This is a genomic window from Rufibacter roseolus (assembly GCF_017916365.1).
Lineage (GTDB): Bacteria > Bacteroidota > Bacteroidia > Cytophagales > Hymenobacteraceae > Nibribacter > Nibribacter roseolus.
Map to the genome: position 1 here is coordinate 1 of NZ_JAFMSU010000002.1, position 115,343 is coordinate 115,343.

The window sequence follows — 115,343 nt, forward strand, 5'->3', positions numbered from 1 at the left end:
ACCTCTTCCCATTCCGAACAGAGAAGTTAAGCCCCGCCGAGCCGATGGTACTGCGGTCACACGCGGGAGAGTAGGTAGCCGCCAACCCCCTTTTTTAGAACCCCGTTCTGCTACTGCAGGATGGGGCTTCTGCGTTTACAGGAACCAAGGGGAGGAGGACTGGGATTCTATGCTAGCATAATCAGTTGCTTCTACCGCTCATGACAGTATTCTACTCTATAAGGTCGGGTTTCTTCTGTGTCTCTTTTTTGCCTTTTTTCTAGAGAACAGACCCCAAACGTAGAGCTTTATCCAAAAAGATTTACAAACTCAACTTCTAATTCCTGCAAATTATACCCACTACATATATTACTTAAAACAACAAAGGAGGCAATCACCTCCTTTGTTGTTTTAAGTAAATTCCATCAAAATTCTCTTGGAATACTTTCCTAGGTCTTCCTGATAATCTCGTCTCATTCAAAAACAATCCTGCTTTCTTTTCACCCAAAACAATGCTCAAGTGAACATATGAAAATATTTCTCTAAATTTTTATAATCGTAGGCAACGCTTCATCTGAAAAGACCGTGATGGGTACGCAAAATCGGAACCAGTGATTGATACTGATAGCAAAGTTGTAGAAGAGTTGCTCAAGGGTTGTTTGCAAAATAGCCGGGAAGCACAAAGAAAGCTGTATCAGCATTTCTATGGCTATGCTATGAGCATATGTGTACGGTATTCCAAAGATGACGAAGAAGCGAAAGAAGTTCTGAACGATGGGTTCATGAAAGTATTTACCAAGTTAAAGCAGTACGATCAGAAAAAGCCCTTCAAAGGATGGGTTCGTCGGATTATGATTAATACGGCCCTAGATAACTATCGGCACAACCTGAAGCATTACCATGGGGTTGATCTGGAGGATGCTTCACCCGTGGCTGATGGAGCCGATATTGTGGGCAATCTGAACTACGAGTACCTGATTAGTTTGATCCAGCAGCTTTCTCCTGCCTATAAAGCTGTTTTCAACCTGTATGTGATAGATGGCTACAATCATGAGGAGATAGCGGAAATACTGGGAATCTCTTCCGGTACCTCTAAGTCTAACCTCTCTAAAGCCCGTGCTAACCTGAGGGAAATATTAAAAAAAAGCAGAGTAGATGAACTTGAACAATATGTCTGACGAAGAGCTGGATCGCTTATTTAGGGCATCCGCGGAAAACTTCGATCCTCCTTTTGATCCGGAGGCCTGGGCGGCTATGGACCAGAAGTTGGAGCAGGTGCAGGTGCGCCACAGATGGTTCAGAAGATTTTACCCTTTTGTAAGTCTTGTATTATTTATCAGCTTAGTAACCATTTACCAGTTGGTAGATAAGTCGGAAATAGATTTTGAACCTACTTTTTCAAAAACACAGCAAAAACAAGAATTAGCCGAAATCAAGAAAACAGAGGCCTTAGAAGCAAAATCCCAGAAAAAACAGGAACAGCAGGAAGCTGAAAGTATGCCCAGCTTAAAAATTACAGGAGCCACTGCAGCGGAATCAAACTCTCAAGTAGCAAGCGATCCAAAAACCACTGCCTCAACAGAGGTAATTGAAGAAGAGCCTATCAATAAAGTTATTGGAAAACACCAGGAAGAGAAAAGAAGAAAAGAAGGCAACTCAGGTTTGAAGGTTCCTGTGGCTATTGGTCTAGGACAAGACCATAAACAAAAAGAAAGTTGGAGGCCAAAGGAACCAAGGTCTACAAGAGAAAGCCAAATTTCTTCTGTTTCTGTGAGAAGGGAAAGTGACTTAGCCCTGGGTATAAGACGATCTACCATGACCATTGCAGATGAAAATAGTCTGGACGAGGAAAAAGCAACCTTAGAATTACTCGAGCAGAGGACAATTTCATTGGTTTCTATGGTGAGGCCATTAGATCTTACCCTTCAGTTGATTTCTTTAGACTCAGCCTCTTCTTCCCAGAATTCAGAAGTTTTAATAGAGGGGGCAGGGCAGCATGAGAGTACTTCCGCCTTTCTCAGCTATATCCAGGTAGCATTGGCCGTGGCTCCAGATGTCACTACGGTTAAGTTTAAGAACCCAGACGCAGTAAGTGCGAACGCGGGAATATTGTTGGGGGTGCCGCTGACCCATAAGTTAAGCTTGGTAAGTGGGGTGGTTTGGGCTAATAAGGTGTACAGCGCAAACGCAGATGATTATTATTTCTCTAACGGGTACACCTATACTGAGCCAGTAGACGCAACTTGTAAAGTGATTGATATTCCCATAAACCTGCAGTACAGGTTATTCGGCAACGAGAAAAATACACTAGCAATTCAGGCCGGACTCTCTAGTTACCTCATGCTTAGTGAAAAATACACCTCGGGAGGGTATTATCCTTACCACAATGAAGTGAGCAACGAAAATCAGCACTGGTTTAAAGTGCAGAATGTTTCCCTGATGTATAGCCGCACAATATCACCGGTTTTTTCCTTCGGTGTGGAGCCGTTTGTGAAGATCCCTTACGGAGGGATAGGGGATGGTAAAGTGAAACTGACAAGTGCCGGAGTTTTCTTTTCGGCAGGATATAGGATCAAACTCAAACCATAGAATAATCCAGAATGACCTTCTAGGCAGCACAGGCTAAAATGTGCTGGGTGGTACGCCTTTGCCCTTACTTTTCCAAACTAATGTTTTCCCTAACCATTAACCTTATGAAAACCATGAACACCTTTTCAAAGCTGGCCTTTGGCCTCTTAGTGTCTCTGTCTTTTGCCTTGGGTAGCTGCAGCAGCGATGACGATGATGACCAGCCAAGCAACATTGTCCAGTTCGAGGATGCTGACCTCACCGGGGATGAAGAAACGCCTCCCAATAACTCTAGTGCCATGGGTACATTCTCCGGGTCCTATAACAGGAACACTAAAATCCTGACCTACACCATTACGCATATGGGGATTACCCCAACCAATATGCACTTTCACAAAGGAGAGCCTGGGGTGCCCGGCGGAGTGGTCTTTCCTATTGGCTCCTCCCCTTGGACCAGCCCTATCAACGACCAGACCCCAGCCTTGACCGCTGACCAGGAAGCCGATTTACTCGCCGGTAAATGGTACGTGAACATCCACAGCGCTGCTTACCCCGCCGGCGAGCTCAGGGGGCAGGTTGTCCAGGAGTAAAGACATGCCCTTACGCCTTGAGATACTAACCCTTTTACTTTTTTCCCTCAACCCTAAGCTGTCCAGTATATGAAAAAGAATCTTCGCCTCAGTTTAATGGTCTTCACTTTGTCTGTGGCCCTGTTTGCGGCCTGTAAAGACGATAAAGAAGAAGAAATTACCCCCAATAACCCCAATAATCCGCAACCGCAGCAATGTGACACCAATAATGTCACTTATTCCTCTACGGTGTCTGGGATTATCAGTACCAACTGTCTTTCCTGCCATAGCGCTTCTCAGGCCGAAGGAGGAATGATTCTGGATACGTATGCGCGGGTGAAGGCCGTGGCCGACAATGGTAAGTTAATAGGGGTGATCACGCACGCTAACGGGTTTCCGGCAATGCCTAAGAATGGCCCCAAACTCTCTGACTGCAACATTGCCAAAATCCAGAAGTGGGTAAGCGCTGGAGCGCCCAATAACTAGTCATACCAATAGCCATGTTAAAGTCCATACTTATACTGGGCATTGTGCTTTGGATAGGGCTGGTTCCGGTCTCCGGCCAATCAAAGTACTATACCCGCACCGGCTTTATCTCTTTCTTCTCTAAAGCACCGCTGGAAGATATTGAGGCCAGCACCAAACAGGTGGTTTCTTTTCTGGAAGTGAAAACCGGGGAAATGGTGTTCTCCGTGCCCATGAAATCCTTCCAGTTCAGGAAATCGCTCATGCAGGAGCACTTCAATGAGAACTACGTGGAGTCAGACAAGTACCCTAAAGCCTCCTTCAAAGGAAAAGTGGTGAACATGCAGAGCGTGGACCTGGCGCACGATAACCTTTACAAGGTTTTGATTGAGGGAGTGCTAACTATCCACGGAGTGGAAAGGCCCGTGCGTACCGATGGCACTCTGGAGGTAAAAGGCCGGCAACTGGTGGGCAAGTCAACGTTCTCCGTCACCCCGCAGGAATTCAACATTGAGATCCCGTTTCTGGTGAGAGAGCATATCGCCAAGCGCATTGATATTACCGTGAATGTGGTTTATGTACCTTACGTGGAGAAGAGCCTATGAAAGACATGAAGACAACCTTTTTGGTGGCTTTTCTCTCCGTTTGGGTAAGTTCTGCGGCTTTCGCCCAGGATGATCTCCTTAAACTGGCCGAAGCATCTGACAGTGCCAAAAACGAGAAAGTCAGCGCCACCTTCAAAGCCACCCGGCTCATCAATGGGCACACCGTGGAAACCAACGGGGCGGGTACCTTGCTGTTCCTCATCTCGCATAGGTTTGGTACGCTCAACAGCGGCGCCTACAACTTCTGGGGTTTGGATCAGTCTACCATACGGCTGGCCCTGGAGTATGGCGTCACCAATAGGTTCACAATAGGGGTAGGAAGAAGCTCCCTGGAGAAAACCTTTGACGGATACCTAAAATACAAAGCCCTGCAACAGGCCGTGGGCGGTTCACCGGTAACCATCACTGCTTTTGCCAGCACTGCCTTAAAAACCATGGACTGGCCCGAAAATGAGGCGAACTATGAGTTTGCCCATCGGTTAACCTACAGTTACCAGCTACTAGTGGCCCGTAAGTTCACAGAAAGGCTTTCTCTGCAACTTGCCCCTACCATGGTGCACAGAAATCTGGTGGAAACCGGAGGCGGGGAAACCAACGTCTACGCCTTGGGCGCAGGCGGCAGGTTCAAATTGACCAAAAGGACCTCTTTCAATGCCGAGTACTTCTATCTATTGCCCGGCGACGTGGCTGATACCTACAAGAACAGTCTATCCATGGGTTTTGACATTGAAACCGGAGGGCACGTCTTCCAGCTGATGTTCACCAACTCGCAGGGCATGATTGAGAAATTCTTCATCCCAAAAAACGTGGGGGGCTGGAACACCGGCGATATCTATTTCGGATTCAATATTTCCCGGGTATTCAACTTGGGAAAGGAAAAGCGTGAATGGTGATGTAAAGGTTATTCACTGGAAAGGGCCTCCGATTTTCGGGGGCTTTTTTTCGCCTGTCAAATTCTGCTTCTATCTTCTGTTTCAAGGCCGATTTTATAAAAATTGAGGCAAAACAAGACAACCTTAGGTAAGAACCTAATGCACATATTGGGGCATAAATTGTGTTTTTTATCCTGTTAGGTGCAGCCTTCATCTGGAATACTTAATGAAAGCTAGAGCTCAGCAAGTACCGCCAGAGTTTGTCCAACGGAAAGGCTGCAGTACCGTTAATTACTCTGGTATCTATTGTTATGAAACCGGAGATGCGGATGAGAAATGGTGTGAGTCTTGCTTTGTCTCTGCTGTTTATGACGGGCAGTTTCCAAGCGTTGGCACAAGGGCTAAGCGCCGAGGTGTTCGCAGGGACTTCCTGGAGCCTGCCCACCAGGCTCACCATCAGGCAGCCCGATGAGCCAGACATCCGGTTCACCGCCCGTTACCACACCCGCCCCTGGACCGGTTCACCTTACTATGCCTACCGGGTGGGCTATAACAACTGGAGCGCCGAGTTGGTACACCATAAAGTTTACTTAGAAAACCCGCCCTCAGAGATTGAGCGTTTTGAGGTATCGCATGGGTATAACCTGGCCATGGTGAGCCGGGTTATACCCTCCGTGGGGTCTGCTACCTTGTTCAGGGTTGGCTTAGGGCTGGTGATTGGTCACCCAGAGGGGCGCATCCGGGGCAAGGACATCAATCCGGTGAAAAGCTTGTTGGGCGGCGGGTACCATATCTCGGGGCTTTGTTTGCAGGCGGCGGTCGGTCCGAGGTTAGGGGTGGCCGAACACTGGTTTTTTCGGCCGGAGGCTAAACTTACCGCGGCCTGGGCCAGGATGCCACTGGCCGGCGGAGGGTCTGCCACGGTGCCCAACATTGCCCTGCATACCCTGTTTGGGTTTGGCTACCGCCGCCAACGCTGAGGTAATTGCCTAAATAGGTTAGATTACAGGGCAAACACTTTACCTTAGGGGCGGCAGAGGCCCTAATCTATTTACCCATTAGCAGAACCCGTGAACAAAGTAGTGGACATATTGGAGAGGTTAGGCCTGACTTTACAGATAGCGAAGACAGCCTTTGCGGCGGCTTTGTCCTGGTTTGTGGCCTCCAGCCTGCTGCATTCCCCGTACCCGTATTTTGCCGCGGTAGCCGCTATCATCACCGTGCAGGTAACCGTAGCCGATTCCGTGGACAAGGCCACACAGCGCATCATCGGGATTATTGGCGGGGTGTTGGTAAGCATGCTGCTGGGGCATTGGTTTCAGATTGGGGCCATTTCTATCTTCTTTATCATTCTCATTGGCATGGCCATTGCCAAAGCCTTACGCATGAACCCGCAGATCATCTCGCAGGTGGCCATCAGTTCGCTTTTGGTGCTTGCCTTCGGGCAGATGCGGGAGGGCTACGCCGTGGAGCGGATCATTGAAACAATCCTGGGGTCCGTGATCGCGGTTCTGATCAACGCCCTCATTGTGCCTAGAAATGCCGTGCCTGAGGTAGAGCGCAGCATCCTTACCTACGGAAACCTTTCGGCGGTGACACTTACCAGTTTAGCGGCGTTGCTGGACAACATAGGCTCGGGCCGAAAGACCGGCCGTTCTGAGGTGGACGCCCTTATCAAGGAGGCCGAGGCATGTCGGAAGGCCCACGCGCTGGCCGAGCAAAGCCTCAAATACAACCCGCTCTTGACCCACAAACGAGAGCGGTTGAACCAACTCACTGAAAGCATCATCCAACTGGAAAGCATCACCATCCAGATCAGGGGCATCAGGAGAAGCCTCGCGGACATTCAGTTAGACCAGCATTTAGCCCAGGAGCAGGTATACATTGACCAACTGAAACTGGCCATGGAAGCCACAGCTCAATGTATCTCGGCTTATGCCGCGGTAACCATCCATGCCTCAGACGAGAACATGCGCACGTTAGAAGATGCCATCAAAAAGGCCCAGGCCGAGCAAGCCCGTTGCCTGGACAGCCTCCACAGCATCAGCTCACTGGCCACCCTGCGCGACATCGGTAGCATCCTCACGGATCTAGGCCGCATTGTTTCCGAGACCCAACCAAAACTCATCCTGGCTCCTAAAGCTGAACCAGCCCCAATCTCAGAAGCCCTCTGAGGCAATAAGCCCTGGATCCATTTTTAGCCGGTTTTTTGCAAAACAGCTTCAAAACTAGAAGACAAAGCAAAGGGCAACCACAAGGGATTGCCCCTACATTTCTGATGGGTTGGCCTTTCTGGAACTGCTCCCAAATTGGGGTGATTTGATCTGTACCGACATATCTATTTTAGGCTTGGTTTCAGGAAAACAGGTAATAAACGGCTACTGCTTTTTCGTCTAAACCATTATGCCATAAATAAGAACAGCGCCAGAAAAGAACCTAATGCGGTGCTTTTCTGGCGCCGTTCTTATAAAGCCTGTGAGAAATGATTTTCCCGTTGGCTTACTAAGCAGTAGTGCCGGTTTAGTTTTTTACGAGCCTGTAGGCTTTAACCGTATCACGCTGACTTACTCTCAGGATATACAGACCTTGTGGTAGATTTTCCCCAAGGGTAACTTTTTCTGTGGCGGTGCCGGAATCCAGCAAGGCGCCGGTGCTGCTGTAAATCTGGTAGCTGAACCGGCCGGCCATCTGGTACGTGAAGACCTTCCGGAATGGGTTAGGGTAAGGAGCCGATTGTAGGGTATTTACCTCATCGTCAATACCGGTCACCAGCGGAGCCTGGGTGCAGAAAGGATAACCTACATCGGCGCGTCCGGCCATATACTGTCTTAGCCAGGTCATGGCCGGACGGTCCTGCCCTGAGCTGTTCAGCAGGTTGGTATCTGCTTTCCAGGTTTTCCCTGCCTCATAGCCCCACAAGGTGATGCCCCCTACCGCCGGGTGCTCCCAGTACACCGGGAACAGGGTTTGGTATCTTGTGCTCTGGGTATTGTCATTGCCCGAGATATCCAACTCAGTGACGTAAATGGGCACCCCGGCCCTGGCCATCAGGTCCAGAGAAGATTTCAGTTGCGCAGCCGAAAGGGTGTTGATGTTGAACTCGTGGGCCTGCGTCCCGAATCCGTCAATGAGGTTGCGGTCGCGCAGCAACTTGATAATCTGCAACTGCTCATTAATGGCCGGTTGGTCGTTTTCCAGACCGTAGTCGTTCAAAATGAGTTTGGCGTTGGGGAAGTACTGGCGCGCTTTGGTGAACATCCAGATAATCCAGTCATGGCCGGTGGCGCCTCCTCCGCCCAGGCCGGTTTTGAACGCCTGGGTAGCGGGAGCATGGGTTCTCAGATTCTCATTGAGCACGTCTATCTGGTCAATTCCTTCGCCATAGCGGGCAGCCGCGGCGGCAATGTATTCCTCCATCTCTTCCTGGAACTCGGCGGGCGAAAGCAGGAGGTTGTTGCTGGAGTTGATGGCCCAAAGGGGGAACTGGCTACCCCAGGCAAACACATGGTAGCGGAACATCAGGTGGTTGTTTTTGGCCTGATTGTACGCTATATCGGCGCCGTTCCAGTTCATGACATCACGGGTAGCTTCCACTGAGCCCCATTTGGTGTTGTTCTCAGCGGTGATGCCGTTCCAGAGTTGCTTGTAATTGGAGGGGATGTTCCCCGCAATGATGTTACCCAGGTATTTCCCTTTGCAGGCACTCAGGCCATAGCTTGGGGCGGCATCGGTCCCCACTGTTACCTTTACCCCGGCTGAAGTACTCACCAGGTTCTGGTTATCGGTGGCTTTGGCGGTGAGGGTATAGGTGCCGGCCACCAAGGGGCTCCACACGAAGGTGAAGGTGTTGTTGGTGCCGGTGGTCGCCTCGCCCAGTTTGGTGCCACCGTTGAAGAACTCCACTTTGCTCACGGTACCGTTGGCAGCGGTTCCGCCAATGTCACTCGCGTACACCAGAATGGTCATGGATTTCCCCTCCTGAAAGTAGGCATTGTTGTGGGGCGCGGTGATCACGCTGGAAGGAGGGGTGTTGGTCTGGCCCTGCGCCTGCAAAGACACCAGGGTGAGCACAAAAAGGAAAAGGGAGAGTAAAGGTTTTGTCATGTGAAAAGGCTGGAGATTAAAAGCTAGTTTAGCCTGAAGATACGCAAAAGGAAGGTTCAATGGGTAGTATGATGCCAACGTTTGCATAAAAATATTTTCAGGAACTGGGCCTCTTTGTAGGTAAAGGAAAAAACCAGAAAGTTATGGGGTTAGCCAACAACTTTCTGGTTTTTGGTATGGCCTATTGGATCACGAGTTGTTTTTTAACCAGGACCTGCGAATTGTCTCTCACCTGCAGCAGGTAAGTTCCGGGTTTCAGGTTGCTGTTCACCTGCAGGGTTTCTCCGGCGGTCTCCATTTTTCTGTAGACCACGCGGCCCAGCAAATCACTGATCTGCACCGACAGTTTGCTGTCTGTTTTATGGCCACCCAGACTGATGTTGAACTGACCTCTTGAGGATGGGTTAGGGTACACCGCTACGCCCGCGTTTCTCAACTCAGAGGCGGTTACTGCCGAGGTGGCGGTGGCTGCCAATTTAGGACCAACCGTAATCTGGAATTCAGACACTTTCAAACGGTCCACGGTAGAGGCGCCGCCTTCGGTTGGAATGCTCACCCGGCTGTACAGGTTACCTACGCTGCTGTAAGAGTACTGTACCCTGGTGGCGTTGGCCACGGGGCTGGTGATTTCAACGGTATTGCCCACAATCACTGCAGTAGCGGTTTTAAACTGGCCCGTGGCCGTAGCTACCGAGAAGGTACCTGGCGCCGCGCCGTCGCTTGTGAACAGGCCGTTGCCCAGGTATTTCCAGTTCAGGATGATCTTGTTACCCGATACGTAAGAGTTGGGGATGTCACGCACGGGAGCAGAGAAAGGAATGTTGTCGCCGTACAGCAGGCCCCTGGCCCCGATGGCGGTACGGATGCCTACCGGTTTCTTCACCGGTGGGTGCAGGGAACCACCCGGAAGGTCTCTGATGGTTACCAGGAAGCAGCTTGGTTCAGTGTCTGCCACTTCTAATTGGGCATTGCGGGCCGTGTTCCAGCCAGAGCGGTAAGCCAGCTGGATAATCCCGAAGGGAAGGCTGGTTTGGCCCCAGTCTGCGCGCCACTCCCGCAGCATATTGGTCAGTTTGGTTTTGTAGTCGGTGTCGCCGCCGTTGCTTTCTCCCTGGTACCAGGCCACGCCTTTCACTGCGTAGGGTTGAATGGACTTCACCATGGCATCGTAGTCTACCCCGGTACCACCGCTGGTGTGTTGCCAGTTTTCAATGGCAGTTCCGTCGTGGGTGGCCTGAATCAGCCCGATAGGCACGTTTTTCAGGAACAAGGACAATTCCAGACCCATCCAGTAGCCCACAGCCGAGAAGTTGCCCACGGTGCTGGAGTTGGATACTTTCCAGGTGGTAGTGGCAGGACCGCTCCCGGCAGTCATCCGGAACAGGCGGATGTTATGGTTTCCGGCACTGGCAATGGCAGGCGCGCTATCATCGGCGTTGCTCAACGGAAACCCCATGTTTGATTGGCCGCTGCACAACCAAACCTCACCTACCTGCACTCCGGTAAGGGTAACTCTCTCTGTGCCGGAGGTCACTACCATGGAGCTGGGAGCGGTGCTGGCCGTCATGCTGGCCAGGTTCACGCGCCACTTGCCGCTGGCATCGGCCACGCCAGATACGTTCTGGGACTGGAACTGGACCGTCACCGAAGCCCCAGGATTGGTCGTCCCGAAAACCGGTACCGAGGTGCCGCGTTGCAACACCATGTCAGACCCGAAGATGGGAGACAGCGCCAACGCCGCAAAGGCCGAGGGCGCGATCAAAATGGAGAGAATAAAAACTGATAAAAACTTTAATAGAATTCTATTCATATACTTTGTCTTTAAGGATGAATGATGGTTTGTTAGGAATTTCCGGAAGGAGCTTTCTGGTTAAGGCGGCTTGCTGGTAAACATGTGGGAAAAAGGTTTAAGAGTGAGTGATGTAATGGCGGTACTAGCAGCATAGAGACTTTAAAAAGCCTCCGTAAGTGTATCCAGCCTTTTGCCTTTTGGGCCTCTTTTGGGGAAAACAGGCCCAAAAGGCAAAAGGCGTGGCGCTAGTAATGGTGGTTAATTCCTGATGACGAGTTTCTGCTGGGATACTATTTTCTGGCCCTGGGTAAGCCGCACCAGGTAGAGGCCTGCCCGCAGATTCGTATGTAGTTCAGCTTCCTCCTGCTGGTTTAGCCGCTGGTTGTACACCACTTGGCCCTGCACATTCACCACCTGCACGCTCAGGTTTTCCGTAGATGCGAGCGATCTCAGGTCTACCTTGAAAGTACCGCCCTGGGCTGGGTTAGGATAAATGCCTAATCCTTTTGGTGACTGATTCTGAACTCCGGCTATCCTCAGGGTGCTGCCCGCTGGCTTGGCGCCGCTTACCTTCACGTAGTCAATGTCGCCGCCGCCGGTGGCGCCCCGCTCCACATAGATCCGGATGGTGTTTTTACCGGCCAGGAAACTGGTGTTGAATTGCACATTGGTGAAGGTGGCGGAAGCAGGGAAACTCAGGTTCTTCTTCACCACCGTACCGTTGACTTTGATGGACCGGGCTACGGAAACATCAGCCGCGTACCTGATCACCAGAGGGAAAGATCCGGCCGCGGCCAGGTTTACGTTCATCTCCACATAATCCCCGGAGGCGTCAAAACCGGTGACATACCCGGTGGCGCTGAAGCCTGTTCTGGTGCTGGCCACGTTGGTGCCGCCCAACAAGCCAGCTTCCGCCTCGGCGAGGACCTCTGACACAGTGCCATCGTTGGCATTAAAATAAGTATTTTTGAGCCAGGCCAGGGCAGCGCGCTCCGTCACGTCATCTATGGTGCGTACTTCCATGGTCTCAAAGCCGGTAGTGCCTCTGGCTCGCACAGTGATGGTGCCGGAACCAGCGGGGAACTCAATGTAGCCGTCGCAATGGAGCAGTTGGCTGTAAGAACCGCCGCATTTGCCGGTCCAAACTCCGGTGTTCACCGCCATGTCCTCGGCCTGGTAAGTGACTCCGTTCACGATGATGTAGTCAATCTCCATGTCGCGGGCATTGTCCAGGTGGTCATTGGTGAGGTGTACCTGCAGCTTGCCCGAGCCGCTGAACGTGTAATCCTGGAAAGTAGTGGAAAGGGTAGCCGTGCCTATGGTGGAGGTCTTGCCTAACAGATAGGCATTAGGTTTCCAAATCTCCCCGGCCAGGTAGCCCCACAATGTGACCGCCGTTACGCCCGGATGCTCATACAGTAGCGGGAAAACGCGCTGGTACATGCCCAGCTGGGTCGCGTCATCGGCGTGCTCCAGGTCTAGTTCCGTCACGTAGATGGGCACGCCGGTCTGTTGCAGGCTGTTCAAACTGCTGGTGATTTTGGTGGACTGCGCATATTCCAACCCATGGCCCTGCACCCCGATACCGTCAATCAGGTTTCTTGCCTTGAGCAGGTTGATGATCTTGATGTAATTGGTGGTGTTGGTGGTGTTGCCCAGGATGCTGTAATCGTTGAGGATGAGCTTCGCATTGGGGAAGTACTGGCGCGCTTTCTGGAACGACCAAATGACCCAATCCCAGCCCGTGGCGCCAGTGCCACCGATGGCATTGATAAACGAAGGCGTCACGTGCAGCGGTTCGTTCACCACATCAATCATCTGGGTGTTAGGATAGCGCTGGCTAAAGAGTTGAAACCATTCCTCCAGTTCGGTCGCCTGCTCGGCGGGGGTAAGGGTGCTGACCCAGGCAGGTTCCTGCATGCCCCACACCAGGGTATGCGCTTTGAAAGGGATGTTCTTGGAGGCGGCGTAATTGTAGACCATGTCCAGATCGGCCCAGTTCATGACGTTTCTGGTGCCTTCCACCACCCCCCATTTACTGGCGTTGGCCGGGGTTACCTGGTTCCAGTATGAACTGAAGTTGCCGGGTACAAAACGGTCAATGACATTGCCCAGGAACTTGGGCTTTCCTTTGGCCAACTGGGCCCTGGAAAGCAGGGGAGTGCCTAAAATGAGAAGAAGAAGCAGCAGGGAACATGCCCTGCGAGGGGTAAAGATTTTCAGCATACACTATTTTTTAGGGGTGAAAAAATATAGCAAACCTCCTGTCTCCAGGAGGGGAAATGAAAATCTAAAAGGGAAGCGAAGCATAATTTCCCAACCCAGAAAACTGCCTGAAGAACCTTTAAAATAGCGTTCTTAAAGAACAATCAGGTAAGAATTTCTATGTGAAAGGGTAAGCAATTGGGGTACTGTTGTATGCTGGAAATGCAAATCGGCTGCTTAAAGAAAAAGAGCAGAAGCACGAGCTGCAGAAGGTTGTTTTAGCTAAATCCCCGGAAGAGACTCAGCTAAGTATGTTACTAGAATGAATAATTCTGCCCATATACGTAAGCTTTAAATAAATGGTAATAGACAATTCGATATTTTTAAAAATAAATATTTAAGTTATCCATTTTAAGTCTGTTTTTAACAAATGCGCATTTAAACACCAATATAAAGGTAAATTCTTAACTGTAGCAATGATTGGCTAAAGTTTTATTTTTCAGCATGTTCCAACTTAGGTGCCCTAATTAGAATCTTTATTGTTGTTAAATTGACATTTATTGTCTCTTATTTAAGAAGCCAATCTTATGAAATATGTGGAATGTAAATTAGAAGGTAGAATGATCTTTTTAGAGGTAGAACCTTGTAAACCTTTCTCCAAAAAGAAAAACAGTTTTGCTTTACAGAATATCTTCTGGTATAGAAATCAGGTGGAATTATGAAGTAGATAATCTTCGGCTTGTTTGGGGCCCTTTTTAGTAAAAAGAGCTCAAAACAAGAAAGTGTCACATCTTGATAAAACCCTTCCTTAAATCTTTCCTAATCAGGCATATGAAGCGTTTTTCAGCTTTGTTTTTTTCCGGCCTGGCAAAACTTCATGGAAGGAATAGAAGTCCGTTGCGGTGACTTTTAGAGAAATAAGAGTAAGTTTAGCCGTGTAAATCAGAATCTCGTTTCTTAAACAAGGCAAAAACAGACATGACCAACATGGAATTTGACTTCGGAATGGTAGGCTTAGGTGTGATGGGCCGGAACTTACTTTTGAATATAGCAGACCATGGCTTCTCGGTAGTAGGGCTGGACCTGGACCCGGCCAAAGCATCGGCGCTGGAGAAAGAGGCCGAGGCCGGTAAAAACGTGAAAGGCACCACCTCCATTGAGGAGTTCGTGGGTTCTTTGCAGAAACCGCGGGCGGTGATGTTGCTGGTGCCCGCCGGTAAAGCGGTAGATGCGGCCATTGCCAGCCTGCTGCCCCACCTGGAGGAAGGCGACATTGTCATTGACGGCGGCAACTCCTATTTCCCCGATACCGACCGCCGCGTGGTGGAGCTGGAGAAGCACAAGATCCATTTCTTCGGGATGGGTGTATCAGGTGGGGAGAAAGGCGCGCGTTTCGGCCCAAGCATGATGCCGGGCGGCGACCGCCAGGCCTATGAGCGGCTGCGGCCGGTGTTTGAGGCGATTGCGGCCAAAGTGGACGGCGAGCCTTGCGTGGCTTACCTGGGCAACGGCTCGGCGGGCAACTACGTGAAGATGGTGCACAACGGCATTGAGTACGGCATTATGCAACTCATCGCCGAGACATACGATCTGCTCAAGCGCGGTCTGGGTAATTCTGACGAGGAAGCCCAGCGGATGTTTGAGGAGTGGAACGGCAGCGAGGTTCAGTCCTTCCTGGTGGAGATCACGGGCCAGATCCTGAAGAAAAAAGACGAGACCACCGGGCAACCTTTGGTGAACCTGATCTCTGACCGGGCCCGCCAGAAAGGAACCGGCAAGTGGACCTCCCAGAACGCCATGGACCTGCAGGTGCCGCTGCCTACCGTGGACATTGCCGTGACCATGCGCGACATGTCGGCGTATAAAGACGAGCGGGTGCAGGCAGCCCAGACGCTGGACATTCCTTCCAAGCAGGGAAGCAACTCTGAGGATTGGTACGCGGTAGAGAACCGCCTTAGAAACGCCTTCTACTTTGCCATGCTGGTCACATATGCCCAAGGCCTGGTGCAGTTGCGCGTAGCCTCGGCCACCTACAACTATGAACTGGAACTGGAGGAAGTAGCCAAAATCTGGCGCGGGGGCTGTATCATCAGAGCCGCCTGCTTAGAGGATATCCGGAGGGCTTTTGCGACTAACCCTAACTTACCTAACCTGCTCCTGGACCCTGCCATCGGGGGCGAGCTGCTCAAGCGCCACGAGGACATGCGCACCATCGTGAAAACCGCCATTGACAAAGGCATTCCGGTGCCCGGGTTCATGGCCTCCCTGTCTTATTTTGATGCCTACCGCAGCGCTACCTTGCCCACGAACCTGATTCAGGCGCAGCGCGATTATTTCGGGGCCCATACCTATGAGCGCATAGACCAGCCCGGCATTTTCCATACCCAGTGGGATTAAGTTAAGCCTGCCCATTCGTTTACCACAGTTTTGAAGCAAATGCCCCGGAAACTTATGCCTCATGTAAGGGTTCGGGAGAAGTGAATAAAAGTAAACCATTATGAAACAAGTTAATAAAGCAGTTCCTACCATTGTGGTCATTTTTGGCGGGACTGGCGATTTAACGAAGCGCAAACTGTTACCGGCCTTCTATAACCTATCCCTGGCTGGCTGGCTTCCAGACGAGTTTGCGATCATCGGGTTAGGGCGATCTGAGTTCAGCGATCCTGACTACCGCACCCATTTATACGAAGGCTTAACTGAATTCTCCCGTACCGGCCAACCAGAGAAGAAAAGCTGGGAAGCGTTCAACGGGAACATTTCATACCTGCGTTCCGATATCAACGACCCTGCGGCCTACAAGCGGCTAGCTGAGAAAATGGATGCGCTGGACCAGGCCTGGGGGCTGCGTGCCAACCGGTTGTTTTACCTATCGGTGGCGCCTCAGTTCATTGAAGCGGTGACGGTTAATCTGCACAATGCCCAGTTAGCCAGTGATGTGGAGAAGGACCATATTATCGTGGAGAAGCCCTTCGGGAAAGATCTGGAAACGGCCCGCAGCCTGAACAAACTGCTCACGCAGCACTTTCAGGAAAGCCAGATTTTCAGGATAGACCATTACCTGGGCAAGGAGACTGTGCAGAACATCCTGGCCTTTAGGTTTGCCAATGCCCTGTTTGAACCCCTCTGGAACCGGAACTATATTGATTACGTGCAGATCAGCGTGGCCGAGGAAGTAGGCGTGGAAGACCGGGGCGGCTACTATGAGGGAGCCGGGGCCCTGCGCGACATGATCCAGAACCACCTGCTGCAACTTCTGTGCATGGTGGCCATGGAGCCGCCGGTGTCTTTTGAGGCCGAGGAAATCAGGAATCGCAAGGCCGATGTGCTGCGGGCTATCCGGCCTTTGACCCATGAACAGGTGACCCGTTATGCGGTGCGGGGCCAGTACGGACCGGGGTGGCAGCAAGGCAAGAAAGTGCCCGGCTACCGCGAAGAAGAAGGCGTGAACCCTGGTTCCAATACCGAGACCTACGCAGCCGTAAAGTTCTACCTGGACAACTGGCGGTGGCAGGGCGTGCCGTTTTACCTGCGTACCGGTAAAAGGATGCAGGAAAAGACCTCTTCCATTACCGTGCAGTTCAGACCGGTGCCGCACTCCACTTTCTCCAGCACCATGGCCGAGAGCCTGCTGCCAAACCGCTTAATCATCAACATCCAGCCGCAGATGGACATCAGGTTGCGGTTTACGGCCAAACGCCCGGGTCTGGAAATGCAGCTTACCCCTGCTGAGATGGTGTTTGACTACGACAATTGCTCTACCCAAACGCCTGAGGCCTACGAGACCCTGCTGCTTGATGCCTTGCAAGGAGACGCCACCCTGTTTATGCGCTCTGACCAGGTAGAGGCTGCCTGGGAGGTGGTAATGCCTATCCTGGAGACCTGGGAATCACGCCCGTCCTTGGAGTTTCCCAACTATCCGGCTGGCATGTGGGGCCCCGAAAACGCCGAAGCCCTTATCGCTCGGGACGGCCATACCTGGACCGTAACCAATTACTACAACACCCAATAATAGAGGTACCATGATCAAGGTGTTTGAATCTACCGCTCAACTAAGCAAAGAAGCGGTGGAGATTTTTGTGCAGAGTGCGCAGGAGGCTGTGCAGGAGCATGGGCGCTTCACGGTGGCCCTCACGGGCGGCTCCTCACCGGAGCAACTGTATAAATTGCTGGCCCAATCTCCTTACCGCGAGTTGGTACCCTGGGATAAAACCTACGTTTTCTGGGGCGATGAGCGCTGGGTGAACCTCACCGATGACCGCAGCAACGCCAGGATGGCCTTTGAAACGCTCTTGCACCACGTGCCCATTTCCAAGAGCCATATCTTTCCCATGTGGGGAGAGCAGTCCCCCGAGGATTTTGCCCTGATTTATGAAAAACGGCTCCTAAACCACTTCAATGGACAGGCACCAAGGTTTGACCTTATTCTGCTAGGTATGGGCGACGATGGCCATACCGCCTCGCTGTTCCCGGGCACGCCCGTGCTTCGTGAGACGGAGCGGCTGGTAAAGGCCTATTACCTGGAGCCCCAATCCATGTACCGCATCACCTTGACGGCGCCTTGTATCAACCAGGCCAAAAAGATCGTGTTCATGACCTTCGGGGAGAAGAAAGCCAAAGCCCTGCGTGAAGTCCTAGAAGGCGACCGGAACCCGGAGCAGTACCCTTCCCAACTCATCCAGCCAGCCCAGGGAGAAACCCTCTGGCTCGTGGATAAAGCCGCCGCCAGCCTGCTGGCAAAGTGAGTGAGTGAGTGAGTGAGTGAGTGAGTGAGTGAGTGAGTGAGTGAGTGAGTGAGTGAGTGAGTGAGTGGCGGTTTTTTTGAGTCGATCTTCATGTGGGAAATCGGACTTGAAACTGGATAAATCTCTACCAGGAACCATCCTGCGGAGGAAAACCTGAAGGGGAAAGCAGAATGCTTAACATTGAATAAAATCAAAGCCCTGGCGTATAGCTGGGGCTTTTCGTTTTGCAGCTGTTTTCAGGAAAAGAGGGTAGAAACGAAGCATGGTATCAACACAACCTTTCATTGCCTGAAGCAGAAAACCCGTGGTTGTTGTACTTCCCTCCACAGAGTAGATTCGTTTCATCCTGTACTCTGGGTTTTCTCCCTGGCACAAACCTGGAAAGACTTAATCCTTAAAACCCTTCTTGAGGCTGTCGCCCCACTGAAGTTGAAAACTTCAGCCCATGGTAGGTCCAAGTTGAAAATTTGAACCAGAGACTTCATAGACGAACTAAAGACTTTATAGGTGAGCCAAGGGCTAGATTATAACTGGCGTATCTTAGACTGGAGCCTGTGAACCCAAAGCAGGAGATTCCCCTCCTGGGAGGGGTAGGGGTGGGTTTCCGCACCACGAGCATGCTCCATTAGGTGAATCTATCCAGTTAACCACTTTACAATGGCGGGGCATCTTTCCCTTCAGATATGGCCTATGACGGTTCAGCGCCCATTTCTGACACTTGGGTAAAACAAGGTTTTATGGTCCTTTTCTAACTCTTATTTTTAATTCAGTAGGAGGAAGAAATTTAGAATAATCTGAACAAGAACCATTAAATCAGTTAGAGCCATGTTAGAAACCCAGCTTATCGACAGCATTATACTAGTGGTGACGGTGTTTTTAAGCGCCGTTTTTACGTATGTCATCCACCGGAGCAAACCATTGAATAAGAAGGGGATGGTATTCACTTTTCTCCTGGTTTTTCTGGCCCAGTATACCTTGCTCAATATCTGCGCGCACCTCATTGCCGTGATTGCCGTGGCGTTGATAAAGATGCGGGCCGGCACGTTTGTCTATGACATGCGTTTCTATACCCTTATTCAGTTTGGGGTTCTGCTGGCCATTATCAATGGGTATCTGTTCAGGAGCGTAAAACAGATCTGCCTGGGGAGAGAGCAGCGCTTCCGGAATTTGGTGAAAGCATGCTGCCTGCAGATTTTGATCAGCCTTCCCTTGTTCCCATTCAATCCGCTCAGCTTGCTGCCCGTGATAACCTCTGTGGCGATTATGCTGCTAGTGTATGTTGCCCTGCGGAAGGGAATTTTCACCCGGAAACAGACCTTGGTAGGGTTAGGGCAGGAAATGCAGCTGGCCTGACCGTTCAGGAATGCCGCGGCGTATAGGGGCTGAATCTGGGAAACTTTGCTTAAATTAAGAGACGCGATTTTACTCCCGGAAGCAGCCCTAAATGGAGAAACTACACGATACCAGGCTTAGGAAAGCAGGCATGCTCATCCAGAACCTCATTCTCTTTTTGTTCTTTTACCTGCAGCGGATCACGCAGGGGCAGGAGTCGGTGGCCAAGGTGCTGTTGTGGCAGTTGCTGTTTACGTTTGTGATGTGGGAGGGCACGCGCTTGGCCATCCGGGTTACCCGCTCCAGATTTAAAGGGTTGAAAGGACTTAAACCCCGGCTTTTGTGGTTAGCGGGTACTTTGGTGGTCCTCTCGGTGGTGGTGGGGAGCTGGCACGTCTGGATGGAGACCTTACTGGGCTTCTGGAACCCTGCGGACCTGAACCTCTATAGTTACCTGTACAGCATAGGCATGACCTTGTTCTTCTGCCAGCTGATTGCCATCGCCTACGAGTCTGCCTACTACCTGGACCAGTGGAAAGAATCGCTGAGGCTAACCGAGGAGTTGAAGAAAAGAAACCTGCAGAGCCAGCTTGAGTCCCTGAAGAACCAGGTGAGCCCGCACTTTCTGTTCAACAGCCTCAACTCCCTCTCAGGGCTCATAGAGGAAGACCCAAAACGGGCCCTCCGATTTGTGGACGAACTATCGCACATCTACCGGTACCTGCTGCAGAGCAACGAGAAGGAGCTTATTTTCCTGGAGCAGGAACTGGCCTTTATTGAGGCCTACTTTTACCTGCTGCAAACCCGGTTTGAAAAGGGCGTGTCCCTGGAGATTGACTTGTCCCCTGACCTGAAAGCCTTTCTTTTACCGCCGCTCACGCTGCAAATCCTGGTGGAGAATGCCGTGAAACATAATATCATTTCAGAGGCCTCGCCGCTCCGCATCAGCATTTACGCCGATGGGTCTGACCATCTGGTGGTGGAGAATAACCTGCAGAAGCGCAAAGCCACGGTGCCCTCCAACAAAATGGGTTTAGTGAACGTGGCGGCCAAGTACCATTTATTGAACCAGTCTGAGATTTCCATCCAGGAGACCGATGCCGTTTTCAGAATCCAGATTCCATTGATAAGCCCCAGGCAGTATGCGTATTCTCATCGTTGAAGACGAGGCTATCGCGGCGCGACGGCTGCGCAAGATGGTGGAAGCCCTGGAGCCCCAAAGCCAGATAGAGGCCGTCCTAAACAGCGTGGCTTCCACCGTGCAATGGCTCCAAGCGAATCCCGCCCCGGATTTGTTGCTGCTGGATATTGAACTCAGTGATGGGCAAAGCTTTGAGATCTTCGCGCAGTTAGACGTTACCTGCCCCGTGATTTTCACCACCGCCTATGATGAGCATGCCATTAAAGCTTTCCGGCTTAACAGCGTGGATTACCTTTTAAAACCCATTCAGGAAAAAGAACTGCAAAGAAGCCTGCTCAAGCTCAGGAACATGAGAAAGGTGTTCACCGACAAGGCTCCGAACCAAGTGAACATAGAAGCCCTTTTGCAGGAAATAAACCAGCAGCGCCCCCTTTCGGCAGAACTCTATCGTGACCGTATTCTGGTCAGGCAAGGGCAGCGCATGTTCCCCGTCATCTGCCAGGAGGTAGCTTATTTCTTCACGAAAGAAAAGGTGAGTTTCCTCCGCACCAAAGATAGCCGGTGTTTTCAGGTGGATTTCACCCTGGAAGAGCTGGAGCGGTCGCTCAACCCCAAAGACTTTTTCCGAGCCAACAGGCAGTTCATCGTCAACTTCGCGGCGGTTACGAGAGTAAGCCAGGACCTGAACGCCAAACTGAAAATCGGCCTGACCCCAGATCCCGAGGAAGAGATCATGATCAGCCGCGAGAAGGCAATGGATTTCAGGGCCTGGTTAGGGGAGTAGCCCTCGTTTTAAGGCTAGCCAATCAGGAGGATTTAGGCTGGCTCCGTGCAGAAGAACTTCTTACAATCAATGTGGTAGGCAATACTACCTCAGATCGGTTTTCCGGCTCAGGCAATCCTTCCAGCTTCTTCAGGATAATGTCTATGAGGTTTTTTGACATCTCTTCAATAGGCTGGGCAATGGCGGTGATGGAAGGCTGATAGATTCTGAAGAAGTCCAGATCATCAAAGGCAACTATGGCCACATCTGCGGGAATCTGCAGGCCTAGTTTATTCAGCGCCTCAATGCCGGCGGTGGCCAGGTAGTTCGTGGCGAACAGCACACTGTCAATTTCCTGGTGTTTCTTCAAAAACGCCGCGAAAACGTCAAGGTGTTTTTCCGCGGATTCTTCATAGGCTACCATCTGGATATACGTTTCCAGGTGGTGTTCCTTGATGGCACTGATATAGCCGCCCAGACGGTCTTTCATCTGGGTCTGGTTAGAGTCAAGGGTAACGAAGGCAATATTCTTGTGGCCCTGTTCCACCAGATGGTTTACTGCGGTGTAGGTTGCGTTGAAATTGTCAATCATGACGTGGTTTGTCTGGAGGCCGGGGATAAGACGGTCAAACAACACTACCGGCAGGTTATCATCGAGTAAAGACTGGATGTCCTCCTTTATACCCTCCGGGGGGGAGATGATGTAGCCATCAATATTCCGCTCCCTGAACATCTTGATCAGTTCGCGCGTTTTCTCGGGCTTGTTCTCTGTGCTGCAGTAAATGATCTTGTAGCCCTGTTCAAAGGCATTCTCTTCTATGTGCCGGGCCACGCTGGAAAAGAAATCGTTGGAGATGTTCTCCACCATGAGGCAGATGATCTTTGATTTGCCGGTCCTCAGGCTTCGGGCAATCTGGTTGGGCTTGTAATCAAGTTCTTCCACCAACTTCAATACCCGCTCCGTCACGTGCTCACTTATCCGCTTTTCTTTGGCTTTCCCGTTCAGGATGAAAGAGACCGTAGTAATGGAGATATTCAGTTGTTGCGCGATGTCTCTTATGGAAAGCCGCTTTTTCATCCTTCTTCAATATATAATAACAGGTTCGGTGCTTTTGCCTGTGCAGAGATCATCTCTCAATAGGAAAGCAGTACTTGGCTTGGGACAGACCAAACGGAATGTTCCAGCCACCTTTTGATTCAAACAAGGCAGTAGGGGAGGTGCCAATTCTAATCTGTGGCCAGAAGTGAAACCATGTCTTCTTCTGCCGAGTGAAATTAAGCAAAAAAGGAAAGGATACTACCCGGCACAAGAACTGAAATGAATTCAAGGACATAACCTTTTCATAATAGGAGAGGCAAAGTCTGGTGTTTTGGGCTCGATTGAGAAAAATGAGCTTAAAATAGGCTACGTTAAAGAATGTACCTAAGCGCATTTGCCAATAAAACCAGTATGCTGGACTTTATCGCTCCGGTAGTTTACTTGGCATAGACCTGTTTGAATTATATATCTATAGAATCTATATGGTCTTTGGAGGCTAAGAGTAGAAAAATGAACCGGTGGCATAATGGCATTATGCGGCAAATAACAAAGATGGGCGGAAATAGGAGCATGGTCGCCTTGCTATTCAATATTCAATGAGTTAAATATTTTTTTGTTCGTTTCTTGCTTTTTAAAAATAATGTTTGCTCTTTTATCATATTGTTAAAGAGAGAAGAGCAAAAGCCGTTTTAATTACGAAATTTTACAAGCCTTTCTTTTAACATCTCACCTGAAGGATAAAAGGTATTCATCAACTTGGATGTTTTGCCTACTGTCTTAAGGTCAGAAAGAGGGAAGCCAAGTTTTTGGTGAGTCCCTCTCAGAGTTCCTTCTTACTTTCCTCGCAGATAATCTTCTGCGGTTTTCATATAGAGTACAGCTTTCAAGATTTTAGATTTTTCATAACCACGCCTGCTAAGGTTTTTTAACACTTAATTGCTAAAAGGTTTTAGCATAAGAATATTAAAGTCTAAAAGGGTAATGGCAGGGAATATAGAGCAGTATAAGCTTATAAACCAGCCACAGGGTGCTTAGTTCTTTAATCAGAATAACTCTGAGTTTTCCATTGCCCTGGGGCTCCGGAGTGGTTGGCCGTGCTTTAACAGAAGGTGACTTTTAAGAAGTTGATGGATTTGCTATGCGGAACGAGCTATATAAACACATTTTACATCATGCAATGGATTGAGAGAGGAACCTTGTTTTAAGTACATGCTAAAACGATTTAACAATAAATAAAGTGAAAAGACGCTTTGCAATGTTGCGGGAATAGACAAAACAGGTTGCCCTATCTATATGATTTGCAAAACAGAAATAAACAGCCAGATCACCTTAGATGAGAATTAAGCCATACTCAACATAAAAAGAACCATATGAAACGAGATTTACCCTTAAAATTCCTGCTCAGCAGTTACACCCAGAAAAATCGGGGGCTATGGCTCAAGGTTGTTCTGGCAGGATTCTGCTTTGTGAGTAGTGCGGTACCCTCCCAGGCAATTGGAGAAAAGGCTTCTAAAAAGAATACCGGACTCGCCGTGAAATCCCGACAGCTGGCGAGAGCAGGGGCCAGGGTTGATTTTCAGGTAAAAGGCAAAGTGACCGATAAAACCGGATCTCCTTTGATTGGGGCCTCCGTGAGCGTGAAAGGCACCGCCATCGGCGCCACCACCGATGTCAACGGAAACTATTCCATCAACGCCCCCTCTGAAAGTGGTACCTTGGTAGTTTCTTATATCGGTTATCTGTCTAAAGAAATCGCCATTGGCGGGAAAGCATCCATTGACATAGTGTTGGATGAGGACCAGACCAAAGTGGATGAAGTGGTGGTGGTAGCTTACGGTACCCAGCGAAAAATCAGCAACGTGGGTGCCCAGTCTTCGGTATCGGTGAAAGAGTTAGACCAACCGGTTGCTAACATCAGTACCATGCTGGCGGGCCGGGTGGCAGGGGTAACCGGCGTGCAGCGTTCCGGGCAGCCAGGCTATGACGGCGCCGATATCTGGATCAGGGGAATTGCCTCCTTAAGTGGCTCCAGCGCTCCGCTGGTGCTGGTAGATGGGGTAGAACGGTCCATGAACAACATTGACCCCCAGGATGTGGAGTCATTCACAATCCTAAAAGACGCCTCCGCCACGGCGGTATATGGGGTGAGAGGAGCGAACGGGGTAATCCTGATCATGACCAAAAGAGGCGAGGAAGGAAAGCCCAGAGTAACGTTTGACTATAACCAGGGCATCACCCAATTCACCAAGGTTCCTAAACTCATAGGTGGCGTAGATTACATGAATCTCACCAATGAGGCAATTTACACCCGGCGGGAGCCCGGCGGAAGCATTCCTACCCCCAAGTACAGTCAGGAGTTCATTGATAAAACGGCCAGTGGCGAAGATCCTTTTGTTTACCCAGATGTCAACTGGTTAGATGAAGTGTTTGAGCGAAGCGGTAAAAACCGCAATGCTAACTTAAACGTGAGCGGGGGCTCTCCGCAGGCCAAGTACTATGTGTCTTTAGGGTATTATGATGAAACTGGCCTGTTCAATACAGATGCCATTGCCCAATATAACGCCACAACCCGGTTCACCCGCTACAATGTCACCTCTAATGTGACGCTGGACCTTACCAAGACCACCAAAGTTGACCTGGGCATCCAGGGCTACATCGCTACTGGTAATTATCCGGCAGAAAACGCCGCCACCATCTATAGTTCGGCACTGGAGATCAGCCCGGTAGAATACCCGGTAATGTACCCGGGAGGGTTTGTGCCCGGCAGAACCTCAAACGGAGGGTCCCGGAACCCTTACGCCGATGCGGCCCTGAGAGGATATCAGAACGAAAACAAAAACCAGCTTTTCTCCAACTTAAGACTAACGCAGAAGCTGGATCAGGTAACAGAAGGTTTATCAGCCACCGCTATGTTCTCTTTTGATGCTTTCAACCAGCATTTCATCAGGAGAAGTAAGCGGGAAGACACCTGGATTGTAGATCCGGTAAACCCAAGAAATCCGGATGGAACCCTGAACCTTGGCACAGCGCCAACCTTCTCAGGACAGAACTTTCTATCTTATGACCGGATGAACGGTGGTAACAGAAGATTCTACATGGAAGGCGCCCTGAACTATGACAGAGCCTTTGGCAAACACCGAATCAGTGGCTTGGTATTAGGCAACCGGTCAGACTACTCAGATGCTTTTGCGGGCAATTTCACAGAATCCATTCCTTTTAGAACAGAAGGTATAGCCTCCCGCGCGACCTATTCCTTTGATGACAGGTACTTTGCAGAGGTGAATATTGGATACAACGGATCAGAGAACTTTGACCCGGCAAACCGATACGGCTTCTTTCCCGCCTTTGGATTGGGCTGGGTAATCTCCAATGAGAAGTTCTTCGAACCATTGTCCAACACCATCAATTTCCTGAAACTTAGGTACACCGATGGCAAAGTAGGCTCTGATTCCGGGGCAGGTAGATTTGCCTTCTTAGGAAATGTTACTGACAATAATGTCCGAGGATATACTTTTGGTAGAAACAGAGCAGGGATTGGGGGTATTATTGAGCAAACCTATGGTGTGGCAGTTACCTGGGTAGAGGCCCGTAAGCAAGACATTGGTATTGAGATCAACGCCTTCAACAGCAGCCTGGGCATCATCTTCGATGTGTTCAAAGACCGTAGAGAAGGTGCTTTTGTGGCCAGAGGAGACGTGCCTGCCTACGTGGGGCTTACCTCCATCCCTTCCGGTAACCTGGGTATCGTGGAAAACAAAGGCTTTGATGGCTCTATCAACTACGACAAGAACATCGGGGATTTCTCCATGGGCTTTAGAGGCACCTTTTCTTACAACAGAAATAAAATCATTGAGAACGACCAGCCCGCCCAGCTTTATCCTTGGTTAGAAAGAAGAGGAGCGCCTTTATTGGCTAACTGGGGCTACACCGCCCTGGGACTTTACAGCTTTGAAGACGATGTGAACAAAGATGGGTTCATCACCCCAGAAGACGGAGATCAGTATCCCGTTCAGTTTGGCAGAGTTCAGCCCGGCGACATCAGATATAAAGATTTGAACGGTGATGGCCGCATTGATGCCAATGACATTTCCAAAATAGGTCAGGGAGATGTGCCTGCGCTCACTTATGGTTTCGGGACAAGCTTAGGGTATAAAGGCTTGGATATCAGTTTGTTTTTCCAAGGTCAGGCCGAGGCTGATATTGTGCTGGAAGGACGCAGCATCAGAGCCTTCAGTGGCGACGGCGGCGGAGAAAACCTGTATGAAATTGCTTTAGACCGCTGGACCGAGGAAAACCCCAACCCTAATGCGTTTTACCCAAGATTGTCTTACGGATCAGGAGCGAACGGAAGCAACAACAACAACCAGTACAGCAGCTGGTGGTTGAAAGAAGTAGACTTTCTGCGGTTGAAAACGGCTGAGATTGGGTACACCATTCCCAGTGCCATCTCCGGGAAAATAGGGATAGGAAACGCCCGGGTGTATCTAAGAGGGGTGAACCTGTTGACCTTCAGTAATTTCAAATTATGGGATCCTGAGTTGCTCACCAGAAACGGAGCAAGATACCCTAATATTTCAGTCTATTCTTTAGGCTTTAATCTCCAATTCTAATTTTCTGAAAATGAAAAAGATAAAATCGATCATACTTGTAGGCTTGCTTACAAGCCTGAACTTCTCCTGCAACGACGATTTCCTGGACCAGGTGCCCGACGACCGGTTGACGCTGGAATCTACTTTTAAGAATAGAAACACCGTAGAACAATACCTGGCGAATGTGTACTCCCAGATTCCGGATGATGTAAGCCAAAGAGGGTTAGGCGGGGATGGAAACGTGGGGCCTTGGCTCGCGGCCTCTGACGAGGCAGAGTACGTTTGGGGCTTCGTGGGAAGTAACTCAGTGAACATTGGTGCCTGGGACCCTACCTCAGGATTTGTGAACTCCATTTGGTCAAACTTCTACCGGGGAATCAGAAGGGCTAACGTGTTCATTGAGAACGTGGACCAGTGTACTGACTGTGGCGCTGATGGAGCGCTGGTGAAGCGCTACAAAGCGGAGGCCCGGGCTTTAAGAGGGTTGTACTACTACTATTTGATGCGCTTATATGGTCCGGTAGTTCTGGTGGGCAATGAGTCCATTCCGGTAGACGCTCCCGCTGACCAACTAAAGCTTCCAAGAAACACCTATGATGAATGCGTAGCCTATGTGCTTGCAGAACTCAACGCGGCTGCCGCTGATCTTCCGGCAGTAGCAACAGAACAGAACTACGGCCGCATGACCAGGTCATACGTGCAAGCCATCAAGGCGCAGGTGTTGTTACATGCAGCCAGCCCCTTGTTCAACGGAAATGCAGACTATGCTTCTCTGGTTGGCAAAGACGGAAAACAGCTCATCAACCAACAATATGACGTCAATAAGTGGAAATTAGCCGCTGATGCTGCCAAATCCTTTATTGATGAATTCGTGCCGGGCACTTTTGACTTGTACCGGAAGAACAATGCGCAAGGTCAGTTTGATCCTTATCTCTCCACCCGTGATGTTTTCCTGGATGAGTGGAACAAGGAAGTCATCTTCGCCAGGGTAGACGCGGGTATTAACCCCAGACAGTATGAAATGACTCCTTTCCATGCCGGGGCGCAGGCAGAAGCAAAAGGGAGTGGCGGTCTAGGGGCCACCCAGCACATTGTGGATGCCTATTTCACGGCAAACGGAAGATCCATTAACGATCCAAAGTCGGGGTATATGGCCACAGGGTTTACCAGCTTCAAGGCGCCCAATGACACAGAGGCCAGACAGGTTTTCAACCAATGGGTAAACAGAGAGCCCCGGTTCTATGTGGGCATCACCTATGACAACAGCTTGTGGCTGAATCAGAACACCGGCAACATTGTCACCAGAACCTGGTTCAACGGCAACTCCGGTAAAAACTCAGGGGCCGGAAATGACTACACGCCCACTGGCTACATTGTGAGAAAGAACATGAGTCTTGGCGACTGGCGCAACGGTGGCAGATCCTATGTTATGATGCGGCTGGCCGAAATCTACCTGAACTATGCCGAGGCCCTGAATGAATACAGCCCAGGTCATCCGGACATTCTTACTTATGTCAATCTTATCAGAAATCGGGCAGGAATACCGGAATATGGTTCGGCAGAATTAGAGGCCCCAACTGGTCAGGCTGCGGTAAGAGAAGCCATCTGGAAAGAGCGTAGGGTGGAGCTTGCCTTTGAGAACGTGCGCTACTTTGACGCTAGGAGATGGAAAATTGCGGAGACAGCCTTCAATGGACCAACCTTCGCCCTGGATATCTCTGCCCCGGATATCAACAACTTCTACAACAAGGTGCCTTTTGAGACCAGGGTGTTCACCAAGCGGCATTATCTGTGGCCAATTCCTCAAAATGAAATGAACATTAACCAGTTACTGGTGCAAAATACGGGTTGGTAAGGGTTGGGCTAAGTTCAGGGAAAGACTTCCTGAACCTGGACTTAGCTCTCCATTGAACCACAGGGTTTTATAAGCATCTTCAGATTTTCCATATATCCTTAAAAAATCATATATGAAACAACTACTACAATTTGTGAGGGTGGTCTTTTGTGCGCTGATTTTCTTTAGCGTCATAAACGAAGCCGCCGCACAGGATGATCTTACGTCAAAAGGAGGGGTACTCACGGTATTCAAGGAGAATGACTCTGGGGCAAGTTCCCGGGAAGGTTCTCCCAAAGTGATTGACAATAACCCCGACACCAAATTCCTGTCCCATTTTGAAAACATGCAATGGCTGAGGTTCGAGCTCACTGAGCCGGCGGTGGTGGGAACCTATACCCTTGTCTCGGCAGACGATGACCCCAACCGTGATCCCAAAGACTGGAAATTTGAAGGCTCCAACAATGGGACAACCTGGGTTGAACTTGACGCCCGTACCGGAGAAATGTTCCCTGAGCGGTTTCTCACCCAAACCTATTCTGTGAACAACTCTACGGCCTATAAGTACTACCGCCTGAATATATCCGCCATCAAGGCGAACAACACCTTTCAGTTGGCAGAGTGGCGTCTGTTTGAAGCGGCTTCCACCCCTGATATCACCGAAAGAGGAGGCGTGTTGACGGTGTTCAAAGAAAACGATGGAGGCCAGAATGCGGGAGAAGGTTCGCCCAAAGTGATTGACAATGATCCTAACACCAAGTTTTTGTCAAATTTTCCGGGTTCTCAGTGGATCCAACTCCAACTTACTGCTCCGGCCATTGCCGGCACCTACACGTTGGTATCGGCAAATGACGCGCCAGACCGTGACCCGAAGGACTGGAGAATAGAGGGATCAAACAATGGAACCGACTGGACTGTGCTGGATACCCGTACCGGAGAGATGTTCTCTGAACGCTTCCAGACCAAGACGTACACCCTTACCAATTCCACCGCTTATACCTACTACCGCTTCTTCATTAGTGCCCTCAAGAATGGTGGCACCTTCCAGTTGGCAGAATGGCGGCTCTTTGAAGGGGTTCCTCCTTTGGCTCCGTCTGCGTTAAGTGGCTTTTCTACGGCTGGTGACGAAGTGTATCTTACCTGGACAGACAATGCCGGCACCGAAACCAGCTTTGAACTGCAGCGGTCCACTGACGGAACTACTTTTACCAAGGTGGCTGATTTAGCAGCCAACACCACCACTTACTATGACAAAGGCTTAAACCGGGCAACCCGTTATTTCTACCGGGTAAGAGCTGTAGGGGCTTACGGTCCTTCGGGGTTTTCCCCTGTGAAGAATATCACCACCTTGAACTACAGCGGTGCTTTGGTAGACATCACGGATAACGGCGGAACCCTTACCGTTTCCAAGGATAATGACAATAACCCCAATGAGAACTCCCCTAAGCTGATTGACAACAACCTGGAGAGTAAATTCCTGGAAGCGCCCAACAGAACGTTGTGGGTGCAGTATGAGTCAACCTCCCCAACTGATATAGTGACCAAATACACCATTGTTTCGGCCAACGATGCCCCGGAGCGTGATCCCAAAGACTGGACCCTGCAAGGATCAAACAACGGAACCGACTGGACTATTCTGGATACCAGAAGAAACCAGCGCTTCACTTCCAGATTCCAGCACAGGGTTTTCTCTTTTGAGAACAACACTGCCTTTAAATACTACAAGCTGGACATTACGGTGAACAACGGTTCCAGTGATGCCATCCAGATGACGGAGCTGATGATTTGGGGGATCCCCCAGAATGTACCGGCTGTGCCAGGCAACGTTCGATTGACCAACATCACCGAGAGTGCCATCACCATCAACTGGAATGATGTGGCGAACGAAAACGGGTACGAAGTGTGGCGTTCTACAGATGGAACTGCCTTCTCTAAGCTGAAAGAGGTAGAGGCCGGCGTCACCAATCATACAGATACCAATTTAGGGGTGCTTGCCACGTACTATTACAAAGTGTTGGCAAAAGGAGCAACTTACGCTTCAATCTTTTCCCCGGTGGTGAGTGGGACCACCCTGTATGATGAAAGACTGCCTCTGCCGGCCCAAAACCTGGTGGCAACCACCTTGTCAGAAAATCAGGTGAAATTAGACTGGACAGATAGGGCAGAAAACGAAACCGGTTTCCAGATTGAGCGGTCTACAAATGGTACCTCTTATACTTTGCTCCAAACGCTTGCCGCAAACGTAACCACTTTCACTGACGAAGGACTCAAGTTAGCCACCCGTTATTACTACAGAATCAGGCCTTTCAACGAGTACAGCCAGACCTCAGGAATTAGCGCGCCTTACTCTGCCGTGGCCCAAACCATTACCAACGGCTCTAACCAGGCGCCTTCTATGGCAGCCATCGCGGATCAAAAAAGCTGCAACGTGATAGACGCTTATACCATTCCTTTAGAGGGAATCACCGCAGGGCCTGAAGCTGGACAACAAGTCAACCTGTTGGTTTCCACCAACCGGAGCGCCCTCTTCAGCGATTTATCGGTGAGCACCGTGGAGAACGGCAAGGCTACCCTTACCTACAAACTGGTGGAAGGCCAGACGGGCGATGCTACCGTGACTGTGACCGTGAAAGATGACGGGGGGACCTTGAACGATGGTACCGATACCTTCACCAGAACCTTCAAGATCACTTCCTATGAACTGAACATGAGCGTGGCTGCTGACCGGAATGGGAAAGTACCCAGAGGGGAGACCATCCAGTTGACGGTGACCGGCGAAGAAGGCTACACCTATACCTGGGCCAACGGTCCGGGCATCATCAGTGGTCAGAACAGCAATAAGCTGTTAATCAAACCAACCCAAGGATATGTCTATAAAGTGACTGCCAGCACCGCCGAAGGCTGTACCAAAGAGGCTGAATTCACTGTGCAGGTTGAAGGGGGAGTTGGTTTGCAGGCCAATAACATCCTCACGCCAAATGGAGATGGTAAAAACGATGTCTGGGTGATCTGGAACATCAATACTTACCCAGGCAGCAAACTGAAGGTATTTGATACCGCCGGAAGGGTGGTGTACGAAAAAGAGAACTATGCCAATGACTGGAACGGAACATACCAGGGCTCACCGCTGGCACAAGGCGTGTATTACTATGTGATTGACTTAGGTTCCGGTATTTCTTCCGCCAAAGGAGCCCTCACCATTATCCGTGATTAAAAAACAGAAAGCCATATGAAAAAGCTATATAACCTAAAAAAGGGATTGCCTTTCTTTCTTCTTCTCTTCTGCTGCCTGGCGCTGGTAGAGGAAGGTGCGGCTCAGATCAACCCCTTGAGAGCGATTTACTTTCAGAATCAGTACTTGGCTAATCCGGCCATGGCTGGGGTAACCGGAGGGCTTAGGGTAAACCTCCATTACCGCAACCAGTGGGGGAGCATCTCAGATGCTCCCACCACGGAGGCCATCACCGCTGAGTACGGCCTTGGAAACAGAGTAGGCTTGGGGGTGAACCTGGGGCAGACCAGTGAAGGATTGATCAAAAGATCCAGGGCCATGGCAACGTATTCTTACCACCTGCCCCTGAACCAGGGCACCCGCCAATTGCATTTCGGGTTATCTGCGGGCGTGGTGAATGAGCAGCTTGACATGGACGAGATGGTAGGGGACGTGGATGACCAAACCGTGGCCCGGTTCAACGACCAGGGTCCCTATGTGGAGGGGGAAGTTGGGGTCGCCTACACCGATTCCAAACTCACGATTCAGGGCTCTTTTCCCAATATCAGGGCTTTTCTGGACAAGAGTCTCAATGAGAACAACACCGTGAACCGCTCTACCTACTTTGCCGCCGCCAGCTATAAAGTTACCCTTGGCTCAGGGGTTGGGGTAGAACCCAAAGTGGTGTATCGGGGAGTGAAAGGATTTGATGACCTCCTGGATGCCGGTGCCAACCTGTCGTTCATGGACAACCAGTTCAATGTGTTTGGGATGTACCACAGCTCAAAGAACGTGACCTTTGGCTTTGGGGCTGATGTGAAAAGAAGACTGGCCCTTACCGGAATGTACACCACCGGCTCATCGGCCTTGAACAGCCTTACCGGCATGAAAGGAAGCTTTGAACTTGGGCTCAGAGCCTCTCTCTGGAACGTGCAATAAAATTGCTATATTGGGTTCTTAAAACGTTTTAGCATTGATTTGTAGAAAACCGCCTCAAAACGCCTGTCCGCCAGGGTTACTGGATGGATAGGATTTCTAACTTGCAGGTAGGTTTTCTACAAATTCTCAAATCGCCCTCTGGCACCATAAAAGCTTCTTATAAATGAAAAAACTCTTCATTTGGATTCTGGCAAGCGTACCGTTCTTCTCTTCCGCTCAGGTCTCTAAAAAAACTGAAGTATCTCCTGTGGATCTGGTGAACCCCCTGATGGGCACCGATTCCAAGCCTGAACTCTCCAACGGGAATACCTACCCGGCGGTGGCTGTGCCCTGGGGCATGAACCTATGGACGCCCCAGACGGGTACCATGGGCAACGGTTGGGCCTACACCTACGCCGCCGACAAAATCCGGGGCTTCAAGCAGACGCACCAGCCGTCGCCCTGGATGAATGACTACGGCCAGTTCGTGATCATGCCGGTGACCGGAAAGATGAAGTTCGATCAGGATGGGCGCGCCAGCTGGTACTCCCACAAGTCTGAGACGGCCAAGCCTTACTACTACGGCGTCTACCTGGCTGATCATGACGTGACCGCCGAACTCACCCCCACCGAGCGTGCCGCCCAGTTCCGCTTCACCTATCCCAAATCTGACAGCTCTTTCATCGTGATAGATGCGCTGGACAAAGGCTCGTACGTGAAGGTGCTGCCCAAAGAGCGGAAGATTGTGGGGTACACCACCAAATACGCCCGCGGCCCGCTGAAGGAGTTCAAGAACCACTTCGTCATCTACGTTGACAAACCTATTATTCTGGCCCGTACTTTCCGCGGCAAGACGCTGACTGGCAGAGATTCCCTGGAACTGACCTCCAACCATTCGGGGGCGGTGATCGGGTTCAAGACGGCCAAAGGCGAAAAGGTGAACCTGAAAGTGGCTTCTTCTTTCATCAGCCAGGAGCAGGCCGAGCTGAACCTGAGCCGCGAGCTGGCGCAGGACAACTTCGATGCGACCATGGCCAAAGCCCGGGAGCGCTGGGAGAAGACCCTGGGCCGTATCAAGGTGGAGGGTGGTACCGAGGAACAGCAACGCACCTTCTACTCCTGCTTGTATCGCACGCTGTTCTTCCCTCACAAGATGTATGAGCTGAACGCCGCGAACAAGGCAGTGCACTACAGCCCCTACACCGGCAAGGTGCACGACGGTTACCGCTTCGCCGGAACCGGTTTCTGGGACACGTTCCGGGCCTTGTATCCTTTCCTGAACCTCATGTACCCCGCCATCAACAAGGAGATGCAGGAGGGCCTGATCAACGACTACAAGGAGGGTGGCTGGCTGCCCGAGTGGTCCAGCCCGGGTTACTCAGACATCATGATCGGGAACAACTCGGCCTCGGTAGTGGCGGATGCTTACATGAAAGGTTTGCGTGGCTATGACATTGAGAAACTCTACGAGGCGCTGGTGCACGGGGCCAATAACGAAGGCCCAATTACCGCCATCGGCCGCAAGGGCGTGGAGTATTACAACAAGCTGGGTTACGTGCCCTACGATGTGAACATCAACGAGAACGCCGCCCGCACCCTGGAGTATGCTTATGACGACTTTGCCATCTACCAACTGGCCAAAGCCCTGAAGAGACCAGAGGCCGAGATTGACCTCTATGCCAAGCGCAGCCAGAACTACCGCAACCTCTATGACCCGGCTACTGGCCTGATGCGCGGCAAGAACAAGGACGGCAAGTTCCAGGCTCCGTTCAACCCCTTCAAGTGGGGCGACGCCTTCACCGAGGGTAATAGCTGGCACTATTCCTGGAGCGTGTTCCATGACGTGCAGGGCCTCATTGACCTGATGGGAGGCAAGCAGAACTTTGTGAAGAAGCTGGACTCAGTGTTCACCCTACCGCCGGTGTTCGATGACTCCTACTACGGCGGCGTGATCCACGAGATCCGCGAGATGCAGATCGCTAACATGGGCCAGTACGCACACGGCAACCAGCCCATCCAGCACATGACCTACCTTTACAACTTCGCTGGGGAGCCCTGGAAAACCCAGTACTGGGCACGCGAGACCATGAACCGCATGTACAAGCCCACGCCAGACGGCTACTGCGGCGACGAAGACAACGGCCAGACCTCGGCCTGGTACGTGTTCTCAGCCATGGGCTTCTACCCGGTTTGTCCCGGCACCGACCAGTACGTGCTCGGCGCGCCGCTCTTCCCCAAGATGACCCTGGAGCTGGAGAACGGCAAGAAGGTGGAGATTGAGGCCCCGGCCAACTCTGCGCAGAATCTGTACGTGCAAGACCTGAAATTAAACGGCAAGAAGCACGAGAAAAACTGGGTGGGTCACTTCGAGTTGATGAAAGGCGCCAAACTGCTCTTCGACATGGCTGACAAACCCAACACCAAACGTGGAACCGAGGAAAGCGCCCTGCCTTTCTCATTCTCTAAACCACAGTACGTGACCCAGAACGGGGAATAGACTGGAAGAGAAGCAACCCTAAGAAGTAAATCAATCCTCTGGTGAGCGGGGTTCAGTATCCCTGCTCATGAGAGGGTTGATCAGGAAGTCCAAAATTTAGCAGAAGGAAATAGTTTAAGTAAGGCAAAGCACAGGTCTTGGTTAACCTGCGCGGGGCTTTCACCAGGTTCAAAATCATATTTTATGAATCATACAACAGTAGTGGGAATTGATGTAGGAGGTTCGCATATCTCCGCAGCCCTTGTGGATATGGAAACGAGTGCCCTTGTTTCGGGAAGCTACGTGAGGAAGGAAATAAACACCCAGGGCTCGGTAAACGAGATCATAGACAACTGGTGTGAGGTCATACAGCAGGCCCAGAAGTTTGACGGCACTTTCTCCGGTAAAATAGGGATTGCCATGCCGGGTCCTTTTGATTACCCCAACGGCGTTTCCCTCATCAAAGACCAGAACAAATATGACATCCTCTACAAACTCAATGTAAAGGAGTTGCTGGCCGAGAAGCTCCTGATGCAGGCTGATGACATCCGGTTTCTGAACGATGCCGAGTGCTTTCTGCTGGGCGAGGTGTTCTGCGGAGCAGCCCAAGGGGTGGAGCAGGTGCTGGGATTGACTTTAGGTACTGGCCTGGGCTCTGCCTGGTGCCACCACGGCAAAGTGGAAGACGCGGATCTCTGGAACTCGCCCTTCAAAGAAGGCATCGCTGAGGATTACCTGTCTACCCGCTGGTTCGTGAATCGGTTCTTTGAACTCACCGGTCAGAAAGTGACCGGAGTAAAAGAACTCGCTGACCTGGCGCCTCAAAACCAAACCGTGCAGACCGTTTTTGATGAGTTTGGACAGAATCTGGCCGATTTCATAAAAACAGCCGTGGAACGCAATGACGCAGTAATGGTGGTGATCGGCGGGAACATCTCCAAAGCCTATCCTCTGTTCTCCGGGGAACTGGAGAAGCACCTGCAAGACGCGGCTTTGCACATTCCCATCCGGGTCGCCGAGTTGGGGGAGGAGTCGGCCTTGATTGGGGCGGCCAGTTCCTGGAAAGGCAGCTTCCTGGAGAAAGAGGAAGTTGCGAATGCCATAAGAAAGTAAATCTGTTTTATCTCTATTTCTGAAGTATTATGAAACGCTTACTCCTGGGTTCTTTATTTTTCGTGGGTTCGCTAACCGCGCGCGCGCAGGCTGGGCAACCGGGAAAGAACATTGCCCGCATAGATGACTGGACCTACATAGGGGCCTACATAAGCAAGGATTCTGTCACCAAAGGGCCTTACACCCTTATTTTTTATAACCGGGACCTGGCTTTCGCGCAGCAGGGCGAACAGATCAAAAAACGGATGATGGATGCCTTCTTTAAAGTGTATCCTCAGGAAGCGGCCCGGTTCAACCCCAACACCACCAAAAAAGTCACCTTCATCATTGACCCGGCTTACCAGGGAGTGGCGGCGGCTAGTGATGGCATTATCCGGTATAACCCGGGTTGGATGCTGCAGCACCCCGGCGACATTGATGTGGTTACCCATGAGGTGTTCCATTTGGTACAGGCCTATCCGCATGACGCGGGCCCGGGTTGGCTCACTGAGGGCATCACGGATTACGTGCGCTACAAATTCGGGGTAGACAATGCCGGCGGAGGCTGGTCTTTGACACCTTTCAAACCGGAGCACCACTACACCAACAGCTACCGCATCACCGGCCGTTTCTTGGCGTGGCTGGAAAAGAACAAGAACCCCAAGATAGTAGACACCTTGGATGCCGCCCTACGGAAGAAAACTTATACGCCTGAGCTTTGGGTGAAACTGACCGGCAAAACCGTGGATGAATTGTGGCAGCAGTACGCCACGAATCCTGCTTTGTGATCAAAGTGCAACTATTTTATGGGCATAGGGCAGCAGACAAATCTTACTTCTTGTCTGGATAAATGCACGTTTGCTAAAACGTTTTATGACCTTGCTCTAACCTTTTGATTAGCTTTTCTGATTTCAGCTTGTTTTCTGTAAAACAGCAGAAAACCGGCATGGATCAGTTTTGATTACGCTTACGCTTTCAAATGTTTTACCCCAGACACAGATGAAACTAAGATCCCTCGTCCTTTCCTTTTTTTGCCTTTGGAGCGCCTTACTCTACGCCGGTACGCCCAACCTGGTGCAGTATGTGAACACCTTGCAGGGTACCAACTCGTCGTTTGACCTGACCCGCGGCAATACCTACCCAACTACCGCGCTGCCGTTTGCCATGCACACCTGGACCCCCCAAACCGGGCAGAACGGCGACGGCTGGAAATACCAATATTCCAAAAACACCATCAGAGGTTTTCAGCAGGCGCACCAGTGCAGTTCCTGGTCCAATGACTACGCGGTGTTCTCCCTGATGCCGGTGATCGGGAAACTGGAGGTACACGAGGACAAAAGGGCCACCAAGTTCAGCCACGCCAATGAGGTTGCCAAACCTCACTACTACAAGGTAAAGCTGGACAACAACATCACCACCGAGATGTCGCCTACGGAGCGCGGAGTGCACGCCCGTTTCTCGTTTACTAAGACCGAGGGTTCCTACATCGTGCTGGATGGGTACACCGGCGCCAGCATGGTGAAGATCATTCCCAAGGAGCGCAAGATCATCGGGTACGTGCACAACGGCCGAGGGCTGAAGGACAACTTCAAAAGCTATTTCGTGGTCGTTTTTGACAAACCTTTCATAAATCAGGGAACCTGGGAAAACAAAGGTGGCAAAATCTCCGCGGGCAATCTGTCCGGCGAAGGGCAGGGTATTGGCGCGTACGTGCAGTTCAAAGATGGTGAAAAAGTGCAGGCGAAAGTGGCCTCTTCGTACATCAGCCCGGAGCAGGCCGAACTCACTTTAAGCAGAGAATTGGGCAAGCACAAGAAACTGGAAGACACCAAAGCCGCCGCCGAAGCAGTCTGGAACAAGCACCTGAGCCGCGTGATGGTAGAGGGCGGTACTGAAGAAGAAAAGGCTACCTTTTATTCCTGCTTTTTCCGGGCAAGTTTGTTTTCGCGCCAATTTTTTGAATACGACAAAGACGGCAAGCCTTACTATTTCAGTCCGTATGACGGCAAAGTGCACGAAGGTTACATGTACACCGATACTGGTTTCTGGGACACCTTCCGGGCGCAGTTTCCGCTGAACTCTATCCTGCACCCCACCATGCACGGCCGCTACATGGTGGCGCTGCTGGATGCCAAGGACCAGTGCGGTTGGTTGCCGTCCTGGTCGTTCCCCGGCGAGGCGGGCAGTATGATCGGAAACCACGCCATCTCGCTTCTCACCGATGCCTGGGTGAAAAACATCCGCACCTTTGATCCCAAGCGCGCCTTGGACGCCTATTACCACGAGGCCACGAACAAAGGCCCTTGGGGACCCGCCAACGGCCGCGAAGGTTGGAAAGACTACTACACGCTGGGCTACGTTTCCATGCCGCGGCACGGCGAAGCCACCGCGAAAACCCTGGAATACGCCTACGACGATTTCTGCGGCTACCAACTGGCCAAACTCACGGGCAACTCTTTTTATGAGCAGCTCTTCGCCCGGAATATGTACAACTACAAAAACGTGTATGACCCCAGCACCGGGTTCATGCGCGGCCGCAAAGAAAATGGTGAGTGGCTGCCCAATTTCGATCCGGTGGAGTGGGGCGGCCCTTTCACCGAGGGCAACGCCTGGCACTGGCAGTGGTCGGTGTTCCAGGATATCCAAGGGTTGATCAAACTGATGGGCGGCGAGAAGCGGTTCACGGCCAAGCTGGACTCGGTGTTCAGTGTGCCCAACACGGTGAAGGTGGGTTCCTACGGCCGCATGATCCACGAAATGACCGAGATGGTGATGGCCAACATGGGCCAGTACGCGCACGGCAACCAGCCCATCCAGCACATGCCGTACCTCTACAACTACGGCGGTGAGCCCTGGAAATCGCAGGAGAAAGTGCGCATGGTGATGGACCGCCTGTACAACTCCACCGAGAACGGTTACCCCGGCGACGAGGACCAGGGGCAGACGTCTTCCTGGTACGTGCTGAGCGCTATGGGCATCTACAGCGTGTGCCCCGGCACCGACCAGTATGTCATCGGGAGCCCGGTGTTCCAGAAAGCCACCGTCACGCTGGAGAACGGCAAGAAGTTTACCGTGGAAGCCAAAAACAACAGCAAGCAGAACGTGTACATCCAGTCGGCTACGCTCAACGGCAAACCCTATGACCACAACTATATCCGGCACGCCGACATCGTGGCGGGCGGAACACTGAGCTTCGTGATGGGCGACAAACCAGCCTTGAACCGGGGCATCAAAGCCGAAAACAAGCCTTTCTCGTTATCGGCTCCTGGCCAAGGACAGGAGATAGAATTAGGCAAGAAGTAGACCTTGTTTTCAACCCAGAATCAGGTGCGCTCAATTGCTTTGTCCAACGGGGCATTCATCACTCAAACGAAAGAAAATGAATAAGTTCAAGTGTCTCTCTTTGTCAGCGTTGGTGTTGTTGCTGCTTGGTTGCGGCAGCGAGAAGGAAGAGGAGGAGGTAACCCCAACCAAACCCGTGGAAACGGCTTCCTTCACCGCCGCCGATGTGAACACCGCCTATACTGCGTTTAACACCCATTTTTACAATCCGGAGGCAAAACTGTATTACAGCACCTCGGCCAAGACTGGGTTGGGCGCCATCTGGACGCAGGCCATTTACTGGGACATCGCCATGGATGCCTATAACCGCACCAAAGACGCGAATCAGTTGAAACTGGTGAATGATATGTACCAGGGCGGATTTCAGGAGTACGACGGCTATAACTGGAACAACACCCGCGAGTGGTTTATCTATGATGACATGATGTGGTGGATCATCTCGCTGGCTCGGGCGTACCAGATCACCGGCAACCAGGTGTACCTGGACAAAGCCAAAGAAGGATTCCAGAACGTATGGGGTAGATCCTATGACCCCGTGAACGGCGGCATGTTCTGGAATTTTGCGAAAGACGGCAAGAACGCCTGCATCAATTACCCCACAGTTATCGCGGCCATGGAGCTGTACAAGATTACCAAAGACGAGCAGTACCTGGACAAAGCCAAGACCATTTACTCGTGGGCCAGAGCCAATCTGTTCAACAACGGCCGGGTGGCCGATAACATCCACGTGGTCCAGGGCAACGTGGGCTGGAGCGATTACACCTACAACCAGGGAACCTGCATCGGGGCCGCGGTGATGCTGTACAAAGCCACCGGCACCGAGTCTTATCTGAATGACGCCAAACTGGCCGCCGATTACACGAAGCAGAAGATGAGCGACGCCAACGGCATTCTTCCCGCCGAGGGCGACTGGAACGAGCAAGGGGTCTTGAAAGCCATTTTCGGGCGCTACATCATGATGCTCATCAAAGACGCGAACCAGCCCCAGTACCTTCCCTGGATTCAGGACAACATCACCCTGGCCTGGAAAAACCGGGATAAAGCCCGTGATCTCACTTTCAGAGACTACCGGGTGGCTTGCCCCACCGGCACCATTCAGTCCTACGAGGCCAGCAGCGTGGTGGGCATGATGCAGGTGTGCCCTCCCAAGGAATAGCTTTAGTTTATCCAAAGGCTTTCAACTGTAACCCCCATGGTCCTGAAATCAAGAGTCGCTTTCTTTCTGAGTGGTGCCCTGCTGTTGGGGTTGAGAAGCCATGCCCAGCTGAAAGCCCCTAAACCCGATAGCGAGAAAACCGCCTTCCAGATTGCCGATGCCTGGGCGCCAGATTACGATGTGCGTTCCGATGTGGCCATTGTCTACGGCATCCATGACGCGGGCGGCGACTTTGAAGGCCGCGTGAAAAGCTGGCGCGACAAAGGCTACAAAGTGCATTTCATGACGGGCATCGCCTGGGGCGAGTACCAGGATTTCTTCACTGGCAAATACGATGGCAAAACCCACTGGGAAGACGGTCAGGTCATGCAAAACGGCGAAACCATCTGGCACGGCAAAGACGTGCCCTACGTGGTTCCCTCGGCCACTTACCTCACCTACATGAAAGCCTTGGTGAAAAGAGCCATTGATGCCGGCGTGACCGCCGTGCACCTGGAGGAACCGGAGTTCTGGGCCCGGGCCGGTTATGGGCCTTCTTTTAAAAAAGAGTGGGAAAAACAGTACGGCTTCCCCTGGATGGCCCAGGACGAATCTCCCGAGGCTACCTACCTTTCCTCCAAACTAAAATACCAACTCTACTTCAACGCCCTGAAAGAGGTGTTTGCCTACGTGCGATCCTACAGTCAAAGCAAAGGCGTCACCGTCAAGTGTTACGTACCCACCCACTCGCTCATCAACTATTCTTCCTGGGCCATTGTGAGCCCCGAGGCCAGTCTGGCGAATCTGGAAGGAATGGACGGCTACATCGCGCAGGTCTGGACCGGCACTTCGCGGGAGCCTATCCACTTCAACGGCGTGTTGAAAGAGCGCGTGTTTGAGAATGCTTTTCTGGAGTACGGTTCCATGGTGTCGATGACGGCACCCACCGGCCGCAAGATGTTCTTCCTCACCGATCCCATCGAGGACCGCCGCCAAACCTGGGACGACTACAAACGAAACTACGAGGCCACCTTTACCGCGCAACTGCTGTACCCCACGGTGGCTTCGTACGAGGTGATGCCCTGGCCCAAACGCATCTACCTGGGCAAGTTCAAGATGGAAAATAGCAATGAGACCCAGCCCATCCCCAGAACCTACGCCACCCAGATGCAGGTGATGGTGAACTCCCTCAACGACATGCCTCTGTCTTCGAACCAAGTAAACGGCACCAAGGGCATTGACATTCTGCTGGGTAATTCCATGATGTTTCAGCGGTTTCCCACCCACAAAGGCTACGAAGATCCGCAGCTTTCCAACTTCTACGGCATGGTGATGCCCTTCCTGAAACAGGGTATTCCGGTGGGAACGGTGCACATGGAGAACCTGGGCCTGGACCAAACCCTGAAGAACACCAAAGTGCTCATCATGAGCTACGCCAACATGAAACCCATGTCGCCTGTTTCGCATGAGGTTTTGGCAAAATGGGTCAAAAACGGCGGCGTGTTGGTGTACGTGGGCCGCGACCATGACCCTTTCCAAACGGTAAAAGAATGGTGGAACACGGGCGGAAAAACCTACAAAGCGCCTTCAGAGCACCTCTTGGAGCAACTGGGCATCACAGAGACCTCGGGGAAACAGAACTACTCCGTAGGCAAAGGCAAAGTGTACCTCCTGCGCCGCGATCCCAAAGAACTCGTGTTGCAATCCGGCGAGGATGCAGATTTCATCTCTTTGGTGATAAACGCCTTTGAAACAGATGCCAAAGCGGGAAAGGTCATTACCAAGAATCATTTCCTGTTGCAACGGGGACCTTTTGACATCGCGGCGGTTCTGGACGAAAGCGTGGGCGATACTCCATTAACAATATCCGGTCCGGTAGTAGACTTGTTTGATCCTGAGTTGCCGGTGCTTCCAGAGAAAGTGGTGAAGCCGGGCCAGCAGGCCTACCTCTATAACCTCACCCGCCTGAAAAGCAAAAAAGAGCCATCGGTGCTGTGTGCCGCCTCACGGGTGTACGAGGAAAAGAAAGGGAAAACTTCTTATTCCTTCCTGACCAAAAGCCCTTCCAACACCAGAAACGCCATGCGCATGGTACTTCCCGCTGAACCCAAAACCATCACCCTAACCGATGCCGGTGGCCAGAAACTCGCAGACGTGAAAACCGCCTGGCACAAGGACACCAACACCTACCTGGTGCAGTTTGAGAATGACAGCCGCGGCATCAGGGTGCAGGTGAATTGGTGATCTCCAGCCCTGTGCTTCCCTTGGATAAAATGCAGAAAACCTTAACTTTAGCATAGCCTCTATTACCCCTGAAAAGTCCTTTTTATAATAAGCTAACAAACCTTTCTTCCACCTAAGTATGAAAAGAATCAGTCTGTTTTTGTTTCTGGTATGGTTGCCCCAACTGGTGCTCACGGCACAGGATCTCCGGGCGCCCGCTTACCCCTTGGTCACGCATAACCCTTATTTCAGTATCTGGTCTTTTGGCGATGATTTGTCAAAATCGGCCACAAAACACTGGACTGGCCAGGAGACGCCTCTGATTGGCATGGTGAAGGTAGATGGCGCAGTGTACCGGTTCCTGGGCCAGGAGGCCAAAGTGTACCAATCGGTGCTTCCGGCGGCCGACGAGAAAGCCTATTCTTTCACCTATACTGAAAACGAGCCCGGTGCTGGCTGGCAGTCAGCCCAGTTCAACGCGTCTGGCTGGAAAACCGGGGCAGCGCCTTTCGGGGATGACAAGACCCAGGCCAAAACACCCTGGGAGAGCAGCAATCTCTGGGTGAGAAGAACCTTCTCTTTTTCCGAGGCCGATGCCGGGAAACTGTTCCTCAAACTGAACCATGACGACAACGTGGAAGTCTACCTTAACGGCGAGGAAATCTACCGCCACGTGGGGTGGGTGCATAAGTACGAGTACATTCCCATCAAGCCTGAGGTCGCCAAAAAGCTGAAGAAAGAAGGCAATGTGCTGGCCATCCACGTGGCTAATACCGCCGGCGGCCGCTGGCTGGATGCCGGTTTGGTGCGCGAGGAAACCACCAAGGAGTACGCCAAGGTGATTCCGGCCGTGCAGAAAAGCGTGCAACTGAACGCCACCCAAACCATCTACCAATTCACCTGCGGCAAAGTGGACGTGACCGCCACCTTCACTTCACCGCTGCTCATGAACAACCTGGATGTGCTGGCCCGGCCGGTGTCATACGTGTCCATGAAGGTGAAGTCAAATGACAAGGTGGCCCACAACGTGCAGCTGTACCTGGGGGCTTCCTCAGACATCGCGGTGAACACCCCAGACCAGGAAGTGACCACGCAGGAGTACACCGCCGAGAAACTCTCTATCCTGAAAGCCGGTACCAAGGCCCAGCCCATGCTGCAGAAGAAAGGCGATGATGTGCGCATTGACTGGGGATACCTGTACGTGGCGGTGCCAGCTTCGGCGAAAGCCAACCAGTACGTGAGCTCAGTAGGAAAAGCGGTAGCGCCTTTTCTATCCGCCACAACCCCGGCGGTGCAGAACACGGAGCAGGGCAGAAGCCTGATGTTAAGCACCATCGTGCCGTTGGGCAAAGTAGGTCCTGAGGCCAAAGAGCAGGTTTTTCTTTTAGGATATGATGAGGTGTACGCCGTCCAGTACTTCAAGCAGAACCTGCGCCCTTGGTGGAAAGAAAGTGAAGCCGCCACTATTGAAAAAGAAATGGCCCAGGCTTCCGCCGATTACGCCAAGACCATCAAGCAGTGCGAGGCTTTTGACAAGCAGCTGTACCAAGACGCCCAGAAATCCGGCGGAAAAGAGTACGCCGATCTTTGTGAGTTGGCTTACCGCCAAGCCATCGCGGCCCACATTCTGGTGAAAAGTCCGCAGGGCGAAATTCTGTTCCTGTCCAAGGAAAACTTCAGCAACGGCTCCATCAACACCGTGGATGTGACCTATCCTTCGGCGCCGCTGTTTCTCGTTTATAACCCAGATTTATTAAAAGGCATGCTAAACGGCATCTTCTACTACAGCGAGAGCGGTCAGTGGAAAAAGCCTTTCCCGGCGCATGACCTGGGCACGTACCCCATTGCCAACGGCCAGACATACGGCGAGGACATGCCGGTGGAGGAAGCAGGTAACATGCTCATCCTTACTGCGGCTATCGCGAAGGCGGAAGGTAACGCCGAGTACGCCCGCAAGCACTGGGAAACCCTCACCACCTGGGCCGAGTTTCTCAAGAAAAGCGGTTTTGATCCCGAGAACCAACTCTCCACCGATGACTTTGCCGGGCACCTGGCCCGCAACGCGAATTTGTCGGTGAAAGCGATTGAAGCCCTGGGGGCCTACGGCATGTTGGCTCAAATGCTGGGCAAGGCCGAGGTGGCCAAGCAGTACACCAACGAACCCAAGGAGATGGCCCAGAAGTGGATGCAACTGGCCGGCGACGGCGACCACTTTACCCTTGCTTTCGAGAACAAGGGTACCTGGAGCCAGAAATACAACCTGGCCTGGGACGATATCCTGGATTTGAACATCTTCCCTAAAACCGTGCGTGAAACGGAAGTGAAGTACTACCTCACCAAACAACAGCCTTTCGGGCTGCCGCTGGACAGCCGCAAGACCTACACCAAATCTGACTGGATCATCTGGACCGCCACCCTTTCAGATAACCCCAAAGACTTCAAAGCCATCATCACGCCCGTCTGGAAATACGCAAACGAAACCCCTTCCCGGGTGCCCATCAGTGACTGGCACGAGACCGTCAACGGAAGAATGACCGGGTTCCAGGCCCGCTCTGTGGTAGGCGGGTATTTTATGAAAATGCTGGAGGATAAACTAAACAAACAGCCGCTGCAGAGCGCCAACACCAAATAAAAATCAGCCAGGCCAACCAGCGAAACAGACGGATACTTTGTATATTTTGTGGCGCCTTTGATTCCTCATCCGGGCTGCCTTCAGGAAGACTGAAGGCAGCCTTTCTAAATTCATCCTTGAGTCTATGCCTTTAAAAACAACCCTTAAAAAAGTCATTCTCGGTAGCTTGCTGTCTGGCGTAGTTTTGCCTGCTTTTTCCCAAAATGTGGCTAAAACGGTTCCTAATAAAACCGCTAAAACGGTTGAGAAAACCACCGCCGGCAACCCGGTTTTCCCCGGCTGGTACGCCGATCCGGAGGGTGCCATCTTCGGGAAGAAGTACTGGATCTATCCCACCTTCTCGGCAGTCTATGAAAAGCAGGTGTTCTTTGATGCCTTCTCCTCGCCGGACCTGGTGAACTGGACCAAACACGCCCGCATCCTGGACACCACGGCGGTGAAATGGGCCAAGAAAGCCATCTGGGCCCCGGCTATCGTGGAGAAAAAAGGCAAGTACTTTCTGTTCTTCGGGGCCAATGACATCCAGAGTGACAATGAAATAGGGGGTATCGGGGTGGCGGTGGCCAACAAACCGGAAGGCCCTTTCAAAGATTACCTGGGGAAACCGCTGATAGACAAATTCCACAACGGCGCGCAGCCTATTGACCAGTTCGTGTTCAAAGACAAAGACGGCCAGTACTACATGATTTACGGTGGCTGGCGGCACTGCAACATCGCCAAACTGAAGGACGATTTCACCGGTTTCACAACTTTTGAGGATGGAACTACCTTCAAGGAAATCACCCCGGAAGGCTACGTTGAAGGCCCGTTCATGTTTGAGAAAGGTGGCAAGTATTACTTCATGTGGTCTGAGGGCGGCTGGGGCGGCCCCGATTACCGGGTAGCCTACGCCATCGCTGATTCTCCCATGGGACCTTTTAAGCGCATCAGCACTATCCTGGCGCAGGACCCGCAGGTTGCCACCAGCGCCGGGCACCACTCCGTGATGCATGATCCCAAGTCAGATGACTGGTACATTGTCTACCACCGCAGACCCCTGGGCGATACAGGTAGGGACCACCGGGTGACCTGCATTGACCGCATGACCTTTGACGAGAAAGGCTTTATTCAGCCGGTGAAAATCACCCAGGAAGGCGTAGCGAAGCAGAAAATCAAATAAGCTAATCCTACTCAGGAGAAAGCTTTTCACCACGATATCAAAAAAGATCAACCTACATGAACAGGAGAACCTTTATTCAAAGCTCAGCCTTTTTAAGCGCCGGCGCTGTTATTGCCCCCATGTCTTTATTTGCCTCGCCGGCTGATTTTCCGGTGGTGCGGGTGCCGGCGGCCAAGCGTAATTTCCAGAGTAAATCGGTGGAGGCGGCTATCAAGGAGTTCCGGAAGAACGTGAAAGACAAAGAGCTGGGCTGGCTGTTTGAGAACTGTTTCCCCAGCACCCTGGATACCACCGTCACCCATAAAAACAACAACGGAAAACCCGATACCTACGTCATCACTGGCGACATTGACGCCATGTGGATGCGCGACAGCTCGGCCCAGGTGTGGCCCTACCTCCAATTCCTGAAAAAAGACGAACCGCTTCGGCAGCTGGTGGCCGGGGTGATCAACCGGCAGACCACGTACATCCTCAAAGACCCTTATGCGAACGCGTTTTACGGTGACGAAAACAAAGTAGGGGAGTGGAAGACGGACCTGACCAACATGAAACCCGGCGTGCACGAGCGCAAGTGGGAGATCGATTCTTTGTGTTACCCCATCCGGCTGGCCTACCATTACTGGAAAGAAACCGGCGACACCAAGCCCTTTGATGCGCAGTGGCAGCAGGCCATCCAAGCCATCTACAAAACCTTCCGGGAGCAGCAGCGCAAAGAAAACTTGGGCCCTTATAAATTCCAGCGAGTTACGCATGCCCCCACCGATACCCTGCCCATGGCCGGCTACGGTTTCCCGGTGAAACCCGTGGGACTCATCTGCTCCGCATTTAGGCCCAGCGATGATGCCACCATTTACTCCTTTCTGGTGCCTTCCAACTTCTTCGCGGTGGTGAGCCTTAGACAGGCCGCCGAGATGCTGAATGCCATCGCAAAAGACAAGAATACCGCAGATACTCTGTTGGCCTTGGCTTCTGAGGTGGAGAAAGCCTTGCAAACCCACGCAGTAATGGACCATCCCCAGCACGGTAGAATCTACGCCTTTGAAGTGGACGGTTTCGGGAATTACTATTTCATGGACGATGCCAACGTGCCTAGCCTGCTGTCCTTGCCGTACCTGGGGGCAGTTTCCGTTTCTGACCCGGTTTACCAAAACACCCGCAAATACATCCTGTCTGAGAACAACCCGTTCTTCTTCAAAGGCACTGCCGCCGAAGGCATTGGTGGTCCGCACGTGGGGCAGGACATGATCTGGCCCATGGCCATCACCATGCGCGGCCTCACCTCCACCGATGCCCAGGAAGTGAAAACCTGTATTGAGATGCTGAAAGCCACCCACGCCGGAACCGGGTTCATGCACGAGAGTTTCCATAAGGATGACCCTAAAAAGTTCAGCCGCTCCTGGTTTGCCTGGGCCAACACCCTCTTCGGGGAGTTCCTCTGGAAAACCTACCAGGAGAATCCTAAGCTGCTGGCGTAATCTTCAAGGAAGAAACTAGCGGAAAGGCCTGCAATGAAAGCGCCCCTGGTTTCGGGCACGTTTTACTAGAAACGTGCCCGAAACCAGGGGCGCTTACTCTTAAAAAGGAAAAGACAGGTTTAGCCTGTCGGCCTGAGACTGCCCAGATCAGGAGCCTTTCTTCTCCACCTGCGGATATTGGATGCCTAGCTGCTCCAGGTAAGTCTTATACTTCTTGGGGTTGTAGTAAAACTTCTTCAGCTGCGGCCGATAGGTTTCCTGGATGATTTTGTTCAGGTGAGTGGCTGGTACGGTATTAGCCTCCACAAAGGGCGTGTATTTCACCTCCTTGGTCTGGACGTTGCGGTGATAGTCCCAGGCATCGGAGATGATCCTGGGGTTGGTGAGCATGTCCAGCAGGGTAGTGGCTACGACTTTGCTGCCGGCCACCACGCCCTTATGCGCAATGGGGGTAGCCATGGCGATGGCATCGGCCCAATTGTGGCCCGGGGTGCCGGGGATGTTGGATGGGTAGCGCAGCACCACGGTGGGAACGTTCCAGGCAATATCAGCGATGTCATCGCTGCCGCCGCCCCAGGAGGTTTTATCCGGTCCGTACAGGGAATCAACTTTGGTGGCTAAGCCATCTATGGGTTGGCCGCGAAGGTTTGTTTTGGGGGCTTTCACAAGTTTCTGCACCGCCCGGGCCAGCTGTTGGTCGGCCGCATCCCAGGTGGGGAGCCCTATGGTTTGGATATTGGTGTAGACTGCCTCGGCAATGGGTTTGTTGAAATGGCCGGGCCAGGCGGTGCCCAGCAGCCGGTGAGTGACTTTAGTGCCGGTCATGGTGGCCACGGAGTTGGCGTACAGTAAGGCCTCGTCATACATGCCTTTGATGTCTTCGTAGGTTCTTTCCCGCAGGTAATACCAGACGCTGGCTTTGGAGGGTACCACGTTGGGTTGGTCGCCGCCATCGGTGATCACGTAGTGGGAGCGTTGGGTGGGTTTGAGGTGTTCCCGCTTGAAGTTCCAGGCAATGTCCATCAGTTCCACGGCATCCAGGGCGCTCTTGCCCCGCCAAGGTGACCCGGCCGCGTGTGCCGAGCTGCCCTCAAAGGTAAACTCCACCGATACTAATCCGTTGTTCCCCGCATCACCCCAGGAAACGCCTAGGTTGCTGCCCACGTGGGTGAAAATGCAGGCGTCTACGTTCTTGAAATAGCCGTCGCGGATATACCAGGCTTTGGAACCCACCAGCTCCTCGGCCACGCCCGGCCACAGCACCAGGGTACCGGCCATCTTCTCGCGCTCCATGATTTTTTTCACTTCTATGGCCGACAAAATCACCAGGGGCAAGCCCGAGTTATGGCCCTCGCCGTGGCCCGGCGCGCCTTCCACAATGGGTTCTTTGTAGGCCACCCCGGGTTTCTGCGAAGCTTTCGGGATACCGTCAATGTCACTGCCCAGCGCGATCACGGGTTTGCCGTTACCCCAACGGGCCATCCAGGCGGTAGGGATTCCCCCAACGCCGTATTCAATGGTGAACCCGTTCTTTTTGAGGATGCCCGTTAGATAGGCTGAGGACTCTGTTTCCTGGTATCCCAGTTCCGAGAAGCTGAACACCATGTCCACCATTTCCTGGGCGTTTTTTGCTTTCTTGTCCAGGGCCTGGACTACTTCCTTTTTCCATTTCTCCACTTCTGGTGCAGAAGCTGCCGCATTCTGCTGCGCCTTTAGCTGAGAAGTGACAACCAAAAAAAATAAGAACAGGGTGGTTTTCAACTGGTGCATAGGTCAGGTTTGGTTTCCTTAAATGTACTGAAATTAAGGAGTTGGGAGAAGCCTTGCCAAAACGTTTCTCACTCAGCGTTGATCTTGGAAAGCATTGGAGCTTTTGACTCATTTGATGGAAAGTGTTTGTACAAGAATGAGCCTTTGATAAAGAAGAATGCTGAGGAACTGCATAGCCTTCCCAGTGTCTGAATACTCCAAAATCAAACTTGACCAAACCGTCTGAAATATTGGCATTACCTAGAACCAACTGATCACTTACAGGAACTTCTTTCTGCCTGCTGGTGAAAACAAGCAAAAAGAAGTAAAAACAGTATGGCAGAAGATTGCGCAGTATTTCCAGTAATTAGTAGTTTCACGTTTACAGGCTGTTTTTCAGAAAAGAGGGGAAAAACTGTCATCTTTAAGTAGTCCCGGGTGCTCGGGTATAAACCAAGTTTGCCACAGCAAAGAATACACGATAGGCATCAGCCTATGGCTTAGGCCATGTTACACCTGATCAGTAGCTAAGACGAGGACCATTTAGCCCAAGTATCATGCATAGCAACTACTTAGAAAGCGTAAGAAAGCAGTTTGAGTATTACAAAATGCTGGGTGACAAAACCTTTCCGCAGGTACCTGACGAGAAGCTGTTCTGGCAGTTCAATGAGGACAGTAACAGCATCGGCACTATTGTCAAGCACCTTTGGGGAAACATGCTGTCCCGCTGGACCGATTTCCTGACCTCAGACGGAGAAAAGGAATGGCGCAACCGTGACGCTGAATTTGAGAATGACCTTCATACCAGGGCCGAAGTTTTAGCCAAATGGGAGGAAGGCTGGGCCTGCCTGTTCAACACGCTTAATTCTTTAACCGCCGATGACCTTGACACCATCATCTACATCAGAAATCAGGGACATACGGTGATGGAGGCAATTAACCGGCAGCTCGCGCATTACCCGTACCATGTGGGGCAGATTGTGTTCCTGGGGAAAATGCTCTCTGAGAACGGCTGGGCTTCTTTGTCCATCCCTAAAGGAAATTCGCAGATGTATAACCAGGAAAAGTTTTCAAAGCCCAGGCAGAAAGAGCACTTCACAGACGAATTCTTAAAAGGCAGCCAAGAACAGGCCCGCTGAATGAATACAGGTTGTAAGGTGCTTTAGGGTTGAGGACTTTAGATAAGACAACAACCCAAAGCTTTACCAACGATATTGAATTAGTTACAATACAAAATAGAACCATGGAACAAACTAAGATCACGGTTGAAGCAACCGTTTTAGCAAGCACAGACAAAGTTTGGGACTTCTATACCCAGCCTGAACACATCACCAACTGGAACTTCGCCAGCGATGACTGGCAATGCCCGGCCGCGGAAAACGATCTTCAGGTGGGCGGCAAGTACTTAGCCAGAATGGAGGCTAAAGATGGTAGCTTCGGGTTTGACTTTGAGGGCGTGTACGACGAAGTCATTCCCCAAAAACGACTTACCTTCACCATGCCCAATGGTAGACAGTCTACGACTGAGTTCGAAGATCTGGGCGGGACCACCAAGGTAACCACCACCTTTGACGCCGAGGGCGAGCATGATACAGAGATGCAAAGAGCCGGCTGGCAAGCCATCTTGAACAACTTCAAGAAGTATGTAGAGGCTAACTAATTTACCGCATTAAAAAGTGAACCTGGGCTCTGCGACTTTGCCGATGAAGTAAATAGCACTTCTATCAAAGGCCGTTTTGCGGAAAACGGGCTCGAAACGGAATTTCTTTTCAAAAGCCAAACAGGCCCCAAAGCGTAAAACCTTCGGGGCCTGTTTGGCTTTTGGCATTATTTCTCTGGAGTTCCAAGCGCGGCGCAAGGCTGAAAAATTTGGGCAAAGGCCTGCATTTAACAGGTCAAGCACCAGAATCCCCGAAAACTAAAGGAACGGGCGAGATTGCTGGAGAGATGTGCTTCTGGTAAAACTCGATAAAGCAGAATAAGCCTTTCTTGAGTAAGAAGTGCTTTTATAGTTGAACGTTCTAATAGAAACAAAAGACTGGGATGACCTGGCCTTGTGTTTATTAGTTTAGGGTTTTTTTTGAAAAACGCTTGTAAAATATGCCTTCCCAAGTAGGCATATTTTACAAGCGCATAAAATGAAAAAAGCTCTGGCGTATGCCAGAGCTTTTTTCAAGTGTTTTGCTAAGGGCCTTTGCTTAATGGGTTACCATCAAACGTTGGGTTACTATCTCGTTTTCGGAAACCAGCCGGACCATATAGACACCATCGGCGAACGTAGTTGCGTCTACCTCATAGGTGAAGTGCTGGCTTTGGGTGGCTTTTCCTCTGGCCACAACTTTTACCAAAGTACCTTTCAAGTCATAGACCGCTACCTCAAACCGGCCTGCTTTTACAGAGGTAAACTCAATAGTGGCATTGCCCTTGGCAGGGTTAGGATAAACTCGTAGGGCAACTGGTACCTCTTGTTGTAAGGAGGTGGTCTGGGTAGCAGCTACATTGGAAGTAGTACAGGCTCCTAATTTATCTCCATGACTTAAATGGATTTGTACTTCATCTAAGCCAACTACCGTGGCTGTGCCTTTGTGACATACTACCACCTTGTCCTGCTTTTTACCACCGCGGGCGTCAATAACTTTGATAGTAACAGAGGCATTAGACGTACACGCATCGCTGTTGGATGATAGTACGGTAAAGGTGTAGGTGCCCGCAGCCGTTGGGGTGAAAGTGGCACTGGCCGAGGTGGTATTGGTCAATCCGGGAGCGGCATTCCAGGCAAAGCTGACGGCCCCAGCGGCTTGCGCCGTCAAGGTCGCACTTTTTGCGCCATATCCTAAGTAAAGCGTGTTGGCAATGCCACCGGTGTACACGGTAGAGGAAGGAGTAACCGTGATGGTTGGCGCTTGCATGGGAGACCGTACCTTGCCATCGCAGTTGCGGTCAATGCCATCGCAAAGGTCTGTAGCGCCCGGGTTTATGGAAGCATCCTGATCATTGCAGTCTCCTGCTTTAGACACGTACCCGGCTGGAGCTTCACACGCCAGGGTTGTAACGGCTGCATCGCCAAAGCCATCTTTATCAGAATCAGCGTAGAAAATGGTTTTTACGCCTTCGTCTGTTTGGCCGTCGCAGTCATTGTCCAGCCCATCGCACACTTCAGTGGCTCCCGGGTAAACTGCGGCATTGTCGTCGTTGCAGTCTGTTTCAGAAGTAACGCCATCTCCGTCTGCATCAGGGTAGTTCACCTGAATGGTGATGGGGAGGGAAGTGGCAGAGAGGCCTCCGTTATCTGTGGCCTTTGCAGTCAAGACGTACGTGCCTGGCATTACATCCGTCCAGTTGACAGTGTAAGGAGCAGAGTTCGCCTCACCTAGTTTGGTGGCACCGCTAAAATATTCCACCAATGCCACCGTGCCGTTTGCATCCGTAGCAGAAGCAGTTAAACTGATGCTGGCCGGTGCGGTAAAGGTGGTAGTAGAAGGAGAGGTGATGGCTACCGTGGGCGGAGTATTTTCTGGAACTGAATTTTCCTCGCCGTATACCTCCAGTTCATAGATGGAATACCCGTAAGGTAACGCACGTTCCGTGCCATAGATCCGGATGTATTGGCCGGTTGCCACTAAACCAGTATGATCGTTTAACAGGGTTGAATTGCCTACCACCTCTTTGATGGTGTTCCAGGTAGTGCCATCGTCTGAAACCTGTACCTGGTAGTTTTTAGCGTAAGCAGGTTCCCACGTAATTTTCACCTGATTTACTTTGTAGGATTTACCCAGGTTTACGGCAAGCCATTGCGGATCACTGAAGGCGCTGGACCAGCGGGTGGTCATGTTTCCATCCACGGCATTGCCACCGGCAGTTCCTGGGGCTTCAATGCTGGAAGTGATAACCGGTTTATTCAGGGCCAGGTTTGTGCCGGTAGAAGAAGCTGAATTTACCACCACTTGGACAGCAGTAGAGCTTGTGCTTAGACCTGTGTTATCAATCGCTTTAACCGAGATGGAATACGTGCCTGCTGCCACGTTATTCCAGGTGAAAGAATAAGGTGCCGTGTTATCTGAGCCAAGCAAATCAGTTCCCTTGTAGAATTCTACCTGGGCTATGGAGCCATCTGTATCAGCCGCATCGGCGTTGATGGAAATGGTAGCCGGAGCTGAGTAGGTAGCAGAGGAAGTTGGAGAAGTAATGCTAACGGTTGGGGCACTTGTGCCAGGAGCACTGCCACAGGTAGCACCTACGGTATAATTGTGAGGAGTAGCCGCGGAATTCCTTTCGGGACCGTTGGGGCCTACCTGGTAAGTAAAGTAAATGCTCAGGGGCGTTCCTGCCGCAATGGGTTTAGAGAAGGTGAAATCACCAGCAGAATTTTTGGCCATAGTATATCCTGGATAGCCATTGGCTGCGCCTTCCTTGATATAGATGATGGCTAAGTTCCCGCCGGCGGTGGCACCGAGTGGATGGAAGGTGAAATTCACGTTTTCACCTGATGTAGTGACTTTGTAGCTGTAATCACCGTTGGCAGCCGTGCCGCAGTAAGCCTCAGGAGCGGCGCCATACACTTCTAGTTCGAAAATGGAATATCCGTAAGGCGTTGCCCGTTGGGTACCATAGATCCGGACGTATCTTCCGTTAGCGGTTAAACCAGTGTGATCGTTTACCAGTTCGGAGTTGCCCGTAACGGTTTTAACGTTAGTCCAGGTGGTACCATCCAATGAGGTCTGCACTTCATACGCTTTGGCATAGGCGGGCTCCCAGGTGATTTTCACTTCGTTGATGTTATAGGCAGCCCCTAAATCAACAGATAGCCATTGAGGGTCACTGAAAGCGCTGGCCCACCGGGTAGTGAGGCTTCCATCCACGGCATTGGTGCCCGGGGTGGAAGGGTTCTCAAGGGAAGAAACCGTGACCGGCTTATTCAGGGCAAGGTTAGGGCCACGGCTGGCAGCCTCTTGCACTGTCACCTTTACCTCAGCAGAAGTGGAAACCAAGCCCCCATTGTCGGTAGCCTTGGCAGAAAGGGTGTAGGCACCGGCAGCTACATTGTTCCAGGTGAAGGAGAAAGGAGCGGTAAGGTCTTCCCCAATTTTAGTGGTGCCGTTAAAGTATTCCACTTTGGAAATGCTGCCATCAGGATCAGAGGCATCAGAGGCGATGGTGATGGTGGCCGGTGCCGTAAATACCGCCGAGGCCGTTGGGGAGGTAATGTTGACCACCGGAGCGGTGTTGGCCGGGGCCTGGGTGCTGAAATATATATTGTCCAGGAAAAAATCAGCATTGGTGGCTGGGGCATCACCCGCAAACACGAAGGCCTGGGTTAGATTGGTTAAATCTACGCTGGCGAAGTTCACCATTGGGATTACCACCTCATGCCATTCGCCATCGCGTACTAACCCGAATTTCTGGACATTGGCAGGGAACTCAATCCAGCTTTCGCCACCGCTGGTGATGATGCCCAATTTGAACGCACCGGTAAAAGAAGTTCTGAAATGGAACCTCAAAGAACCAGCCTTAAAGTGGTTGATGTTTTTAACATCATTGGCAATGCCAAAGCCGAACCAGTTTCCTGGGGTGGCCCGCAACGCCAGTACATCATTGCCTTCAAAAGGAGCCGCGCCGGAGATAGGGGTGAGGCCATTCCAGATATACAAGTTGGCGTCCTGGCCAAATACCAATTTCTGGGTAATAGAAGCCTTCTCAGAGTAAATGCCAAACTCATTGGCTACAACGGAATTGTCTTTCACCAGCACAGATACGGCTTCTGATGTGGTGGTTAACTTGCCGTTGTCTGTTGCTTTGGCGGTGATGCTGTAGGTTCCGGCAGCCACCCCTGACCAGGTATAGCTAAAAGGACTGGTGAAATCTGTACCCAGCAAGATAGTGCCGTTATAGAATTCCACTTTATAGACAGAACCATCATCAGTGGCATTAGCATTGATGGTTACCGTGGCTGGAGTGGTAAAACTGGAGCTGGCTATTGGGCTGGTAATGGAAACAGCCGGCGGCGTATGGTTGGGGGCGGTTACATACAGGGTGATGGGTTTAGACGTAGTCACGGTGCCTTCGTTATCACTGGCCTTGGCCGTAATGGTGTGCACCCCTGCCGGAGCATTATTCCAGGTGAAGCTATACGGACTGGTCTCATCTGTGCCCAACAAGACGTTGTTGCTGAAAAAATCTACCTTGGTGACAGTCCCGTTGGCATCGCTGGCGTTGGCACTTAACGTAATGGGTGAAGAGGTGAAAAATACGGTCTCGCTTGCCGGGGAGGTGAGGGATACCTCCGGGGCCGGATTGGCGGCAACCCCACCACTATAATGGATATTATCAATGTAAAAGTCAGTAGTGGCGCCAGGAGCATCGCCGGCAAACATAAAGGATTGAGTAATGGACCCCAAATCAATATGCATGCCCATGTTAGGGTTGTTGAAAGCACTTAATGGGATACTTACTTCATGCCACTGGCCGTCTCGTACCAAACCATAGGGGGAAGCTCCGGGGGCAAAGTTTATCCAACTCTCCCCATGGCCGCTTTTGACGCCTACTTTGAATTGGCCATTGTAAGAGGTTTTCATGTTGAACTTCAGGAAACCGTCGGCGAAATTGAGAAGGTTGATGGGTTTATTCTCTACCCCAAACCCGAACCAGTTATCAGCGGCGGCCCGCAAAGCCAATACCTCGTTGCCTTCAAAGGCAGCGGCTCCCGTAATGTTGGCCAGGTTGTTCCAGATATACAGGTTAGCATCCTGGCCGTAGGTAAGTTTATTGTTGATTTGGGGGTTTTCTGTATAGATTCCGAAATTACCGGCAAAAGCATTGTCCTTGCCCAGGTATAGCTCATCACCCGCATTTTGGTACAGCTTTACATAGTCTACGTACATTTTACCCGGCAGCGGGGCGGTAACACCTTCTGGGGTAGGAATGCCGGTGTACAAGCCGCCAACTGCCAGGTTTAGGATAATGTACTGCGACTGATGGAATTCCTCCAAATCTGACCCGGCTGCTCCGGCTATGTTGATGTTGAAGAACTGTACCCCATCTATAAACACCTTAATGGCCTCCGCATCCCAAGTCATTTTATAGACGTGGTAATCATCGGTTAAATCTGTGGGGCTGTTATAGTCCTGGTTGTAATCAGCTTGGTTATTGCCGCTTTCCCAGTGCACGGCGGCTCCAGCGCGTTTGTTGACGACTCCATCCCGGATAGCACCAGCGGAACCCATTTCCATGATGTCTATCTCGCCGCTGGCAGGCCATACCCCCGCGGTACCCAACATCCAAAACGCCGGCCATAACCCATTCTTAAGATCGGGTACTTTGATTCTGGCTTCTAGGGTGCCGTATTTGAAATGTACCCGCCCATAGGTTTTTAAACGGGCCGAGGTAAAAGGTTTGCCCTGGAAATTCTCCCGACGGGCCTCAATCAAAAGATTTCCGTTCTCCAACCTGGCATTTTCCGGCCGACTGGTATAATACTCCAGCTCCTGGTTTCCCCAACCACAAATTCCACGTTCACAGCCGTCGCCAAAATCAAAGGTCCAATTATCCGGGTTGATGTTGGTGCCATCAAAGTTCTCTTCCCAAACCAGGCTTTGGCCCCTTAAAAGGGAGGTAGTGCACAGAAGTAGTCCTAACAGGAGGATTGACTTACCTTGCTTAAACAGGGTAGTCCTTGCATAGTATAGAATCTTCATAAGTGTTTATGGATTAAATGTTTAAAAAAATAGAAGTATAAAGCTTGCCTTAAGGCAGCCGATTTAGGTTTATCAGGATTTCACCTTTTGGTGGTGCAGGTACTACAGGTCTGCCTTGTCTTTATAATATGTTGGGCGGAAAATTCTTTGGATTGAATTAATTAATTGAGATATAGGTATTTGAGGAAATGTTACTTAAATGTAGGGGCAGAGGTGGGGTGCCTCCTAATAATCAACTACATCAATAATTCATCAATTGGTGGTTTTCGGGTACATCAGTACTACTACAAGAGTGGTAAAACCGCGTTATTAGTAGAAAATGAGGGATTTATTAATTGTTGATGGTCTTTAATATGTTTTTTATATAGAAAGGTCTTTCAGGATAGAAAGAAATGATGAATTCGTAAATCTAATCTGCCTAACTCGACTACATCATAGTGCATAAGCATCATCATCTTTAAGGCACATTCATTCACTGAATTTTTGGGATAAATAAGAAAGTCATGCAGAATTATGGGCCTGCATGGCTTTCTTATTAACAGCGCTTTATAGCTGGTAAAATAATATATGTACCCCTTCCTCTTGGTTTGCTGTAATTATCCAAATCTCTATGGTAATAATAGTTTATGGGCTTGGTAGAAGTGTAGGCTGTTTTGTAGAGTGTTTTTGCAAAAGTAATTTTGGATAGAACAGAAGGAGGGAAGTGCTTTACAAAACTCCTCTTAAATCCCCTTCAGCATTTTATAAAAAGCATCGGCGTAGGTATCACTGATAGGAATTATTTGGTCTGAAATGCTGATCCTGTTTTTCTCAATGTGGTCAATCTTGTCAATAGCTACCATAAAAGACCGGTGCACGCGGGCGAAATTCTGAGGAGGCAGCAGTTCCTCCAGTTTTGCAAAGCTGGTTAAGGTCATGATCTTTTCCTGAGCGGTATGCACCCGAAGGTAGTCCTTCATGCCTTCTATGAAGAGAATATCCTTCGTGGCAACTTTCTGGATGCGGTGGCCCACTTTCAGGAAAAGGTACTCCTGCTCGTTTTTAGGCTCGGCAGTTACTTCTTTCTTCGCAGGTACTTGATTGGCGCTATGTTCCTGGTACAGCCGCAGCACCCCTTTGTAGAAGCGTTCAAAAGAGAAAGGCTTCACCAGATAGTCCTTCACCTCCAACTCAAAAGCTTTGAGCGCATACTGGTCGTAGGCCGTGGTCAGGATGATCATAGGTTTGGGGTTCAGCAGGGGAATGAAACTGAGCCCGTCCAGGTCCGGCATGTTGATGTCCAGGAAGAGCAGGTCGGGTTTGTCTTTTTTCAGGTTTTCCGCCGCTTCTAAAGGACTCATGAACGTTCCTTTCAACTCCAGGAAAGGAACTTTGGCTACGTATTCCTCCAGAATCTCCTGAGCCAAAGGCTCGTCATCAATGATGTAGCAGCTGAGTTTCTCTTTCATGGATGCGCGCGTGCGTACCGTTAATTTTCAGGTTTACCCCAAACGTTTCTCCGGTGTTTTGAATTTCCAGGAGGTGCTGATCCGGGTATTGTAATTGCAGTCTCTTCTGGACATTGGTCAATCCTATGCCACCGGGTTCCTCTACCTCTATCTTTTTCCGGTTAGTACCAATTGGATTCTCAATCTGAAAGGTAATAGAATCGGCTTTTATATCCACCTTGACCTTTATGGCACCGGGCTCCAGCCGGGCGGGGCTGTGTTTGTACGCGTTTTCCAGGATGTGGATGAACAGCAGGGGAGCAATCTCACAGGTTTCCGGCAAGCCGTGTAGGGTCAGGTCTACCACCGGTGAGTTTTTGTACCGGAGCTGCTGCAATCCAATATAATCCTGCAGGTAGTTTATCTCCCGGGTAAGCGGTACCGTGGGCGCGTTGGATTCATAAATCATGTAACGCATCAGGGAGGCCAGGCGCAAAACGGCTTCAGGGGCAGTGGGGGCTTGTTTGTAGACCAGCGTGTGGATGTTGTTGAGGGTATTGAACAGAAAATGGGGGTTTATCTGCGATTTCAAATAGTGTAGTTCTGTCTCTGCCGCCTGTTTCTCCAGCTGCTCTTTTCTGATGGTATTCAGTACCAGCGTCTCGGTGACCCGGGCCAGCCAACCGAGAAAGAGAAAAATGGGAACCATGGTCAACAGTGTTACAGGGTAATATCCCAGGAACAGGTCCCATGTACCAGAAGTTTTAGGGTGTAAAATCACGAATGGGAAAGGGCCGGTGAAGAAAATTGCTGCCAGCTTTAAAAAATATTCCCTCTTCTTTTTCCGGCCTGAGTACTTGGTCAGGAGATAGAAATGGCTGTAAAAGACATACAAAGCCGTCAGCATAAACCCTGTTGTTAGGGGTAGCCAGAAAGATTGGTCATCCGTCCGCAATTGCAGGCCCACCAACAAGGTGAACAGCGTCCAGACGAAGAGGTGAATCAGCCGGAAGATTTTTTTGACTCTCTGCATAGAACAAAGATACCTTTTCCCCGCCGCCCCTGCACCTCTACTCGACCAGGTCCTTTTCTCCATCTACGAAAGGCAAATCCCAACCTGCCAGTGTACTCACGGATGAAAAGCCGCCCTTCGTCGATTGCTTTGATGTGATTGCATATCAGTTTTTGCTCTTTGTTAGGAAGAAAGTTCTTTTACCTAAGAGTAGAGCGGAAAAGAGAAAAGAGCTGGAAAGAAAAGCCATACTCTCTCTTTCCTCATTTTGATGGAAGGTAATACAAAGTACACCTCACCTTTTGTCATCCTGAAAGGATCTTGTGGGCGAACTACAATGACACCTAAGTAGCGCTACTACCATCCGCAACCAAGATCCTTCCAAGATGGCATAGAAGGTGAAATTATCATGGCCGATTTTCTAAAATTAAGAGCATCTGTTTTAGGGCTGTTTTCTCAAAATCAAGTCTATAACGAAATAGACCCACTTCTGGAAATATTCAACTGCACAAGCATGAAAAATATGGAAAACCACACCGAGAGCCTGCTGATAAGGAACGTCTCTAAAACCTATGCCAACGGCGTTCAGGCATTGACGAACATTTCACTGACTATTCCGCCCGGCATGTACGGCTTGTTGGGACCCAATGGGGCGGGCAAATCTACGCTCATGCGCACCCTGGCTACGCTACAGGAGCCGGACCAGGGGCAGATTCACTTGGGAATTTTGGATGTGGTGAACCAGAAGGAGGAGGTACGCCAGAGCCTCGGCTATTTGCCCCAGGATTTCGGGGTGTATCCCAAAGCCACCGCCGAGGAACTGCTGGATTACTTTGCCGTGCTCAAAGGCTTCACCAACCGGGCATCGCGCAAAGAGGTGACCGAAGGTCTGCTGAAACAAACCAACCTCTGGGACAAGCGCAAACAGAAACTAGGCGGTTACTCGGGCGGCATGCGGCAGCGTTTCGGGGTGGCAGTGGCGCTGCTGGGCAATCCCAAACTCTTGATTGTGGACGAACCCACGGCCGGACTTGACCCTGCCGAGCGCATCCGTTTTTTGAACCTGCTGAGTGAGTTGGGCGAGAACAGTGTGGTCATTCTCTCCACGCACATCGTGGAAGACGTGTCTGAACTGTGCACCAACCTGGCCATCTTAGACAAAGGGAGAATTCTGCTGGAGGCGCAGACGCAGGAGGCAGTGGCTACCCTAAGAGGAAAGGTATGGCGCACGCTCATTGAGAAAAACAAGCTGTCGGCTGTAACGCAGGAGTACCAGGTCATTTCTGCCAAATCCTTGGCTGGGCGCACCCAGGTGCACGTGTATAGCCCGGTAGACCCCGGCACCGGTTTTGAACCCGTAGTGCCAGACCTGGAAGATGTGTACTTCAGCGCCATGACTGGGGTGCAGGGGCAACACGCAGCGCTGAAAGAATTGGAGGAGGTACAGCCATGAAGTTCCGGAAAATATTTCACTTGGAGTTTACGTACCAACTCAGGCAGGTGTCTATGTGGGGGTATTTTGCGGTCGTATTTGTGCTGGCTTACCTGTTCCTGACCGCCAACTACGCTTCTGATGCACGGGAAGGGTATGTGTTGCTGAATGCGCCCATTGTTATTGCGGCCGTCACCGTGTTATGCTGTGTTTTCTGGCTGTTGATGAGTGGGGCAGTAGCGGGCGATGCGGCGGCAAGGGATGTGCAGACGCGCATGTTCTCCCTCACCTACACCTCGCCCGCCAGCAAAAGAGACTACCTGGGCGGGCGGTTTTTGGCAGCCTTTCTGCTCAACGTGCTTGTCTTGCTGGGCATTCCGGCGGGTATCTTCCTGACCCTGTATTGCACGGGGATAGAGTCGGAGATACTAGGCCCGTTCCGGTTATCGGCTTACCTCAGTGCCTATTTCTTCTTGGTGTTGCCCAACGCGTTTATCGCCACGGCTATCCAGTTCTCTATGGCGGCCCTTACCCGCAAAGCCATGGCCAGCTACCTGGGTGGTGTTCTCCTTTTTGTGGCGGCCTACGGGGTGGGGCAGGGTTTGGGCGTGATAAAGGGACCCGTAGATTGGGGAACGCTGGTGGACCCGATGGGATTTACGCCGGTGCTAAGCCATTTAAGTCTTGAATGGAGCCCTCTGGAGACCAATACGCGCCTTCTGAAACTGGAGGGGGCATTCCTGGCAAACCGTATCCTTTGGCTGGGCCTGGCGATGGGCATGCTGGCGCTCACCTATTTCCGTTTTCAGTTCATTTTACCAGAAGCAGGCCAGAAACGGAAGCAAAAACTTAACCCAACTATTACAGAAGCTGCCTTGTCGTGGCTGACCTGGGAAAGAGCCGAATCGTTGCCGCAGGGGCGGGGAAGCTTCGGTTTCAAAACCCACCTGCACCAGTTAAAGCTTCTCACTTCAAACTCCTTCTGGGCACTGGCAAAAGGCAAATCCGGACTGCTGTTGTTGGGGCTAATTGCGCTGGTGATAGGTCTGGCGATGCCCGGAAATCTAAAGAACAAGGGCGTTCCTATGCTGCCCAGAACCGACCAAGTGTTAACGATTCTGGCGGCCCCCATCACCGAGCCCGGAAAGTTTTGGATAGTCATTTTCCTGCTCATTATTTTCTACGCCGGCGAGCTGGTCTGGCGCGAACGGGAAAGCGGCCTTCACCAGCTTTCTAACGCGGCCCCGGTGCCCGAATGGGTGCTTTTTCTGAGCAAGTTTTTATCGCTGAGTTTCCTGCTGGTAGTCTGCCTCGTTTTTATGCTGTTTTCCGGAATTCTGGCTCAAATCGGCATCGGCGGAGCCGAGGTGGAGGTAGGCCTTTACCTGAAAGTTCTTTTCGGGTTTCAATTGGTAGAATGCCTGCTCTTTGCCCTGCTGGCGCTGGTGGTGCACGTGGTAGTCAACCAGAAGTACCTGGGGCATTTGGTGATGCTGCTTGTTTTTGGCATCCTGATGTATGCCCCGAGCCTAGGGCTGGAGCACAAGCTACTGGTATTCGGGTCTAGTCCTAAATGGTCATATACCAGCATGGGCGGATTTGGCCCGTCGGTGGCGCCGTGGCGTTGGTTTAAAGCCTATTGGATGGCGTGGGCGCTGCTGCTGGCGGTGGTGGCAAGGCTCCTTTGGGTCCGCGGTCAGGAACAAAGTGTGAAGGCGCGGTTGCAGTTGGCCCGTCGCCGCTTTACCCGCACTACGGCGTTAACCACAGCCGTAGCGGTGGGAGGGATTCTCCTGTTGGGAGGCTTTGTCTTCTATAACACTAACGTGCTGCATGACTACCTCAACTCCTCCACCTTAGCTGCGCAACGGGCGGCCTACGAGCATCGCTATAAACAATACCAGAACGTGCCCCAGCCTTTGCTTACCGGCGTAAATCTGCAGGTAGAAATGTACCCTTCCCAGCGGATGGTGGAGATAGCGGGCACTTACCTTTTGGTGAATAAGAGCCAAGAGCCTATTGATTCGGTGCATCTGGCGCCCGGGGCGGGCGTGGAAACGACATCGGTTCACTTTGACCGGCCAGCCAGGGAGGTGCTCCTGGATGAAAAGCTTGGCTTCCGCATGTACGCCCTGGCTAAGCCTCTTCGTCCTGGAGATTCGCTGCGCCTCCGCTTTCAGGTATCCTATATATCCCAAGGCTTTACCAACAACGGAGCCGATGCGCAGGTGCGGGAAAATGGCACCCACTTCCGGAATATGGAGTGGCTTCCGGTCATCGGGTACCAGCCCTACCGGGAGCTGGATGAGGCCGCTACCCGAAAAGCGCATGGCTTGGCACCTCGGCCCGCTACCGCCTCGCTCTACGATGTGGCTGCTCGTCGGTATGCCACGTTTCCTGAGCGCATCAGCTTTGAAGCCATTGTGGGTACCGAGGCAAACCAACAGGTGGTGGCGCCGGGCACTTTGCACCGGACCTGGACCAAAGATGGTCGCCGCTACTTCCATTACGCCACAGAAGCACCCATCCGGAATGAATATGCCTTTTACTCAGCAGACTACGCAATGCAGGTGGGGAAATGGCGGAACCCATTAGCTAGCATGGGGCAGGAGGTCTCTATCCAGATTTTCTATCCCTCGGGGCTTACAAAGAACGCTGAGCGGATGGTCAGGAGTGCAGCCGCATCACTGGACTATTACACGAAGCAGTTTGGACCTTACCCGCACCGTCAGCTCCGCTTTGTGGCCCATCCCGGGTACAGCTTCGGGAACCACGCTGCGCCCATCAACATTACGGCGGAAGAGGGCTTTTTCCTCCTGAACCCGGAGGCGGATGAGCGGGGTTTTGACCTGGTGGCGGCCGTGGTGGCGCACGAGGTAGCGCACCAGTGGTGGGGGAACCAGCTCAAACAAGCCTATGTAGAGGGTGCCGGCCTGATTTCCGAAAGCCTTGCCTGGTACTCGGCCATGGGCGTGCTGGAATCAGCCTACGGACCAGCGCACCAGAAAAAGCTGTTAAACTTTATGATGGAGGAGTACGAGAACCCGCAGACCAAAGCTGCCTTGCCGCTGCTGCACGCCGACGACTGGTACCAGAGTTACCGTAAAGGCCCCATGTCGCTGTATGCGCTGAGCCAGTACATCGGCAAAGACCGGGTAAACGGCGCCCTCCGAAGTTTGCTCCAGAAGCATACCCCGGCCAAAATCCCGTTCGCCACTTCCCTGGACCTCTACCAGGAACTGCAAGCGGCTACCCCAGACTCGCTCCAGTACCTGCTCCACGACCTTTTCAAGGCCAACACGTTCTGGGACCTTAAGGCAAAACAAGCTACCGTGAAGCAGACTAAAGAGGGCACCTGGCAGGTTACCTTCAACATGCAAGCTCTAAAGACAGTGGTAAGTGAAGCCGGGTTGGAAAAGGAAGTTCCGCTAGAGGATTGGATGGAAGTAGGGATTTACGCTCCTGCCAAAGCGGGAGAGGAACTAGGCAAACCGCTTTACCTACAGAAACATTTCATTCATTCAAAACAGCAGACTATCACGGTGATTGTACCATATAAGCCCTCGCAAGTAGGTATAGACCCTAACCACCTGCTAATTGATTGGAACCTGCATGATAATGTAGCAGAGGTGAAAATGTAGCATTGTTACCCTGTAATGACGTGTCTCCATGCAACAATAATGGCTCCTCTTGTACACACCTTTTTTTTGGACATAAAAAGCGGTGGCCTTTGTAAGGTACTATTCAAGAGGGGTTGTAAGGTTATAGCTGCGTAGGACCACGTCTTTACAGGGTAACGCCGCTACAAAATGAACCACCTCTCATGAAATAAGAAGGCCTTGCAAATCGTAAATCTGCAAGGCCTTCTCTTTGCTGAAGTTAATTGTACCGTAGGCTGGCACTTCTTGAATCAATTCATTACTAAGGCTGCATTGGGGAATATGGAACCATAAAAATTTTGTATTGCCTAATGAATAAAACAATGGTTCTAAACCAGGTACAAGGAAGATTTATAACCTAGGGTCTACCTCTTCGCTCTCCATAGCCAACACACCAAAAACGCATTCATGTATCCTGCGCAATGGTTCTCGGTTTACAAAGCGTTGCAAGGCTTCCACACTCAGGGAGAACTCTTGAATGGCCAGTTCCCGCTTGGCTTTCACGCTACGTTGCTTCAGGCGCTCCAAGTTCCCGTACAAGTCATACTCTGGACCGTAGATGATGCGCAGGTATTCACTGCCGCGGCACTTCATGGCGGGTTGAATCAGACGGCCTTTGTGGGTGGAGATGAAGTCAAGGGGCTTCACCACCATGCCCTCGCCGCCAGCGCTGGTCAATTCCGTCCACCAGGTAATGGCGGCATTAACGCTTTGCCCATCTTCCAGATCCACAAACCGGTAGGCTGTTAACAGCAGGTAGCGCTCGTCTTGATTGCAGATTTCACCCAACTGTTCCATGTGCCAGGGGTGCTGCTGATCAACATGCACTTTCCCCTCTGTGGCCAGTAAATGGAACGGCGCAAACTGCATCCCTTCTATCCCTTCAGTGTCTCGGCTGTAATTGTGGTAAGAGGCAACGTACTTGCCAATCTTTTCAGCGCGGGCTTCTACTGTTTGCAAAAGGCTTTCTACCGGTAATCCTCTTTCTAGGGCCTGTTGTAAGACGGTGGATGCTCTAGACAATCCATTTGCCGCGGAGGAACCGACGGCAGCATATTGGTTCACGATCAAGTCACGTGCTTTGGAGGACCAAGGCAACAGTTCACCGTCCAGGCAGACCCAGTCGGTATTGAATTTGTCCCAGAATCCTGAGGCGGTAAGGGCTCTGTTCAACACCTCCAGAAAGGCTTCCTCAGAAGTTGAGTCTGTGAAGAAGCGGCGGCCGGTGCGAGTGTAGATGGTGCCCAGGGCAGGCGTGTGCATCCCGAAGCGGGTAACCGCTACTTCCGGGTTTTTGCAAACCACCGCAATGGCCCGGGAGCCCATGTGCTTCTCCTCGCAGATCAAGTGCCGCACTCCGTTCTTTTGGAAATAGTTGAACACTTCTTGGGGGTGCTCCAGGTAATTAGGCAGTGCGCTGGTTTCAGGCGGTGACATGGTGGGTGGAAGATACAACAGCCACTTTGGATCCAGGGCAAATCTACTCATCACCTCCAAGGCCGCCACGGCATTCTCCTCCCGCACCACCACCCGGTTACCCAGGTTAGTCTCCACAATGTACTTGTCCTTCAGCAATCCGATGTCCAGAAGATTGTCATATTCCTGCTGGGCTGCCTGTAGGGCAGGCGTCTCCGGTAGAAGTGGACGCACGGGGTCACTGTATACCTCACGGCTTTGTACCTGCACGGTTTCTTTTTCAGGGTAGCGTAGTGCCGTGAGTTTGCCCCCGAACACACAACCAGTGTCCACGTTGAGCGTGTTGTTCAACCAGTCCAGACCTGGTACTGGCGTGTGGCCGTACACCACCATGGCTTTTCCCTTGTAGTTCTTAGCCCAGTTGTAGCGCACAGGCAGCCCAAACTCATCAATCTCACCCGTAGTCTCGCCGTAGAGGCAGAAAGCCCGCACCGCTGAGGAAGCCCGTCCGTGCATCTCCTCGGGCAAGCCTCCGTGGGCCACCACCAATCTGCCATCATCCAGGATATAATGCGCAATCAGGCTATCCAGGAAAGCCCAAACTTCCGCCTTGAATTCTGCCGAAGTAGAAGCCAGTTGGGCTACAGTTTTTTCTAAACCGTGGGCGATGACCACATCACGGCCTTGCAGGTATTTCAGTAGTTTGTCGTCATGGTTTCCCCTGATGCAAAGCGCCGTGCCGTTAGCCACCATGTCCATCACCAGGCGCAGTACTTCCGGAGACTTCGGACCACGGTCAGTGAGGTCGCCTAAGAAAATAGCCTTACGGTTAGCGGGGGCTTTTACCGAGTAACGGCCACTGTCGGTTAAGTCCAGGGTGTAGCCTAAATGAGTCAGCAACTCCACCAGTTCATCAAAGCAGCCGTGTACGTCCCCTATGATGTCAAACGGACCGGTTTCCTCCTTCCGGTTGTTCCAAAGCGGCTGACGGACGATCTGCACCTCTTCGCCGTCTTCCACGGTGTACACATAGCCGAAGCCCTCACGCTTGATGGTCCTGAGCGAACGCCTGAAGTTGTCCACCATTTTCTCCAGCGCGTGCCGGCCAAAGGTACGGTCGGTACGACGGTCATGGCGCTCAAACAAGGTCTTCATAGGAGCTTCTAGCACAATGGCTGCTGCCAGGGCATAGTTGTCTTTGGCCAGTTGCACCAGCTTGGCTCTATCTTCCTTCCGGATGTTCAGGGCATCTATGACGGTGAGTTTCCCGCGTCTAAGGCGTTTAGCCGCCAGGTAATGCAGGAGGTCAAACGCGTCTTTGGTGGCATCTAGGTTATTCTCATCGTCAGAAACCAGGGCGCGGCAATAATCCGAGGAAATCACCTCGGTGCCCAGAAAGTGGGTGCGGGCGAAGGTGCTCTTGCCAGAACTGCTGGGGCCTACTAACAGCACCAGGGCCAGCTCCGGTAATTTTATCTCTTTGCTCATGCGTTTTTCTTTTTGAAAGTAGCCAATTGGGAAGGGGCTCCTACGGCAGGTTCCTCGGGACCAACTGACTCTATTTGTACTTCATAGCCATACTTTTCACTTACCTGGGCGCACCACTGGCTAAACTGGGAGCGGGTCCATTCAAAACGGTGGTCCTGGTGACGAAACGCCTCGGGGGCCATACGGTCAAACACCACGTTGTAATCGGCATTTGGCGTGGAGAGTACCACCGTAGAAGGAGAAGCGTAGCCGAAGATGACCTGCTCCATGGTGGGAAGGCGTTCCTCATCTAAGTGTTCAATCACCTCTACCAGGGCCAGGGCATCATACCCCAGCAGACGCTCATCTAAGTAAGTGACGGAGCCTTGAAAGAGGGAAAGCCGCTCTTTGAAGGCAGGGGAGGCCTCGTCTAAATGGAAGTTCTCCTTTGCTTTCTGCAACTCCCCGAAAGACACGTCCATGCCGGTTATCTTGGTGAACTGACCGTCCTTCAGGAGCAGGCGCAGTAGTTTGCCTTCACCGCAACCCACGTCCAGGACCCGTTGGGCGCCACTTCCTTTCAGTCGGTCAAAGGCTCGGTTCAGGCGTTGCTGGTGCAGATTCTCCTGAACAGGGGAGATCTCGGCTTCTGGAGCCAATGCCTCTTCACCGGCCAGGCGCAGGATGGCCTCTGAGGTGAGGGAGCGGATGTTGCGTAGAAAGCGCCGGGAGATCCAGTCCCGCTCTGGGTGGTTTTCCAGCCAGCCTTTTCCTTTCTGGAGCAGCTGGTCAATGTCCTGCTGGGAGACGAAGCTGTGGCGGCTGTTGTCCAGCACCGGAATGAGTACATACACCTGAGTAAGCACTTCCTGCAATGGGCAGGTCTTGTGTAAGGTAAGATTCACGTATTTGCTCAGTCCCCAACTGGGAAAAGCCTCATCCAGGGGAATGGTTTCCGTCTCCAGTTCATAGCCCAGCGGCAGGAACAAACGCTCCAGCACGTCCAGCGGGGCGTCTACCCTAAGGGAGTTCAACCGAACCGTGAAAGGCATGGGTGTTTCCACCAGGTCTGGGCGGGTGTTGCATTTCCCGTTAAGCGCCGACCCGAAAGCTTTGGAAATGGCGCTCCCCAGAAAGGAGTTGGTGGTGTAGGGGCGGTCATTCACGTACTGGTCCTGGTAGGCCATGTTCCCTTTTTTCACCCGCACCAAATCAACGGGGTTGATGTCCAGCATCAGGCACGCGGTACAACGCTCGGGGGTGGCTTCGGGGTAGAACACGTGGGCAGCGCCGGCGGCAAGTTCCACGCTCTGCAGCTTGTCTGGGTGTTTATGTAACAAATACCCCAAGTCTGTGGCAGGGTGGTGGGTAGTGGTGATTTCTAAAAGCATGTTGAATTAAATCTGGAATAATCGCCGGAGGCCATTGAATTACTGTAAAGGGATGGATTGCTCCTGCCTAAGCTAGGCAAAGATTTTGAATCCATCGGTTTCTTTTGGTTTTGACGCGTTTTTGAAAAAATAGCCAGAAAACGGGCGATAGGCGGCAAAAGGCTTTTTGGCGTGCTACTTTTTACACTATCGCCTTTCTGTACAGCAAGGCTTGCAGGGTTCGCACCTGCATTTCCCGAACCTGAATAGAAGGAATTTTTATTAATCCACTTCTAGATACTGCTCATCCCCGCACATCCTTACAATCTTCGGCGTGAAAGTGCCAACCACGTCTACCAGTTCCTTCTGGGCGGCCATCACCTGGTTGATGTCTTTGTAGGCCATGGGCGCTTCATCCAGGCCAGAACCGATAAGTTCTACTCCAGCTTCTTGCAGGTGCTGTTTCACTTGGGCAGGGGAAAGGCTGTTCTTGGCTTGGGTGCGGGACATTTTGCGGCCGGCTCCGTGCGAGGCAGAGTTAACTGAGGCCGCCACACCGCGTCCGCGCACGATAAAGCCGGGGGCGGTCATGGAGCCTGGTATAATGCCTGACACGCCCAGTCCGGCTGGAGTGGCGCCTTTGCGGTGTACAATAAATTCTTGTCCGGTGGCATCCAATTCTTTCCAGGCGAAGTTGTGGTGATTTTCTACCATTGCCAGTGGCTCCAGCGCCAAAGCCGTTGCCAGGCGCGCATGGATCTGGTGGTGGCAGGCAGAGGCGTAGTCGCCGGCCAGGTTCATGGCTAGCCAGTATTCCTGCCCCGCCTCGGTGTTCAGGTCCAGCCATGCCAGATGGCGCGCCTCCTGCGGGAGCGGACAGGCCTGCATGGCCAGTTTGGTGTAATGTCCCGCTATGGTGGCCCCCATGCCGCGGGAACCCGAGTGCGAAAGAACGGCCAGGTACTCGCCCACGGGCAAACCGAACTCATTCTGCGCATCGGTCAGCGCCACCGTCCCGAACTCCACAAAATGGTTTCCGCCGCCAGAGGAACCCAATTGCGCAAACGCCCGGTCTTTCAGGCTCCGCAGCACGAGAATCTCCGAGAACTCTGCCCTGTCAATGACAGCGTGCTCCCTCGGTTTCTGGAAGGTGGCCCTCCCGAAGCGGGTATTGTCCACCAGTATCTTCTTCAGGCTGTCGCGCTCCCGGGTGATAAAATCAGCAGGGGCAGGGTATAGGGTGAGACACATTCGGCATCCGATGTCCACGCCCACCCCATAGGGGATTACTGCATTGCGCGTGGCCAGTACCCCGCCAATGGGCAGGCCGTAGCCTTGGTGGGCATCGGGCATGAGTGCTCCCGCCACCGCTACCGGCAGCCGCATGGCCGTTTCCATCTGGCGCCTGGCTCCCTCCTGGATACCCGCCCTGTCATATACCGCATAAGGTAGCGGCGCCTCGAGCAAGGGAGTAACCGTGGGTGCCTTGGGCGCTGTTAAGGCTTCCGCCAGCCGGGCGAGTGTGGCATGGTTCAGGAACTCGGCAGGTTGGGCCAGTACTTGTGCCAATATTTGGCGCTGCGTTTCCAGCGGTGTGGCAGCAAAGTGCTCTGACAAGAGTTTCAGGGCCAGGCCCATGGTTTTGTCCTGCGGATAGCCTAGTTCCAGAAGGTCTTTGCCGGTGAGAGGGGTAGTAGCGTTTGTCATAGTTATAGGTGGTTGGGTGATGAACTAGGACAAAGCAATGGGGTTAGTGCGCAGTGTTTTTGCGTAGTAAAAAATAAGTAAAATAAAAGTCCTCGTATTCGGCCTCTTTTTTAAAAAAGAAGTCGAAAACGAGGACTAAGCTACACTCCCTCTAATTACAGTATGCTTTATAAAACTCCCTCCGCATTTCAACCAGTGTTTGGTTGATCCTATCTATATCGGGCTCCTCTGGTAGATTTGAGGCGGCATATAAGTCATCCATTTTGGAAATACGCTCCTCGGCCATGTTAACTAGCTGGGCATATTCAAATTCACCCGCCCTTATTTTCAACAGGAAATCACGGTTAGAGCGCCGCACCACTATCTGGCCCGCGCGGGCTATCTCTTCGGCCATGTCCAGGAGCCGGAATGTGTGCATGAGGTTCTTGGCGTCATAGTTCTTGCCGTGGCTCAGGGTGTTTTGGTAGCGGGCGTCGTTTCGTTTCTCCACCCATTCCCAGTACTCTTTGTATTCCCTGCAATAGGTGGAGTAGCCCTTTTTGTTGAAAGACATGGTGGCGATTGGGGCCAGTCCTTTAGGGATAGAGCTGAGGGAGACATCATTGGCCTGATCGCTCTGCACAACTCCTTTGAACCTGCTACCTTCTTGAAAGTAAAGGCCGTACAGCTCCGGCATGTGGGGGATTTTGGCAAGGCCGCACGCTTCTAGCTCTATGCCCTGTTGCGCCAGGAACTCCTGCAACGGCACGGCTCCCTGTCCCTGCGTTACATAGCAGAAGTCCAGCACAGATTTGCGCTGCGGTTCTACCGGATTCACGATCTTCTTATTTAGACCCTTTGCTTTTTTCACCTGCGTGAGCGCATACCCTGCAAAAGTGCTCTGGCAAAGTCTGGAGAGGAATAGCTCTGGGGTGAGGCGCTTAAACAAGGGGTGAAGGTGCAGAAGACAATCCTCAGGCACGGCCAGTAGCTCCAGCATGTTGGGGTTGTTCTTGGCCAGCAGCTCCACAAAACGTTTCAACTCATAATACACAATGTCATTGCTGGAGTTGCTCACTTGGTCTGTTTGCTCCATCCCGTAGAGTTCGTCCTGCGGTAGCACGAACACGCCCCGGATGTCGGTATCAGAAGAGTGAGTGGCCAGGCCATAGGCTTTGCTGCCGCTAATGCTTTCCAACAGAAGCAGCTTTCTTTGGTGTAGATCAGGAATTGTGAGTGACTTCATTCAGGATAGTAGTTCTAAACAGTTGATCTAGGGCTTGGGTGGTACCCACGCTTTTGGGTAAAGTGTCTGCCTTACTTTCACAGTAGCGCAGACTCTGAAGCAGATATCTTTCCAGTTCTTCTTCTTCTTTAGGGTGAAGGTATTGCTCTCCCACCAAGGCCTTAATTTCTAGAAGTTGTTCTATCTTTTTAAGCTGCTCCCTGTCCTGCACCAACGGAAGCAAATCCTTGAACTCCATAGGAGGGATAGTGCCGTTCTCCACTATCCATAGACTTGCCAAGGTGGTGCGGAGCAGGTAAAAGTAACTCTTCAGTTTTACGTCTTGCTCTGGTGCACAGGCCTTGTAGTAATTAAAAGCCATGCTAAGGTAGTGGTGCAGTCCTGCCATAGGTGAGAAATAGGCCGGAGCCAAGCGCTGGATTTCTTCTAAAAAGCATCCTTGCTGGCCGTACCGAATGGGTGATTGTAGTTTCTCAAACAGGGCGGCGTTGGATTTCCTGAGTAGACGCAGGGCTTTGCGTACATCCCAACCTACCAGATCCAGTTCCCCTTCCAGGCTGTTGATGGTATCTTTCTGTTCGTCCAGTGACAGATACCACTCAGGCATATGCTTGTAAATAAACCGCACGTCATAATCGCTGTCGGGCGAAGGGAATCCCCAGGCGCGGCTCCCGCTCTCTACCGCAAAAAGAATGGTGATGTTATAATCGCTTTCCAGTCCTTTCAGTTTCTGTTGTATTAGTTCTTTCATAGTGTCATTCTTTTGATACCTCAAAAGAATGACACTACTACGCAGTGTTTTTGCGCAGCAGAAAGTTTTTTCTAACTTTCTTTCAAATACCAGCTCATGCCCGTTAACCGCAACGCCCTTATCCGGTTCAGAACTATTGATAACTGCCTTAGAAACCGCTACCGTACCTGGACCCTTGAAGACCTGATTGAAGCTTGTTCTGAGGCTTTGTATGAGTACGAGGGAATAGACAAAGGTGTGAGTCGGCGCTCGGTACAGATGGATTTGCAGCTCATGCGCAGTGACAAGCTGGGATATAACGCACCCATTGTGGTGGTGGACAAGAAGTACTACACTTATGAAGACCCCGAGTACTCCATCACCAACATCCCGCTCACAGATCAGGATCTAGGCAAATTGACCGAGGTGGTGGAGATCCTGCGGCAATTCAAGGGCTTTACGCACTTCAATGAGTTGAACGGGATGGTGCAGAAACTGGAGGACCGCATCCATACCGCCAAAACAAAGCAGGCCCCCATCATTGACCTGGAGAAAAATGAACACCTGAAAGGCCTGGAGCACATAGACGTGCTTTATCAGGCCATTCTGAGGAAAAAGGCCATTACGCTCTCTTACCAATCTTTCAGGGCGCGGGAGGCGAGCTCGTTTAATTTCCATCCTTATTTCCTGAAGGAGTTCAGAAACCGGTGGTTCCTGATCGGTATCAAGAAGGCTAGCCAACCTGTGCTCACGTTGGCCTTGGACAGAATTATCACTGTGGAAGAGGCTATGGTGCCTTATCTGGATAATTCGTCAATTAATGTAGAGTCGTTCTTTAAGGATGTAATTGGCGTGACGGTGAATGTAAATGAACCTCCCCAGACGGTGGAGCTTTATGTGAATGCAGACAATGCTCCTTATGTGCTCACCAAGCCCCTGCACCATTCACAGAAAATGCTGGAGCGCACCGGCAACGGTGTCATCATTCAGCTGGAGGTGCAGTTGAACTTTGAACTGGAACGCGAGATACTTGGCTTCGGGGACTGCATCAAGGTGCTGAAACCTGAGCGTTTGAAGCGCAGGATTCAGGAAAAGATGAAAAACGCGGCGGAGCTTTATGAAAAAGAGTTGCGCTTGATTGAGCTAGAGTCAAGCAAGAAAAAACTACTTCGCACGGGTACTGCCATCTTGGATGGCATGTACACCCAGAAGGAGGTAGGTAAGATGCTGTCTATCATAAACCGAGCTACAGACGACTCTAATCGTTTTCAAGGAACAGAAGACCTTTTCTCAATCCGAAACCTGTTGCAGGAAATCCCCAACCTGAAGTCTGTGCTCTTTAATCAAAACCTAAGATCCTTGGTGAATGAGGGGTTTGGAGAGGATTACTTTTTGACAAAAGCCATCTACTTTGACAAACCCCCTAAATCAAACTGGTATGTGACCTGGCACCAGGACGTGCCCATCAATGTGAAAAAAAAAGTGGATACAGATGGTTTCCGGGGCTGGACCAACAAGGCCGGATTGATCAGTGTAATCCCGCCTTTGGATTATTTGCATAAAGCTATTACCGTACGTGTGCACCTGGATGACACCGACGAGAAGAATGGAGCTTTGCGCGTGATACCCAAAACCCATTTCACTGCCCTGTCTCATGAAGAAATCAGCAATTTGCGTGAGACTACAGAAAGTAAGTGCTGCAAAGTTCTGAAGGGAGGCGTGCACCTGATGAAACCACTCACCTTGCATTCCTCCTCCAAAACAGTGAATGAAAAGCACCGCCGGGTCATCCACCTGGAGTTCAACTGCCTTGACTTGCCGGAAGGATTAGAGTGGTTGGAGCGGGAGGATATCTAAATGAAAAGTTGCTTCATTAGAAAATTAACATGGCATAAATTCTATGCTATGTGACGAACATCATTTTGTTATTTCTTTTTTACCTCTCTGCTGCGCTATCTGCGAGTTGATAAGCGGGGCGGAGAAGCTTGCTAAGACGCATGGCTGAAGTACTGACGGTTGGCAGAGGAGGGGGCCTACGTCCTTGAACAGAAGGATGTAAATGCCACTATTTTGGCATCAGGTTCCCTGTCCATTTTCACATCCTGATGCTCAAAATACAATTGTAGTACCCATATAAGCCCCAATGACATCAGCACTGCAACAACTGCAAGGATCACCGTCACCTTCAACCTGACCGGCGTGGGAAATCCTTGACGAATCATCCAGCAGTACATGAAGAAAAGGAACGCAACAGAGGTAATGGTAAGAAAGGAAAGAAGGAAAGTATCTGAGACCATAACATCAATTAAGCATCTGGTATAATCAGATTTCTCAACATAGGAATCCCATACTGGAAAGGACTATTACCAACAAAAGAAGATTTCTGTCACCAGTCGCATTCCTCCCACTTATTTTCAGCTTACGATAAGGGAAGAACAAGATAATAGGGGAGATGAACAAGGCGATGAATACTAGCATGGGAAAAAATTGAGGCTTAAGTGCCCACCAGAGATTATATAAAGCCACCAGGCGGCCAGGGATTCGATTACCACTAATATCAGGTATACACCAACATCGGCAGAAAACCACTCGGATTATGCAAGCTGAAGGCAATAATAACCCAGTGTCTATGAAATCTTATCTGCCAGTTTCCTGGTCTTTGACAACCTGGTACCTGATCCACAGGAAATCATCATAGATGCGGTCCACGGACTTGATCTTGAACTGCGTGGCTTTACGGTTTTCATAGCCTTCGGCTGCCTCAAACACCGTGGGAGAGCCAATGGTACCGTCGGCGACGGGGGCCAGCACCAGACTGAACTCGTCTATCAGGCCGGCTTTCAAAAAAGAACCGTTCACGTGACCACCTCCGTCAATGCGCACTGTCTTCATGCCAAACAGGCTGGCGAGTTTTCTGAGCACTAGGTCAAGGTCCAACTCCTCTTTCCCGCCGAAGATGTACGACACATTCTTGCTTCTGAGGTGCGCCAGGTAACCAGAAGGTACTCGTTCAGTCAGGACCTCAATCACGTGCTCGGTAGAGACCATGTTGGTGTCCCAAAAACATTTTCCGGATGGATCAATGACTACTGCATAGGTTTTGGATTCCTGCTCTGGTACAAAGTCTTCTTTCGGGATGAAATCATGATCCCCCTCTAAGGAATAGGTTTTCTTGCTCGAAAATTCCTGCATAGTTACCCGGCCCACTAACCAAGCATCTGCCTCAATTTTCTCGGCGGTTTCTTCAAAGTACTTATGGTGGTCTTTAAATCCCCAGATATTTTGTTTGATCCGGCCATCCACAGAACCAAGCATGTGGCAAATGACATAGGGCTTCTTGGTATCTAACATTTACGTTTTTGCTTTAAAATTTTAAAACTAAGCTATAAATCCATTTAAAGTGATTTAATGCTTTATGGAAGTAAGGACATAATTCACCTTTCTTTCTGCCAAGCAAAGTTAGCGGTGAAGGAGTTGTAGTGTTTTCTCGTCTTGTTTGCCGTGGAAGAATTTCTGCAAAACTTCTCTGAACACAGGGTTTGTATCTGGTAATGCGGCGAACAAGGTCATGGAAGATTTGAGTTTCAGGTCATCGGGGCTTCCGAAAATGCGGTGGGCATTGTTCTCTTCCAGTTTCAGAAGTGCCTCACAAATCTGCACGAGCCGGCTGCCTAAAACAGGGTGCTTTAGATATGCCTCGGCTTCCTTCAGGTCTTTGATGCCGTAAAAGTTAGATGTCTCGCTAAAACCCAGCCCCCGGATCTGCGGAAAGATATACCACATCCAGTGGCTTTGTTTTCTTCCTTTTCTTATTTCAGAAAGTGCCACTTCATAGTCTTCTTCCTGAGCGCTCAGGAATCTTTGTAAGCCGTTCTCTTTCATGGAGTGGTATAAAAAATATTTATCCAGATGTATACGGCAGATTCTCCTCAGAATGATGAATCTATTTTAAATGGGTCAGTTGATATTGGCTTTAAACATTGTCCCTTGAAGTACCCTTGAAAACAAGAAAGCATTGGACAACTATTCACTTAAAAGCAAAAGGTCGGGGCCAGTAATTACCGGCCCCGACCTTTTAAAATATTTCTCTATTTATCAATTACAAGCTGCCGGTATGATTTAGGCTTGTTGGAAAGCAATCTAAAAATGCTTTCAAGAATTTACCTAATTACTATGCAGCGGTGATAAAGGAGATCAGGTCTTGGTTCAGCTTCTCTTTGTGGGTGTAGAACAGCCCATGGGGTGCGTCCTCATACACCAGGTACCGGCTGCCGGAAATCATGGCAGCGGTGCGGTCGCTGCTGGCTTTGATAGGAACGGTCTGGTCAGCGTCGCCGTGGATGATCAGGGTCGGCACCCGGATGGCCTGCACGTCAGCCCGGAAGTCCGTCTGGGCGAAGGCGATGGCGCACTGCTGCGTGGCCCGGGGAGAGGCAACGGAGGCCAGCATGCGGTAGTAATCCAACAGGGGGGCGCTTACCGGGTGGTTCATCAGGCTCACTCCGAAGAACTTCTTGCCGAAATCATCCAGGAACCCGATCCGGTCCTCCTTGAGGTTGGCCATGATCTCCTCAAACACGCTCTGGTCTACCCCCTCGGGGTTGTTGGATGTCTTGGCCAGGAAAGGAGGGACAGCGCTGACCAGCACTAGTTTGGAGACCCGCTCGCTGCCATACCGACTCAGGTACCGCACGGCCTCTCCGCCGCCCATGGAAAAGCCCACCAAAACGGCGTCGCGCAAGTCCAGGTGATCCATGATGTCTCTCAGGTCCTCGGTGAGGGAGTCGTAGTCGTAGCCCTGCCACGGTTTGGCGGAATGTCCGAAGCCCCGCCGATCATAGGCGATGACCCGCAGCCCGGCACTGACGAGGTCATCCACCTGATACTCCCACATCTCCTTGCTGAGGGGCCAGCCGTGGATCAGCACCACGGGACGCCCCGCGCCGTAGTCGGTGTAGGAGAGTTGTAGCTCCTCTCCAGTGGTCGCATCCTGCTTAACAATGAATTTCATAGGTTTTATAAGGTTGGTGGTTGGGGATATAAGTAGGTACAGCAATCCCCCGGCTTTTGTTTGAAACGTACAGGCTTTTCACCCAGGAAAGGAGGTAGTCTGCCGCCTCAGTACCCACCTCCGGTTGGGTTAGAAACCAAGGCCCTGTCATTCTCTAATCCCCGAAGACATGGAGATACCTCAGGCAACAGTTTGGGTATATAAAAAGGGGCTGACAGAAAAAAGGATAGTTGCCTTGTCGGTAAAAAGCTTCCAACTATGTATAAGGTTAACGAGTAAAACTGCTCATTTTCAAGTCTGATCTCGTTTACTTCTCTTAAAAACAGGAACTTGGGTTCAATTCATCAGGTACAGAATTACTGTAAAAAGCCCCTGAAATTGATTTCGCCTAATCAACGGTTTTTCGCTCAAAACGAAATGAATTTCGTTTTCTACCCCAAAAAACAGCCTGTTAAGCCGCTTTTTTGTCCTGGCATAGTACTTGGCAACTGTATAGCAACAGTATTCAGCTATTCAGTTAAACCTAACATTATGCATGACATCGATCGCACTTTAAGAGAACAAGAGTTTGGAAATGAACTTGAGTTCGGCCAGGAGTTCGGAAACGAGTTTGGGCAAGAAGCTGGCTATGAATTTGGACAGGAAACAGGCTATGAATTTGGGAATGAATTCATACAAGAGCTAAGCCCAGAGTTTAGCCCTGAAATGGAATATGAATACCAGGGAGAAATACAGGGAAACCTGGAAATGGAACTGACCAATGAACTGCTGGCGGTAACGAACGAGCAGGAGTTAAATCAGTTTGTAGGGAAACTGATGGGCAAAGTAGCGAAAGCGGCTTCGGGCTTTGTTCAGTCCCCTACCGGACAAAGTGTAGGCCGTTTCCTGGTTAATTTTGGAAAAAGCACGCTTCCACAGTTGGCATCTAACCTGGGTGGTCAGGCCGGGAGTGCTTTAGGGGCAAGGGCCGGCCAAGCAATTACCAACCGTTTAGGGAATGGGGCTATTGGCCAGGCGGTAAGCGGCGGTTTGAGACAAGGAGGCGCTTACCTGGGAAAACAAGGTGGTGCCTGGCTGGGAAGTAAAGCCGGTACTTTGCTAGCGTCTACAGCCCAACGGGTCTTTAACCTTGAACTGGAAAGCCTAAGCCCTGAAGAGGGTGAATACGAAATTGCGCGTTCGTTTGTACAGTTTGCCTCAGAGGTAGCCAAAAGAGCCAATGCTGCCATCAAAAACAACCCCTCTATTGATTTACCTACCCTCTCCCAAAATATCATTCCGCAGGTAGCGCAGCAATATGCGCCGGGTCTTCTCCGCATCAAATACAAGGGAGTGAATGGAATGAACACCTTGATTGGCCAACGCCGCAAAGGCACCTGGGTAAGAAGAGGCCGGTCCATTATTCTTTATGAATTCCAGTAAACCAAGCCGTTGGATTGGGGCAAACCTGCTGAAAAATAAATCCCTAAATACTAAAACTCAATTATCATGTACGACAACAGAGAATTTGAATTCGGTAACGAGCTGGAGTTCGGCAACGAGTTTGGGCAGGAATTCGGCCAGGAATATGGTCAGGAGCTTGGCGGTGTCCTAGGGCAGGAGTTTAATCAGGAATTTCTCACCGAGTACCAGGGAGAGAATGAATACCAAGGTGAAAATGAATACCAGGGCGAGTTAAATGAAAGCCAGGAATTAGAACTAGCCAACGAATTGCTGAGTGTGAGCAATGAGCAGGAATTAAACTACTTTCTGGGCAAATTGGTAAAAAGCGCCGGGAAATTCATTAAATCACCTGTAGGTAAAGCCTTGGGTGGTGTTCTTAAAAGCGTGGCCAAAAAAGCCTTGCCTTGGGCTGCGGGGGCTTTGGGAGGTGCTATTGGTGGGCCGTTGGGTGCCATGGCTGGCCGGCAATTAGGCTCCATGGCTACCAAGCTTTTTGAATTGGAACTGGAAGGACTTAGCCCTGAAGACAGAGAATTTGAAGTAGCCCGCGCTTACGTCCGGTTTGCCAATGATGCCCTGCGCAGAGGATCTGCCATGTACAGAAGCAATCCGGGTGCCCAACCCAATCAGATTATAAGAGCCGCCCTGAAGCAATCTGCCAGTAAGTATGCCCCAGGCCTTCTGGCTAAAAACGCGGGTATAGGGAGAGGTCAGAACGGCTATGGCATGATGGGAGGTGGTAGCCGGCTAAACGGCAATGGTTCAACCGGAGCCAGCCGGGGAAGTTGGGTCAGAAGAGGTAGGACCTTGGTTATATATGATGCATAATGGCCCGGTCTGTTGCTGATAACCAATTCCTGGAGAATGAGGCCACTGCGTTGTTAACCCGGCTGGATATGGTGAAACCTTTTGCCTTGAATACGCCCATGGTAAGGGCCGCAGCTATTTCAGCAGAAGCCCAGAACGCCATCAGCGAATTAATAAACAAGGTAAGTCTAGAGGTAAAGCAAAAGGTTAACGCATTCATATCGTGGTTGAACAGCCCCGCCAGCCAGGAGGTTACAGCGGCAGAAGCCCAGACCCGTTTCGCTCTGTTGAAGCTGCGCTTCAATAACCTGCTGGACCAGCTGGATATTTTTGCCGATGTATTATCCCAAAGGGGGGAGCACAGCACCGGCGTCTGGCTCGCGGGTCTTGATGTAATGGCGATGGATGCCCTGGCTTTACCCGTGAGCTATTATCATCCGCCACCATTGGTGTGTTTCCTTGACCGGGGCCACGGTGCTGCCATCAGGCGGGCCCGCACCAGGTTACCAGGCGGCGATACTAACCCGGTAGGTGTGATTCAGGTACCCCGTGAAAGACTAGTGGGCAGCGGCATTGCCTCCTCGCTCATCCATGAAGTTGGGCACCAGGGTTCAGATTTACTTAACCTGATAGAATCTGTAAAAGAAGCCATAAACCTGAAAGTAAAGCAGGCGCAGAACGTACTGGCCTGGCAGTTGCTAAGCCGGTGGATATCAGAGATTATATCCGACTTCTGGGCCATGGCCCATCTTGGTATAGGTGCCACCACCGGGTTAATAGGCGTAGTAGGCTTACCCAGTTACTTTGTTTTCAGAATAGGTACCGATGGTCCCCACCCGTTTCCCTGGATTAGAGTTAAAATCAGCCTCGCTTTAGGAAGAGCCCTGTATCCGCACCCGCAATGGAACTTCATGGAAAAACAATGGGAATCCTTTTATCCCACAAAGGGATTAGAACCCGGTAAACGGCAGATTATTGATTCACTTGAAAAAATACTGCCCCAATTCGCCAACCTGCTCATCAATCATAAACCAGAGTCTTTGAAAGGAAAACTGCTGAAGGAAATTTTCCCTTTCAAAGAGCGGCAACCAGGCAGGCTACAAGAACTTTACCAACGCTGGCGGCATTCGCCCACCTTAATGGAGTCAGCGGCTCCTACCCTGGTTTTTGCGGTACTGGGTCAAGCCAAATACAACAGAAGTATTACCTCGGCAGAAGAAAGCCGGATTTTACAACACATGCTCACCCGCTGGGCATTACTGCGTTCGCAGCATTATTGTGTGGCCGGTAAACGGCACATGTTAGAAGCCGTGCAGCAGGGAGAACTCCACTATTCACCAAAACAACTTCAACTGATTTAAAACAGGAGGTTACCATGCAAAAAGACTTAAATGTCATCTTTCCGGAGGAGATAGTTGCCGGGGATGATGTATACATTTCACTTGTTCTGGAGAAAGGAAACAGTGCAAAAGATAAAGGATATAATTTTAGGGACTTTATTGAAGCAAAATCTAATTTCCCCGAATTAGTAATCATAGATTTTCTAACCAAACAGTCTGTTGCACTTAGTAACGCAGCTTATGAAAACAAGACTGTTTATTTGGATCCATCAAGAGATGAAGCAAGCCGGGTAGAGTTTATCTGGCACATCAAAGGTGGTAGTTCCATCAGGGAGAATGGCTCCAGACCAGGATTATACGAGGTGACAGCCGCTTTTAATAATTCAGAAGGATTTGAAGATATTGATCCAGCTGGCCCCATTAGAGTTAAAATCCTGCCAAAATCAGCGCCTTCCATAAATACAGTCCCTATCAAGGTCACGCTGAATGAAACCAGGCGTATTGAAACGTCTGATCAACTTCTGTGGGTATTAATCCGGAATCGGACCATAGATTTCAACCGGTACAAAAGGTATATGGATAGTGTGATGTGTGACGATGGCGTTTATAGCGCGAACAAACCTAGTGCCCTGCAAAAAACAGTATTTTCCTATCGGTTACCTTTCCACAATTCTTCCTCCTACAGTTTACTTAAGTATGCAACAGAGTATTACATGATGCAGGAGTGCGGCTTAGTGCCTAACAATTTATATGAAGCCGATGGGGATATTAACTGGGACAGACTGAATGACATTCTGGCGAACGGGAGAAACCTGCAGGATGAATTTAACCGCACTGCTCGGTCAGATATTGATTTGTCTTCTATCAGAAATGAATACCTGGAGCAACTTAACGGCGAAGGGGGGTATGCGCTGCCCTATTTTAGCCTCATTCAACAGAAACTAAGTGAAGTTCCCCTGAAAGAGCCGCATGAGTTGCCAGGAATATTGAGTTTTGTTAATGGTGATATCCAGATACCTTTAAATGGAGAGCTTAGTAAATTTCCTATACCGCAGGCCTGTTACGGAATTCTGAAATCTAAACTGATAGGCCCTTGTATGGTAGAATTGATATGGTCTTACTGGCACGAGGAGGGTGGATTAGTACAAACCATGAACGCCATAAGCCGGAGATTTCAGAACGTGCGGGGAGGTTCAGGCAAAGACCCATTAGCTAATTTGAATATTGATCCGCTAAGACCATTGAATAACCTTCTATGGACTTATATAGAGGATGAACGGAACCGTTTAAGTCTGAACCGTCGAAACCTGGAATATCAATATGAATATGGTCTTTCCTTGATTGGAAAAGCCGTGCCCCAATTAGGTGTGGCCGAACATCGCACTAATTTCATCCGGGCTTTCCATAACCTCCTGAAAGCTTGTGTGGATTTTTACAACCAGGCCAACTTTACTACGGTTATTCCGGATGCCTTCCCGTTATTAAACCACCTGAGGGAGGTCCACTTGATTTTAGCCGAAGGAGCCCACAATCAGTACGGTGACCTTCCCTGGACATCCAGGGTAGAGATGCTTATTCAGCAATGGCTGTTATCCAGAACTGAAATGAGGGAGTTTTTAGGGGGCAGAATTATGGTTCCCTATTCTGAAGCCTGGATGGATAAGGTGGACACTATGAAAACCCTGCAGGATTGGAATGTACCCAACATTACGCATTTCCATGATTTGGGCGTATTTGGAGAGCAGTTGTTACTATCTATACGGTTTGGCAGTTGGAATTCCACAACCAGCATTGGCGCTCAGAATGCCGCCAATTGGGCCCACTACTGGCGCAATGAAGTGCAGCGGTATATCCATGCCTATAATGCCGTAACGGGCATTGATTTGGGAGCAGATATAACAGATGCCAGGGTTCAGGTTGCAACGGGAGAAGACCGGTTTTTACCACCAGCCGTCATGATTCAGAAGCAGGCTGCTTTACAGAAAAGCCGGCAACAATATGCATTACAGGCAAATGTAGCCACTCCGGGTTTACTACTTAACAGACCCGCAACTGCAATGAGGTCACCATCTATACCGGTACTAGGTCAAAAAAAGTTGAATGGATGATTTCACATCAGCACTCTACCTGGGTTTCTGTAACCCATCAAGCCAGGTACCACCCTGGCAGAGGTTAACCACCGGGGTACCAGCAGCATTAAAAGAGCCTTTTTCTAATCAGTATGTGGCAGCCCAGGTAGCAAAAATGCAGGGACTGGAAAGAGGGGTCATTTCCCCTTCCTCCCTGCATCTGTTCTGGGATGTGTTTGGCCAGGTGAAGGAAAATACCATCATTCTGGCCGATGACAAATTATACGCGGTAGCCAGATGGGGATTGGAAAGGGCTGCTTCCCGCAGGGCCAAGGTAATTTATTTCAAACACCAGGATGCAAAAGATTTGGCTTTGAAATTGAGACACCATGTAGCCCAGAAAGCTTCCCTTTTGGTTGTTACCGAGGGCTGGTGCCCACATTGCGGTAAACCGGCACCTTTGCCAGAATATGTAAGCCTAACCAGGAAATATGACGGGTTGCTTTTAGTAGATGATTCGCAGGCATTTGGTGTTTTGGGCACCGGACGGACAAAAGATCAGCCCTACGGAAAAGGCGGTGGCGGATTGCTGCAATGGTATGATGTTCAAGGAGATGATATTCTTACCATTTGTTCTTTAGCCAAAGGGCTTGGGGTGCCTTTATCTGTTTTAAGTGGCAGCCAGCAGCAAATTGAGAAATTCAAAAGTCAAAGCGAAACAAGGGTGCACAGCAGCCCGGTGTCTGCGGCGCATGTGCAGGCTGCTTGCCTGGCTATTGCAGAAAATAGAAAGCGGGGCAATTTGCTCCGCCTGAAGTTATTTGAAAATGTAAAGTTGTTCCGGGAAAGTTTAGCAAGGATTGGTGTCATCACCCAGGGAGGCTTTTTCCCGGTGCAGGTATTAAAGCTGCCCAACCGAACAAACCCTTATGCCATGTACAAACTACTGCTGAGCCTGAATGTCAGGGCTTTACTGCTGGCTCCGCATCAGGGCCAGAAGCCTGAAATCAGTTTTTGCCTGACCGCATTGCATTCACCGGAGCAAATTAAAAGGGCCGCCACCTGCATAAATGAGGCTAACCGAATATGCCAAAGAAAGGCACAAGCATATGTACCACCAATCACACGTATGTCGTCCGGGCTGTTTATGTAGGCAACAGGCTGCAACTTCTCCTGATTCTGTTCACCAGGAAGTAAAGTTTCCGGGTAAAGCAGGGATAACGCCGTATGCTGCAACTAATAAAGCTGGTGCACCGGTTACGCAGGCCCGTATCGTAATCTTGCTCAATGACAGATTACCGGCTTTCGCTATACAAACCATCATCCTGGGCAAAACACCGCATATTACCAGCGGCATCGGTGGTTTGGGCGGTGCCCGCGTTCCTATCCAGACCAGGGGCAGACGCCAGTTTGTTTCTATACCCAGCAAGGGCGCAAGAGGGAACGGAGGGGTTTTATTTTTACCCGAATCAGGGAGAAATGTGATTCATTTGCTTACCTGGAATGTAGGCCGCCTGAGCTTAAGCCGCAATGTTGGCAATGAAACGCACGCGGAAACCCAGTTCTTAAACTGGATTAGGGCCCATTTGCAGCAATACCCTAAATTTTTAAAACGGATCAGGGCTATTCAGATATTAATCAATAATAGTCCTTGCGGTTACTGTACCGCAGATTTATGCGCTTTTGCCACAAAACATCATTTGGGTAGTAAGCTGAAGATCTCCTGGAAAAGAAACTACAACAAAGGAACTGATAGCACGGCTAATTTACAGAAGCTGAGACAATGCGGGATTGTGGCTATTTCCCCTGGTCAATCTGAGCTACTAGCCGAGATAAAGCCCCAACTGAAAAATTTGAAATTAGCCAAGCAACAGCAACATACTTACCTGCTGGATAAACGCGTGCATTCAAATAAGCCCCAAGCGGTTAACCGCAGAGCAGAGCGGCTAATGACCAACAGTTTAAAACCAACCAGTTTGCTGTCGCGGGTTTTTGCCAGTCCCCATAACTATGCGCGGGTAAAACAGCTTTTCCAGGGAACAATTAACCAGGGCAATTACCGCCAACGGCCCGATGGCAGCTACGAGGCTATCCGGTCTTTTAGGTTTCCTACCGGATGGTCCTATGGTAAGCCAGTTAACCGTTTAAAAGCCATTATTGACCAGAAAGGCAACTGGCATTACTACCCCGTCCCTTAGGCCATAGGAGAGAATAAAAAGGCTTTAAGGGCTTCTGTACAGCTGTTTGTGTATACCATATCTATCCTGATTCGCGACCAATATGATAATAGACAGCCATTGCCACGCCGGGAAAGGGGATGGCTTAACTGGCCCCTGGGATACTGATGCGCCCTTAACCGATTACCTCACTTGGGCAAAAGAGGCCGGAATTCAGAAAACAGTCCTTTTTGCCGCTTTTCATTCTGATTACACCATCGCCAACAAAGAAGTGGCGGGCATTGTTAACCGGCAACCTAACCGGTTTTACGGGTACGTTTTTATTCATCCTGAACGGGACCGAGGCCGCGTGTTGGCAATAGTAAAAACGGCAGTGCAACAGTATAGATTTTGTGGTATCAAAGTGCACCGCTACGACGCCCGCATTACCCGGGAGATTTGTGAGGCAGCCCGGAGTTTTCGCCTGCCGGTGTTGTACGATGTCATGGGAGAGGTCTCGGTGGTGGAGTTACTCGCTACCCAATACCCGGACGTGAATTTTATTATTCCACATTTAGGTAGTTTTGCCGATGACTGGAAAGCGCAAATTTCCTTGATTGACCATTTGGTGCGTCACCGCAATATTTTCACTGATACTTCCGGCATCCGCCGTTTTGATGTGTTGAAGACAGCGGTGAAAAGGGCCGGTGCCGGTAAGATTTTATTTGGTTCAGATGGCCCTTGGCTGCACCCGGGTGTTGAGCTCTCCAAAATATACGCCCTGCATTTGCCCGAAAGAGAGCAGCAGATGGTCCTATCGGGTAATTTCCTGCGCCTGATCTCCAATGTCCGTACCCAGCCGGACTTTACCAGGAAAACGGCTGTGAAACGCCCCGGTGCGCCACCCGCCGACTTTCGCGATCCGTGGTTAATAGGTCAGGATTTCCTTAATGTCCGGAAGTAAGGGGGCACTTTTGGCATCCTCTGGTTAAACCTGTGTTGTCAAGGCTGCTTTGGAGCGCTACGAAGCTCTTTCAGGAAAAATACTGCGGAAATAGCTAGCAGTCAGTAAAAACCGTGCTTATATTAGGATTAAAATCCAATCTATACCCCGCTCTTCATGTAATACAGCCCAACCCGCCATCAGGGGAATTGCTGTATTCTCACCAGAGGCTTCACTATGAACCAAGCCCTTCTGCTACCAAGTAGTAAAAGCATGGCATGGTATTTCAAATCATAGTTTCCTAGATCATGCTGAAGAACGTTTCCGAGAATGAACTCTGGGTTAAGAGCTATTGCCGGGCTTCATCCAGAGTCACAGACGTAATCTATGCATTAGGCCAATCCAATGTAAAAGTTCAGGCATTGTGTGACCAGGACGTTCCAGTGGGCCCGGGCGCTATCTTCTTTGATAGCCATGCTCCTATTCCGGCTATTATAGAGTGTATTGCGGAACACGCTAGCTTATGCGAGCATCAGGTAATCGCTATTGCCTTAGATGCCATGCCCCATGGATTATCCTGGAAACTATTGAACGCCGGTGCCTCAGATGTATTTGCCTGGGGCTCCGTTGCAAGACCAACCGAAATCATATCCGCAAGACTGCAGTACTGGGAGAGTACCAAACGACAATTACAATACCTTAACAGCAAGCTGATTGGCAAAAGCAATCTCTGGCAAGCAACCCTCCGGCAAATTGTTGAAATGGCATCAACGGATTGTCCCGTCCTCATTCTAGGAGAAAGCGGTACGGGCAAGGAACTGGTAACAAAAGAAATCCACCAACTGGATGCCCGGAAAGACAAACAGGATTTGGTTGTGGTGGATTGCACTACTATTGTGCCCAGCCTATCTGGTAGCGAACTGTTTGGCCATGAAAAAGGGGCTTTTACGAATGCCATAAGCACCAGGGATGGGGCAATCGCTTTGGCAAACAGCGGCACTTTGTTTCTGGATGAACTGGGCGAATTACCGCCTGCATTACAGCCGGAACTTTTAAGGGTGTTGCAGGAGGGAACCTACAAACGGGTAGGCAGTAATACCTGGCGCAAAGCCCATTTCCGGCTTATCAGTGCCACCAATCGTGATTTATCAGAAGAGGTGAAAAATGGGAACTTCCGCCAGGATTTATTTTACCGTATTTCAGGGTGGGTATGCCAACTTCCTTCCCTTGAGAAAAGGAGGGAAGATATCCCGCTGTTAGCAGATTACTTCCTGAGAAAAGTCCATAAGAAAAACCAACCTGTTGACCCGGAGGTTTACCAATATCTATCTACGCGCAATTACCCGGGCAACATCCGGGAACTACAGCAACTTGTAAGCCGGATCGCGAACAAACATATAGGGGAAGGGCCGTTTACGGTAGGGGATATTCCGGAGGCTGATCGGCCTAGTTTTCCGGAACAGGAATCTTGTTTCGGGACAAAAGAGCTAGAACAGGCAGTCAAAAAGATGATTTATGCCGGGCTAAGCTTGAAAGATGTAAAGGACATCGTTACCAATATTGCGAAGGAAGTAGTCATTGATGATGAACATGGTAACCTGAGGCAGGCTGCGCAAAAACTGGGTTGCAGTGAGCGGATTCTGCAAATGCACAAGAAAACAGATTACTATCACAATTCATATCTTAAAGTTTGCCACTGACTTTACAGCCAAAAATTACGCGTAACTGAAACTTTAGGTGACTCTGCCACATGTCTGTTCCGGCGCGTTTCCGTACCATGGATCTCCTTCAAAATGTTTGTTTATCTAGGCCCGATAGTCTGCGCTCTAGATTGGCAGGCCTTAAAGGACGGTCCTATCTCACCTGTACACCCAAACAAGTCCACAGTGGGATTTGTGTGCATCCAAGTGGAGGCGCCTACCGTTATACTGTTCGTGCAGAGGAGGAGCTTTCCGGTGGCCAATTGGGGAACAATCCAATGCGCTAACATTCACTTATTTCAAATCAGATAAACATGAAATGGCTAGGCAGAAGAAAAAGCAGCAATATAGAAGATCGTAGGGGACAAGCAGGAGGTGGGTTCGGAGGTGGCGGAGGAGGCATCAGCCCCATGCTGCTCTTACCCTTGTTCCGGCTCCTTTTCTCCAAAGCAGGGCTGGTTGTAGTCGCTATACTGGCCGTGGTGTTTTTTCTGACGGGAACCAACCCGGTAGCGCTCCTCCAGCAGTTCCTGGGTGGGGAACCACAGTATGCCCAGTCAAACACCACCCCGCGGAGCCCAGAGGAACAGCAACTGGCCGATCAGACAGCTACAGTGCTGGCGGACACAGAAGACGTCTGGAACAAGTTACTGCAAGGATACAGGGAACCTACCCTGGTTCTGTTTTCAGAGCAGGTAAACTCAGCCTGTGGGCTTACCTCATCCGCTTCGGGGCCCTTTTACTGTCCTGGAGATGAAAAGCTGTACATAGACCTGAGCTTTTTCGGGGAGATGGAAAACAGGCTGGGAGCAGAGGGAGACTTTGCACAGGCCTATGTGGTGGGGCATGAGGTAGGGCACCATGTGCAGAAGCTCCTGGGCACCATGGAGCAGGTAAATGCGATGCGCGGCCGGTTGTCAGAAACGGAATTCAACCGACTGATGGTAAGGGTAGAATTGCAGGCTGATTTCTACGCAGGTTTGTGGGCTCACCACACGCAAAGAGCAACCGGATTCCTGGAGCCGGGAGACCTGGAAGAGGCCCTGAATGCGGCAAGTGCCATTGGTGATGACCATCTTCAAAAACAATCTACCGGGAGGGTGGTGCCAGACTCCTTCACCCACGGCACCTCCGCCCAAAGAGTAAGATGGTTCAGAAAAGGCTTTGAAACAGGAGACATGGCACAGGGGGATACCTTCAACGCTACCGAGTTATAGGGCAACTGCAGTAATGAGAAAGAAGGTGTTGGCCCTTGGGAAGAGGATGGATTAGGCTTCCAGATTTGGGGTGCTTTGTGAAGTATGGCTAACAGTTTCCTGAAAAGCTATGTAGGAGAGCCCTGCGGGCAGTTTCTGGAATATTGCTTTATTTTTGAAAAATAGGCCAAAAGCGTAAGGAGTAGGAAATCCTATCAGACTTCTTGTATTTAGCTAAAGGTAGGATGCTGGACGTAAAAAAGCCTTGCAAACTTTACTTTGCAAGGCTTTTTGATTACCCATAAGCGGACCAATGTCGAACTACTTTGTTGAGGATTTGGAAGGCATCATCAAATTCTTTGATGATTATGAACATTTATTTGGCTATTTCATTTAAGAATATTCAAATATGCTTTAAGACTATGGAGATTCAGTCTGAGCAAAGGCTGCGGCTCACGCTGGGCGGAAAAGGTAGAAAGGAAAGAATCACACTGCTTCCAAATAACTGCTGAAAGCCTCTGGTCCTGCTTTAGTGAAAAGGATAAGCATTGTATATCCAATACCATGCGGCTTTCACCTGAGGACCTTTGAAGAGGGGCGAACCAGTTGAACAAAGTTTTCCTTCTTACTTGCTAAAAGGTGGGTATCTGCCTTCAAGTTTAGAAAAATCTCCGCAATTGACCATCAATCAAATTTTCAAAGCTTTAAAGTTAAATTTTTGTAAAATTTTCATATAATTACAAGAAAATGGTTCAATAAATGGGGAAAGCGCAATTATTGGAGGAAGAAGCTGAGCTTTGGGATAGGATGAGGGCAGGTGATGAGAACGCTTTTTCACTAATATTTGCTCGCTTTTCAGATACCCTTTATCACTATGGTTGTCGCCTGCACCCCGATGCGGAACTAGTGAAAGATTGTTTGCAGGATCTTTTTGTGACTATCTGGAACCGGCGTCATATGCTTGGGCCCACTACTTCCATCAAGTACTATCTTTTGCGCTCGGTAAGAAGGCAAATCGCCCTTAAGGTAAAAGAAGGAGGCGTGATGGTGGCTGAAGACATGCAGGCGTTTGCCAAAAACGAGAAGGAATATTCTTCAGAAGATAACCTGATACAGGTAGAGGATGAAAACCTCTTACGGCAGCATCTGGAAAAAGCCATGGCGAACCTCTCAGAGCGGCAGCGGGAAGCTATTTACCTCCGTTTTTATCAGAATATGGAATTTTCTGACATTGCCGCTCTACTGGACATCACCCCTAGGGCAGTGTACAAGTTAATATATAGGGCCATTGACGTTCTACAGCAGAGTTTTAACGCTTCCAATCCTTCTGGTTCTTCCGCTAACTTATTGCCGTTACCCAACACAAAGCTTCAATTTGATGTTCTCGTTAGTTTTGTGGCGCTAAGCGGGGCCAAATTCCTCCTGTAGGAGAGAGGCCTTGGAAAGTAACTTTCTCACTTCCCCGTATTTGTCTTAACCTTTCCTGATTCCTTGAGGCAGCCTTAATGTTGCCACTATGTTAATAAGTGCGCCTGTTTTGGAGGGATTCTCCAGGCGCAGGGAGGTGAATTCCAAAATATTTTGAGAAATCTGTAAAATTTTTCCATTCTGGTGGGGCACTTCAAAGAGGAATCTCCTTTAGCTATTTAGAACTATTCACCAGTCAAACTAGATGGAGGAGAATTACCAGACGCTGCACGATTTTGTATTAGACCCAAGCTTTTGCGACTGGGTTTTAGGGCGAGATGGAGACGCTGCAGCTTACTGGCAAACCTACCTCAAAGCTAATCCTGACAAGTCAAAACTCATAGAGCAAGCTAAGACGTTGGTCTTTGCCATGGGGCAAAATACAAGTTCTGATTGGGCTGCCTCAGAGAAAGCCGAGGTCTGGACTCAGATCCAGAGCCGGATCACTGGTCAACCAGAATCCAGCCATGACAACACAGAAGGGACAGTGCATTGCCTTCGTCCTGCGGCCTGGAGGGTTGCTTCCAGAGTAGCGGCAAGCCTTACGGCACTGGTTGTGCTCAGTATTGCCTTGTACTACCTGATGCAGCGGGGGCAAGGTGAGACCATCCGCTATGCCACCCAATACGGTGAGGTGAAAAGTGTTTTGCTGCCAGATGGTTCAGAGGTGACCTTGAATGCCAATTCATCTTTAAGTTTTAAGAAACCCTGGGATGCTGAATTTACGCGGGAAGTTACCCTCAAAGGTGAGGCTTTCTTTAAAGTCACCCACCAGCAAAACGACCAAAAATTCAAAGTAAAGCTAGCCGATACTGTATCCATTGAGGTGCTAGGTACCCAGTTCACCGCCACCAAACGCCCGCATGACACCAAAGTGGTTTTGAATGAGGGAAAGGTGAAATTCTCTGTGGCCAAGAAAGGCTTGCTGGGCTTTTTCCAGGAGACAGTAGCGCAAGAGACGCTTAGCCCGGGAGAAGCAGTGGCGCTTGCTGCCCACAAAACTGGAGAAGGGATGCTGGTGAAAAGTACCGTTCAGCACCCAGAGATCTACAATGCTTTCCAGTACAACAAACTCATGTTTGCAGATGCCCCGTTAACGGATGTAGCCCGTGTGTTAGAGGATGTATATGGATTAAAGGTAACCTTTTCCAATCGTGAACTTATGAGCAGACGTTATACAGGTTCCGTTCCCCTTGACAAAGTTGAGGTCCTCTTTGTGGCCCTTGAGAAATTATTCCACCTGAAGATATCCCAACAAGGCAATCAGCTGGATTTTAGTTGAAACCCTTCCGGTCTTAGGGCCAAATACCAATTGAATTGATTCTTCCCTAAAACTATACCTAAACTTTATGGCCATATGGTAAAACCTTTTAGCAAACAAAAACTGCTCACTCCCTTACTACTATGTGTAGCGATGCAGGTGTCTGCGCAAGCAATGACAACCGCATTACGGTCTACTCCCAGAAGCTATGCGGGAACGGAGCAAAAGACAATCTCCCTATCCAAGGTGATAAAAGAGTTAGGCGACCATTATAAGGTAAACCTCAACTATGACAGTGAACTCCTGTCAAGAATCAAAACTGAGGCCGGTGCTCTGAAACCCATGAGCGGCAATTTGATTCAGGACATGGAAAGAATCCTGAAGCCTTATAACCTGAGTGCGGAAAAAGTGGGGGCCAATACTTTCGTCATCATTCCTGCACCTGGCCCAAATGTGCGTCCTAAAACAACCCTTCTTGAAAGCAACAAGGTGAAGGCAGACATCACCGTTACCGGCGAAGTAAAAGATGCGCAGGGAAATGGGTTGCCCGGGGTGACCGTGGTGGTGAAAGGTGTGGCGGGCATTGGCGTTACCACCGATGTAGAAGGTAGGTATTCCCTAAAATTGCCCAGCGGACTGGAAAGCGGGGTGCTTGTCTTCTCTTACATTGGGTTCAAAACGCAGGAAGTAGCAATAAGCAACAGAACCTCCATTAATGTAACCCTTCAGGAAGATGATCAGGCCCTGGGGGAAGTGGTGGTGGTTGGGTATGGAACGCAGCAGCGCACCAGTGTGGTAGGGGCAGTGGACCAGGTGACCTCAGCTGTGATTGAAGGGAAGCCCGCCATGACGGCAACGCAGGCTTTGCAAGGGGCTTCTCCCAACCTCATCATCCAACAGACCAGTTATGAGCCCGGTCAGTCCCCAAGTATAAATATCCGAGGCATCAGCACCTTGGGAAACAACAGTCCGTTGGTGGTGATTGACGGGATAGTAGGAGGAGATATTAACCTGTTAAATCCGAATGACATTGAAAGCGTTTCTGTTCTGAAGGATGCAGGGAGCGCCGCCATTTATGGTTCAAGAGCGGCTAACGGGGTAATTCTAATTACCACCAAAAAGGGGAAAAAGAATACCCGCCCAACGGTGACCTACAATGCATTGGTGGGTATCCAGGAACCCAAAGTTTTATACAAGCCGGTAAAAGGATATGAGAACGCTATTCTTAGAAGCCAGGCGACCGTAAACGCTGGGTTGCCACCCATCTACGGACCAGAAGACATCAGAAGATTTCAGGAGCAGGGTGACAATGAATGGTTTCTGAATACGATCCTGCAGGATGCTGTTCAGCAGAACCATAACCTGAGCTTATCCGGGGGAAGCGAAACTTCCACCTTTCTTATCTCAGCAGGAGTGGCAGACCAAAGAAGCAACCTTATAGGACCAAATTATGGGCATTCACGGTACAACTACCGCCTCAACCTGACCAGTGACTACGGGAAGTTGAAATTGACCAGCATACTGGCGTATACCCGCAGTCAGATCAAAGACCATTCCTCCTCCACCCAAACGCTTATTGTAGATGCCGGTAGGGTACCCACCTATTACCAGTTGAAAGATGAGCAAGGCCGCTATCTTACCAATGATGTCCTTTCTGAATTTAACCCTTTGGGCGTTTTGGAAAAAGGGGGCTACCGGAAGTACAACAACGATAATATTTTCGGGAACATCAACGCGGAGTTTGAATTGACCAAATCTTTTAAACTAAGAGGGGTGTTTGGCGGGAGCCTTGTCTCCAATCATCAGTTTGCCAGAACCATGCAGGTAGACTACTTCCCTAATGGAACTTCCGGCGCCAACCGGAATACCAATGATGAGAACAGCAAAAATCTATCGCTCAATACCCAGCTTTTAGCCGAGTTCAACAAAACGTTCTCGCAAGACCATGCCACCAATGTGTTAGTGGGTATTTCAAATGAATCTTACACCAGTCAAAGCAACGGCCTATTCAAAACCTATACTGATCCGGAATTGGGCACCCCTGTGTCTGGAACCATAGTAAGCACAGATTCCTATAATACAAACCAAAGAACAGTTGAAACGAGCCTGAACTCCCTGTTTGGGAGAGCCTCTTACTCTTTCAGAGACAAGTACTACGGGGAGGTCAGCTTCAGAGTAGACGGATCGTCCAAGTTCAACAGGAACAACAGGTGGGGCTTTTTCCCTTCCGTTTCCGCCGGTTATCGGATCAGTGAGGAGAGTTTCCTGACTGGCTATCGAGATAATATTGGGGATTTGAAATTGAGGGCTTCTTATGGGGTTTTGGGTAACCAGAGCGTGGGAGATTATCAGTACCTGACCACTTACTTTACTTACCAAAATGCCTATGGTTTTAACAATGCCGGCGTAGGCGGCACAGGCTTTGCGTTTGCTAACCCAGACATCCGGTGGGAGAAAGCAGCGACTTTCAACGCAGGAGTGGATGCAAGTTTCCTGAACAACGCGTTAACCCTGTCACTGGATTACTTCAATAAAATCACAAGTGACATCCTTATCCCGCCAAGCGTGCCAGGAGTTTATGGTGCCTCTCTTCCAACTTATAATGCCGGTAAGGTGGAAAATAAAGGTTGGGAGATCAACCTGAACTACCGGGTTTCCCATGGCAGCTTTGACCACTCTTTTTCCTTCAATCTTGGGGACTCTAAGAACAAGGTGCTCTATTTTGAAGGGAAAGAGCGCTTAACCGGGGCAGATGAGATGCAGGTGATTCTTAGAGAAGGGTTGCCTTACAACTCCTATGTGGGGCTGAAACGAGACGGCTATTTTCAGAACCTTGATGAAATTGAAAGAGGTCCCAAGCCCGCAGGGCTTAACCTGTCACCAGGCGACAACCGATATGTTGACGTGAATGGAGACAACATCATAGATGATAATGACAAGTTTGTTCTTGGGAACCCTTTTCCCCGCTACACCTTTGGCGCTACCTATAACCTGAGGTTCAAAGGATTTGACCTAAACGTTTTTTTCCAGGGAGTGGGGCAGCGGAGTACCTTCCTGAGAGGTGAGTTGGTGGAGCCTTTCCACTTTAATTACTCTCAGGTGATGTACCAGCACCAGCTTGATTTTTGGACTCCTCAGAACCCAGACGCCCGGTACCCACGACTTTCTGCCAGCGGAAGCCAATCAACCGAGAACAACTTCCGGAGGGGCTCAGATATGTACCTCTATGACGCCTCTTATGTAAGACTGAAGAACCTGCAGATTGGCTATACCCTGCCAACCTCGCTTATTGGTAAAATAGGAATGAAGTCCATGCGGGCTTATTTCTCCGGGCAGAATCTTTACACGCTCTCCAAGTTGAAATTCATAGATCCTGAAATCACCGAATTCAACAACAACCTCAGTAATTCTGGGGCAAACAGTGGAAGAGCATATCCTACGCCTGTCTACTATGGTTTTGGTCTAGATGTCACCTTCTAATAAAACAGCCACATGCATAAATTTTCCAAATTCATCTTTTGCCTTCTAGGGGTTGTGACCATCTCTTTTACGGCCTGCAACGACTTAGATCTGGTACCGGAGGATCGGTTCACGGATGCCAATTACTGGACTACTACTGAGAAGGTCAACAGTGTCCTGAACTCTGCCTATTCCCAGATGTACCGCAGTGACTACTTCTTCTACAATGAAGGCATGTCAGACAATGCCTACAATGGGAGAGGAGACCAAAACGGGGTGGCTTCCCTGGCCGCGGGGACCTATGACGCCTCCCTTGGCAGAATACGGGAAGAGTGGAATTTCCATTATGCCGGGATCAAGACCTGCCATATCTTTTTAGAGAATGTAGACAGGGTAGAGAACATGGATGCCACACTAAAGGACAGAATGAAAGCAGAGGCACGGTTCATCAGGGCTTTCCATTATTTCCAATTGTTGACCTGGTATGGAGACGTGCCCTTTTTCGACCACGATATATCAGTGGAAGAAGCCAAAACGATCTCCAGAACCCCACGGGCTCAGGTCTTGGAGTTTGTGTTGAATGAATTAACTCAGATTGCCGAGGCATTACCCATTAATACCGCTTATGCCGCGGCAGACAGGGGCAGAATCACCAAAGGCGCCGCCATAGCTTTGAAAGCCAGGGCCTTGTTGTATGAAGGCCGGTGGCAGGACGTGGTAACCACCTGCGAAACGCTGCTCAACAACAGCAATGGTACTTACAGTCTTTTCCCGTCTTACGAGGGAGTCTTTCTGCCCCAGAACGAAAACAACAGTGAAGTTATCCTGGATATCCAGTTTGTACCCGAGGTAAGGGCCCATAACCATTTCTTTGATATTGCCCCTTTGGCCGTGGGTGCCCGGCTGAATGCCCTTGCGCCCACCCAGGAACTGGTAGACAGCTATTTGACGGAAAACGGAAGAAGAATTCAGGAAACCGGGTCAGAGTATGACGAATCAGATCCTTACGATAATCGTGATCCTCGTTTCGCTTCTACCATTGTGTATCATGGCTATGAATGGAAAAGGGCAAACGGCACCACTGAAACCATTTACACCCAACCAGGATCTGATCCTGATGCCTCTGCCGTAGACGAGTACAAACCAGGGGGGGTGAGCTCGCCTACCGGGTATTACTTCAGAAAATACTATGACCCTACCTCTTCGGTGAATTTCCTGTCTGGGCTTAACCTCATCTTGATCCGGTACGCAGATGTCTTGTTGATGTACGCGGAAGCCAAGAATGAGCTGGGGCAAATGAATGAAACCATTTGGAACCAGACCATCAGAGCCCTCCGGGCCCGCGCAGGTTTCACTGATCCAGCAGCCTTAAACTACCCTGCAGTGGCCCAGGATGAGCTGAGAGCCATCATCAGAAACGAGCGCCGGATAGAGTTGGCGTTTGAAGGACTTCGGATTTTTGATATCCGCAGGTGGAGAATAGGGGGGCAGGTTTTAAACGGTTGGGCCCATGGCGCAAAGTTCGGTCCTTCTTCTGTTGACAATGGCTACATCAGAGTCAACCAAAGAACCTTTGACGAAAGCAGACACTACCTGTGGCCGATTCCCCGCGACGAAAGGGCGCTTAATCCAAATCTTACCCAAAACCCTAATTGGTAATTGTTTCTCCATTTTAACCCTCTATCCATCTCTATATGAAAAATTCACTTTTCCTTCATTTCCTTTCCTGGGCGGCAGCATTGTTGTTTTTAACAAGCTGTGAAGATGATAAAGAACTGGACCATACCCAGGTAACCGAGGTGAGCAATCTGTTCACGCCTGAAAACAACACCTTCATAAAATTGGAGCCAGCCTCCGGTAGCGCTGTGTTTGAATGGGCTCAGGCAAAGGCAGAAGACAACGGAATCGTCTTCTATGAAGTGGTCTTCGACAAAGAGGCCGGAGACTTCTCTGACCCTATCTACAGCATCAAGTCTGATGGCAACGGGATTGGCAACACCCTTACCATGAGCTATTCCAGCCTGAACCAAATCGCGAAAATGGCCGGCATTGCCTCCCAAAGCAAAGGGAAAATCAAATGGACCGTTTTCTCCTCAAAAGGAATAAATGTGAAGAAATCCACGGTTTCCCACTTGCTGGAACTAGAACGTCCTGCCGGTTTCGCGGAGATTCCTTCTGCCTTGTACATTACGGGTTCTGCCTCTGAGGGCGGCGAAACCCTTAGTGAAGCCATTCCTTTCAAACAGACGCAATCTGGGGTGTTTGAGATTTATACCTCGCTGAAGGCTGGTACTTACAATTTCGCTTCGGGCAATACCGGAACACCAATCACATACTCCATCAACAACGGCAGAATGGTAGAGGGCGGCACCACCACGGTTACCGGAGATACCAAAGTGTACCGGATCAGATTGAACCTTAACAACGCCTCTGCTGAGTTTACCGAAATCAAGTCCTTAGGTCTATGGTTCTCCGCGGACAATAAGATCTGGTATGACCTGCCCTATGCCGGCAAAGGCACCTGGGAAATCAAGAACGCTCCGGTGGAATTCAAGCAGGAAGGCTGGGGCCGCGATGAGCGTTATAAATTCCGGTTTACAGTACTGAACGCGGCCGGAGAAGAGTCCCAGGAGTGGTATGGCAGCCAGAACAGTGACAATAGCCGGCCTAACAGCAATACCGCTCTTTCTTACTGGTATATGTTCCCGGTGAACAGTTCCCAGTATGATTACTCCTTCAAATTCAATGAGAGCGCTGACCGCAAGAACGCTGATATCAAAGTGGATTTCAGTGCGACAGCAGATCAGTACACCCATTCTGTTATCGTGAAATAAATCCTGGTTCTTCCCCAGCCCTGGCACTGTGATCAGGAAAAGGGTTGGGGAAGTCCCTTACGTTTTAAGCCTCTTTTTATGAAAACAATACATTTTCAACGCATCCTGTGCATTGGCTTGATGGCCGTGTTAGGGGTTTTCAGCTCCTGTGAAGAGGAGCCCTTCCCGCTGTATGACCGTGACTCTGAAGTGGTGGTGTACGATTGGGCAGCCACCGCAGACTCTCTGCAGGATAAAACCTACAGTACTTTCCTCTCTGCAGATGGCAAGTATTTCATCCAGAACAATACCGGCAACACCAATTTTAATTACTGGTGGAATGCCCATGCCCTGGATGCGTTGGTAGATGCTTACCAAAGAACCAAGGAAGCGGTCTATGTGCAGCGCATGAAATCCCTGCTGAACGGCATCAAAGACAAAAACAATGGCGCCCTGCCCAACGAGTTTTATGATGACATGGAGTGGCTCGCCCTTTCCAGCCTTCGGGCGTATGATGCCACCAAAGATCCCGCTTTTCTGGAGGCAACCACCTTGCTGTGGCAAGACATTAAAACTGGCTTGAATGCAAACCAGGGCGGCGGTATTGCCTGGAAGAAAACCCAGCTGGATTACAAAAACACCCCCGCCAATGCCCCGGCCATCATTTTGGCCTCAAGGCTGTACCAACTGCAGAAGAAGCAGGAGGACCTCGACTTGGCCAAAACCCTTTACACTTGGCTGAAGTCTACTTTGGTGGACCCGTCTACCGGAATTGTTTGGGATGGAATTAACAGAACCGGGAATGGCCAGGTAGACAAGAACTGGATCTTTACCTACAACCAGGGCGTGTTCATAGGCGCGGCGGAAGAGCTGTTCAAAGCCACTGGTGACCAGGCCTACTTAACAGATGCCGTACGCACCGCCAACAGCACCATCAACAGCACCGAGCTAGCGCCAGGTGGTTTGTTAAGAAGCGAAAACCAGGGAGACGGTGGCCTTTTCAAAGGAATCTTGGTGCGGTACCTGGCCCGTTTGATTGAACAGCCCAATGTGGCACAGGTGGAAAAGGCGAAATACATCAACTTTCTGAAATACAACGCCGAAACGCTCTATGCTAAAGGCATCCGGAGGCCCGCCCTCATGATAAGCCCCGACTGGAAAAATATGCCTGGTGAATCCACTGATTTTTCTACCCAGCTTTCTGGGCTCATGCTCTTGGAGGCCATGGCGAGGTTGGATGAATTGAACCTCCTTGACTAAAAGGGACTGAGCTGGCAACGCAAGTTCAAGAGCAGCCCAGAAGCCAAAGGATCGGCGTCCATTTTCCAGATTTTACATTCAGAATTTTCATTAGCGTACAACCAAAATGAATAGAAGAACCTTTATTCAGAGTTCGGCTTTGGTGGGAGCCGGCGTGCTTTTTAACCCCCAGTTTCTCTTCGCCTCGGCAGAATTCCCGGTAGTCCGGGTACCTGCGGCGAAGCGTAATTTCCAGAGTAAGTCAGTTGACCAGGCCATTGCAGAATTTGCGAAGAACGTCAAGGACAAGGAATTAAGCTGGCTGTTCCAGAACTGTTTCCCCAGTACTTTAGATACAACGGTAACGCACAAAATGGAAGCCGGAAAACCAGACACCTATGTCATCACCGGTGATATTGATGCCATGTGGTTGCGTGACAGCTCGGCGCAGGTGTGGCCTTATCTGCAGTTTGCAAACAAAGACGAAAAGTTAAAGCAACTGATTGCCGGCGTCATTAACCGCCAAACCCGGTGTATCCTGAAAGACCCTTACGCCAACGCGTTCTACGGCGATGATGCCAAAGTAGGGGAATGGAAGACCGATCACACCGACATGAAACCTGGCGTGCACGAGCGTAAGTGGGAGATAGATTCGCTATGTTACCCCATCAGGCTGGCCTACCACTACTGGAAAACCACTAATGACACCAAACCCTTCGGCACCGAGTGGCAGCAGGCGGTGAAAACAACGCTCAAGACCTTTAAAGAGCAGCAGCGCAAGGTAGACCTGGGTCCTTACAAGTTCCAGCGCACAACCCAGTTTGCCACTGACACGCTGTCCATGGCCGGGTATGGAAACCCTGTGAACCCAGTAGGTTTGATATGCTCCTCCTTTAGGCCCAGTGATGATGCCACGGTATACTCCTTTCTGGTACCGTCTAACTTTTTCGCCGTTGTGAGTTTACGGCAGGCCGCCGAGATGATGGACAAAATCGCCAAGGATCAAAAGACAGCTAATGACATGACTGCTTTGGCAAAAGAAGTGGAAGCTGCCTTGAAGGACCATGCCATCATTGACCATCCAAAACACGGCAAGCTCTATGCGTTTGAAGTGGACGGGTTCGGGAACCACTACCTGATGGACGATGCCAACGTGCCTAGTCTTCTGTCCTTGCCGTACCTGGGGGCCATCAGCGTTTCTGACCCCATTTATCAAAATACCCGCAAATTCGTCTTGTCTACGAGCAACCCGTTCTTCTACAAAGGCAAAGCCGGGGAAGGAGTAGGAGGACCCCACGTGGGCAAAGACATGATCTGGCCCATGGCCATTATCATGAGAGGCCTCACCAGCACCAGCCAGGAGGAGATCAAGACGTGTATCAACATGCTGAAGAACACGCACGGGGGAACTGGTTTCATGCACGAGAGCTTCCACAAAGACGACCCTAATAAATTCAGCCGTTCCTGGTTTGCCTGGGCCAACACCCTGTTCGGGGAACTGCTCTGGAAAACCTACCAGGAAACGCCCAAGCTCCTGGCTTAAAGCTGGGTTTTACCAGGTGAGGATTGCAGGAAGGGCCCCCACCTTCCTGCTTTCCGAACCTTTTTCCTTCTGATGTGAGACCTATCTCGTTGCCTTTCTGCAACGGAGGGTCTTGCGCTGCAATTCCTCCAGTGCCTGTATTTTGAATTTGGCTTACCGTTGATCTGGTGAACGGCTCGTTCCCTTTGAGTTAAACCAGCATTTTGCAAAAGCCATAAACTATTAACCATTCCCCCTGATGAATACCTTGAAAAGTGCTTTGATCTTGTTGGTGGCTATCTTCATCTGCTCTTGTGCTAAAACGATAAAGCTAAGCGCTGAGAAGAAGGATATTACTAAATCAACCGAGAAAGGCTACACCCAGTACGTAAACACCTTTATCGGCACGGCTCCTTTGCAGGACCCAAAAATTATTGGCTATAATCCTCCTGAGGGCTGGCGCGTATGGGCCGGGCTGGTGTACCCGGGAAGTTCCCTTCCCAATGCCATGGTCCAGTTAAGCCCTATCACCGAGTATGGCTCCGGGGCGGGGTATGAGTATGAAGACACCCTTATCTACGCCTTCACGCACACGAACAAAGGCCATTGGAACCTCTGCAACATACCCGTGCTGCCCGTCACCGGAAGCACCCAGGGCAAAGATGCGTTTTACTCAAGGTATTCGCATGACCAGGAGAAGGCCGCACCGGGTTTTTACGGCGTTTTTCTGAAAGACTACCAAATCCAGGCAAACCTGACTTCCACCCTTAGGGCTGGCTTTCACCAATATACCTATCCCTCAAGCAAAGACCGCAGCATTGTGTTTGACCTGGCCAAAGCCAATAACCCCGTCAGGAAGTGGAGCATCCAGCAGGTAGGCAACAATGCCGTGCAGGGGCACCAGGATGTAGGGGAAAAGATATACTTCTACGCCACCCTCAGCACAGAACTGAGCAGCCTGGAGAAAAGAGGCGAGAACACCAAAAACGGGATAGCTATTCTACACCTCAAGGACGGCGGCAATGCTACCGTTGACATGCGCATCGGGCTTTCTTTTGTGAGCGTGGAAAACGCCAAACAGAACCTGGAAAGCGAAATAGGAAACAAAACCTTCGCTACCATCAGAAATGAGGCGAATATCACCTGGGAGAACCTGCTATCAAAAATTCAGGTGAAAGGGGGCACAGCCAAACAGAAACAACTTTTCTATACCTCTTTGTACCGGTCTTTTCTCTGGCCTGCCTTACGCAGTGACACCAATGGTGAGTATACAGACGCAAAAGGAAACAGAACGAAAGCCGATTTCAACTACTACACCGAACCATCCCTTTGGGACACCTACCGGAATAACCTCATTTTACTGGGCATTGTTTCGCCTGAGGTAACGGTAGATGTGATAAAGTCGCTCAAAGACGTGGGCGATAAAACCGGCTTCATTCCTACCTTTTTCCACGGAGACCATGCCGCCCCTTTTATCGCCGGATCTTATGCCAGAGGCTTAGACGGTTTTGATGTGAAAGCCACCTATAACCTGCTCCTGCGAAACGCCAACGTAGAAGGCGGGGCGAGGCCTTACATCACCGAGTACATCCAGAAAGGCTTTATCTCTGACCCCGATGTGGCCAACCCCCACGTGGAGACCAAGGCCAAGGCCGGTGTTTCCAAAACCCTGGAATATGCCTATGATGATTATTCCCTCGCTCAGCTTGCCAAAGCCCTAGGCGATACGGCAAATTACCGGGTGCTCATGAAACGGTCTCAGAACTACCGCAACATGTTCGATACCAAAACCAGGTTCATGCGAGGCCGGTTGGCCAACGGTGACTGGATCAAGAATTTCAATCCGCAGTATCCTTACTACGAGTACATGTACCGCGAGGCGAATGCCTGGCAAGTCTCTTTCTTCGCCCTGCACGACATGAAAGGACTGATAGGTTTGTACGGTGGCCCGAAACCTTTTGAGGCAAAGCTGGATTCCTTGTTCACCCTGCCCTGGAACCCCAACTACATCGCCAGAAACGTGGAAAGCATGATCGGGCAGTACTGCCACGGTAACCAACCTGACCACGAAGCGCCGTTTTCCTACTACTTCATAAATAAACCCGAAAAATCGCAGCAGATGATTGACCGCATCATGAACGATCTCTACGGGATAGGAGAGGACGGATTAGCGCTCTGCGGCATGGACGACTCCGGAGAGATGTCTTCCTGGTATGTCTTCAATGCCCTGGGCCTGTACCCGTTCTCCCCCGCCGATGATGAGTACCTGGTCACCGTGCCCATCTTTGATGAAGTACGCTGGAAATTGCCCAACGGCAAAGAGGTTATGATCAAGAAGTCAGGGGAAGACCGTGCCTTGAAATCTATTCTGGTGAATGACAAAGCCCAGAAAGGGTATTTCGTTTCCCATGACCTGTTCCGGAATGGCGGCAACTTAGGCGTAGTCACAGGCAATTGATTCTAAGCCTCAGAAGGCCAAAAAGATGCCAGTCATCTGAAGGTGTTTTAGGCTTGTTTTCCGGAAACCGGGTAAAAAACACCTAAAAGCAATATGTTTCATCTAGTCGTGGAGAAGGTCTTTTATAACAAGATCCTGACTTTAATTCATCATCTATGGATCCTACAACAGTAGTGGGCATTGACGTAGGGGGCTCGCACATCACCGCCGCGTTGGTGAATCTGGGAACGAGCGCCCTGGTAGCGGGGTGTTACGTGCGGAAGGAAATCAACACCCAGGGCAGCGTGGCTGAGATCATTGGCGATTGGTGCGAGGTCATCCGGCAGGCTGCCGGCGTCAGCCATTCCTCCCCCGGGAAAATAGGCATTGCCATGCCAGGCCCGTTTGATTACCCCAATGGCGTCTCCCTCATCAAGGGCCAAAATAAATACGATATCCTCTACAAGCTGAACGTGAAGGAACTGCTGGCCGAGAGGCTCATGATGCGGCAGGAGGACATTCGATTCCTAAATGACGCGGAGTGTTTCCTGCTGGGAGAGGTGTTCTGCGGCGCAGCGCGGGGCGCCGAAGAGGTGCTGGGGCTCACGTTGGGCACCGGCCTGGGCTCCGCCTGGTGCCACCACGGCAAAGTGGCGGACGCGGACCTGTGGAACTCGCCCTTCAAGGAGGGCATCGCCGAGGATTACCTGTCCACACGCTGGTTCGTGGGTCGGTTCTTTGAACTCACCGGCCAAGAAGTGAAAGGCGTGAAGGAATTGGTTGCCTTGGCACCCGAAGACCAAACCGTGCAGACCGTTTTCGATGAGTTCGGGCGGAACCTGGCAGATTTTATCGAAACGGCCCTGAAACGCCAGGATGCGGCGGTGGTGGTCATCGGGGGCAACATCTCCAAAGCCTTTCACCTGTTCTCCGCAGAGCTGGAGAAGCACCTGCAAAGTGCGGGCCTGTCCATACCTATCCGGGTGGCGGAGCTGGGGGAGGAGTCGGCTCTGATCGGGGCGGCCAGCTCCTGGAAAACTAGTCTGGAGGTGAAAACGGAAGCCGTGAATCCTTTGGGAAAATAAGGTTTACCCTTTTATTGCCAGATAGCCCAATTGTACCGTCGGCAACCGTATCTAACACCAGACTGAGTTAAGAAAGTATAGCTAACAGGTTCCCGAAAAGCCAGGTAGGAGAACCCTGCGGGCAGTTTCTGGAATCTTGCTTTATTTTTGGAAAGCGGCCAAAAGCGGGAGGAGGAGCAGATCTTGTCAGACTTCTTTTATCTAGCTTAAGGTAGGTTCTAAAACAAAAAAGCCCTGCAAACTTTCGTTTACAAGGCTTTCTGAGTACCCAGGGCCGGAGTCGAACCGGCACATCCGTGAAGATATTGGTGTTTGAGACCAACGCGTCTACCGATTCCGCCACCTGGGCATTTGCTCCTTTTCGGTAGATTCTGAAAAACGAGGCGTGAAACGCTTTATCTGTCAGAAGAGGATGCAAACTTATTCAATGATTCCTTTATACGCAAGAGGTAGCGCTGCTTTAGGTAGTAATTTTTTACCTCCTTCAGGGCTTCTGCCTGAGCGTCAGGGGGTAAATTTTCATACTTTTCCAGCACGGGCCAGATATGGGCCTTCAGGAAACCCTCAATTTCGTTTGTTTGGTCAGAGACAATCTTGAACTGTACAGAATCATAGTCCATCTCCAGTTCCATGAGTTGCTCGTTCAGCTCCATCACCTCCATCAGGAAATCCTTCGGCAAGTCATTCTGGCCGCCTTCTTCCAGCAGACCGTGCTGCTCCAGAATGTACTGCATGCGGCGGTCAAAATTAGAGAGGGTGCGGTAGGCATTGGTGTTGAGGGTAGACTTCTCCAGAATCTCCTGCTGCTTTTCGGGTGATTCCAGGGTATAAAAATCGGGGTGGAATTCGCGACTCAGGGCGTAATACTTGGTCTGGATGGCTTTCTCGTCGGGCAGAAAACTTTCCGGTATCTGGTAGAATTGGAAGTAGTTCAAAGTATAAGGTTGGCGCTAGAAGTGAGACAATAAATACAAGACGCAAAAAACAGGGTAGAAGATATATCTGTTTTTGCGTTACACCTCGGCAGGCCTAAAGGAGAAAGCCTGCGCCGGCTCAGAGAACAAGGCTTTGGTAGGTTTCCAAACGCTGCCAAACAACTCAGATTTACGGTAATTGTTCAGCGCCTCGTCTGAGTCCCAGAGACTGTAGGTGCTGTACACATGGGGCAAATGGTAATCCTGCAGCAACTCCACGCTTCTACACCCCGGAAACGCCCCTATCTTATCTCTGGAAGCCTTGAAGATCTCCAGAAACGCCGGCACCTTCTCCTCCACAAACGTCATCCGCACTACTCGTATCAGCATTTTTTATAATTAGGAATTAGGAATTAGGAATTAGGAATTAGTTTTTTTCGCTACTCGTTGCGGCCTAAGTAAATTATTAGAAATGGGAATAGAAGAGGAGTGCCTTGGCGCGTTCCCCCATTCTTAATTCTTAATTCCCAATTCTTAATTAAACTGGATCTGGCGCGAAGCGGATGTCTACCGGAGAGTCAAAGTACATGCCCAGTAACTCAGAGGCGTGCCCTTTGTTGATGCCAATGGTAAGGTATCCCTGCCGGTTGAACAGGGCTACGCTATCGCCCTCGTTGGGTTGGCTGAAGCGGGTGCTCAGGCGGTCAATGACCTCGCGGTTGAAGTGGATGGTAAACGGGCGGCCATGGCCGATGGCGTCTACGCTCTCCTGGGTGATATCGGTGATGAGGTTGCCGTAATGGTCTACGTGTACCACGTGCCCGGTGATGGAGTGGTCATTGAGGCGGAGCTGGCGGTTGATGAGCTGCACCATACCGTCGGCGAGTTCACCTACCTCGGCCATGGTGGCACCCTGGGCTAAAGCTACCGCGGCCGGCACCATGATATCCCGGGCCGGGGAAGATGAATCCGGCACTATGGGCAAATCCACCAGCTGCTCTGGATCGCCGTCTGTGAGGAGCGAGAGCAGGCCGTTGTCGGCGCAGACAAAATAATGTCCTTTATGACGGGCCACCTGGTATCTGCCGCTGCGGGTGCCGTGCGTGTCTACGGCAATCAGGTGCACGGTTCCCTGCGGGAAGTCCTGGAAAACGGAGTGAATCACATGGTAGCCGTGGGCAATATTGAAGGGTTCTACGTGATGTGAGATATCTACAATTATCTGCGCCGGGTTGATAGTCAGGATCTTAGCTTTGACGGCGGCCACATAGTGGTCTGTGGTGCCAAAATCCGACATTAACGTGAGAATTCCCATGGGAACGGTTGGTCAAAAGAACTTTAATATTTCTAAAATTGTCTTATAACAAATCTACTATATTTTCAGTAGATTGGTTTAAAAACCACCTATATAAACAGAAATAGCCTTTGGTAGAAAAAACTATAACCCTGGAAAATATATCGTTGATAGACTTCCTGGGACTGGAAAACCAGAATATAAAACAGTTGGCCGCCGCTTTCCCAAGCAGCAAAATCATTTCCCGCGGCAACGAGATTAAGATCCAGGGGCAAACCCCTGAGATCACCAAAATTCACGAAATTCTTTCCTCTCTTATTGAGCATTACCACCAATACGGGAAAATCACGGACAAGAGCGTACACAAATTTTTGGCCGCCGATAATGATTTTGAGGATGATGTGGTCATCACCTCTCCGGATGTGATTGTGTACGGCAGCAAGGGCGGCGTGATCAAAGCCAAGACCCCCAGCCAGCACAAACTGGTAGAGGCCGTGGCCAAGAATGACTTGGTGTTCGCGCTGGGGCCTGCCGGTACGGGTAAAACCTTTATCTCTGTGGCCATGGCCGTGCGGGCGCTCAAAAACAAAGAGGTGAAAAAGATCATCATCTCCCGTCCGGTAGTGGAAGCAGGAGAGAGCCTCGGGTTCTTGCCCGGCGACATGAAAGACAAAGTGGATCCGTATCTGCGGCCTATCTACGATGCCCTGGAAGAGATGATCCCGGTAGAGAAGCTGAAGTACTACTATGAAAACAAAATCATAGAGATAGCTCCTCTGGCCTACATGCGCGGGCGTACCCTCAACAACGCTTTTGTGCTGCTGGACGAGGCCCAGAACACCACGCCTATGCAGATCAAGATGTTCATGACGCGTATGGGGCCTACCTCCAAGGTGATGATCAACGGAGACCGCACCCAGATTGACTTGCCGCGTAACCAGCGCTCAGGTTTAATTGAGGCAATGACGGTGCTCAAAGACATCAAAGGCATCGGGTTTGTGGAAATGCAGGCCGAGGACGTGGTGCGTCACCGTCTGGTGAAGTCCATTGTGGAAGCCTATACAAAGTTTGACGACAAGCGCCAGAAAGAGCGCGAGGAACGCGAGAAGAACGGTGATTATGAACTGCAGGATGCCCCGCGCCGCCGGCAGAACTTCCGCCGTCACGACGACTAATTTCTAATTACGGCAAAGATGCCTTCTCCTCTGGGGAAATGCGTCTTTGCCGTTTTTTATGAATTCCTTGGTGTGATGAAACAATACATGATGGTATTCAATGGCTAGAAAGACGCTCACCGGCACATTCAGGCTGGTGGGTAGCTTTATCCCCGGGATTATCCTGTATCATACCATCGGCCGCGATTTCTCTTTTGGGGGAGAGTTCGCGGCTTTTTTTGTGCTTCAGTTTCTGGCTCTTCTCTGGCTGACCTACAAAAGGCCTCTTGCGAGGCGTAGAAGCTGGGCTGGGTTAGCCGGGATATTGGCAGTAGCCGCTCTTTCATTTTGGGCCTGTTCTCTCAAAAATACCCCCGAAACCCTGCCAGTACCCGCTCTGCAAATTACGCATTACCAGATAACGCTGGTGAAAGCCGTGGCCCTGAAACCAAACTCGGTCAGTTCAGTGGGTAGGGTAGAGGCCGTGCGGGCCCAAGGCAAATGGTATCCCGCCAAAGGGCAGGTCGCTGTTTTCCTGCCCCGCTCACCGCAAGCTGATTCTCTCCGGTACGGACAAAGACTCCTGGTGCAGGGCACGCTTTCGCCGCCGGCCGCTCCCGCCAATCCCTTCCAGTTTGATTACCGGCGGTACCTGGCTTTGAAGCATATTCAATGGCAGGCGTATTTGCCTCAAAGTACCTGGCTGGCCATAGGCTATGCTCCGCCCAGTTATGTAGTCGCTTTGAGCCTGAAAATCAGAAAACAGCTCGAAAACGCCTTCCGGGAACACATCCATGCCAGGCGGGAAGAAACCATTGCCCATGCCTTGGTGCTGGGAGTGCAGGATGAGCTGGATGCCGCGCTGCGCAACGCTTACGCCCGTACCGGTACCATGCACGTGCTAGCGGTAAGCGGGCTGCACGTAGGTTTGCTGTACGGAGTCTTGCTGTTCTTTCTAAAACCGTTGCGGCGCGGCAAATCGAGTAAGCTGCTCATCTTTTTCCTGGTGGTGGGCGTGGTGTGGTTCTATGCCTTCGTGACGGGAATGTCGGCTTCGGTGCTGCGGTCGGTGTGCATGTTCTCCTTGGTGGAGTTGGGACTTTTGCTGCGGCGGCGGGCTTCCATTCTCAATACGCTGGCTGTGGTGGCGCTGGCGCTCCTCATCTACGAGCCCAATTTCCTGTATGATGTAGGTTTTCAATTGTCTTTTCTGGCCGTAGCAGGGATTGTGCTGCTGCAGCCACTTTTCCTTCAGTTTTGGAACTCTGAGAACCGTGCTGTGCGCCTGGTTTGGGAGTTGCTGGCTATTTCAGTGGCAGCGCAGTTGGCCACGTTCCCGCTGAGCCTTTATTATTTCCACCAGTTTCCGGTGTATTTCTGGCTTGCCAATCTGGTGGCGGTGCCGCTCACGTCCATCGGGTTGTACATTGGCGTGGCTTTTATGATGTTCTTCTGGGTGCCCGTGGTAAACGGCTGGATTGGGAAGCTGTTGGAGTGGACGTTGTGGATTCTTAACGAGGTGCTGCTCTGGCTGGAGCATTGGCCCAAGGCGGTGCTTGACGGCTTTGTGGTCACGCCGGGGCAGGTGCTGGCCTTGTACCTCCTGATCTTTGCGGCGGTGGTGTTTCTGATCCAGAAGAAGCTTTTCTGGTTGGCGGTCTGCGTGCTTTGCCTGGCTTTCGTCTCGGGTACGGAACTGGCCGAGGCCCATCGGCAGCGCCGCACGCGGGAGCTGGTCATCCACAGCGCTCGCAGGAGCAGCGTGGTGAGTGTGCTACAGGGCCGGCAGGTCGCTTTCCTAGCAGATTCTGCTTTCCTGGCGCAGCCCCAGTTGTTTTCATACCAGGTGCAGCCTTACTGGTGGGCAAGAGGCGTGCGCCAAACCCTTCCTTTTGCGGCTGATTTTACGAAAACAGACCTAAAACAGCCAATCTCTACCTATGAAACCCCTGAGGGGAACCGCCTGGTGGTCTGGCAGGGAAAACGCCTGCTGTGGCTGAAGAAAATGCCTAGGAACTTGGAGAACTCTTTGGTTTTGGATGCCTTGGTTTTGCAGCACAATGTGTGGTTTAACCTTCCCCGTTTGCAGCAGAATTTCGCTACCACCACCTTGATTCTGGACCAGACGAACAGCCGAAGGTACGTGGCCAGGAAAGCCAATGAACTCCGGGCCGCCGGGTACCGCGTGCACGTGCTGGAAGAAGACGGGGCATGGCAAATCAGGCTCTAAGTACAATCGATTTCAGGCTCTTTTTTTCAAAGCAGGCAAAGACCAGTTTATAGGTTGGTGTGCAGGCATTTCTACTAATTTTGGTTCCCCTTTTCTGCTGCTAAACGTATAATAAGGTTCTGGTATTTAAGTGTTTAGCATTCTGAGTCCTTCGCTAGGTGTAAGGTGTTGCTAACGTATTTAGCTTATAAGGTAAAGTGTTGAGAATAAAGAGGTTGCAAATGCTAAAAATATTTTAGTAAAAACTTGCAAGTAATTGATTATCAGTGTAATAAAATAGTGTTAAAATTAACCTGTTTGGCACTTTTAGAGAGGGAGGTCTGTTATCAATCTGTAACACAACAACGAATTAAATGCAGACGAAAATGAACCAAGCTAGTAACGAAGAGAAAGTGGTTAAGAAGAACAAAATCGAAAGTTTTGATATCTCCCGCTCTGATGAGACCATGCACTTGGCCGTTGATTTGGCGAAGTTCATTAAGGAGAATCGGCTGTATCAAAACATACAAGGCAAGGAGTACGTGAACGTGGAAGGCTGGCAGTACGCCGGTTCCCGTCTGGGTATTCTGCCCGTGGTAGATGAACTCACCAACATGAGCGATAGCACCGAGATCAAGTACCTGGCCAAGGTGAACCTGCTGAACCTGCGCACTGAGCAGATAGTAGGCGCCGGCTTCGCGATCTGCTCCAACAAAGAGCAGGGCCGCAAGTACTACCAGGAATACGCTATCGCCTCCATGGCGCAGACCAGAGCCATAGGCAAAGCCTACCGTAACATCTTAGCCTGGATCATCAGAGCCGCCGGGTATGAGCCAACTCCCGCTGAGGAGATGGACTACCAGGGCAACGTGACCGAGCAGAAAGTTGAGCAGCCAGCCAAGCCTGCTGCCCCTGCCAAGACCATGAAAGCCGTTCCGGCCGACGCGGTTCCGGTAGAACCAACTCCTGCCCCGGTTGTAGCCGCCGCTCCAGCTCCGGTAGCTGAGGAAGCCCCTGTGAAGTACGCCACCGCCAAGCAGAAGGAAGAAATCATCCGCCTGCTGAACAATCCGGTGATCACGCGTCAGGAGAAAACCAAAATGCTCCTGAACATCAACAAACTGGATGAGGAGCGTGCCAAACAGTCTATTGTGAAACTGAAGAAAGTAATTGAGGACCGCGAGCACGATCAATCTGCCGCTGCCTAAGTCCTTAAATAGAGTGAATGTATAGAAGCCCGGCCACATGGCCGGGTTTTCTGTTTTTAGACCGTTTAGGGGAAATCAGGCTAAAAGCATTATTCACCACCCCGCCCTGCGGGCACCCCTCCTAAATTAGGAGGGGAGTTTCTGGTAGCTCACCCTATAGCGCTTGCTCAAAAGACCTCGCAGCGTCCGGAGGTCCTGCGAGCGTCTCCGCCGATTACCGTTCCTGCCAGCGCCTGCATCCTCAGACAAATTCGTATTTTTGGGTGATCTATGGCAAATACATTAGACATTCTGCGGCAATATTGGGGACACGAGGCGTTCAGGCCAGGGCAGGAGGACATTATCAACTCGGTGCTGGCGGGGAATGACACGCTGGCCATTCTGCCCACCGGCGGCGGGAAATCAGTGTGTTTCCAGGTGCCGGCGCTGGCGCTTGGAGGCGTGTGCGTGGTGGTGTCGCCCTTGGTGGCGCTCATGAAAGACCAGGTGGAGAACCTCCGGAAGCGAGACATTTCGGCGGCGGCGCTGCACGCGGGTCAGCCGGAGCGGGAACGCGACATCATCCTGGACAATTGCGTGTTTGGTGGGGTGCAGTTCCTGTACGTATCGCCGGAGCGCCTGCAGACCGATCTGTTTCTGGAGCGGGTGAAACGCATGAATGTGACTTTGCTGGCCGTGGACGAGGCGCACTGTATCTCGCAGTGGGGCTATGATTTCCGGCCTCCCTATCTGGAGATTGCCAAGCTGCGCGAGTTGCTGCCCCAGGTGCCGGTGCTGGCTTTGACCGCCTCGGCTACCGAGGCCGTGAAAACCGATATCCAGGAGAAGCTCAGATTCAAGAACGGGCAGGTGTTTCAGCAGAGTTTCGCGCGGAAGAACCTGTCTTATTCCGTGCTGCCCACCGAGGACAAGGAAGGCCGCCTGCGCGAGATCCTGCAGAAGATGAACGGCACCTCCATTGTGTACGTGCGCAACCGCCGCCGTACCGAGGAGCTGGCCCAGTGGCTGCAGCGGCAGGGCATCAAAGCTACCGCTTACCACGCCGGCCTGCCGCACCAAACCCGCTCCAGCGCCCAAACCGATTGGCTCATGGACCGCGTGCGGGTGATCGTGGCCACCAATGCCTTCGGGATGGGAATTGACAAACCGGATGTACGCCTGGTGGTGCACCTGGACTTGCCAGATTCCCTGGAAGCCTATTACCAGGAAGCCGGTCGTGCCGGCCGTGACGGGAAGTACAGCTACGCCACCGTGTTACTGGGTCCCGAGGACGGAAGCCTTCTCCTGAAAAAGACCGAAGAAGCGTATCCGCCCATAGAGACCTTGAAGCGCGTGTACCAGGCACTGGCCAATTTCTACCAGCTGGCCACCGGCAGCGGCGCTTTCCAGTCGTTTGACTTTGATCTGGCGGAGTTCAGCCGCACGTATCAGCTCTCTCCGGTGGAGGTGCATTTTGCCCTGAAACAGCTGGAAACCGAGGGGTTGCTGCAGTTGAACGAGGGTTTCTACAGTCCGTCAAAGGTGAACTTCCTGCTCAACAACACGCAGTTGTATGAATTCCAGCTCCTGAATGAGAGCCTGGAGCCGGTGATCAAAGGGTTGCTGCGCCTTTACGGCGGCGAGATGTTCCGCGATTTCGTGAAAATATCGGAGAAAGGCCTGGCAAAGCATCTGGCGGTACCCGAGCAAACCATCAAGCAGCAACTGCAGCACCTGCACCAGCGCAAGGTTTTGGTCTATGAACCGCAACACGACGGTCCGCAGGTGCAGTTTACCCAGCCTCGGTTTGATGCCAGTTCGCTACCAATAGACCAGAAACGCTTGCTGCTTTTCAGGGAGCGGGCGCTGGAGAAAGCCAACTCGGTGATCAACTTCATGGAGAACAAAAAGCAGTGCCGCACCATCCAGATACTGGCCTATTTTGGCGAGGAGTCCACCACGGCTTGCCGCATCTGTGACTATTGCCTGGCCCAGAAAAAAAAGAAGAAGCTGGACGAGAACAAACTCCACATGGAAGCCCGCGTGCTCAGCCACCTGAAGGAGACGCCGCTTCATCCCAAATCCATTGCCATGCACTTCAGTTCCTCAGAGCAGGAGTTGCTGGGCGGCCTTATCCAGGAGATGCTGGAGAGTGGGGTAGTGGCTTATACCTCTGAGGGCAACCTGCAGCGTAAAGCGAAGTGATGTCTTTAGGTGAATAAATATGTTAAGTAATGGTTGGTTGTTTTAAGCTTGATTTTCCAGAAACAGCTTAAAACAGAAAGGGCGGCAAGATCACTTGCCGCCCTTTCTGTTTTATTCAAATAACCTGATTACGTCAAAGGAGTTTCTTCCATCTGAAGGGCAATCACGCCCGGAAGCTGTTTGCCTTCCATGTACTCCAGTAGCGCGCCGCCGCCGGTAGACACGTAGGAAACATCGTGGCTGTGGCCCATCTGGGTAACCGCCGCGGCAGAATCACCGCCCCCGATGAGGGAATAGGCGCCGTTTTTAGTAGCCTCAACCACCGCCTCGGCAATGGCTTTGGTTCCCGTGGCGAAGTTCTCAAACTCGAAAACACCCATCGGGCCGTTCCAAAGGATGGTTTTGGAATTGCGCACTACCTCAGAGAACTGTTCAATGGTGGCAGGTCCTATGTCCAGGCCCATCCAACCGTCTGGAATGGTGCCGCTGGCTACCACCTGCTTGTTGGCGTTGTTGTCAAAAGCATCGGCGATCACAGTGTCTGAAGGCAGGTAGAGTTTTACGCCTCTTTCCTCGGCTTTCTTCAGGAGCTCCAGGGTGAAATCCTGCTTGTCTTCTTCTAACAGGGAATTGCCTATGGTACCGCCCTGGGCTTTGGCAAAGGTGTAGCTCATGCCGCCGCCAATAATGAGGTTGTCTACGCGGTCCAGCAGCTGCTCAATCACCTGGATTTTATCAGAGATCTTGGCGCCGCCCATGATGGCGGTGTACGGACGGTCGGCGTAGCTGAGCACGCGCTGGGCGTTCTCCAGCTCGGCCTGCATCACAGAACCACACACTTTGTCGTGCGGGAAGTAGTCGGCCACGATGGCGGTGGAAGCATGGGCGCGGTGGGCCGTCCCGAAGGCATCGTTCACGTACACATCGCCCAGTAGGCTCAGTTTCTCCGCGAAGATCTGGTTGCCCTGCTCTTCCTCTTTGTGGAACCGCAGGTTCTCTACCAGCAGAATCTGGCCAGGCTGCAGGTTGCTGGCCATTTCCACGGCTTCACTGCCAATACAATCTTGGGCGAACTGAATGGGCATCTGGAAGACTTCCTCCAGAGGTTTGAGCAGGTGCTTCAACGAATATTTCTCCTCCGGGCCGCCTTTGGGTCTGCCCAGGTGAGACATCAGCACCACCGAGCCGCCATCATTGAGGATTTTCTTGATGGTAGGCACCGCCGCCCTGATGCGGGTGTCATCGGTGATTTCAAAATTGCTGTTCAGAGGTACGTTAAAGTCTA

At 50.9% G+C, this 115,343-nt stretch carries 75 protein-coding genes, 1 tRNA gene and 1 rRNA gene (1 of these 77 running past the window's edge); 55 read left to right on the forward strand and 22 right to left on the reverse strand.

Annotated features, from left to right (window positions below; all coding sequences use genetic code 11):
• The 9 genes from rrf to J3P35_RS09160 form a co-directional block, all read left to right on the forward strand.
• Positions 1 to 87, forward strand: a 5S ribosomal RNA gene (gene rrf, locus J3P35_RS09120); the annotation flags it as partial.
• A 503-nt stretch (positions 88 to 590) separates the two neighbouring features.
• Entirely contained in the window at positions 591 to 1,157 is a 567-nt protein-coding gene (locus J3P35_RS09125) for an RNA polymerase sigma factor (RefSeq protein WP_210464178.1), read from the forward strand.
• A complete protein-coding gene (locus J3P35_RS09130) occupies positions 1,150 to 2,568 on the forward strand; it encodes a porin family protein (protein ID WP_210464180.1) in 1,419 nt (472 codons plus the stop codon). The genes J3P35_RS09125 and J3P35_RS09130 overlap by 8 nt, the downstream gene beginning before the upstream one ends.
• A gap of 113 nt (positions 2,569 to 2,681) precedes the next feature.
• Complete coding sequence (locus tag J3P35_RS09135; RefSeq protein ID WP_210464182.1) at positions 2,682 to 3,137, forward strand: CHRD domain-containing protein; 456 nt, start codon at positions 2,682 to 2,684, stop codon at positions 3,135 to 3,137.
• A 69-nt stretch (positions 3,138 to 3,206) separates the two neighbouring features.
• On the forward strand, positions 3,207 to 3,602 hold the full coding sequence (locus tag J3P35_RS09140) for a c-type cytochrome domain-containing protein (protein ID WP_210464184.1): 396 nt from the start codon (positions 3,207 to 3,209) through the stop codon (positions 3,600 to 3,602).
• Positions 3,603 to 3,616: 14 nt separating this feature from the next.
• Positions 3,617 to 4,186: a YceI family protein gene (locus J3P35_RS09145; RefSeq protein ID WP_210464186.1), complete on the forward strand. Its 570-nt coding sequence runs from the start codon at positions 3,617 to 3,619 to the stop codon at positions 4,184 to 4,186.
• 5 nt (positions 4,187 to 4,191) lie between these two features.
• A complete protein-coding gene (locus J3P35_RS09150; protein WP_210464188.1) occupies positions 4,192 to 5,079 on the forward strand; it encodes a DUF5777 family beta-barrel protein in 888 nt (295 codons plus the stop codon).
• A gap of 302 nt (positions 5,080 to 5,381) precedes the next feature.
• Positions 5,382 to 6,038 carry a hypothetical protein gene (locus J3P35_RS09155; protein WP_210464190.1) on the forward strand — a complete coding sequence of 219 codons (657 nt, stop codon included), beginning with the start codon at positions 5,382 to 5,384 and terminating at the stop codon, positions 6,036 to 6,038.
• Between the two features lie 90 nt (positions 6,039 to 6,128).
• Positions 6,129 to 7,232 carry an FUSC family protein gene (locus tag J3P35_RS09160; RefSeq protein ID WP_210464192.1) on the forward strand — a complete coding sequence of 368 codons (1,104 nt, stop codon included), beginning with the start codon at positions 6,129 to 6,131 and terminating at the stop codon, positions 7,230 to 7,232.
• A 346-nt stretch (positions 7,233 to 7,578) separates the two neighbouring features.
• On the opposite strand, the gene J3P35_RS09165 is transcribed toward J3P35_RS09160, so the two are convergent.
• The 3 genes from J3P35_RS09165 to J3P35_RS09175 form a co-directional block, all read right to left on the reverse strand.
• On the reverse strand, positions 7,579 to 9,162 hold the full coding sequence (locus J3P35_RS09165; RefSeq protein ID WP_210464194.1) for an endo-1,4-beta-xylanase: 1,584 nt from the start codon (positions 9,160 to 9,162) through the stop codon (positions 7,579 to 7,581).
• Positions 9,163 to 9,343: 181 nt separating this feature from the next.
• Entirely contained in the window at positions 9,344 to 10,972 is a 1,629-nt protein-coding gene (locus J3P35_RS09170) for a T9SS type A sorting domain-containing protein (RefSeq protein WP_210464196.1), read from the reverse strand.
• 240 nt (positions 10,973 to 11,212) lie between these two features.
• Positions 11,213 to 13,180, reverse strand: a complete 1,968-nt coding sequence (locus tag J3P35_RS09175; RefSeq protein WP_210464197.1) for an endo-1,4-beta-xylanase — start codon at positions 13,178 to 13,180, stop codon at positions 11,213 to 11,215.
• A 957-nt stretch (positions 13,181 to 14,137) separates the two neighbouring features.
• Between J3P35_RS09175 and gndA the strand changes: the two genes are divergently transcribed.
• From gndA to pgl, 3 genes are all read left to right on the forward strand, one after another.
• On the forward strand, positions 14,138 to 15,556 hold the full coding sequence (gndA, locus tag J3P35_RS09180) for an NADP-dependent phosphogluconate dehydrogenase (RefSeq protein WP_210464200.1): 1,419 nt from the start codon (positions 14,138 to 14,140) through the stop codon (positions 15,554 to 15,556).
• A 100-nt stretch (positions 15,557 to 15,656) separates the two neighbouring features.
• Complete coding sequence (gene zwf / locus J3P35_RS09185) at positions 15,657 to 17,168, forward strand: glucose-6-phosphate dehydrogenase (protein ID WP_210464202.1); 1,512 nt, start codon at positions 15,657 to 15,659, stop codon at positions 17,166 to 17,168.
• A gap of 10 nt (positions 17,169 to 17,178) precedes the next feature.
• Positions 17,179 to 17,901, forward strand: coding sequence for a 6-phosphogluconolactonase (gene pgl, locus J3P35_RS09190; RefSeq protein WP_210464204.1), 723 nt, complete (start codon positions 17,179 to 17,181; stop codon positions 17,899 to 17,901).
• 174 nt (positions 17,902 to 18,075) lie between these two features.
• On the opposite strand, the gene J3P35_RS09195 is transcribed toward pgl, so the two are convergent.
• Complete coding sequence (locus tag J3P35_RS09195; protein WP_210464206.1) at positions 18,076 to 18,246, reverse strand: hypothetical protein; 171 nt, start codon at positions 18,244 to 18,246, stop codon at positions 18,076 to 18,078.
• Positions 18,247 to 18,726: 480 nt separating this feature from the next.
• On the opposite strand from J3P35_RS09195, the gene J3P35_RS09200 reads away from it, so the two are divergent.
• The 3 genes from J3P35_RS09200 (at position 18,727) to J3P35_RS09210 (ending at position 21,158) form a co-directional block, all read left to right on the forward strand.
• Positions 18,727 to 19,254 (forward strand): hypothetical protein, encoded by a 528-nt coding sequence (locus J3P35_RS09200; RefSeq protein WP_210464208.1) that lies wholly within the window; start codon positions 18,727 to 18,729, stop codon positions 19,252 to 19,254.
• 91 nt (positions 19,255 to 19,345) lie between these two features.
• Positions 19,346 to 20,395, forward strand: coding sequence for a sensor histidine kinase (locus J3P35_RS09205; protein WP_210464210.1), 1,050 nt, complete (start codon positions 19,346 to 19,348; stop codon positions 20,393 to 20,395).
• Positions 20,376 to 21,158 (forward strand): LytR/AlgR family response regulator transcription factor, encoded by a 783-nt coding sequence (locus tag J3P35_RS09210; protein ID WP_210464212.1) that lies wholly within the window; start codon positions 20,376 to 20,378, stop codon positions 21,156 to 21,158. The genes J3P35_RS09205 and J3P35_RS09210 overlap by 20 nt, the downstream gene beginning before the upstream one ends.
• Positions 21,159 to 21,180: 22 nt before the next feature.
• Here J3P35_RS09210 and J3P35_RS09215 read toward each other — a convergent pair whose 3' ends face one another.
• Positions 21,181 to 22,215, reverse strand: a complete 1,035-nt coding sequence (locus J3P35_RS09215; protein ID WP_210464214.1) for a LacI family DNA-binding transcriptional regulator — start codon at positions 22,213 to 22,215, stop codon at positions 21,181 to 21,183.
• Positions 22,216 to 23,546: 1,331 nt separating this feature from the next.
• Here J3P35_RS09215 and J3P35_RS09220 point away from each other — a divergent pair.
• The 13 genes from J3P35_RS09220 (at position 23,547) to J3P35_RS09280 (ending at position 48,262) form a co-directional block, all read left to right on the forward strand.
• The gene (locus tag J3P35_RS09220) at positions 23,547 to 26,786 is read left to right on the forward strand and encodes a SusC/RagA family TonB-linked outer membrane protein (RefSeq protein WP_210464216.1); all 3,240 of its coding nucleotides are present in this window, start codon (positions 23,547 to 23,549) and stop codon (positions 26,784 to 26,786) included.
• 10 nt (positions 26,787 to 26,796) lie between these two features.
• Complete coding sequence (locus J3P35_RS09225) at positions 26,797 to 28,620, forward strand: RagB/SusD family nutrient uptake outer membrane protein (protein WP_210464218.1); 1,824 nt, start codon at positions 26,797 to 26,799, stop codon at positions 28,618 to 28,620.
• A gap of 112 nt (positions 28,621 to 28,732) precedes the next feature.
• Entirely contained in the window at positions 28,733 to 31,813 is a 3,081-nt protein-coding gene (locus J3P35_RS09230) for a T9SS type B sorting domain-containing protein (RefSeq protein ID WP_210464219.1), read from the forward strand.
• Between the two features lie 15 nt (positions 31,814 to 31,828).
• Entirely contained in the window at positions 31,829 to 32,749 is a 921-nt protein-coding gene (locus J3P35_RS09235) for a PorP/SprF family type IX secretion system membrane protein (protein WP_210464220.1), read from the forward strand.
• Between the two features lie 163 nt (positions 32,750 to 32,912).
• Entirely contained in the window at positions 32,913 to 35,225 is a 2,313-nt protein-coding gene (locus tag J3P35_RS09240) for a GH92 family glycosyl hydrolase (RefSeq protein WP_210464222.1), read from the forward strand.
• A gap of 183 nt (positions 35,226 to 35,408) precedes the next feature.
• Positions 35,409 to 36,317: an ROK family protein gene (locus J3P35_RS09245; protein WP_210464224.1), complete on the forward strand. Its 909-nt coding sequence runs from the start codon at positions 35,409 to 35,411 to the stop codon at positions 36,315 to 36,317.
• 29 nt (positions 36,318 to 36,346) lie between these two features.
• Entirely contained in the window at positions 36,347 to 37,084 is a 738-nt protein-coding gene (locus J3P35_RS09250) for a basic secretory protein-like protein (protein WP_210464226.1), read from the forward strand.
• 211 nt (positions 37,085 to 37,295) lie between these two features.
• Positions 37,296 to 39,599, forward strand: coding sequence for a GH92 family glycosyl hydrolase (locus J3P35_RS09255; RefSeq protein ID WP_210464227.1), 2,304 nt, complete (start codon positions 37,296 to 37,298; stop codon positions 39,597 to 39,599).
• 76 nt (positions 39,600 to 39,675) lie between these two features.
• A complete protein-coding gene (locus tag J3P35_RS09260; protein ID WP_210464229.1) occupies positions 39,676 to 40,794 on the forward strand; it encodes a glycoside hydrolase family 76 protein in 1,119 nt (372 codons plus the stop codon).
• Positions 40,795 to 40,830: 36 nt separating this feature from the next.
• A complete protein-coding gene (locus J3P35_RS09265) occupies positions 40,831 to 43,017 on the forward strand; it encodes a hypothetical protein (RefSeq protein WP_210464231.1) in 2,187 nt (728 codons plus the stop codon).
• 118 nt (positions 43,018 to 43,135) lie between these two features.
• Positions 43,136 to 45,628 (forward strand): glutaminase family protein, encoded by a 2,493-nt coding sequence (locus J3P35_RS09270; protein WP_210464233.1) that lies wholly within the window; start codon positions 43,136 to 43,138, stop codon positions 45,626 to 45,628.
• A gap of 205 nt (positions 45,629 to 45,833) precedes the next feature.
• Positions 45,834 to 46,787: a glycoside hydrolase family 43 protein gene (locus tag J3P35_RS09275; protein ID WP_317195365.1), complete on the forward strand. Its 954-nt coding sequence runs from the start codon at positions 45,834 to 45,836 to the stop codon at positions 46,785 to 46,787.
• A gap of 56 nt (positions 46,788 to 46,843) precedes the next feature.
• Entirely contained in the window at positions 46,844 to 48,262 is a 1,419-nt protein-coding gene (locus J3P35_RS09280; protein ID WP_210464238.1) for a glycoside hydrolase family 125 protein, read from the forward strand.
• Between the two features lie 147 nt (positions 48,263 to 48,409).
• Here J3P35_RS09280 and J3P35_RS09285 read toward each other — a convergent pair whose 3' ends face one another.
• Entirely contained in the window at positions 48,410 to 50,032 is a 1,623-nt protein-coding gene (locus J3P35_RS09285; protein ID WP_210464240.1) for an amidohydrolase, read from the reverse strand.
• Between the two features lie 536 nt (positions 50,033 to 50,568).
• On the opposite strand from J3P35_RS09285, the gene J3P35_RS09290 reads away from it, so the two are divergent.
• Together J3P35_RS09290 and J3P35_RS09295 are read left to right on the forward strand one after the other, a co-directional pair.
• Complete coding sequence (locus J3P35_RS09290; RefSeq protein WP_210464242.1) at positions 50,569 to 51,150, forward strand: DUF1572 domain-containing protein; 582 nt, start codon at positions 50,569 to 50,571, stop codon at positions 51,148 to 51,150.
• Between the two features lie 104 nt (positions 51,151 to 51,254).
• A complete protein-coding gene (locus tag J3P35_RS09295) occupies positions 51,255 to 51,671 on the forward strand; it encodes an SRPBCC family protein (protein ID WP_210464243.1) in 417 nt (138 codons plus the stop codon).
• 538 nt (positions 51,672 to 52,209) lie between these two features.
• Here the strand turns inward: J3P35_RS09295 and J3P35_RS09300 are convergent.
• The 3 genes from J3P35_RS09300 to J3P35_RS09310 form a co-directional block, all read right to left on the reverse strand.
• Positions 52,210 to 57,702 carry an Ig-like domain-containing protein gene (locus J3P35_RS09300; protein WP_210464245.1) on the reverse strand — a complete coding sequence of 1,831 codons (5,493 nt, stop codon included), beginning with the start codon at positions 57,700 to 57,702 and terminating at the stop codon, positions 52,210 to 52,212.
• A gap of 722 nt (positions 57,703 to 58,424) precedes the next feature.
• Positions 58,425 to 59,150: a LytR/AlgR family response regulator transcription factor gene (locus J3P35_RS09305; RefSeq protein WP_210464246.1), complete on the reverse strand. Its 726-nt coding sequence runs from the start codon at positions 59,148 to 59,150 to the stop codon at positions 58,425 to 58,427.
• On the reverse strand, positions 59,119 to 59,838 hold the full coding sequence (locus J3P35_RS09310) for a sensor histidine kinase (RefSeq protein WP_246850132.1): 720 nt from the start codon (positions 59,836 to 59,838) through the stop codon (positions 59,119 to 59,121). The genes J3P35_RS09305 and J3P35_RS09310 overlap by 32 nt, the downstream gene beginning before the upstream one ends.
• An 826-nt stretch (positions 59,839 to 60,664) precedes the next feature.
• On the opposite strand from J3P35_RS09310, the gene J3P35_RS09315 reads away from it, so the two are divergent.
• Both J3P35_RS09315 and J3P35_RS09320 read left to right on the forward strand, forming a co-directional pair.
• The gene (locus tag J3P35_RS09315) at positions 60,665 to 61,594 is read left to right on the forward strand and encodes an ABC transporter ATP-binding protein (RefSeq protein WP_210465545.1); all 930 of its coding nucleotides are present in this window, start codon (positions 60,665 to 60,667) and stop codon (positions 61,592 to 61,594) included.
• A complete protein-coding gene (locus J3P35_RS09320; RefSeq protein ID WP_210464250.1) occupies positions 61,591 to 65,214 on the forward strand; it encodes an ABC transporter permease/M1 family aminopeptidase in 3,624 nt (1,207 codons plus the stop codon). Before J3P35_RS09315 ends, J3P35_RS09320 begins: the two co-directional genes overlap by 4 nt.
• 369 nt (positions 65,215 to 65,583) lie before the next feature.
• On the opposite strand, the gene J3P35_RS09325 is transcribed toward J3P35_RS09320, so the two are convergent.
• The 5 genes from J3P35_RS09325 to J3P35_RS09345 form a co-directional block, all read right to left on the reverse strand.
• Positions 65,584 to 68,136, reverse strand: a complete 2,553-nt coding sequence (locus tag J3P35_RS09325; protein WP_210464251.1) for a polynucleotide kinase-phosphatase — start codon at positions 68,134 to 68,136, stop codon at positions 65,584 to 65,586.
• Positions 68,133 to 69,506: a 3' terminal RNA ribose 2'-O-methyltransferase Hen1 gene (locus J3P35_RS09330; RefSeq protein WP_210464253.1), complete on the reverse strand. Its 1,374-nt coding sequence runs from the start codon at positions 69,504 to 69,506 to the stop codon at positions 68,133 to 68,135. Before J3P35_RS09330 ends, J3P35_RS09325 begins: the two co-directional genes overlap by 4 nt.
• A 261-nt stretch (positions 69,507 to 69,767) precedes the next feature.
• Positions 69,768 to 71,192 carry an RtcB family protein gene (locus J3P35_RS09335; protein ID WP_210464255.1) on the reverse strand — a complete coding sequence of 475 codons (1,425 nt, stop codon included), beginning with the start codon at positions 71,190 to 71,192 and terminating at the stop codon, positions 69,768 to 69,770.
• Between the two features lie 151 nt (positions 71,193 to 71,343).
• Entirely contained in the window at positions 71,344 to 72,417 is a 1,074-nt protein-coding gene (locus J3P35_RS09340; RefSeq protein WP_210464257.1) for a DNA polymerase beta superfamily protein, read from the reverse strand.
• Complete coding sequence (locus J3P35_RS09345) at positions 72,395 to 73,168, reverse strand: nucleotidyltransferase domain-containing protein (protein WP_210464259.1); 774 nt, start codon at positions 73,166 to 73,168, stop codon at positions 72,395 to 72,397. The genes J3P35_RS09340 and J3P35_RS09345 overlap by 23 nt, the downstream gene beginning before the upstream one ends.
• A 96-nt stretch (positions 73,169 to 73,264) precedes the next feature.
• On the opposite strand from J3P35_RS09345, the gene J3P35_RS09350 reads away from it, so the two are divergent.
• On the forward strand, positions 73,265 to 75,004 hold the full coding sequence (locus J3P35_RS09350; protein ID WP_210464261.1) for a WYL domain-containing protein: 1,740 nt from the start codon (positions 73,265 to 73,267) through the stop codon (positions 75,002 to 75,004).
• Between the two features lie 780 nt (positions 75,005 to 75,784).
• Here J3P35_RS09350 and J3P35_RS09355 read toward each other — a convergent pair.
• The 3 genes from J3P35_RS09355 to J3P35_RS09365 all read right to left on the reverse strand — a co-directional run bounded on the left by J3P35_RS09355 (position 75,785) and on the right by J3P35_RS09365 (position 78,158).
• On the reverse strand, positions 75,785 to 76,498 hold the full coding sequence (locus J3P35_RS09355; protein ID WP_210464263.1) for a RibD family protein: 714 nt from the start codon (positions 76,496 to 76,498) through the stop codon (positions 75,785 to 75,787).
• Positions 76,499 to 76,606: 108 nt separating this feature from the next.
• Positions 76,607 to 77,029 (reverse strand): DUF1810 domain-containing protein, encoded by a 423-nt coding sequence (locus tag J3P35_RS09360; RefSeq protein WP_210464265.1) that lies wholly within the window; start codon positions 77,027 to 77,029, stop codon positions 76,607 to 76,609.
• Positions 77,030 to 77,318: 289 nt separating this feature from the next.
• Positions 77,319 to 78,158, reverse strand: a complete 840-nt coding sequence (locus J3P35_RS09365; protein ID WP_210464267.1) for an alpha/beta fold hydrolase — start codon at positions 78,156 to 78,158, stop codon at positions 77,319 to 77,321.
• Between the two features lie 378 nt (positions 78,159 to 78,536).
• On the opposite strand from J3P35_RS09365, the gene J3P35_RS09370 reads away from it, so the two are divergent.
• From J3P35_RS09370 to J3P35_RS09455, 18 genes are all read left to right on the forward strand, one after another.
• Positions 78,537 to 79,580 (forward strand): hypothetical protein, encoded by a 1,044-nt coding sequence (locus J3P35_RS09370; protein WP_210464269.1) that lies wholly within the window; start codon positions 78,537 to 78,539, stop codon positions 79,578 to 79,580.
• Between the two features lie 66 nt (positions 79,581 to 79,646).
• Entirely contained in the window at positions 79,647 to 80,429 is a 783-nt protein-coding gene (locus J3P35_RS09375; protein ID WP_210464271.1) for a hypothetical protein, read from the forward strand.
• Positions 80,429 to 81,769 (forward strand): hypothetical protein, encoded by a 1,341-nt coding sequence (locus J3P35_RS09380; protein ID WP_210464273.1) that lies wholly within the window; start codon positions 80,429 to 80,431, stop codon positions 81,767 to 81,769. The genes J3P35_RS09375 and J3P35_RS09380 overlap by 1 nt, the downstream gene beginning before the upstream one ends.
• A 14-nt stretch (positions 81,770 to 81,783) precedes the next feature.
• Positions 81,784 to 83,856, forward strand: coding sequence for a hypothetical protein (locus tag J3P35_RS09385; RefSeq protein ID WP_210464275.1), 2,073 nt, complete (start codon positions 81,784 to 81,786; stop codon positions 83,854 to 83,856).
• Positions 83,849 to 84,970, forward strand: coding sequence for a pyridoxal phosphate-dependent aminotransferase family protein (locus J3P35_RS09390; RefSeq protein WP_210464277.1), 1,122 nt, complete (start codon positions 83,849 to 83,851; stop codon positions 84,968 to 84,970). The genes J3P35_RS09385 and J3P35_RS09390 overlap by 8 nt, the downstream gene beginning before the upstream one ends.
• The gene (locus tag J3P35_RS09395; protein ID WP_210464279.1) at positions 84,927 to 86,015 is read left to right on the forward strand and encodes a hypothetical protein; all 1,089 of its coding nucleotides are present in this window, start codon (positions 84,927 to 84,929) and stop codon (positions 86,013 to 86,015) included. The genes J3P35_RS09390 and J3P35_RS09395 overlap by 44 nt, the downstream gene beginning before the upstream one ends.
• A gap of 82 nt (positions 86,016 to 86,097) precedes the next feature.
• A complete protein-coding gene (locus J3P35_RS09400; protein ID WP_210464281.1) occupies positions 86,098 to 86,937 on the forward strand; it encodes an amidohydrolase family protein in 840 nt (279 codons plus the stop codon).
• Positions 86,938 to 87,224: 287 nt separating this feature from the next.
• The gene (locus J3P35_RS09405; protein WP_210464283.1) at positions 87,225 to 88,616 is read left to right on the forward strand and encodes a sigma 54-interacting transcriptional regulator; all 1,392 of its coding nucleotides are present in this window, start codon (positions 87,225 to 87,227) and stop codon (positions 88,614 to 88,616) included.
• A gap of 314 nt (positions 88,617 to 88,930) precedes the next feature.
• Entirely contained in the window at positions 88,931 to 89,833 is a 903-nt protein-coding gene (ypfJ, locus tag J3P35_RS09410; RefSeq protein WP_210464285.1) for a KPN_02809 family neutral zinc metallopeptidase, read from the forward strand.
• 738 nt (positions 89,834 to 90,571) lie between these two features.
• On the forward strand, positions 90,572 to 91,240 hold the full coding sequence (locus tag J3P35_RS09415; RefSeq protein ID WP_210464287.1) for an RNA polymerase sigma factor: 669 nt from the start codon (positions 90,572 to 90,574) through the stop codon (positions 91,238 to 91,240).
• A 244-nt stretch (positions 91,241 to 91,484) separates the two neighbouring features.
• A complete protein-coding gene (locus J3P35_RS09420; RefSeq protein ID WP_210464289.1) occupies positions 91,485 to 92,561 on the forward strand; it encodes a FecR family protein in 1,077 nt (358 codons plus the stop codon).
• Positions 92,562 to 92,786: 225 nt separating this feature from the next.
• Complete coding sequence (locus J3P35_RS09425) at positions 92,787 to 96,020, forward strand: SusC/RagA family TonB-linked outer membrane protein (protein ID WP_317195366.1); 3,234 nt, start codon at positions 92,787 to 92,789, stop codon at positions 96,018 to 96,020.
• A 12-nt stretch (positions 96,021 to 96,032) separates the two neighbouring features.
• Positions 96,033 to 97,658, forward strand: a complete 1,626-nt coding sequence (locus tag J3P35_RS09430) for a RagB/SusD family nutrient uptake outer membrane protein (protein WP_210464292.1) — start codon at positions 96,033 to 96,035, stop codon at positions 97,656 to 97,658.
• Between the two features lie 35 nt (positions 97,659 to 97,693).
• Positions 97,694 to 98,833: a SusE domain-containing protein gene (locus J3P35_RS09435; protein ID WP_210464294.1), complete on the forward strand. Its 1,140-nt coding sequence runs from the start codon at positions 97,694 to 97,696 to the stop codon at positions 98,831 to 98,833.
• 78 nt (positions 98,834 to 98,911) lie between these two features.
• Positions 98,912 to 100,072, forward strand: a complete 1,161-nt coding sequence (locus J3P35_RS09440; protein ID WP_210464297.1) for a glycoside hydrolase family 76 protein — start codon at positions 98,912 to 98,914, stop codon at positions 100,070 to 100,072.
• Between the two features lie 106 nt (positions 100,073 to 100,178).
• On the forward strand, positions 100,179 to 101,594 hold the full coding sequence (locus tag J3P35_RS09445; RefSeq protein WP_210464299.1) for a glycoside hydrolase family 125 protein: 1,416 nt from the start codon (positions 100,179 to 100,181) through the stop codon (positions 101,592 to 101,594).
• A 238-nt stretch (positions 101,595 to 101,832) separates the two neighbouring features.
• A complete protein-coding gene (locus J3P35_RS09450; protein WP_210464302.1) occupies positions 101,833 to 104,031 on the forward strand; it encodes a GH92 family glycosyl hydrolase in 2,199 nt (732 codons plus the stop codon).
• Positions 104,032 to 104,186: 155 nt separating this feature from the next.
• Positions 104,187 to 105,095, forward strand: coding sequence for an ROK family protein (locus J3P35_RS09455; protein ID WP_210464304.1), 909 nt, complete (start codon positions 104,187 to 104,189; stop codon positions 105,093 to 105,095).
• A gap of 265 nt (positions 105,096 to 105,360) precedes the next feature.
• Here the strand turns inward: J3P35_RS09455 and J3P35_RS09460 are convergent.
• From J3P35_RS09460 to J3P35_RS09475, 4 genes are all read right to left on the reverse strand, one after another.
• A tRNA-Leu gene (locus tag J3P35_RS09460) sits at positions 105,361 to 105,444 on the reverse strand.
• A gap of 46 nt (positions 105,445 to 105,490) precedes the next feature.
• Positions 105,491 to 106,030 carry an iron-sulfur cluster co-chaperone HscB C-terminal domain-containing protein gene (locus J3P35_RS09465; RefSeq protein WP_210464306.1) on the reverse strand — a complete coding sequence of 180 codons (540 nt, stop codon included), beginning with the start codon at positions 106,028 to 106,030 and terminating at the stop codon, positions 105,491 to 105,493.
• 78 nt (positions 106,031 to 106,108) lie between these two features.
• On the reverse strand, positions 106,109 to 106,399 hold the full coding sequence (locus tag J3P35_RS09470; RefSeq protein WP_210464308.1) for a putative quinol monooxygenase: 291 nt from the start codon (positions 106,397 to 106,399) through the stop codon (positions 106,109 to 106,111).
• Between the two features lie 148 nt (positions 106,400 to 106,547).
• Positions 106,548 to 107,324: an SAM hydrolase/SAM-dependent halogenase family protein gene (locus J3P35_RS09475; protein ID WP_210464310.1), complete on the reverse strand. Its 777-nt coding sequence runs from the start codon at positions 107,322 to 107,324 to the stop codon at positions 106,548 to 106,550.
• 110 nt (positions 107,325 to 107,434) lie between these two features.
• Here J3P35_RS09475 and J3P35_RS09480 point away from each other — a divergent pair, with 110 nt between their 5' ends.
• The 4 genes from J3P35_RS09480 (at position 107,435) to J3P35_RS09495 (ending at position 114,058) form a co-directional block, all read left to right on the forward strand.
• Positions 107,435 to 108,478, forward strand: coding sequence for a PhoH family protein (locus J3P35_RS09480; protein ID WP_210464312.1), 1,044 nt, complete (start codon positions 107,435 to 107,437; stop codon positions 108,476 to 108,478).
• 100 nt (positions 108,479 to 108,578) lie between these two features.
• Complete coding sequence (locus J3P35_RS09485; protein WP_210464314.1) at positions 108,579 to 110,687, forward strand: ComEC/Rec2 family competence protein; 2,109 nt, start codon at positions 108,579 to 108,581, stop codon at positions 110,685 to 110,687.
• Between the two features lie 365 nt (positions 110,688 to 111,052).
• Positions 111,053 to 111,874, forward strand: coding sequence for a hypothetical protein (locus J3P35_RS09490; RefSeq protein WP_210464316.1), 822 nt, complete (start codon positions 111,053 to 111,055; stop codon positions 111,872 to 111,874).
• Between the two features lie 270 nt (positions 111,875 to 112,144).
• A complete protein-coding gene (locus J3P35_RS09495; protein WP_210464318.1) occupies positions 112,145 to 114,058 on the forward strand; it encodes a RecQ family ATP-dependent DNA helicase in 1,914 nt (637 codons plus the stop codon).
• 128 nt (positions 114,059 to 114,186) lie between these two features.
• Here J3P35_RS09495 and J3P35_RS09500 read toward each other — a convergent pair whose 3' ends face one another.
• Positions 114,187 to 115,343: the 3' portion of a phosphoglycerate kinase gene (locus J3P35_RS09500; RefSeq protein ID WP_210464320.1), read on the reverse strand. 52 nt of this gene lie beyond the right edge of the window; only the last 1,157 of its 1,209 coding nucleotides appear in the window; the start codon falls outside the window, past its right edge — the gene reads right to left on this strand; the stop codon is at positions 114,187 to 114,189.

Bases quoted from the DNA above. Each gene is read 5' to 3' on its own strand.
- J3P35_RS09340 (WP_210464257.1), bottom strand. From the start codon at position 72,417: ATGAAGTCACTCACAATTCCTGATCTACACCAAAGAAAGCTGCTTCTG.
- J3P35_RS09205 (WP_210464210.1), top strand. From the start codon at position 19,346: ATGGAGAAACTACACGATACCAGGCTTAGGAAAGCAGGCATGCTCATC.
- J3P35_RS09365 (WP_210464267.1), bottom strand. From the start codon at position 78,158: ATGAAATTCATTGTTAAGCAGGATGCGACCACTGGAGAGGAGCTACAA.
- J3P35_RS09290 (WP_210464242.1), top strand. From the start codon at position 50,569: ATGCATAGCAACTACTTAGAAAGCGTAAGAAAGCAGTTTGAGTATTAC.
- J3P35_RS09375 (WP_210464271.1), top strand. From the start codon at position 79,647: ATGTACGACAACAGAGAATTTGAATTCGGTAACGAGCTGGAGTTCGGC.
- J3P35_RS09170 (WP_210464196.1), bottom strand. From the start codon at position 10,972: ATGAATAGAATTCTATTAAAGTTTTTATCAGTTTTTATTCTCTCCATT.
- J3P35_RS09400 (WP_210464281.1), top strand. From the start codon at position 86,098: ATGATAATAGACAGCCATTGCCACGCCGGGAAAGGGGATGGCTTAACT.
- J3P35_RS09490 (WP_210464316.1), top strand. From the start codon at position 111,053: ATGAACCAAGCTAGTAACGAAGAGAAAGTGGTTAAGAAGAACAAAATC.
- J3P35_RS09330 (WP_210464253.1), bottom strand. From the start codon at position 69,506: ATGCTTTTAGAAATCACCACTACCCACCACCCTGCCACAGACTTGGGG.
- J3P35_RS09230 (WP_210464219.1), top strand. From the start codon at position 28,733: ATGAAACAACTACTACAATTTGTGAGGGTGGTCTTTTGTGCGCTGATT.
- J3P35_RS09430 (WP_210464292.1), top strand. From the start codon at position 96,033: ATGCATAAATTTTCCAAATTCATCTTTTGCCTTCTAGGGGTTGTGACC.
- J3P35_RS09420 (WP_210464289.1), top strand. From the start codon at position 91,485: ATGGAGGAGAATTACCAGACGCTGCACGATTTTGTATTAGACCCAAGC.
- J3P35_RS09395 (WP_210464279.1), top strand. From the start codon at position 84,927: ATGTACCACCAATCACACGTATGTCGTCCGGGCTGTTTATGTAGGCAA.
- J3P35_RS09225 (WP_210464218.1), top strand. From the start codon at position 26,797: ATGAAAAAGATAAAATCGATCATACTTGTAGGCTTGCTTACAAGCCTG.
- J3P35_RS09175 (WP_210464197.1), bottom strand. From the start codon at position 13,180: ATGCTGAAAATCTTTACCCCTCGCAGGGCATGTTCCCTGCTGCTTCTT.
- J3P35_RS09435 (WP_210464294.1), top strand. From the start codon at position 97,694: ATGAAAAATTCACTTTTCCTTCATTTCCTTTCCTGGGCGGCAGCATTG.
- J3P35_RS09140 (WP_210464184.1), top strand. From the start codon at position 3,207: ATGAAAAAGAATCTTCGCCTCAGTTTAATGGTCTTCACTTTGTCTGTG.
- J3P35_RS09155 (WP_210464190.1), top strand. From the start codon at position 5,382: ATGCGGATGAGAAATGGTGTGAGTCTTGCTTTGTCTCTGCTGTTTATG.
- gndA (WP_210464200.1), top strand. From the start codon at position 14,138: ATGACCAACATGGAATTTGACTTCGGAATGGTAGGCTTAGGTGTGATG.
- J3P35_RS09145 (WP_210464186.1), top strand. From the start codon at position 3,617: ATGTTAAAGTCCATACTTATACTGGGCATTGTGCTTTGGATAGGGCTG.
- J3P35_RS09315 (WP_210465545.1), top strand. From the start codon at position 60,665: ATGGAAAACCACACCGAGAGCCTGCTGATAAGGAACGTCTCTAAAACC.
- J3P35_RS09485 (WP_210464314.1), top strand. From the start codon at position 108,579: ATGGCTAGAAAGACGCTCACCGGCACATTCAGGCTGGTGGGTAGCTTT.
- J3P35_RS09300 (WP_210464245.1), bottom strand. From the start codon at position 57,702: ATGAAGATTCTATACTATGCAAGGACTACCCTGTTTAAGCAAGGTAAG.
- J3P35_RS09130 (WP_210464180.1), top strand. From the start codon at position 1,150: ATGTCTGACGAAGAGCTGGATCGCTTATTTAGGGCATCCGCGGAAAAC.
- J3P35_RS09415 (WP_210464287.1), top strand. From the start codon at position 90,572: ATGGGGAAAGCGCAATTATTGGAGGAAGAAGCTGAGCTTTGGGATAGG.
- J3P35_RS09215 (WP_210464214.1), bottom strand. From the start codon at position 22,215: ATGAAAAAGCGGCTTTCCATAAGAGACATCGCGCAACAACTGAATATC.
- J3P35_RS09235 (WP_210464220.1), top strand. From the start codon at position 31,829: ATGAAAAAGCTATATAACCTAAAAAAGGGATTGCCTTTCTTTCTTCTT.
- pgl (WP_210464204.1), top strand. From the start codon at position 17,179: ATGATCAAGGTGTTTGAATCTACCGCTCAACTAAGCAAAGAAGCGGTG.
- J3P35_RS09240 (WP_210464222.1), top strand. From the start codon at position 32,913: ATGAAAAAACTCTTCATTTGGATTCTGGCAAGCGTACCGTTCTTCTCT.
- J3P35_RS09495 (WP_210464318.1), top strand. From the start codon at position 112,145: ATGGCAAATACATTAGACATTCTGCGGCAATATTGGGGACACGAGGCG.
- J3P35_RS09245 (WP_210464224.1), top strand. From the start codon at position 35,409: ATGAATCATACAACAGTAGTGGGAATTGATGTAGGAGGTTCGCATATC.
- J3P35_RS09475 (WP_210464310.1), bottom strand. From the start codon at position 107,324: ATGGGAATTCTCACGTTAATGTCGGATTTTGGCACCACAGACCACTAT.
- J3P35_RS09285 (WP_210464240.1), bottom strand. From the start codon at position 50,032: ATGCACCAGTTGAAAACCACCCTGTTCTTATTTTTTTTGGTTGTCACT.
- J3P35_RS09265 (WP_210464231.1), top strand. From the start codon at position 40,831: ATGGTCCTGAAATCAAGAGTCGCTTTCTTTCTGAGTGGTGCCCTGCTG.
- J3P35_RS09260 (WP_210464229.1), top strand. From the start codon at position 39,676: ATGAATAAGTTCAAGTGTCTCTCTTTGTCAGCGTTGGTGTTGTTGCTG.
- J3P35_RS09350 (WP_210464261.1), top strand. From the start codon at position 73,265: ATGCCCGTTAACCGCAACGCCCTTATCCGGTTCAGAACTATTGATAAC.
- J3P35_RS09200 (WP_210464208.1), top strand. From the start codon at position 18,727: ATGTTAGAAACCCAGCTTATCGACAGCATTATACTAGTGGTGACGGTG.
- J3P35_RS09210 (WP_210464212.1), top strand. From the start codon at position 20,376: ATGCGTATTCTCATCGTTGAAGACGAGGCTATCGCGGCGCGACGGCTG.
- J3P35_RS09440 (WP_210464297.1), top strand. From the start codon at position 98,912: ATGAAAACAATACATTTTCAACGCATCCTGTGCATTGGCTTGATGGCC.
- ypfJ (WP_210464285.1), top strand. From the start codon at position 88,931: ATGAAATGGCTAGGCAGAAGAAAAAGCAGCAATATAGAAGATCGTAGG.
- J3P35_RS09470 (WP_210464308.1), bottom strand. From the start codon at position 106,399: ATGCTGATACGAGTAGTGCGGATGACGTTTGTGGAGGAGAAGGTGCCG.
- J3P35_RS09355 (WP_210464263.1), bottom strand. From the start codon at position 76,498: ATGTTAGATACCAAGAAGCCCTATGTCATTTGCCACATGCTTGGTTCT.
- J3P35_RS09255 (WP_210464227.1), top strand. From the start codon at position 37,296: ATGAAACTAAGATCCCTCGTCCTTTCCTTTTTTTGCCTTTGGAGCGCC.
- J3P35_RS09390 (WP_210464277.1), top strand. From the start codon at position 83,849: ATGGATGATTTCACATCAGCACTCTACCTGGGTTTCTGTAACCCATCA.
- zwf (WP_210464202.1), top strand. From the start codon at position 15,657: ATGAAACAAGTTAATAAAGCAGTTCCTACCATTGTGGTCATTTTTGGC.
- J3P35_RS09250 (WP_210464226.1), top strand. From the start codon at position 36,347: ATGAAACGCTTACTCCTGGGTTCTTTATTTTTCGTGGGTTCGCTAACC.
- J3P35_RS09135 (WP_210464182.1), top strand. From the start codon at position 2,682: ATGAACACCTTTTCAAAGCTGGCCTTTGGCCTCTTAGTGTCTCTGTCT.
- J3P35_RS09325 (WP_210464251.1), bottom strand. From the start codon at position 68,136: ATGAGCAAAGAGATAAAATTACCGGAGCTGGCCCTGGTGCTGTTAGTA.
- J3P35_RS09320 (WP_210464250.1), top strand. From the start codon at position 61,591: ATGAAGTTCCGGAAAATATTTCACTTGGAGTTTACGTACCAACTCAGG.
- J3P35_RS09360 (WP_210464265.1), bottom strand. From the start codon at position 77,029: ATGAAAGAGAACGGCTTACAAAGATTCCTGAGCGCTCAGGAAGAAGAC.
- J3P35_RS09445 (WP_210464299.1), top strand. From the start codon at position 100,179: ATGAATAGAAGAACCTTTATTCAGAGTTCGGCTTTGGTGGGAGCCGGC.
- J3P35_RS09455 (WP_210464304.1), top strand. From the start codon at position 104,187: ATGGATCCTACAACAGTAGTGGGCATTGACGTAGGGGGCTCGCACATC.
- J3P35_RS09280 (WP_210464238.1), top strand. From the start codon at position 46,844: ATGAACAGGAGAACCTTTATTCAAAGCTCAGCCTTTTTAAGCGCCGGC.
- J3P35_RS09385 (WP_210464275.1), top strand. From the start codon at position 81,784: ATGCAAAAAGACTTAAATGTCATCTTTCCGGAGGAGATAGTTGCCGGG.
- J3P35_RS09380 (WP_210464273.1), top strand. From the start codon at position 80,429: ATGGCCCGGTCTGTTGCTGATAACCAATTCCTGGAGAATGAGGCCACT.
- J3P35_RS09270 (WP_210464233.1), top strand. From the start codon at position 43,136: ATGAAAAGAATCAGTCTGTTTTTGTTTCTGGTATGGTTGCCCCAACTG.
- J3P35_RS09405 (WP_210464283.1), top strand. From the start codon at position 87,225: ATGCTGAAGAACGTTTCCGAGAATGAACTCTGGGTTAAGAGCTATTGC.
- J3P35_RS09335 (WP_210464255.1), bottom strand. From the start codon at position 71,192: ATGACAAACGCTACTACCCCTCTCACCGGCAAAGACCTTCTGGAACTA.
- J3P35_RS09310 (WP_246850132.1), bottom strand. From the start codon at position 59,838: ATGGTTCCCATTTTTCTCTTTCTCGGTTGGCTGGCCCGGGTCACCGAG.
- J3P35_RS09150 (WP_210464188.1), top strand. From the start codon at position 4,192: ATGAAGACAACCTTTTTGGTGGCTTTTCTCTCCGTTTGGGTAAGTTCT.
- J3P35_RS09345 (WP_210464259.1), bottom strand. From the start codon at position 73,168: ATGAAAGAACTAATACAACAGAAACTGAAAGGACTGGAAAGCGATTAT.
- J3P35_RS09450 (WP_210464302.1), top strand. From the start codon at position 101,833: ATGAATACCTTGAAAAGTGCTTTGATCTTGTTGGTGGCTATCTTCATC.
- J3P35_RS09195 (WP_210464206.1), bottom strand. From the start codon at position 18,246: ATGAAACGAATCTACTCTGTGGAGGGAAGTACAACAACCACGGGTTTT.
- J3P35_RS09305 (WP_210464246.1), bottom strand. From the start codon at position 59,150: ATGAAAGAGAAACTCAGCTGCTACATCATTGATGACGAGCCTTTGGCT.
- J3P35_RS09220 (WP_210464216.1), top strand. From the start codon at position 23,547: ATGAAACGAGATTTACCCTTAAAATTCCTGCTCAGCAGTTACACCCAG.
- J3P35_RS09295 (WP_210464243.1), top strand. From the start codon at position 51,255: ATGGAACAAACTAAGATCACGGTTGAAGCAACCGTTTTAGCAAGCACA.
- J3P35_RS09165 (WP_210464194.1), bottom strand. From the start codon at position 9,162: ATGACAAAACCTTTACTCTCCCTTTTCCTTTTTGTGCTCACCCTGGTG.